The organism is Pseudomonas sp. HD57-3, assembly GCF_056113135.1.
In genome coordinates this window covers 2,711,645-2,826,987 of sequence record NZ_CM148568.1, presented here as the reverse complement: position 1 = coordinate 2,826,987, position 115,343 = coordinate 2,711,645, and the positions used below count along the sequence as shown (strand labels likewise).

80 protein-coding genes and 1 pseudogene (2 of these 81 running past the window's edge) are annotated in these 115,343 nt (G+C 62.0%); 39 read left to right on the top strand and 42 right to left on the bottom strand.

Annotation, left to right across the window (positions count from 1 at the left end; all coding sequences use genetic code 11):
• Both AC0R79_RS12625 and AC0R79_RS12620 read right to left on the bottom strand, forming a co-directional pair.
• A protein-coding gene (locus AC0R79_RS12625) for a saccharopine dehydrogenase NADP-binding domain-containing protein (RefSeq protein WP_474734639.1) crosses the window boundary here: on the bottom strand, positions 1–412 show its start. It extends 716 nt beyond the left edge of the window; only the first 412 of its 1,128 coding nucleotides appear in the window; the start codon lies at positions 410–412; the stop codon falls past the left edge of the window.
• A 48-nt stretch (positions 413–460) separates the two neighbouring features.
• Positions 461–1,102, bottom strand: coding sequence for a LysE family translocator (locus tag AC0R79_RS12620; RefSeq protein ID WP_474734638.1), 642 nt, complete (start codon positions 1,100–1,102; stop codon positions 461–463).
• Positions 1,103–1,257: 155 nt separating this feature from the next.
• On the opposite strand from AC0R79_RS12620, the gene glcD reads away from it, so the two are divergent.
• The 4 genes from glcD to AC0R79_RS12600 all read left to right on the top strand — a co-directional run bounded on the left by glcD (position 1,258) and on the right by AC0R79_RS12600 (position 6,787).
• Positions 1,258–2,757: a glycolate oxidase subunit GlcD gene (gene glcD, locus AC0R79_RS12615; RefSeq protein WP_474734636.1), complete on the top strand. Its 1,500-nt coding sequence runs from the start codon at positions 1,258–1,260 to the stop codon at positions 2,755–2,757.
• A complete protein-coding gene (gene glcE, locus AC0R79_RS12610) occupies positions 2,757–3,821 on the top strand; it encodes a glycolate oxidase subunit GlcE (protein ID WP_474734634.1) in 1,065 nt (354 codons plus the stop codon). Before glcD ends, glcE begins: the two co-directional genes overlap by 1 nt.
• A gap of 3 nt (positions 3,822–3,824) precedes the next feature.
• Positions 3,825–5,057, top strand: coding sequence for a glycolate oxidase subunit GlcF (gene glcF, locus AC0R79_RS12605; RefSeq protein WP_375746795.1), 1,233 nt, complete (start codon positions 3,825–3,827; stop codon positions 5,055–5,057).
• 959 nt (positions 5,058–6,016) lie between these two features.
• Positions 6,017–6,787: a helix-turn-helix transcriptional regulator gene (locus AC0R79_RS12600; protein WP_127797722.1), complete on the top strand. Its 771-nt coding sequence runs from the start codon at positions 6,017–6,019 to the stop codon at positions 6,785–6,787.
• Between the two features lie 64 nt (positions 6,788–6,851).
• Here the strand turns inward: AC0R79_RS12600 and AC0R79_RS12595 are convergent, their stop codons facing one another.
• The 5 genes from AC0R79_RS12595 to AC0R79_RS12575 all read right to left on the bottom strand — a co-directional run bounded on the left by AC0R79_RS12595 (position 6,852) and on the right by AC0R79_RS12575 (position 37,925).
• On the bottom strand, positions 6,852–8,807 hold the full coding sequence (locus tag AC0R79_RS12595; protein WP_474734631.1) for a MacB family efflux pump subunit: 1,956 nt from the start codon (positions 8,805–8,807) through the stop codon (positions 6,852–6,854).
• A gap of 2 nt (positions 8,808–8,809) precedes the next feature.
• A complete protein-coding gene (gene macA, locus AC0R79_RS12590; protein WP_127797720.1) occupies positions 8,810–9,958 on the bottom strand; it encodes a macrolide transporter subunit MacA in 1,149 nt (382 codons plus the stop codon).
• Positions 9,959–10,024: 66 nt separating this feature from the next.
• On the bottom strand, positions 10,025–18,325 hold the full coding sequence (locus tag AC0R79_RS12585; RefSeq protein ID WP_474734630.1) for an amino acid adenylation domain-containing protein: 8,301 nt from the start codon (positions 18,323–18,325) through the stop codon (positions 10,025–10,027).
• A complete protein-coding gene (locus AC0R79_RS12580) occupies positions 18,322–31,329 on the bottom strand; it encodes an amino acid adenylation domain-containing protein (protein ID WP_474734628.1) in 13,008 nt (4,335 codons plus the stop codon). The genes AC0R79_RS12585 and AC0R79_RS12580 overlap by 4 nt, the downstream gene beginning before the upstream one ends.
• A gap of 185 nt (positions 31,330–31,514) precedes the next feature.
• Positions 31,515–37,925 (bottom strand): amino acid adenylation domain-containing protein, encoded by a 6,411-nt coding sequence (locus AC0R79_RS12575; protein WP_474734627.1) that lies wholly within the window; start codon positions 37,923–37,925, stop codon positions 31,515–31,517.
• 492 nt (positions 37,926–38,417) lie between these two features.
• On the opposite strand from AC0R79_RS12575, the gene AC0R79_RS12570 reads away from it, so the two are divergent.
• From AC0R79_RS12570 to AC0R79_RS12555, 4 genes are all read left to right on the top strand, one after another.
• On the top strand, positions 38,418–39,212 hold the full coding sequence (locus tag AC0R79_RS12570; RefSeq protein ID WP_007956875.1) for a helix-turn-helix transcriptional regulator: 795 nt from the start codon (positions 38,418–38,420) through the stop codon (positions 39,210–39,212).
• A 62-nt stretch (positions 39,213–39,274) separates the two neighbouring features.
• The gene (gene adeC / locus AC0R79_RS12565; protein ID WP_474734625.1) at positions 39,275–40,693 is read left to right on the top strand and encodes an AdeC/AdeK/OprM family multidrug efflux complex outer membrane factor; all 1,419 of its coding nucleotides are present in this window, start codon (positions 39,275–39,277) and stop codon (positions 40,691–40,693) included.
• 151 nt (positions 40,694–40,844) lie between these two features.
• On the top strand, positions 40,845–41,450 hold the full coding sequence (locus tag AC0R79_RS12560; RefSeq protein WP_007956879.1) for an SCO family protein: 606 nt from the start codon (positions 40,845–40,847) through the stop codon (positions 41,448–41,450).
• On the top strand, positions 41,450–41,926 hold the full coding sequence (locus AC0R79_RS12555) for a copper chaperone PCu(A)C (protein ID WP_007956880.1): 477 nt from the start codon (positions 41,450–41,452) through the stop codon (positions 41,924–41,926). The genes AC0R79_RS12560 and AC0R79_RS12555 overlap by 1 nt, the downstream gene beginning before the upstream one ends.
• Positions 41,927–42,009: 83 nt before the next feature.
• On the opposite strand, the gene AC0R79_RS12550 is transcribed toward AC0R79_RS12555, so the two are convergent.
• Positions 42,010–42,426, bottom strand: coding sequence for an organic hydroperoxide resistance protein (locus AC0R79_RS12550; protein WP_007956881.1), 417 nt, complete (start codon positions 42,424–42,426; stop codon positions 42,010–42,012).
• A 275-nt stretch (positions 42,427–42,701) separates the two neighbouring features.
• Here AC0R79_RS12550 and AC0R79_RS12545 point away from each other — a divergent pair, with 275 nt between their 5' ends.
• On the top strand, positions 42,702–43,076 hold the full coding sequence (locus AC0R79_RS12545) for a hypothetical protein (protein WP_474734623.1): 375 nt from the start codon (positions 42,702–42,704) through the stop codon (positions 43,074–43,076).
• Complete coding sequence (locus tag AC0R79_RS12540; protein WP_007956901.1) at positions 43,073–43,270, top strand: helix-turn-helix transcriptional regulator; 198 nt, start codon at positions 43,073–43,075, stop codon at positions 43,268–43,270. The genes AC0R79_RS12545 and AC0R79_RS12540 overlap by 4 nt, the downstream gene beginning before the upstream one ends.
• A gap of 60 nt (positions 43,271–43,330) precedes the next feature.
• On the opposite strand, the gene AC0R79_RS12535 is transcribed toward AC0R79_RS12540, so the two are convergent.
• Positions 43,331–44,344, bottom strand: a complete 1,014-nt coding sequence (locus AC0R79_RS12535; protein ID WP_085608945.1) for an ABC transporter substrate-binding protein — start codon at positions 44,342–44,344, stop codon at positions 43,331–43,333.
• A 103-nt stretch (positions 44,345–44,447) separates the two neighbouring features.
• Positions 44,448–45,338, bottom strand: a complete 891-nt coding sequence (locus AC0R79_RS12530; protein ID WP_474734621.1) for a LysR family transcriptional regulator — start codon at positions 45,336–45,338, stop codon at positions 44,448–44,450.
• 127 nt (positions 45,339–45,465) lie between these two features.
• Here AC0R79_RS12530 and AC0R79_RS12525 point away from each other — a divergent pair, with 127 nt between their 5' ends.
• A complete protein-coding gene (locus tag AC0R79_RS12525; RefSeq protein WP_127797710.1) occupies positions 45,466–45,909 on the top strand; it encodes a GFA family protein in 444 nt (147 codons plus the stop codon).
• Here the strand turns inward: AC0R79_RS12525 and AC0R79_RS12520 are convergent.
• Positions 45,890–46,921 (bottom strand): sterol desaturase family protein, encoded by a 1,032-nt coding sequence (locus AC0R79_RS12520; protein ID WP_474734619.1) that lies wholly within the window; start codon positions 46,919–46,921, stop codon positions 45,890–45,892. The two genes, AC0R79_RS12525 and AC0R79_RS12520, sit on opposite strands and share 20 nt — an antisense overlap.
• 287 nt (positions 46,922–47,208) lie before the next feature.
• On the opposite strand from AC0R79_RS12520, the gene AC0R79_RS12515 reads away from it, so the two are divergent.
• Positions 47,209–49,419 carry an LTA synthase family protein gene (locus AC0R79_RS12515; RefSeq protein WP_474734617.1) on the top strand — a complete coding sequence of 737 codons (2,211 nt, stop codon included), beginning with the start codon at positions 47,209–47,211 and terminating at the stop codon, positions 49,417–49,419.
• Positions 49,420–49,468: 49 nt separating this feature from the next.
• On the opposite strand, the gene AC0R79_RS12510 is transcribed toward AC0R79_RS12515, so the two are convergent.
• On the bottom strand, positions 49,469–51,505 hold the full coding sequence (locus AC0R79_RS12510; RefSeq protein ID WP_474734615.1) for a TonB-dependent receptor: 2,037 nt from the start codon (positions 51,503–51,505) through the stop codon (positions 49,469–49,471).
• 326 nt (positions 51,506–51,831) lie between these two features.
• Here AC0R79_RS12510 and katG point away from each other — a divergent pair, with 326 nt between their 5' ends.
• Entirely contained in the window at positions 51,832–54,099 is a 2,268-nt protein-coding gene (katG, locus tag AC0R79_RS12505) for a catalase/peroxidase HPI (RefSeq protein WP_474734613.1), read from the top strand.
• Between the two features lie 67 nt (positions 54,100–54,166).
• Here the strand turns inward: katG and pepN are convergent, their stop codons facing one another.
• Genes pepN through AC0R79_RS12475 form a run of 6 tightly spaced genes read right to left on the bottom strand, consistent with a single transcriptional unit; the run spans position 54,167 to position 60,680 of the window.
• Positions 54,167–56,824 (bottom strand): aminopeptidase N, encoded by a 2,658-nt coding sequence (pepN, locus tag AC0R79_RS12500; protein ID WP_474734612.1) that lies wholly within the window; start codon positions 56,822–56,824, stop codon positions 54,167–54,169.
• 10 nt (positions 56,825–56,834) lie between these two features.
• Positions 56,835–57,665 (bottom strand): DUF2797 domain-containing protein, encoded by an 831-nt coding sequence (locus tag AC0R79_RS12495; RefSeq protein ID WP_474734610.1) that lies wholly within the window; start codon positions 57,663–57,665, stop codon positions 56,835–56,837.
• Complete coding sequence (locus AC0R79_RS12490) at positions 57,662–57,922, bottom strand: YeaC family protein (protein WP_011333626.1); 261 nt, start codon at positions 57,920–57,922, stop codon at positions 57,662–57,664. Before AC0R79_RS12490 ends, AC0R79_RS12495 begins: the two co-directional genes overlap by 4 nt.
• A gap of 30 nt (positions 57,923–57,952) precedes the next feature.
• On the bottom strand, positions 57,953–58,822 hold the full coding sequence (locus tag AC0R79_RS12485) for a rhomboid family intramembrane serine protease (RefSeq protein ID WP_127797704.1): 870 nt from the start codon (positions 58,820–58,822) through the stop codon (positions 57,953–57,955).
• Positions 58,819–59,793, bottom strand: coding sequence for a metallophosphoesterase (locus AC0R79_RS12480; RefSeq protein WP_172829526.1), 975 nt, complete (start codon positions 59,791–59,793; stop codon positions 58,819–58,821). Before AC0R79_RS12480 ends, AC0R79_RS12485 begins: the two co-directional genes overlap by 4 nt.
• Positions 59,790–60,680 (bottom strand): NAD(+) kinase, encoded by an 891-nt coding sequence (locus tag AC0R79_RS12475; protein WP_007956919.1) that lies wholly within the window; start codon positions 60,678–60,680, stop codon positions 59,790–59,792. The genes AC0R79_RS12480 and AC0R79_RS12475 overlap by 4 nt, the downstream gene beginning before the upstream one ends.
• Before the next feature lie 115 nt (positions 60,681–60,795).
• On the opposite strand from AC0R79_RS12475, the gene AC0R79_RS12470 reads away from it, so the two are divergent.
• Complete coding sequence (locus AC0R79_RS12470; RefSeq protein ID WP_127797703.1) at positions 60,796–61,746, top strand: DUF1853 family protein; 951 nt, start codon at positions 60,796–60,798, stop codon at positions 61,744–61,746.
• On the opposite strand, the gene AC0R79_RS12465 is transcribed toward AC0R79_RS12470, so the two are convergent.
• Both AC0R79_RS12465 and AC0R79_RS12460 read right to left on the bottom strand, forming a co-directional pair.
• Entirely contained in the window at positions 61,743–63,026 is a 1,284-nt protein-coding gene (locus AC0R79_RS12465; RefSeq protein WP_474734609.1) for an arsenic transporter, read from the bottom strand. The two genes, AC0R79_RS12470 and AC0R79_RS12465, sit on opposite strands and share 4 nt — an antisense overlap.
• A gap of 169 nt (positions 63,027–63,195) precedes the next feature.
• Entirely contained in the window at positions 63,196–63,753 is a 558-nt protein-coding gene (locus AC0R79_RS12460) for an NADPH-dependent FMN reductase (protein ID WP_007956924.1), read from the bottom strand.
• A gap of 185 nt (positions 63,754–63,938) precedes the next feature.
• Here AC0R79_RS12460 and AC0R79_RS12455 point away from each other — a divergent pair, with 185 nt between their 5' ends.
• Both AC0R79_RS12455 and AC0R79_RS12450 read left to right on the top strand, forming a co-directional pair.
• Positions 63,939–64,175 (top strand): hypothetical protein, encoded by a 237-nt coding sequence (locus AC0R79_RS12455; protein WP_007956926.1) that lies wholly within the window; start codon positions 63,939–63,941, stop codon positions 64,173–64,175.
• Positions 64,176–64,260: 85 nt separating this feature from the next.
• Positions 64,261–65,154 (top strand): LysR family transcriptional regulator, encoded by an 894-nt coding sequence (locus AC0R79_RS12450; protein ID WP_127797701.1) that lies wholly within the window; start codon positions 64,261–64,263, stop codon positions 65,152–65,154.
• Here the strand turns inward: AC0R79_RS12450 and AC0R79_RS12445 are convergent.
• The 5 genes from AC0R79_RS12445 to AC0R79_RS12425 all read right to left on the bottom strand — a co-directional run bounded on the left by AC0R79_RS12445 (position 65,120) and on the right by AC0R79_RS12425 (position 70,315).
• The gene (locus AC0R79_RS12445; protein WP_074687860.1) at positions 65,120–65,734 is read right to left on the bottom strand and encodes a GNAT family N-acetyltransferase; all 615 of its coding nucleotides are present in this window, start codon (positions 65,732–65,734) and stop codon (positions 65,120–65,122) included. The two genes, AC0R79_RS12450 and AC0R79_RS12445, sit on opposite strands and share 35 nt — an antisense overlap.
• 14 nt (positions 65,735–65,748) lie before the next feature.
• On the bottom strand, positions 65,749–68,004 hold the full coding sequence (locus AC0R79_RS12440) for an Orn/Lys/Arg family decarboxylase (protein ID WP_127797700.1): 2,256 nt from the start codon (positions 68,002–68,004) through the stop codon (positions 65,749–65,751).
• Between the two features lie 156 nt (positions 68,005–68,160).
• Complete coding sequence (gene dnaQ, locus AC0R79_RS12435) at positions 68,161–68,919, bottom strand: DNA polymerase III subunit epsilon (protein WP_115077416.1); 759 nt, start codon at positions 68,917–68,919, stop codon at positions 68,161–68,163.
• Positions 68,920–69,001: 82 nt separating this feature from the next.
• Positions 69,002–69,463 carry a ribonuclease HI gene (gene rnhA / locus AC0R79_RS12430; RefSeq protein ID WP_003224162.1) on the bottom strand — a complete coding sequence of 154 codons (462 nt, stop codon included), beginning with the start codon at positions 69,461–69,463 and terminating at the stop codon, positions 69,002–69,004.
• A 93-nt stretch (positions 69,464–69,556) separates the two neighbouring features.
• Positions 69,557–70,315, bottom strand: a complete 759-nt coding sequence (locus tag AC0R79_RS12425; RefSeq protein WP_007956935.1) for a methyltransferase domain-containing protein — start codon at positions 70,313–70,315, stop codon at positions 69,557–69,559.
• A gap of 65 nt (positions 70,316–70,380) precedes the next feature.
• Here AC0R79_RS12425 and gloB point away from each other — a divergent pair, with 65 nt between their 5' ends.
• The 9 genes and pseudogenes from gloB to AC0R79_RS12380 form a co-directional block, all read left to right on the top strand.
• Entirely contained in the window at positions 70,381–71,148 is a 768-nt protein-coding gene (gloB, locus tag AC0R79_RS12420; RefSeq protein ID WP_474734604.1) for a hydroxyacylglutathione hydrolase, read from the top strand.
• A 99-nt stretch (positions 71,149–71,247) separates the two neighbouring features.
• Positions 71,248–72,726: a transglycosylase SLT domain-containing protein gene (locus AC0R79_RS12415; RefSeq protein WP_127797698.1), complete on the top strand. Its 1,479-nt coding sequence runs from the start codon at positions 71,248–71,250 to the stop codon at positions 72,724–72,726.
• Between the two features lie 165 nt (positions 72,727–72,891).
• Positions 72,892–74,724: an extracellular solute-binding protein gene (locus AC0R79_RS12410; RefSeq protein ID WP_085704296.1), complete on the top strand. Its 1,833-nt coding sequence runs from the start codon at positions 72,892–72,894 to the stop codon at positions 74,722–74,724.
• Complete coding sequence (locus AC0R79_RS12405) at positions 74,721–76,562, top strand: extracellular solute-binding protein (protein ID WP_474734603.1); 1,842 nt, start codon at positions 74,721–74,723, stop codon at positions 76,560–76,562. Before AC0R79_RS12410 ends, AC0R79_RS12405 begins: the two co-directional genes overlap by 4 nt.
• A 4-nt stretch (positions 76,563–76,566) precedes the next feature.
• Positions 76,567–77,640, top strand: a complete 1,074-nt coding sequence (locus tag AC0R79_RS12400; RefSeq protein ID WP_085613068.1) for a microcin C ABC transporter permease YejB — start codon at positions 76,567–76,569, stop codon at positions 77,638–77,640.
• A 1-nt stretch (position 77,641) separates the two neighbouring features.
• The gene (locus AC0R79_RS12395; protein ID WP_007956945.1) at positions 77,642–78,661 is read left to right on the top strand and encodes an ABC transporter permease; all 1,020 of its coding nucleotides are present in this window, start codon (positions 77,642–77,644) and stop codon (positions 78,659–78,661) included.
• 1 nt (position 78,662) lies between these two features.
• A complete protein-coding gene (locus tag AC0R79_RS12390) occupies positions 78,663–80,273 on the top strand; it encodes an ABC transporter ATP-binding protein (RefSeq protein ID WP_007956946.1) in 1,611 nt (536 codons plus the stop codon).
• Between the two features lie 19 nt (positions 80,274–80,292).
• Positions 80,293–81,087 (top strand): enoyl-ACP reductase FabI, encoded by a 795-nt coding sequence (fabI, locus tag AC0R79_RS12385; RefSeq protein ID WP_007956947.1) that lies wholly within the window; start codon positions 80,293–80,295, stop codon positions 81,085–81,087.
• 226 nt (positions 81,088–81,313) lie between these two features.
• Positions 81,314–81,433 (top strand): annotated as a pseudogene (locus AC0R79_RS12380) (VOC family protein); the annotation flags it as partial.
• A gap of 20 nt (positions 81,434–81,453) precedes the next feature.
• Here AC0R79_RS12380 and AC0R79_RS12375 read toward each other — a convergent pair.
• The 5 genes from AC0R79_RS12375 to AC0R79_RS12355 all read right to left on the bottom strand — a co-directional run bounded on the left by AC0R79_RS12375 (position 81,454) and on the right by AC0R79_RS12355 (position 87,091).
• A complete protein-coding gene (locus AC0R79_RS12375; protein WP_474734601.1) occupies positions 81,454–82,653 on the bottom strand; it encodes an NHL repeat-containing protein in 1,200 nt (399 codons plus the stop codon).
• Between the two features lie 195 nt (positions 82,654–82,848).
• A complete protein-coding gene (locus AC0R79_RS12370; protein ID WP_127797694.1) occupies positions 82,849–83,814 on the bottom strand; it encodes a GGDEF domain-containing protein in 966 nt (321 codons plus the stop codon).
• Between the two features lie 61 nt (positions 83,815–83,875).
• A complete protein-coding gene (locus tag AC0R79_RS12365; protein ID WP_085608968.1) occupies positions 83,876–84,454 on the bottom strand; it encodes a hypothetical protein in 579 nt (192 codons plus the stop codon).
• 1 nt (position 84,455) lies between these two features.
• Positions 84,456–86,618, bottom strand: coding sequence for a xanthine dehydrogenase family protein molybdopterin-binding subunit (locus AC0R79_RS12360; RefSeq protein WP_474734598.1), 2,163 nt, complete (start codon positions 86,616–86,618; stop codon positions 84,456–84,458).
• Positions 86,619–86,635: 17 nt separating this feature from the next.
• A complete protein-coding gene (locus tag AC0R79_RS12355; protein WP_007956954.1) occupies positions 86,636–87,091 on the bottom strand; it encodes a (2Fe-2S)-binding protein in 456 nt (151 codons plus the stop codon).
• Between the two features lie 239 nt (positions 87,092–87,330).
• Here AC0R79_RS12355 and AC0R79_RS12350 point away from each other — a divergent pair, with 239 nt between their 5' ends.
• A complete protein-coding gene (locus AC0R79_RS12350; RefSeq protein WP_179695498.1) occupies positions 87,331–88,161 on the top strand; it encodes an alpha/beta fold hydrolase in 831 nt (276 codons plus the stop codon).
• A gap of 38 nt (positions 88,162–88,199) precedes the next feature.
• Here AC0R79_RS12350 and AC0R79_RS12345 read toward each other — a convergent pair whose 3' ends face one another.
• Positions 88,200–88,592 carry a GFA family protein gene (locus tag AC0R79_RS12345; protein WP_474734596.1) on the bottom strand — a complete coding sequence of 131 codons (393 nt, stop codon included), beginning with the start codon at positions 88,590–88,592 and terminating at the stop codon, positions 88,200–88,202.
• A gap of 109 nt (positions 88,593–88,701) precedes the next feature.
• Here AC0R79_RS12345 and AC0R79_RS12340 point away from each other — a divergent pair, with 109 nt between their 5' ends.
• Both AC0R79_RS12340 and AC0R79_RS12335 read left to right on the top strand, forming a co-directional pair.
• Positions 88,702–89,850, top strand: coding sequence for a GGDEF domain-containing protein (locus AC0R79_RS12340; RefSeq protein ID WP_474734595.1), 1,149 nt, complete (start codon positions 88,702–88,704; stop codon positions 89,848–89,850).
• Between the two features lie 38 nt (positions 89,851–89,888).
• Positions 89,889–90,560: a class I SAM-dependent methyltransferase gene (locus AC0R79_RS12335; RefSeq protein ID WP_474734593.1), complete on the top strand. Its 672-nt coding sequence runs from the start codon at positions 89,889–89,891 to the stop codon at positions 90,558–90,560.
• Between the two features lie 5 nt (positions 90,561–90,565).
• Here the strand turns inward: AC0R79_RS12335 and AC0R79_RS12330 are convergent, their stop codons facing one another.
• The gene (locus AC0R79_RS12330; protein ID WP_474734591.1) at positions 90,566–91,720 is read right to left on the bottom strand and encodes an NnrS family protein; all 1,155 of its coding nucleotides are present in this window, start codon (positions 91,718–91,720) and stop codon (positions 90,566–90,568) included.
• A gap of 2 nt (positions 91,721–91,722) precedes the next feature.
• Positions 91,723–91,971, bottom strand: coding sequence for a transmembrane sensor/regulator PpyR (locus AC0R79_RS12325; RefSeq protein ID WP_192564406.1), 249 nt, complete (start codon positions 91,969–91,971; stop codon positions 91,723–91,725).
• Between the two features lie 292 nt (positions 91,972–92,263).
• Between AC0R79_RS12325 and AC0R79_RS12320 the strand changes: the two genes are divergently transcribed.
• The 3 genes from AC0R79_RS12320 to AC0R79_RS12310 all read left to right on the top strand — a co-directional run bounded on the left by AC0R79_RS12320 (position 92,264) and on the right by AC0R79_RS12310 (position 96,284).
• A complete protein-coding gene (locus AC0R79_RS12320) occupies positions 92,264–92,788 on the top strand; it encodes a sigma-70 family RNA polymerase sigma factor (RefSeq protein WP_474734589.1) in 525 nt (174 codons plus the stop codon).
• Positions 92,789–92,792: 4 nt separating this feature from the next.
• Positions 92,793–93,764 carry a FecR domain-containing protein gene (locus tag AC0R79_RS12315; protein WP_474734587.1) on the top strand — a complete coding sequence of 324 codons (972 nt, stop codon included), beginning with the start codon at positions 92,793–92,795 and terminating at the stop codon, positions 93,762–93,764.
• Between the two features lie 81 nt (positions 93,765–93,845).
• Positions 93,846–96,284: a TonB-dependent siderophore receptor gene (locus tag AC0R79_RS12310; RefSeq protein ID WP_474734586.1), complete on the top strand. Its 2,439-nt coding sequence runs from the start codon at positions 93,846–93,848 to the stop codon at positions 96,282–96,284.
• A gap of 19 nt (positions 96,285–96,303) precedes the next feature.
• Here the strand turns inward: AC0R79_RS12310 and AC0R79_RS12305 are convergent, their stop codons facing one another.
• Positions 96,304–97,650 (bottom strand): XAC2610-related protein, encoded by a 1,347-nt coding sequence (locus AC0R79_RS12305; RefSeq protein WP_127797683.1) that lies wholly within the window; start codon positions 97,648–97,650, stop codon positions 96,304–96,306.
• A 148-nt stretch (positions 97,651–97,798) separates the two neighbouring features.
• Between AC0R79_RS12305 and AC0R79_RS12300 the strand changes: the two genes are divergently transcribed.
• The 3 genes from AC0R79_RS12300 (at position 97,799) to AC0R79_RS12290 (ending at position 103,087) form a co-directional block, all read left to right on the top strand.
• Positions 97,799–98,302: a VOC family protein gene (locus AC0R79_RS12300; RefSeq protein WP_127797682.1), complete on the top strand. Its 504-nt coding sequence runs from the start codon at positions 97,799–97,801 to the stop codon at positions 98,300–98,302.
• A gap of 35 nt (positions 98,303–98,337) precedes the next feature.
• A complete protein-coding gene (locus AC0R79_RS12295; RefSeq protein ID WP_375746765.1) occupies positions 98,338–99,171 on the top strand; it encodes a helix-turn-helix domain-containing protein in 834 nt (277 codons plus the stop codon).
• 268 nt (positions 99,172–99,439) lie between these two features.
• Entirely contained in the window at positions 99,440–103,087 is a 3,648-nt protein-coding gene (locus AC0R79_RS12290) for a hypothetical protein (RefSeq protein ID WP_474734584.1), read from the top strand.
• A gap of 53 nt (positions 103,088–103,140) precedes the next feature.
• Here AC0R79_RS12290 and AC0R79_RS12285 read toward each other — a convergent pair whose 3' ends face one another.
• Positions 103,141–103,728 (bottom strand): LysE family translocator, encoded by a 588-nt coding sequence (locus AC0R79_RS12285; RefSeq protein ID WP_474734583.1) that lies wholly within the window; start codon positions 103,726–103,728, stop codon positions 103,141–103,143.
• Positions 103,729–103,870: 142 nt separating this feature from the next.
• Between AC0R79_RS12285 and AC0R79_RS12280 the strand changes: the two genes are divergently transcribed.
• Positions 103,871–104,626 (top strand): type 1 glutamine amidotransferase domain-containing protein, encoded by a 756-nt coding sequence (locus AC0R79_RS12280; RefSeq protein ID WP_474734581.1) that lies wholly within the window; start codon positions 103,871–103,873, stop codon positions 104,624–104,626.
• A gap of 9 nt (positions 104,627–104,635) precedes the next feature.
• Here AC0R79_RS12280 and AC0R79_RS12275 read toward each other — a convergent pair whose 3' ends face one another.
• On the bottom strand, positions 104,636–106,873 hold the full coding sequence (locus AC0R79_RS12275; protein ID WP_474734579.1) for an ATP-binding protein: 2,238 nt from the start codon (positions 106,871–106,873) through the stop codon (positions 104,636–104,638).
• Positions 106,870–107,475 carry a biliverdin-producing heme oxygenase gene (locus AC0R79_RS12270; RefSeq protein WP_474734577.1) on the bottom strand — a complete coding sequence of 202 codons (606 nt, stop codon included), beginning with the start codon at positions 107,473–107,475 and terminating at the stop codon, positions 106,870–106,872. The genes AC0R79_RS12275 and AC0R79_RS12270 overlap by 4 nt, the downstream gene beginning before the upstream one ends.
• A gap of 275 nt (positions 107,476–107,750) precedes the next feature.
• Here AC0R79_RS12270 and AC0R79_RS12265 point away from each other — a divergent pair, with 275 nt between their 5' ends.
• Entirely contained in the window at positions 107,751–108,371 is a 621-nt protein-coding gene (locus tag AC0R79_RS12265; RefSeq protein WP_474734576.1) for a LysE family translocator, read from the top strand.
• Here the strand turns inward: AC0R79_RS12265 and AC0R79_RS12260 are convergent.
• Complete coding sequence (locus AC0R79_RS12260; protein ID WP_474734574.1) at positions 108,368–108,781, bottom strand: VOC family protein; 414 nt, start codon at positions 108,779–108,781, stop codon at positions 108,368–108,370. The two genes, AC0R79_RS12265 and AC0R79_RS12260, sit on opposite strands and share 4 nt — an antisense overlap.
• A gap of 109 nt (positions 108,782–108,890) precedes the next feature.
• Between AC0R79_RS12260 and AC0R79_RS12255 the strand changes: the two genes are divergently transcribed.
• Genes AC0R79_RS12255 through AC0R79_RS12245 form a run of 3 tightly spaced genes read left to right on the top strand, consistent with a single transcriptional unit; the run spans position 108,891 to position 111,424 of the window.
• Positions 108,891–109,973 carry a bifunctional transcriptional activator/DNA repair enzyme AdaA gene (locus AC0R79_RS12255; protein ID WP_474734573.1) on the top strand — a complete coding sequence of 361 codons (1,083 nt, stop codon included), beginning with the start codon at positions 108,891–108,893 and terminating at the stop codon, positions 109,971–109,973.
• 23 nt (positions 109,974–109,996) lie between these two features.
• On the top strand, positions 109,997–110,794 hold the full coding sequence (locus AC0R79_RS12250) for an isocitrate lyase/PEP mutase family protein (protein WP_474734572.1): 798 nt from the start codon (positions 109,997–109,999) through the stop codon (positions 110,792–110,794).
• Between the two features lie 3 nt (positions 110,795–110,797).
• Positions 110,798–111,424: a DNA-3-methyladenine glycosylase family protein gene (locus AC0R79_RS12245; protein ID WP_474734570.1), complete on the top strand. Its 627-nt coding sequence runs from the start codon at positions 110,798–110,800 to the stop codon at positions 111,422–111,424.
• A 31-nt stretch (positions 111,425–111,455) separates the two neighbouring features.
• Here the strand turns inward: AC0R79_RS12245 and AC0R79_RS12240 are convergent, their stop codons facing one another.
• The 4 genes from AC0R79_RS12240 to AC0R79_RS12225 form a co-directional block, all read right to left on the bottom strand.
• Entirely contained in the window at positions 111,456–112,844 is a 1,389-nt protein-coding gene (locus AC0R79_RS12240; RefSeq protein WP_474734569.1) for a hypothetical protein, read from the bottom strand.
• A 159-nt stretch (positions 112,845–113,003) separates the two neighbouring features.
• Positions 113,004–114,101 (bottom strand): extracellular solute-binding protein, encoded by a 1,098-nt coding sequence (locus tag AC0R79_RS12235; protein ID WP_474734568.1) that lies wholly within the window; start codon positions 114,099–114,101, stop codon positions 113,004–113,006.
• Between the two features lie 2 nt (positions 114,102–114,103).
• On the bottom strand, positions 114,104–115,219 hold the full coding sequence (aguA, locus tag AC0R79_RS12230) for an agmatine deiminase (protein WP_085708631.1): 1,116 nt from the start codon (positions 115,217–115,219) through the stop codon (positions 114,104–114,106).
• Positions 115,220–115,318: 99 nt separating this feature from the next.
• Positions 115,319–115,343 carry the 3' end of a LysR substrate-binding domain-containing protein gene (locus AC0R79_RS12225; protein ID WP_085608994.1) on the bottom strand. Its footprint extends 860 nt past the window's final position, so 25 of the gene's 885 nt are visible here — the last part of the coding sequence; the start codon falls outside the window, past its right edge; the stop codon is at positions 115,319–115,321.

The window sequence follows — 115,343 nt, the reverse complement described above, 5'->3', positions numbered from 1 at the left end:
CCGAACTGCAACCGCTGAGAATCGCCACGGCGGCCTGTTTCGCGCGGGCATCGAGGGTTCCGATGCCGTTGACGAAAGTTCGGCAGTCGGACAGGTCGCAATAATACACACCCGCGTCGATGCAGCGCTCGGCGACCGCATAGGATTGCCCTTGAAACGGGCCGCCGGTGTGGATGACCAGCTGAATGTTCATCGATTTCAGAGCCGCCTCAAACCCGTCCCCCATCGCATCGCCGCACCAACTTTCGCAAACGACGCCCGACCGGGTTTTCAGCTCGTCGACTTTGCGCACCAATTTCTGCGGGTCGCGGCCGGAGATCACCAGCTCGATGTCCGGCATCTCAATCAAATGCCGGCTGACAATGCTGCCGAAATTTCCATAACCGCCGACCACTAAAACCCTGAGTGCCACGCAATACTTCCTTGAAATAAATGACTGATTCAGTCGGACATCTGTTACTTACGCAGCCTGCCGACGCATCGTCAGAATCGCAGCCCCGAAACCAATAAACGTAGTCCCCACTACGCGACTGACCCATCGGGACAGTGCAGGCCGGGTCAGCACGCCCTTGGCGCGGGAGGCAAGCGCCGCGTAGAGCGTCAGCGACGTCACCGACAACGCCATGAAAATCGAGGTGAGGATCAGAAACTGCGGCAGCAATGTCGCGCCCTGATCGATGAACTGCGGAAACAGTGCAGTGAAGAACATTGTCGCCTTGGGATTGGTCACGGCCGTCAGGAACGCTGACTTGTACAGTTTGCTGCGAGTGGGCCGGACCTTTTTCGACTCATCTTCAACGCTCTCGGGGAGCATCGAACCTTTTTTGAACAACTGCCGGATCCCGAGGTAGAACAGATAACCGGCACCGATGACTTTCACCGCGTTGAACAGCATTTCGGAACTGGCCAGCAGCGCCCCCAGGCCGAGCATCGCCGCAGCCGACAGACAGAACAGCCCGCAGGCATTGCCGAGAGATGACCAGATCGCGCTACGCTGACCGTGGGCCAGGCTGTTGTTGATCGCCATCAGGGTCGCAGGCCCCGGGCTTGCGATGGCAATCGCGGCAACCAGGGTAAAGGCCAGAATCGAGTGAGAATCCATTTTTCATGCTCGTTGGGGTGAGGTGGCCGCATATTACAGGAGCACGCGGGACAACGGACCTCCAGCCGCTACGCTTTACTTCTCGGTGTCAGCGGCCCAATGATGGAAAACGGCACCGGCCTCGAATAACGACAACGGAGGGTCGTCCACCGATCATGAACATTCTTTACGACGAACAGGTCGACGGCGTTCTGCCCGACGTCGACAAAGCTGCACTGTTGCAAGCCCTGCAGCGCCAGTGGCCGGATCTTGAAGTCCTGCATCAGCTTGAAGAACTCAAGCCGTATGAATGCGATGGCCTCTCCGCCTATCGCACCACGCCCTTGCTGGTGGTACTGCCACGGCACATCGATGAAGTTCAGGGTGTGTTGCGCATCTGCCACGAACGACGGGTGCCGGTGGTAGCCCGGGGCGCCGGGACCGGTTTGTCTGGCGGTGCCCTGCCTCTGGAAAAAGGCGTGTTGCTGGTGATGGCGCGCTTCAACAATATCCTGCAGATCGACCCCGAAGCCCGCACCGCGCGGGTTCAACCCGGCGTGCGCAACCTGGCGATTTCCCAGGCCGCTGCGCCGTTCGGGCTGTATTACGCGCCCGATCCGTCTTCGCAAATCGCCTGCTCCATCGGCGGCAACGTGGCGGAAAACGCTGGCGGCGTGCATTGCCTCAAGTACGGTCTGACCGTGCACAATCTACTCAAGGTCGAGATTCTTACAGTCGATGGCGAACATCTGACGCTGGGCTCGGACGCGCTGGATTCCCCCGGTTTCGACCTGTTGGCACTGTTCACCGGCTCCGAAGGCCTGCTCGGAGTCATCACCGAAGTCACGGTCAAACTCTTGCCCAAACCGCAGACTGCCAAAGTGCTGCTGGCGGCGTTCGACTCCGTGGAAAAGGCCGGCCGCGCAGTGGCCGACATCATCGCCGCCGGCATCATCCCCGGAGGCCTGGAGATGATGGACAACCTGGCGATCCGCGCGGCCGAAGACTTCATCCATGCCGGTTATCCGGTGGATGCCGAAGCCATTCTGCTTTGCGAACTCGATGGCGTTGAAGCCGATGTCCATGATGATTGCGCGCGGGTCCGGCAAGTGCTCGAACACGCCGGCGCCACCGAGTTGCGCCAAGCCCGGGACGAGGCCGAGCGCGTGCGATTCTGGGCCGGACGCAAGAATGCCTTCCCTGCCGTGGGCCGGTTGTCGCCGGACTATTACTGCATGGACGGCACCATCCCGCGCCGCGAGTTGCCTGGCGTACTGCACGCGATTGCGCAGCTTTCAGCCGAATATGGCTTGCGGGTTGCCAATGTCTTCCATGCCGGCGACGGCAACATGCATCCACTGATTCTGTTCGACGCCAATCAGCCCGGTGAACTGGAACGTGCCGAAGCGCTGGGCGGCAAGATCCTCGAATTGTGCGTGAAGGTTGGCGGCAGCATCACCGGTGAACACGGCGTGGGCCGGGAAAAAATCAACCAGATGTGCGCGCAGTTCAACCGTGATGAGCTGACCCTGTTCCACGCCGTAAAAGCAGCCTTCGACCCCGGCGGCCTGCTCAATCCCGGCAAAAACATTCCGACCCTGCATCGCTGCGCCGAATTCGGCGCCCTGCACGTACACCACGGGCAATTGCCCTTCCCCGAGCTGGAGCGGTTCTGATGGGTGAATCGAAGGATTTCGATGACAGTGCCGCGCTGCTCGAACAGGTCAACCGTGCACTGGAAACTGCTACGCCGCTGCGTATCCAGGGGGCGAACAGCAAGGCGTTTCTCGGACGCATCATCGGTGGCGAGATTCTCGACACCCGCGCCCATCGCGGCATCGTCAGCTACGACCCGACCGAACTGGTGATCACCGCACGCTGCGGCACTCCGCTAACAGAATTGCTGACCGTGCTGGACGCTTCGCAACAGATGTTGGCGTGCGAACCACCCGCATTCGCCGACGACGCCACGGTCGGCGGCATGATCGCCACGGGCCTGTCCGGGCCGCGTCGCCCCTGGTCGGGATCGGTGCGCGATTTTGTGCTGGGCACGCGGATCATCACGGGACGTGGCAAGCATCTGCGCTTCGGCGGCGAAGTCATGAAAAACGTCGCCGGCTACGACCTGTCGCGCCTGATGACCGGCAGTTACGGCTCGCTGGGCATCATCACTGAAGTATCGCTCAAGGTGCTGCCCAAACCGCGTGCGTGCCTGAGCCTCAGCCTGGAAATGACCGGTGAACAAGCTTTGCAGCGTCTGGCCGAATGGGGCCAGCAGCCGTTGCCGATCAGCGCCGCGTGTCACGATGGCCGGCAATTGCGCTTGCGTCTGGAGGGTGGTGAAGGTTCAGTGGCGGCCGCCCATGATCGCCTCGGCGGCGAGTTGATCGACAGTTCCTTCTGGGCCGGCCTCAACGAGCAACGCCTGGGCTTCTTCGATGAAGACCAACCGCTCTGGCGCCTGTCCGTGCCGCTCAACACGCCGCCGCTGAACCTGCCCGGCGAGCAGTGGCTTGACTGGGGTGGCGCGCAACGCTGGCTCAAATCGACAGCCGAAGCGGCGACCATTCGCAAAGTGGTCGGCGAAGTCGGCGGACATGCGACCTGCTACAGCCACGGCCTGATCGATGAACCGTTCCATCCTCTGACGCCCGCCCTGCTGCACTATCACCGCCAACTCAAACGACAACTCGACCCCCGGGGCATTTTCAATCCCGGGCGTCAGTACGCGGAGCTTTGAGCCATGCAGACCACCCTCAGCCCGCAAGCCCGACAATTGCCCCGCGCCGAAGAGGCCGAACGCATTCTGCGCACCTGCGTTCATTGCGGATTCTGCAACGCGACCTGCCCGACTTATCAATTGCTCGGCGATGAACTGGACGGCCCGCGCGGACGCATCTATTTGATCAAGCAAGTACTCGAAGGCAGCGAAGTCACGGCGAAAACCCAGCAACACCTGGATCGCTGCCTGTCATGCCGTAACTGTGAAACCACCTGCCCTTCCGGCGTGGACTATCACAACCTGCTCGACATTGGCCGAGCAGTGGTCGACGCTGCCGTCCCGCGGCCGCTCGGGCAACGCCTGTTGCGCGAAGGGCTTCGAAGCGTCGTGCCCAATCCACGGCTGTTCAAAGGGTTGGTCAATGGCGGTCAGATGTTCCGGGCGTTACTGCCCGATGCCTTGCAAGACAAACTGCCACGCAACGCGGTGATGCCTGCATCACGTCCCGTCATCCGCCATGCAAGGCAAGTGCTGATGTTGGAGGGTTGCGTGCAGCCGGGTTTGTCACCCAATACCAATGCAGCAGCGGCACGGGTGCTGGATCGTCTGGGCATCAGCGTGATCCCGGTCCGCGAGGCTGGCTGTTGCGGCGCGGTGGATTATCACCTCGACGCCCAGGCCACCGGCCTTGACCGCGCCCGTCACAATATTGATGCGTGGTGGCCGGCCATCGAGCGGGGTGCAGAGGCGATCGTGCAGACCGCCAGCGGTTGCGGTGCGTTCATCAAGGACTACGGGCATTTGCTCGGTGCCGATCCGGTCTACGCCGAGAAGGCAAGACGTGTCAGCACGCTGGCCCGGGATCTGGTGGAAGTGCTAAGAGACGAACCGCTCGAATCCCTCGGCATCCACGCCGATCAGCGCCTGGCCTTTCACTGTCCCTGTACTTTGCAACACGCGCAGAAACTGGGCGGTGCGGTGGAGTCGGTGCTGACTCGACTGGGCTTCAACCTCACGACTGTGCCGGACGCACATCTGTGCTGTGGCTCGGCGGGCACCTACTCACTGACTCAGCCAACACTGGCCCGGCAGTTGCGCGAGCAAAAACTCAATGCCCTGGAAAGCGGCCATCCGGACGTCATCGTCACCGCCAATATCGGCTGTCAGGCGCACCTCGACGGTGCGGGGCGCACGCCGGTCCGGCACTGGATCGAGTTGGTGGATGCCGCGTTGCCTTCGCTGACCGAGGCGTAGGATCGCTGGCGAGGGCCAAACGATGGGCGAAAAAAAACCGCCTTTGCGGGGCGGTTTTTCGGTAAGCCTCAGTTTGCGGCTGGGCTTGATGCATCTCACGGACAGCACTGACGTAGCGGAATACTATTTATCTTTGGCTTTCGTTGCAACGTTATTTTGCACGTGTATTGAATGTCGTTATGTGAAGCCAAGGGCGGTCCTGACGGGCATTCAAAAGGCCTGATCATGCTGACAGAAATAACGAATTACAAAACTTGTCAGGTCTTTATCCAGGATCCTCAAAATCCCGTCATAAGACAGGTTAGTATGCGGACGCTCACTCGACAGTGCATACGTGAGGTTTGGCTGGAACCATAACGGTTTCATGCCCTTCGACACGGTTTTGCACCCGTGCCGGAATGATGGCTCGGAGGGATCACAACCGGCCGCCTCACGGACAGCACTGACCTGCCTGTCCGAAGGCACACATGATCCGGTAAGTGCGCCGGAGGTTTGGCCCCCGACCTGGAGGCCAAAACGTATGAAGCTGTTGCTGCGTACGCTGAGCCTCGTATGGAGATCGTTTCAAGCGTTCCGCTTTTACGAATTCCTGCGAGACCATTTCAACGATCTGAAGTAACCGGTCGTTGATGCGGGAAGAAGCCCGTTTCAGTTTCGGCTGAAACGGGCTTTTTTATGCGCGTTAATAGCTGTCATAAGTAGGACTTCTCTGAAAGCCTCTGTAGGACATTTCATTAATCACTTCGAAGACCTACGAACTTATTACCGCGACACGGGCAGCACCCTTCGCGCCACGCCACTCAGCCTGGTTATGAGCTAATAACCCCTTCATTAAACGGTCGCTCAAACGTTGTACTAGGATAGGATCCAAATTTCCCGATTTTTGGTCGCCGGCCAAGGACATCAGCCGGAGAGTCGGGAAAGCGCAATTCCCCCATTGCTACTCATGGATGAAACACATGAACTCACATCTGTTCCCTCACATCGGCAAGGTCATCGCCAGCACCGGCAGCCGGCATTTTCCGCGGATGCTGCATGACCTGATCCTCACCCAACTGGCCGTGGATGCCACACATATCCGGCAGATGCGCGTGGAGCCGGTCGGACGTGCGCAACCGCGCACCGATCCTGAATGCCCCAAAGAGGCGACGCTGACGGCCGAGACGGTGTATTCCGAACTGAGCACCGATCCCGGCAGCAGCGACGTGCCCGCCCCCGAACCCTCCACCGTCACCGATGCTTCGCAGTTGCACCTGACCCGTCGCAAGGACGGTTACCGTTATGTGATCTCCGTGTACCGCTGCGGGCCGTCGAAGCGGTTTTCCGCCCGGGAGCGCAGCCTGTTGCAGGACATCTCCCCGGTGTTGCTGCCAATGGTGGAAAAGCACATCCACGCGCTGCAACCGGCGAATGCGGATCCCGAGGCGCAAGCCGCAGCGACCGAAGCATCGCTCCAAGGCCTGGAAACCCTGCGATTGCGTTTTTGCGAGCGCGTGCAGCAACTGGGCCTGAGCCTGTCAAACCGTGAGATGGAAGTGTGCGTCGGCCTGCTTGCCGGGCGCACCGCGCCCGAACTGGCCGAGCAGTTGCAGTTGAAGGTCAACACCGTCGAGAGCTACCTCAAGCGTGCCGCCATCAAACTGGGAATCAGCGGCCGCCATTCGCTGATGCGCTGGATGTATTCACCTGAAGACTGCCCGGCCGCCTGCGATCCGTCCAACGCGGCCTGATCGTTCTCGCGCCTGTAAAAAACCGCCGCCCTGCCAGGGACGGCGGTTTTTTCATATCCACCTTTCAGTCGCGCGCCAACGCCTCGATCGGGTCGAGCCGCGACGCATTGCGTGCCGGCACGAAGCCGAACACGATGCCGATCAGCGTCGAACAGATCACCGCCGTGAGCACCGAGGTCAGCGAGAACACCATTTCCCACTCCTTGATGAACAACGAGAACAGATGACCGATGGCGTAACTCAACGAAATACCGATGGCCCCGCCGAGCAAACAGACCATCACCGCCTCCACCAGAAACTGCTGACGGATGTCCGACTGCCGCGCCCCCACCGCCATGCGAATGCCGATTTCACGGGTACGCTCAGTAACCGACACCAGCATGATGTTCATCACCCCTATGCCGCCGACCACCAGCGAAATCACCGCAATCAGCGACAGCAACAAGGCCAGTGAGCGGCTGGTTTTCTGCACCGTCTGCATCACGCTGTCGAGGTTGTTGGTGAAGAAATCCTTGGTGCCGTGGCGCTGCAGCATCAGTTTGTTGACGTTGTCTTCGACAACCTTGCTCGGCTGGCCGTCCTTGATCCGCACGCTGATGCTGTCCAGGTAACGCTGGCCCAACAACCGCCCGGCTGCGGTTTCATAAGGCACCCAGACATTCAAGGACTTGCTCGCCGAGAAGATGTTCTTCTTTTCCGCCGCGACACCGATCACGGTGCACGGCAGGTTGCCGATCAGGATCACCTGCCCCAACGGATCGACGCCCTCACCGAACAACCGATGGCGGGTGTTGTGATCGATCACCACCACCTGCGCCTGGCGCCGGGCATCGCTTTCGCTGAATGCAATGCCCGACTCCATCTTGATCCCGCGCACCTGAAAGTACAGATCGCTGACGCCGTTGACCTGGGCATCGAGGTCAATGTTGCGATAGCGCAGCAACAGATTGCGCCCGACCACCGGCGTGGCGCTGTCGACGTAATACAGCTGATTGAGCGCGGCCACATCCGCCGGCACCAGGGTTTCGATGGCCGCCGAACGGCTGTCGCCGAAACTGGTACCGGAATAGATATCGATGGTGTTGCTGCCGATGGCCTGAATGTCCTTGAGCACATAGCGCTTGGCCCCTTCGCCGATGGCCGAGATCGACACCACCGAGGTGATGCCGATAACGATCCCAAGCATGGTCAGCAGAGTGCGCATCCGATGGGAGATCAGCGCGACCCAGGCCATGTTGAACGCTTCCTTGAACAACCCGAGGCTGGCCACCAGACGCCGCGCTGCCGTGGACTTGGGCACCGCGTCCTCATTGGTCAGTGCCGTGGTGTCGCGCTCGTTGCGACGGTCGCTGAGGATTTCGCCGTCGCTGACTTCGATGATGCGCTCGGCGTTGGCCGCGACCTTGGGGTCGTGAGTCACCAGAATCACCGTGTGCCCGGCCGCGTGCAGCTCCAGCAGAATCCGCATCACCTCCTTGCCGCTGGTGGTATCGAGGGCGCCGGTGGGCTCGTCCGCGAGAATCACTTCGCCGCCGTTCATCAGCGCCCGGGCGATACTCACCCGCTGCTGCTGACCGCCCGATAGCTGGCTCGGGCGATGAGTCAGATGCCCTTCCAGCCCAAGGCGCGCCAACAATTCACGGGCCCGCGCATGCCGTTGTGGCTCCGGCGTGCCGGCGTAGATAGCTGGCATCTCGACGTTGTGCATCGCGCTCAGATGCGGCAGCAAGTGGTAGCGCTGGAAGATGAAGCCGAAATAGTCACGGCGCAGTTCGGCCAGCGCCTGATTGTCCAGATCCCGGGTTTCCCGGCCATTGATCCTGTAGCTGCCGGCCGTGGCGTAATCGAGGCAGCCGAGGATGTTCATCAGGGTCGACTTGCCGGAGCCCGAGGCGCCGATGATCGCCACCATTTCCCCGGCGTGGATCGTCATGTTGATGTTTTTCAGCGCCAGAAATTCACGGTCGCCCGCAGTGAAACTGCGGCTGATGCCGGTCAGTTGCAGCAGAGGTTCGGTCATGCTCATGCCCCTGCCACTTTCGCCACCGGATCACCGATCACCACCCGGTCACCTTCGGCCAGACCGTCGTTGACCTGCACCTTGACGTTGTTATTGATCCCGGTCTGCACATTACGCGACTGCGCCTGGCCCTTGGCGTCCAGCACCCGCACCGGGAAACTGCCGTCGTTGTTGCGCGGGCCCAGCGCGGCCACCGGAATCGTCAGCACCGATTTGGCGGTGTCGAGCACCACCCGCACCTGAGCCGTCATGGAAATGCGCAAACGGTGATCGGGGTTGGGCACCTCGAACAGCGCGTTGTAGAACACCGCCGTGTTCTGCTTCGGCGTGCCGGCGGGCGGGGTTTCGAGGAAGTTCTGCGGCGCAGGCTCGGTGCCGCGCAGCTTGCCGTAATAGCGCTTGTCCTCGCCGAGAATGGTGAAGTAAACCTCCTGCCCCGGCGCGATGTGAATGACGTCGGCCTCCGACACCTGAGCCTTGACGGTCATCGTGTCCAGGTCCGCCAGTTTGAGCAGGATCGGCGCCAGTTGGTTGGCGATCACGGTCTGGCCTTCCTGAGTCACGATGCCCACCACGTCGCCATCGATGGGCGCGACGATTCGTGTGTAGGCCAGATTGACTTTGGCGGTGTCGATCTGGATATGCGCACTCTTGATCTGCGCGTCCAGCGACAACAGATTGGCCTGCTGCACTTCGTAGTTCGATTGCGCGGTTTCGAAATCCTGCCGCGAGATCGAGGCGTCTTCCTGCAGATTCTGATAGCGCTCGTAGATCGCCTTGGTCTGGCGCAACTGAGCCTGCGTCGCCCGGCGCTGGGCTTGCAGATTCTCCTCATCGACCTGTGCCTGACGCAGGGTGTTCTGCAGCACCAGCGGATCGATTTCTGCGAGCCACTGGCCCTTCTTGACCTTGTCGCCGACCTTGACCTTGAGCGACTTCAACTGGCCCGAAACCTGGGCACCGACGTCCACCTGCTTGATGCCCTCCAGCAAACCGGTGGCCAACACTGCGTTTTCAATGTCAGCGCGTTCGACCGTGGCGGTCAGGTATTGCGGTGCCTCGGCCGGCGCCTGCACCGTGTAGAACACCAACCCGGCCACCAGCGTCAACGCGACTCCCAGACCGACTTTGCGCAACTTCGACTGTTCCATAAATGACCACGATTCCGTTCAGGGTTGAGCCCGGCCAACGGCCGGGTTCCAGGATGAAAACTTCACTCAGGACAACACTTGACCCGCCGCCACCGTCAGCCCGTCATGCCACCACGCCGCGAGGCTGAAGACGTTGGGCGCCTTGAGAATCGTGAAGTGGTTGCCGGGGCCGTACCACACCGCCAGATCCCTGGCCTCGCGCTGCCAGCCTTCGAGCATCGCCGCCTGTTCGCGCTGGTTGCCTGACGCGTCCAGCGTCGGGTCGTCTACCAGCGCCAGACGCACCGGCCCGGTGTAGGCCAGAGCCGGCCGATAGACCGTGCGCAACGCGGTGGCGAAGGTGCGCACCGGGCCCTGCATCGCGTCGAATGACGCGCGTTCGGACAGCACACCCGCGTGCACCATCCCGTCATGCAGCAGGCGCATTTGCGTGGCGCCGTCGGCTTCGGCGAAGGCCAGCGCATCGATGCCCAGAGACTTGCCACTGGACAACTGAAGCGACTCGATCAGCCGCAACAACGCCGCCGTTGTGGTGTAAGGCTTGCCCACGACGCTGTTGCCGCCCGGTGATTCGCTGTCGATCAAGGTCAGGGACGCCACCTCGCGCCCCGACGCCTGCAACTGCGCCGCCATGGCGTAAGCCACCCAGCCACCGAACGAATGCCCGATCAGATGCACCGGTCCTTGCGGATACAACTGCTCAAGTGCCCGCAGGTAGAACGTGGCGGCGCTTTCGACCCGGCTGTGCGGCACCGTCGCGCCGTCCAGGCCTCGGGGTTGCAACCCATGAATCGGCCACTCCGGCCCCAGTGCCTCGGTCAGGTGGAGGAACCCGGTGACACTGTCGCCAGCTCCCGGCACACAGAAAATCGGCGCATGCCCGGTGTGACCGGTCTGAATGGTCAGGATCGGCTGATAAGCCGTTGGCGCGGGCGCAGTTGCCGTTTCCAGCGCCTGCGTCAGTGCCTGCCCCAATGCCTGAACGTGGGGTGCTTTCATCATGCTCTGGTGGTCACCTGGTACGTCGATGCAGTTCAACTCCGCACCGGGCAATTCTTCAGCCCAACCGCGGGTGAGGCTGAGTCGCGACATTGCCGCCGAACGCTCCGTGGCACGCAGCAGATGCAACGGCAGACCGATCGGGTTGATCCGGTAATGCGCCAACGCATGCCCGTGGGCCACTTCACGGTCGAGGTAATGCCAGGCATCCTCCGACGAGACAGCCGCGAGCTCGGGTCTGAGCAACTGCTGCTCGTGACAATGGTTGAACAAATCGGCGAACGCCCACTGCTCAAGTTCGGTCTGCAACACGGCCAGACGCGCCAGTGCTTGCTGCCCCTGTGTCTCGTGCCCGGCCCAATGCGCCGTGCAATGCAAAAGCAATTGGCGCTTGTGCACATGTGCATCGTTCCACTGCGCCTTGTTCGGATCGGCCAGGCGTGGCACGTAAGTATCGATCAGCCCGACGAACGCCACTGACTCGTCCATCCCGAGCAGTTGCGCCGCGATTTCATAAGCCAGCACGCCACCGAACGACCAGCCGGCAAGCCGATAGGGGCCGTGGGGTTGTCTGGCGCGGATCACCTCGACCAGTCGGGTTGCCAGGCATTCCATGGTACGCAGTTGCGTCATACCGGAATCGATTCCCGGCAAGCCGTAAATCGGGAACTCACCGCCGATGTGCATGCCCAGCGCCGGGAAATACAGGTCACGACCACTGAACTCATGCACCAGGAACAACGGCGTTCCTTGGTCACTTGCACGCACCACGACCACGCCGTCATGGAGCGGCACAGCGTCACTGCGCTGGCACAGCAGCGTGGCAGTCCCCTCGACAGTGGGATGCTGGAACAGCTCGGCCAACGAAACCGGCATGTCGGCCTTTTGCATCAGATCGACGAGCCGCACCGCCAGCAGCGAATGCCCGCCCAGTTCGAAGAAGTTGTCATGGCGCCCTACCCGCCCGACTTGCAACACTTCAGCCCATAGCTCGGCCAGTGATTCCTCAAGAGGATTGGCCGGCGCTTCATAGTCACGCATGACCAGCGCTTGGTGTGTCGGCGCCGGCAGGGCTTTGCGATCGACCTTGCCGTTGTTGTTCAGCGGCAGGCTCGCCATCGCCACCCAGGCGGTCGGCACCATGTACTCCGGTAACCTTGCTTGCAGCAGCGCGCGCAGAGTAGCGCTCTGCAATTCCGAATCGTGCGCGGTGTAATAGGCCACCAGCCGCGTTGGCTCCTGTTCGTCGCGTCGGGCCAGGACCACCGCTTCCTTGACTCCCGGACAACTCAACAGGCGGTTTTCGATTTCTCCGAGCTCGATCCGGAAGCCGCGAATCTTCACCTGGTCATCGTTGCGGCCGATACATTCCAGTCGCCCCGGCGCCTGCCAGCGCACCAGGTCACCCGTGCGATACATCAAGGCTTGCGGAGTGTCGCTGAACGGATCCCGGAGGAACTTCTCGGCACTCAGTTGAGGCCGATTCAGATAACCCAGCGCAACACCCTGACCACCGATGTACAACTCACCGGTGACGCCGAACGGCACCGGTTGTTGCCGGTTATCCAGCACATACACGCGGGTATTGCCGATGGGGCCGCCAATCGAAACACTGTCCGCATCCGGCGCCACCTCACGCACTTCGAAGGTGGTGGCGTACGTCGTGGTTTCGGTCGGGCCATAACAATGCACCAGGCGCAGGTCCGGCGCTTCGGCGAGCAGCTTTCGAAACGCCGCCGGATCGCCACGCTCCCCACCGCACAGCAGGATACGCAGCCCTTTGAGCGCCTCGGGAATCAACTGCACGTACTGATTGAACAACGCGGTGGTGACAAAGAGGATCGTCGCCCCGCACCGGTCAAGCTCCCGACCGAATGCCTGCGGGTCGAGCAAGGTCGCATGATCGATCACGGCCACTTGGCCACCGTTGAGCAAGGCGCCCCAGATATCCATGGTGCTCGCATCGAACGCCGGGTTCGAAGCGAATGCCACCCGGTCACTCGGGTTGAAATCGGCGTAGCCGCAGTCGATCACAAGGCGGGTAATGCCGCGATGCGGCACCATGACTCCCTTCGGGGTGCCCGTGGAGCCCGAGGTGTACATGATGTACGCCAGCGCCTCCGAGGACTGAGGCAGATCCGGGTTGTGCGAAGGACTTCCGGCAAGCGCCAGGGTATCCAGATCCATTCGCCGTACCGGGTACTCGATGGCCTGATCGCTGCCGGTCAGCAGCGCGACCGCCTGACAATCCTGCACCATGAATGCCTGACGCTCGGCGGGTGCGTTGATGTCCAGCGGCACATAGGCCGCCGCACACTTGATGATCGCCAACTGCGCGATCAACAGTTCCAGCGAGCGTGGCAACAGAATCGCCACATGATCGCCAGGCTGCACACCTTGAGCGATGAGATGATGTGCCAGGCCGTTGGCGCTGCGGTTCAGTTCTGCGTAACTCAACACCTGCGTCCCGTGCACCGCGGCAACAGCTTGCGGATGCTCGGCGGCCTGCATCTCGAAGACCCGGTGCACGGTCAGCATTTGCGGACTGTTCCGCGCGCTGGCGTTGAATTCGTCGAGCAACTGCGTGCGTTCCTGATCCTCGATTATCTGCGCGTGTTCCAGCACTGCCTGGTCGTTGTTGACCATGGCCTGCAACAAACGCTTGAAGTAACCGACATAACGCCGTGCCGTCGCCTCATCGAAGAGCGCTGTGGCGTACTCCATCCAGCCACTTATCCCGTTGGGCGACTCCCCCAGGGTCAGGGTCAGATCGAACTTGGCGAAGTGACTCGGCTCGGCCACCGCTTCCAGGGTCATATCCCCCAGCGCCAACACCGGTCCGTCGCTGTTGCGCCAGTTGAACATGGTCTGGAACAGCGGGCTGTGGGCCAGGCTGCGGGCCGGTCGGGCGATTTCCACCACTTGCTCGAAGGGCAGGTCCTGATGGGCCTGGGCCTGCAGGGTCAGCGCCTTGACCCGCGCCAGCAGCGCTTCGGTGCTCAACTCACCGGAGGTATCAATGCGTAATGCCAGGGTATTGACGAACAACCCGATCAGTCCCTCGATTTCGGCCCGCTGACGGTTGGCCACCGGCGAGCCGACCACGACGTCCGATTGCCCGGCCAAACGACCGAGCAGCATCGCCCACGCGCTCAGCATCGTCATGTACAGCGTCACGCCATGGCGCTGGCTCAAGGCTTTGAGCCCGGCGCTCAAGCGCTCGTCCAGGCACACTTCGACGCTGCTGCCGGCGTAATCCTGTTGCGCCGGCCGCGGTCGGTCGGCAGGCAACGTCAGCAAGGCAGGCGCATCGGCCAGCGTGCGTTGCCAGTATTCGCTCTGGCGCTGCAATACCTCCCCGCTCAGCCAGCGTCGCTGCCAGACGGCATAGTCGGTGTATTGCAACGCCAGCGGCGGCAAAGGGTCCGCCAACCCCTGACTGAAAGCCTGATACAACGCCATCAGCTCGCGGGTCAGCACCTCCATCGACCAACCGTCGGAGATGATGTGATGCAAGGTGATCAGCAGCACATGGTGATCGTCGGCCAGGCGGACCAGTCGCCCGCGAATCAACGGATCGTCCTGCAGGTCGAACGGGCCTGAGGCTTCCCCCTGAATCAGTGCCTGCAAAGCTTCGTCGGCCAGCGGGTGCTGGCGCAAGTCTTCGACACGCAGCAGCACACCGCTGTCGGGCGGGGTAATCAGCACCTGGGCTTCGCCATTGCAGGGAGCGAAGCGGCTACGCAGGCTTTCGTGCCGGGCGACAATCCGGGCCAGCGCACGCTGCAGCGCATCGGCGTCGAGCACACCGCGCAAACGCAGGCCGATCGGAATGTTGTAAGCCGTGTTGGCACCTTCCATCTGCGCCAGAAACCAGAAGCGCTGCTGGGAAAACGACAGCGGCGATGCGCCTTCCCGTGGCACCGGCAGGATCGGCGGCTGCGTAGAGCGTCCGGCCAGGGTCAGCGACTGCGCCACCGACGCCAGTTCGGCATTGGCGAACAGCTCGCCGAGCGCAAGCTCTACACCCAGTCGCTGACGCACCTGCGCGACCATGCGCATGGCCAGCAACGAATGGCCGCCCAACTCAAAGAAATGATCCTGACGCCCTATCCGTTCGACCTGCAGAACCTCGGCCCAGATCTGCGCCAGTGTGCATTCCAGTTCGCCTTGTGGCGCCTCGTATTCGCGTGTGAGCAGCGCCGTGCGCTCCGGTAACGGCAAGGCCTTGCGATCGAGCTTGCCATTGGCGGTCAACGGCAAGCTGTCGAGCCTGACGAACGCGACCGGCACCATGTATTCGGGCAACTGGCCCAGCAAATGCTCGCGCAGCTGCGCTACCGCCAGTGGCTGCACCTGGGCCTGCTCGGTGAAATAGGCCACCAGCCGTGGTTGTCCTGGCTCGTCTTCACGAGCCAGGACAACCACTTCCTGAAGGCCGGGAAGCTGATGCAGACGGCTTTCGATTTCCCCCAATTCGATGCGCATGCCGCGGATTTTCACTTGATCATCGTTGCGCCCCAGATAGTCGATCGTCCCGTCCGGGCGCCAGCGAGCTAGGTCGCCAGTGCGATACATACGCGCATTCGGTCGTTCACTGAAGGGGTCCGGCAGAAAGCGTTCAGCGGTCAGTTGCGCACGGTTCAAGTAACCGCGCGCCACGCCTGCGCCACCGATATACAGCTCGCCGGATACGCCGATCGGCACCGGACGCTGTTGGTCGTCGAGCAGGTACACCGAGGTATTGCTCACCGGTTTGCCGATGTGCAGCGCCTCCCCCGCCTCGATCCGTCCGGACGTGGCGACTACGGTGGCTTCGGTAGGGCCATAGTTGTTGATCACATCGAAATACTGATTGCGCGAAAACTGACGCAAGCGGTCGCCGCCGATCAGCAGGGTACGCAATGTCGGGTGCTCGAGATGCCGGCTGAAGGCGTATTCGGCGACGGGCGTCGGCAGGAAACTCACGTCCAGCGGTTGCGCGCACCACCAGGCCAGCAGCCCGTCGACGTCTTCGCCGCCGTCCTGCGCAGGCGCCAGGTGCAGGGTCGCGCCGACGGACAGCGATGGCCAGACTTCCCAGGCCATCGCGTCGAAGCCGAACCCGGCCAGACTCGACGTATGGCGGCCGGCACACAGGTCAAACGCGTTGCTGTGCCAGTCGACCAGATTGGCCAGTGTCTGGTGTTCGACCATCACGCCCTTGGGCAAACCGGTGGAGCCGGAGGTGTAGATCACGTAAGCCAGGTTCGCCTCGGACAGACCCGGTACCACGGGGTTTGCGTCATTGCCTGAGCGCCAGGTGCGCGGGTCGAGATCGATCACCGGCAGCTCCTGCGTCGGCAGCCGTGCAAGGAGGTCACGTGAAGTCAGGATCGCCACCGGTGCGCAATCACCCAGCAGATAGTTCAGGCGTTCGGCCGGATGCGCGGGGTCGATCGGCACATACCCGGCGCCTGCCTTGAGGACTGCGAGCAATCCGGCCAGAGTATCCAGTCCTCGCCGGGCGACGACTGCGACCCGGTCATCCGGCAGCACACCCAGATCGATCAAGCGATGCGCCAGACGGTTGGCCTGGCGGTTCAGTTCGTCAAACGTCAGTTGCTTGTCCAGATGCACCGCTGCCAGCGCTTGCGGTCGCGCGACGACCTGCGCCTCGAAGCGTTGATGAATGGTCTGTCCACGAACGTATTCAACATCACTGGCGTTGAACCCCGTCAACAGCTGTTCGCGCTCCAGGGCGGGCAGAACCGAGAGTTGGCTCAACGGCGTATCCGCAGCTTGCTCCAGTGTCTGCAACATGTTTTCCATGGCACACACCATATAGCCGCAGATCCGCTGCGCCTCGACCTCACGGGTGGCCAGCAGCGTCAGGCTGAAGTGATCGCCAAAGTCATCGATGCTCAAGGTCAGCGGGTAATTGGTGCGTTCCTCCGCATGCAGGACGCTGATCCCCTCCCAGGCCGAAAGCGCCTCGGCACTGGCATTGGCACTCGAGGTGCTGTGCCGATAATTGAGCAGCGAACTGAACAGCGGCGATGACCCGACCACCCCGCTGCAGCGCTGGGCCAGCGCCAGTGGTGCGTGCTCATGGCGCATCAGGCTCGTCAGACGTGCCTGTGTGGCCTTTACCGACTCGCTTGCTGCCAGCGCGCTGACCTCGACCCGTAGCGGCAAGGTGTTGATGAAAATGCCGAGCGCGCGATCGGTAGACTCCGCTCCTTGCATCCGCCCCATCAGCACAGTACCGAACACGACAGGAGACTTGCCGGTGAGTGCATTCAGGACCTGCCCCCAGCCAAGATGGAACAGACTCGCGACACTCACGCCGAGCGAACGGGCACTGGCTCGCAGGCGCTGCCCCAGCACTGGGTCAAGTGGCACATTGCATTCTTCGATGTCGCTGCCGTCGCCATGCACGCCTTGCAGGCCGAACGGCAACGTCGGTTCGTCGATGTCACCCAGCATCTCGCGGAAAAACGCCTCGTGCTCCGACTCGCTGATGCCAAGCCGCGCCTGGGCGACATAATTGCGAAACGGTACGGGCGCTCCCAGTCTGGCGCTCTGCCCTGACAGGCAAGCCTGCATTTCTTCGCTGACCACCGCCAGCGCCGAGTGATCCATCGCCATGTGATGAAACAGCAACATCGCGACGATACGCCCGGTCTTTGCATCCCGGGCATGGGCCAGCTGCAATAGCGGCGCACGTGTCACGTCGAGACGAAAATGCCGGGCGTCGAATCGCGCATGCAACTGCTCCAGGACATCGCCTTGAGCCGCATCGAGCTGCACTTCTTCCACAGGCAACCCGACACTTCGCAGGACCACTTGCACCGGCGTATCCAGTCCTTCCCAGACGATGGCGGTGCGCAGAATGTCGTGGCGTTCGATGACGGTCTGCAGGGCCTGGACGAATGCCTCGAACCGCTCGGGTCCGCTGAACGCGAATTTCGCCTGCATCACATACGGATCACCCTGTGCAGCGCTCGCGTGGTGGTAGAGGATGCCCTCCTGCAACGGCGTCAGCGGATAGATGTCCTGGACATTGGCGCCGCCGCCAGGGATGTGCGCGACAATTTGATCGAGGGTGTCCTGGCTCAGGTCAACCAGCGTCAGCATCGCCGGAGTTATCCGTATCGTGCCCGGTGAAATGCCATTGACCGGCACTGCAACCTGCCCTTCCCGTGCGGGCGAGTAACCGCCCGCCTCGATCAGCTCGATCAATGCCGGTTTGTGCTCGCGCAATGCGGCCAGCAAGGCCGGTTCACTCAGGGCCTGCTTGTTGCCATTGACCCGTAATTGCCCGTCCGTGATTGCCAACTGGATGTCTTTTGTCTTCAGCGTCGCCAACAGTTCATTCAGGTTCACAGGACGATCTCCATTCTTTCCGTGATAGCCGCGTAACCAGCCAGAGTCGGTTGCTCGAACAACGTCCGGACATCGGCTTCGATACCTTCCTGTTGCAGGCGCCCGATCAGACTGACCGCCAGCAACGAATGCCCACCCAGCTCAAAGAAATGGTCTTGTCGCCCGACGCGCTCGACTTTGAGCAACTCGCACCACAGTCGTGCGAGGAGGATTTCCATCTCGCCGACCGGCGCTTCGTATTCGCGAATGCTGACCGCAGCCGAATCCGGTGCGGGCAGCGCCTTGCGATCGACCTTGCCGTTGGGGCTCAGCGGCAGGCTGTCGAGCGCGACGAATGCCGACGGCACCATGTAATCGGGCAAGCGTGCCAGCAGGTGTTCGCGCAACGCCTCGATCCCCGGCTGCCCGGCTTCGGCGTGCCAGGTGAAGTACGCCACCAGACGCTCATCACGCACCAGCACCACGGCTTCGCGCAGCGCCGGATGACTCAACAATTGCGCTTCGATTTCACCCGGTTCCAGGCGCAGGCCACGCAGCTTGACCTGGAAGTCGTTGCGCCCGATGAATTCGAGCTGACCATCGGCGCGGTAGCGCACCAGGTCGCCCGTGGCGTACAGCCGATCGCCGGCCACGAACGGGCTCGGGATAAACCGTTCGGCCATCAACTGCGGCAGGCCCAGATAGCCCCGCGCAACCCCGGCACCGCCAATGAACAACTGACCAATGACGCCCATCGGCACCGGCCGTTCGGCAGCATCGAGTACATACAGACGGGTGTTGTTGACCGGCCGTCCGATCGGCAACGCGCTGTCCGGCACCTGCATCGACGGTTCCAGGGTCCAGACCGTGCTGTCGACCGTGGCTTCGGTCGGGCCATAGACGTTGTGCAAGCGCACTTGTGGCAAACGCTCACGCACAAGGCGAGCCAGCGCCGGCGTCAGGTCGCCGCCGCCACAGAACACATCGGTGAGGCTGCTGCACTGGCTGACGCCGTCCTGCTCTAGGAACTGTTGCAACAGCACCGGCACAAACTGGATCACGCTGATCCGCTGCTCGCGAATCACCTGCGCCAGATACGCCGGTTCGCGGTGTCCGTCAGGACGTGCCAGCACCAGACGCAAACCGGCGCTCAACGGCCAGAACAGCTCCCAGACCGAGGCATCGAAACTGAACGGGGTTTTCTGCAACAGCGCGCCGTCCGTCACGGCGGGACATAGCTGCGAACTCCAGTGCAACAAATTGCCAACGCCACGATGCTCGACCATCACGCCTTTCGGCGCACCGGTCGAACCGGAGGTGTAAATCACGTAGGCCAGGTTCGAAGCACTCAGGCCCGGCACTTGCGGGTTGTCGTCCGGATTGAATGTCCAGTGAGTCTGATCCAGATCGATCACCAGCGCAGTGCTCTCGCCCAGCAACTCACGCGTCGCCCCGTGCACCAGCACCGCTATCGGCGCGCTGTCCTTGAGCATGTAATCCAGACGTTCTGCCGGGTACGCCGGATCCAGCGGCACATAGGCGCCGCCAGCCTTGAGAATGCCGAGCAGACCGACCATCAGTTCCAGCCCGCGCTCGACGCAGATTGCCACCCGAGAATCCGGCCCCACGCCCAGCTCGCGCAGGTGATGGGCCAGACGGTTGGCCTGTGCGTTGAGTTCGGCGTAAGTCAGCCGCTGCTCACCAGCCTGCAAAGCAACGGCTTGCGGCGTGCGTTGCACTTGCGCCTCGAACAGCCCGTGAACGGTTTGCTCCAGATTGTCGTCAGTGCCGGTGACATTGAGGTCGTAAAGCACCCGCTGACGTTCTGCGCCGTCAAGGATCGGCAAGCGGTTCAGCGGCTGATCCGGTGCCTGTTCCAGAGCCTCCGCCAGTGTCTCCAGCGCGGTCTGCATGTAGTCGCAGATCCGCTGCGAACCGATGCTCGCCGGGGTCATGGCGGTGAGCACAAAACCGCTGCCCAGATCATCGACGCCCAGACTCAATGGATAGTTGGTGCGTTCTTCGCTGCTCAGGGTCTCGATGCCTTGCCAGGCCTGACGAAGGTTTTGCTGTTGAGCTTCATCAGCGCTGTGCCGGTAGTTGAGCATCGAACTGAACAGCGGCGACGGCGCGGCCACGCCGCTGCAACGCTGGGCCAGTGCCAGTGACGCGTGCTCATGGCCGAGCAATGCGCTGAGTCTCGCATGCGTCGCCCGAGCCCCTTCGCGCACCGGGGTTGCCCCCAGATCGACCCGCAGCGGCAAGGTGTTGATGAACATCCCCAACGCCCGGTCGGCCCCCTCGCCGCCCTGCATCCGGCCCATCAGCACCGTGCCGAACACCACCCGCTCCTGCCCGGACGTCGCCGCCAGCACCTGTGCCCACGCAAGGTGGAACAGGCTGGCCACGCTGATGCCCAATTGCCGTGCGAGGCTGCGCAGACGCTGGCCGGTCGCTTCGGTCAGGGCCTGTCGCGTTTCCTCGATGTCGCTACCGTCACCTTGCACATCCTGCAAACCGAACGGCAAGGTCGGCTCGTCGATGTCGCCGAGCATGTCGCAGAAGAACGCTTCGTGCTCCTGCTCGCTGACACCCAGCCGCGCCTGCGCTACGTAGTTGCGGTAAGGCACCGCCGCGCCCAGCGAAGCTTCGTGCCCTTGCAGGCAGGCGAGCATTTCGTGCTGCACCACGTCCAGCGCGGTGTGATCCATCACCACATGGTGGAACAGCAACATCGCGACCACCCGGTCGTGGGCCGGATCACGGGCGTACACCAGACGCAGCAACGGTGCCTGACTGATGTCGAGGCGGTAGTGACGGGCATCGAAACGCCCATGCAATTGCTCGAGGATGTCGCCATCCGGCGGATCAAGCACGATCTCCTGCACAGGCAGATCTGCGTGACGCCAGACCACTTGCATTGGCTCGGCCAGTTTCTGCCAGACCACTGCCGTACGCAGGATGTCGTGACGGGCAACGACCTTGCGCAGCGCCGCCGCGAACGCTTCCACACGCTCGACGCTGTCGAAGGCCAGCCGCGATTGGAGCAGGTACGGGTCGCCCTGCTCCGCGCTCAAATGGTGATAAAGAATGCCCTCCTGCAACGGCGCCAGCGGATAAATGTCCTGCACGTTCGCTGCACCGCCCGGTACGCTGGCGACGATCCGGTCGATGCTCGGCTGATCCAGTTCGGCCAGGCTCAGCAGGTCCGGGGTGATATGGGCGCAATCAGCAGGAATGCGATTGGCCGGCACTTCGATTTCGCGACCGCTGCCCACCGCCGCAGCCAGGGCTGCCAGGGTTGGCTGGCTGAACAGCACACGCACGTCAGTGCTCAGACCGATCTGGCGCAGGCGTTCGATCAGGGTGACGGCCAGCAGCGAATGGCCGCCCAGTTCGAAGAAGTTGTCGTGGCGACCGACTTTTTCCAGCTTCAGGACATCGGCCCAGATCTGCGCCAACGCGGTTTCCACCGGGCCTTGCGGGGCTTCGTATTCGCGGCTGAGCCAGGCGTTCTGATCCGGTTCCGGCAAGGCCTTGCGGTCGAGTTTGCCGTTGGCGGTCAGCGGCAAGGTGTCGAGGCGCACGTAAGCCGCCGGGATCAGCGCTTGCGGCAAACGGGTTTGCAGATGATTGCGCAGGGCTTCGATATCAGTCGGCGCTCGCTCGGTGAACCACACCAGCAACTGCCCGTCGCGCACCAGCGCCACTGCGTCCTGCACCGCCGGATGGCTGGCCAGCGCCGCTTCGATTTCCCCCAGTTCAACCCGCACGCCGCGCAGTTTCACTTGATCGTCGTTGCGGCCCAGGTACTCGATGTTGCCGTTTGCAAGCCAGCGTGCGAGGTCGCCGGTGCGGTACATGCGCCCTTCGTTGAACGGATCATTCAGGAAGCGTTCGGCGGTCAGGTCGGGACGGTTCAGGTAGCCCCGCGCCACGCCGGCGCCGGCGACGTACAACTCCCCCGTCACACCTACTGGCACAGGGCGTTGCTGCTCATCCAGCAAATAGACCTTGGCGTTGGCCATCGGCCGGCCGATGTGCAGCGTTTGCCCGACATCTACCGGGCCGGAGGTGGCGACCACCGTGGCTTCAGTCGGGCCATAGTTGTTGATCACCGCGAAAGTCTGTTCGCGATTGAACTGACGCAGCTTGTCGCCGCCGATCAGCAAGGTACGCAGGGTCGGATGCTGCAATTCGCGGCTGAACGCATATTCGGCCACCGGGGTCGGCAGGAAGCTGACCTGCAACGGCTGCCCCCGCCACCAGTCGAGCAGTTCGTCCAGATGCTCGTTGCTCACCGATTCCGGCGGCAGGTGCAGGGTCGCGCCGACGCACAACGCCGGCCAGACTTCCCACGCCATCGCATCGAAACCGAACCCGGCCACGCTGGCGGTGTGGCTGCCGGCGTGCAGGTCAAAGGCTTCGGCGTGCCAGTGCACGAGATTTTCCAGGGTCGCATGTTCGACCATCACGCCTTTCGGCTGGCCGGTGGAGCCCGAGGTGTAGATCACGTAGGCCAGGTTGTCCGGCGTAAAATCGGCGACCTGCGGATCAGCAACCGACAGGTCTTGCCAGGTCTCATGGGCAAGATCAATCAACGGTACGCCAGCCTGATTCGGCAAAGCTACGTCGCGAACCAGTACCACCCTCGGCGCACTGTCGGCCAGCATGTAAGCGATTCGCTCGGGTGGATAAGCCGGGTCGACCGGTACATAGGCGGCGCCGGCCTTGAGGATCGCCAGCAAACCGACCAGCATTTCCGGGCTGCGTTTGAGACAGATCGCCACTCGCGTATCGGTGGTAACACCCATCCCTTGCAGATGATGGGCCAGGCGATTGGCGCGCTGGTTCAATTGCCTGAAAGTCAGGCGCTGCGCGCCCGCCTGAACCGCCACGGCATCCGGCGTGCGCGCAACCTGCGCTTCGAACAGATGATGAACACCTTGCGCTGACGGGTAAACGGCGGAGCTCGCATTGAAGTCGCCAAGCAGTTGCTCGCGCGCCGCCGCGGACAGGACGTTGAGACGTTCAAAGGCCTGTCCGGGGTTGTCAGCCAACGCTGTCGCCAGCTCCGTCAGAGCGGTGTGCATCAGCTCGCAGATCCGCTGCGCGCCCACATGATCCGGGGTCAGCACCGACAGATTGAAGCCATCGCCCCGGTCGTTGATGCTCAAGGTCAGCGGATAATTCGTGCGCCCGTCCTGGGCCAGGAATTCGATGCCTTGCCAGACCGGATCAACAGGCTCTCGCGCAGCGTCGTGGCCGCCATGCCGATAGTTGAGTACCGCGCTGAACAGCGGCAAAGGGGCGGCCACGGCGCTGCAACGCTGAGCCAGTGCCAGCGACGCATGCTCATGTCCCAGTAAAGCCGCCAACCGCTCATGAACCGTTCGAACCGCTTCGCTCAAACTTTGCCCGGCAACTTCCACGCGCAGCGGCAAGGTGTTGATGAACATCCCCAATGCCCGATCCGCGCCCTCACCGCCTTGCATGCGGCCCAGCAGCACCGTGCCGAACACAACGTCCCGGCGTCCGGAGGTCGCCGCCAGCACCCGTGCCCAGGCGAGGTGAAACAGGCTCGCGACGCTGACCCCGTATTGCCGTGCCTGGCTGCGCAGGTGCCGATTCAATTCCACCGGCAGCGCCAGCGAATGCTCCTCGATATTGCGGCCGTCGCCCTGTACGTCCTGCAAGCCGAATGGCAGGGTCGGCTCGTCAATATCACCGAGCATCTCGCGAAAGAAGGTTTCGTGTTCTTCCTCGCTGATGCCTTGGCGAGCCTGATGGACGTAGTTGCGGTAGGGCGCGGCAGGCGGCAAAGACTCAACCTGCCCCGGCAGATACAACTGCATTTCCCGGCGAACCACCTCCAGCGCGGTGTGATCCAGCACGACGTGATGAAACAACAGCACGCCTGCCACCCGGTCATGCAGCGGATCTTCGGCATACACCAGACGGATCAGCGGTGCCTGACCGAGGTCGAGGCGATAATCCCGGGCATCGAAGCGTGCGCGCAACTGATCGAGGATATCGCCATCCTGCGGACTCAAATCGACCGATTGCACCGCCAGCGCGGCTTCTCGCCATACCACTTGCTGCGGGTTCGGCAATCCTTCCCAAACCAGACTGGTGCGCAGGATGTCGTGGCGCGCAATCACCTTTTGCAAGGCGTTGGCAAAAGCGCGCAGGCGCTCGACGCTGGCAAAGGCCAGACATGATTGGAGCAGATACGGATCGCCCTGCTCCGCGCTCAAGTGGTGATAGAGGATGCCTTCCTGCAACGGCGCCAGCGGGTAAATGTCCTGCACGTTGGCGGCGCCGCCGGGCACGCTGGCGACGATGCGGTCGATGCTCGACTGATCCAGCTCGGTCAGGCTCAGCAACTCCGGGGTGATGCGGGTGCAGTCGGCAGGAATGCGATTGGCCGGCACTTCGATTTCGCGACCGCTGCCCACCGCAGCCGCCAGGGCTGCCAGGGTCGGCTGGCTGAACAGCACACGCACGTCAGTGCTCAGGTCGATCTGGCGCAGGCGTTCGATCAGGGTGACGGCCAGCAGCGAATGGCCGCCCAGTTCGAAGAAGTTGTCGTGGCGACCGACTTTTTCCAGCTTCAGGACATCGGCCCAGATCTGTGCCAGCGCGGTTTCCACCGGACCTTGCGGGGCTTCGTATTCGCGGCTGAGCCAGGCGTTCTGATCCGGTTCCGGCAAGGCCTTGCGGTCGAGTTTGCCGTTGGCGGTCAGCGGCAAGGCGTCGAGGCGCACGTAAGCCGCCGGGATCAGCGCTTGCGGCAATCGGGTTTGCAGATGATTGCGCAGGGCTTCGATATCGGTCGGCGCACGTTCGGTGAACCACACCAGCAACTGCCCGTCGCGCACCAGCGCCACTGCGTCCTGCACTGCCGGATGGCTGGCCAGCGCCGCTTCGATTTCCCCCAGCTCAACCCGCACGCCGCGCAGTTTCACCTGATCGTCGTTGCGGCCCAGGTACTCGATGTTGCCGTCCGCCAGCCAGCGTGCGAGGTCGCCGGTGCGGTACATCCGCGCCTGCGGCTGATCGCTGAACGGGTCGGTGAGGAAGCGTTCAGCGGTCAGATCGGGACGGTTTAGATAACCCCGTGCGACACCGGCGCCGGCGACGTACAACTCCCCCGTCACACCTACTGGCACGGGGCGTTGCTGCTCATCCAGCAAATAGACCTTGGCGTTGGCCATCGGCCGGCCGATGTGCAGCGGCTGGCCGACTTCGACCCGGCCGGAGGTGGCGACCACCGTGGCTTCAGTCGGGCCATAGTTGTTGATCACCGCAAAGCTCTGCTCGCGATTGAACTGGCGCAGCTTGTCACCACCGATCAGCAAAGTGCGCAAGGTCGGGTGTTGCAGCTCGCGGCTGAAGGCGTACTCAGCCACCGGTGTCGGCAGGAAACTCACCTGCAACGGCTGCGCCCGCCACCAGTCGAGCAGTTCGTCCAGGTGCTCGTTGCTCACCGATTCCGGCGGCAGGTGCAATGTCGCGCCGACGCACAACGCAGGCCAGACTTCCCAGGCCATCGCATCGAAGCCGAACCCGGCCACGCTGGCGGTGTGGCTGCCGGCGTGCAGGTCAAAGGCTTCGGTGTGCCAGTGGACAAGGTTTTCCAGGGTCGCGTGTTCGACCATCACGCCCTTCGGCTGGCCGGTGGAGCCGGAGGTGTAGATCACGTAGGCCAGATGTGCCGGGGTCAGTTCCGGCGACTGTGGATTGCTGTCCGGCAGGTGCTGCCAGGCGTCGCTGTCAAGATTGATCACCGGCACGGCGCCCAGCAGGTCGCGAGTGACTGTCTGTGCCAGTACCGCCACCGGGTCGCTGTCCTGCAACAGATAAGCGATCCGTTCCGCCGGATGTGCCGGATCGACCGGAACATAACCGGCGCCAGCCTTGAGAATCGCCAGTAGCCCGACCAGCATCTGCGGACCACGCTGCACGCAGAGCGCAACGCGATCGTCCGGTTGTACACCGAGGCCGATCAAGTGATGGGCCAGGCGGTTGGCGCGGCGGTTCAACCCGTCGTAGCTCAGACTTTGCCCGCCCTGCACCACTGCCACAGCGTCGGGTTGGGTCGCCGCTCGCGCTTCAAACAATTGGTGCACCACACGGCCGTGGGCAAAGTCGCGACCGGTGACATTGAAACCGACCAGCACGCGCTGGCGTTCGGCCGCCGACAGGATCGACACCTGATTCAATGGCGCATGGCGATCCTGTTCCAGCGCGCTCAGCAAATTGTGCAATGCCGCTTGCAGGTAGTCGCAGACCCGCGCGCCATCCACTTCGGGCACTGCCTGGACAGAAAGCCGGAAGCCATGTCCAAGGTCATCGACGCTGACCACCAGCGGATAGTTGCTGCGCTCACGAGAATCGAGAATCCGAATGCCTTCCCATCCCGGCGTCGCCGTCTGCTGCGCGCTGTGGCGATAGTTGAGCAAGGTATTGAACAGCGGTTGCGAACCCGTCACGCCACTGCAACGTTGAGCCAGTATCAACGGCGCTTGCTCATGCACCAGCAGTTGCGCCAGACGTTCGTGGGTAGACCTGACACCCGCCTCCACCGTCGTTGCCCCGACATGGACCCGCAGCGGCAGTGTGTTGATGAACATACCCAACGAACGGTCGGCGCCCTCTCCCCCCTGCATGCGCCCCAGCAGCACAGTACCGAATACCACCTCCTCGCGCCCGCAGACCTGTGCAAGTACCTGACCCCAGGCCTGATGCACCAGACTCGCAACACTGATGCCCAGCGTGCGGGCCTGTTGGCGCAGGCGCCCGGCAAGATGCTCATCCAGTGCCAGTTCGCTGTCCACGATGTTTGTGCCATCGCCGAGTACGTCTCGCAGGCCGAACGCCAGGGTCGGTTCGACGATGTCGCCGAGCATCTCGCGAAAGAACGCTTCATGTGCCTGGGCATTCGAACCGAGACGGGCCTGAGCGACATAGTTGCGGTATTGCACGGGGGGCGGCAGCGCGCCGACTTGCCCGTCAAGTGCGTCGCTCATCTCGGCCACCAACACCTCGAGCGCGGTGTGATCGAGAACAATGTGGTGCAACAGCAGGATTCCGACCCAGCGGTTTTGCAACGGGTCTTCGGTGTAGGCGAAGCGCATCAACGGCGCACGCTGCAAGTCCAGGCGATAGTGTCGCGGATCGAAGCGCGCCTGCATTTGCTGTAACACATCACCGTCCTGCGGATCGGCATCCACCCGCTCCAGTGCCAGCGGCGCCGCACGCCACACCACTTGCACTGGCTCCTCAAGGTTTTCCCTGACCACGCTGGTACGCAGGACGTCGTGCCGGGCGATGACACTGTTCAACGCGCGAACGAACGCCTTGATCTGCGCCAGTCCGTCGAAGGCGAATTGCGCTTGCAGCACGTACGGGTCACCGTCGGCGATGGCCAGATGGTGATAGAGGATTCCCGACTGCAACGGTGCCAGGGCGTAGATGTCCTGCACGTTGTCGATACCGCCCTCGACGGTCTCGACGATACGGTCGATGGCCGCTTGATCCAGCGTGGCCAGCGGCAGCATGTCCGGGGTGATGCGGGTGCATCCGGGTTCGATGCGGTTGGCCGGCACGCTGATCGTGGCGTCCCCTCCCAGCGTCGCGGCGAGTGCCGCCACGCTTGGCTGGCCGAACAGCACACGGACGTCGCACTGCATGTTTTGCTGACGCATGCGCTCGATCAGCTTCACCGCCAGCAACGAATGCCCGCCCAGCTCGAAGAAATTGTCATGCCTGCCCACCCGGTCCAGCCCGAGCAAGGTCTGCCAGATCACAGCGATGCGGGTTTCGATTTCGCCAAGCGGCGCTTCGAATGCCCGCCGAGCGAAGGCTTCGTTGTCCGGCTGCGGCAACGCCCTGCGATCGAGCTTGCCGTTGGCCGTCAGCGGGAAGGCATCGAGGCGCACGAACGCGCCCGGCACCATATGCTCGGCCAGCGATGCCAGCAGGTGATCGCGCAATTGCGCAACGCTCGGTTCGACACCTTCGGCGGCCAGCCAGTAGGCCACCAGACGCGTGTCGCCGGGGCTGTCCTCGCGGGCGATCACCAGCGCATCGCGCACGCCGTCGCAGACTGCAAGACGTGCCTGAATCTCGCCAAGTTCGATACGGAAACCACGGATTTTCACCTGGTCATCGTTGCGTCCCAGGTATTCGAGTTCGCCCTCCACCGTCCACCGTGCCAGATCGCCGGTCTTGTACAAACGCGCTTCGGCATGCTCGCTGAACGGGTCGGCAATGAAGCGCTCGGCGGTCAACGCCTCACGATTCAGGTAACCACGGGCAACCCCGGCGCCGCCAACGTACAACTCACCGGTCACCCCGGCTGGCACTGGCTCCCGCCGGGCATCGAGGACGTATAGCTGCAGGTCGGGAATGCGCACGCCGATCGGGCTGCTGGCGGTCAATTGCGCGTCTGCCGCCACCAGCGGACGGTAGGTCACATGCACCGTGGTTTCGGTGATGCCGTACATGTTCACCAGCCGGGTGCCGGCGTTACCTACCCGCGCATACCAGGGTTTGAGCGATCCTGGCTCCAGCGCTTCACCGCCAAAAATCACTTCGCGCAGCGAATGCTGTAACGGGCTGCGGCCCTGGGCGACGATCAACTGACGGAAAGCGCTCGGCGTCTGGTTGAGTACGGTGACACCCGTGCGGCAGAGCAACGCATAACACTCGTCCGGCGAGCGGCTGATGTGTTGCGGCACCACCAGCAACTGACCGCCGTAAGCCAGCGCGCCCCAGATTTCCCAGACCGAGAAATCAAAGGCAAACGAGTGGAACAACGCCCAGACGTCTTGCGCATTGAACCGGAACCAATCGTGGGTCGCGCCAAACAGGCGTGCCACGTTGCGGTGCTCGACCATCACCCCTTTGGGCAGCCCGGTGGAGCCAGAGGTGTAGATCACGTAGGCCAGATGCGCCGGATTCAAGTCCGGGATCTGCGGGTTGAATTCAGGTTCGGTCTGCAAATCGTCGTTATCGAGGTCGATCTGCGGCACGGATAGCCCGGCAATCCGATCCAGAGTCGCTGTCTGCATCAGCACCGCCACCGGCGCACTGTCTTGCAGGGTGAAGGTGATCCGCTCCAGTGGATAAGCCGGATCGATCGGCACATAACCGGCGCCCGCCTTGAGCACACCGAGCAGGCCGACGATCATTTGCGGACCGCGCTCAACGCAGATCGCTACCCGGTCATCCGGACGAATGCCGAGGGCGAGCAAACGATGGGCCACCTGGTTGGCCTGTCGGTTGAGTGCCTCATAACTGTAAGTCCTGCCCTCGAACAGCAACGCGACTGCCTCGGGCCGGGTGTGCGCATGCGCTTCGAATTGCTGATGGATCAACGGCGTGTCGGGAAACGTTGCCTTCGGTGAGTTGACGCCATACAGCCAGTGCTCACGCTCGGCGGGCGGCAGTATGTTCAGGCTGTGCAATGCGGCTTGCGGGTTGTTCTGCAGCGCATCGACAAGACTGTCCAGTGCCGTGCGCAGGTAGCCGGCGATTCGGGAGGCGCCAAGCGTCGCGTCGGCCAGCACCGTGATGCGCAGGTCCTGACCGAGGTCATCGATGTTGACCGTCAACGGGTAATTGGTGCGCTCGCGGGCGCCCAACACGTGCACCCCCGGCGACAGCTCGATCACCTCGGCAACTTCCTCCACGCTGCTGTGGCGGTAGTTGAGCATGGCGCTGAACAGCGGCGTCGGCACCGCCACGGCGCTGCAACGCTGAGCCAGTGCCAGGGACGCCTGCTCATGGGCGAGCAGTGCGGTCAGGCGCCGGTGCGTCGCCAGCACGCCGTCATGAACGCTCGACGCGCCTACATCCACCCGCAAAGGCAGCGTATTGATGAACATCCCCAATGCCTGTTCGACACCGTCAGCCGCGTTCATCCGTCCCAGCAGAACGGTGCCGAACACCACCGCCGAGCGCCCGCACAACTGCCCCAGCACGCGTGCCATGGCCAGGTGCATCAGGCTCGCCACGCTCACGCCTGATTGTCGCGCCTGGGTACGCAGGCGCTGGCTCAGATCGCTGTCGAGCATGCACGAGACTTCCTCGATGCCCTGACCGCCACCTTGTACATCGTGCAAGCCACCGGGCAGCGTCGGCTCGTCGATGTCGCCGAGCATCTCGCGGAAAAATGCCTGGTGCGCTTGCTCATCCGAGCCCAGACGTGCCCTCGCCAGGTGGTCGCGAAACGGCACCGCCCTCGCGACTTCGGCATCGCGCCCGGACAGGTAAGCCTGAATTTCCCGGCGTACCACATCGAGCGCGACGTGATCCATGATCATGTGATGGAACAGCAACAATGCGACCACCCGGTCGTTGGCCGGATCCTCGGCGAACACCAACCGCAACAACGGGGCCTGTTGCAGGTCGAGGCGAAAGTACTGCGGGTCGTGCCGTGCCAGCAATTGCGCGAGTACGTCCTCGCAATCATTCAGATCGACTTCCTCACTGACCAGCGGGGCTTCACGCCAGACCACCTGCACGGGATCGTCCAGATGTTCCCAGAGGATGGCGGTGCGCAAAATGTCATGGCGCCCGATCACCCGACGCAGCGCGTCGGTGAATGTATCCAGCCGTCCGCGACTGTCGAACGTGAACCGCGCCTGCGACACATAAGGATCCCCCTCCGGCGCGGAGAGATGGTGATAAAGCAGCCCCTCCTGCAACGGCGCCAGCGGATAGATGTCCTGCACGTTCGCCACGCCGCCCGGCACGGTGGCGACGATGCGGTCGATGGCCGGCTGATCCAGTTGCACCAGCGGCAGCATGTCCGGGGTGATGCGCAGCGCCGGGCTCGACCAGTCGCCGCCGTGGCTCGCCACCAGCTCCAGCAACTGCGCCTTGTGTTTGGCGAGGCTGTCCCACAACGCGTCGTCCAGCGCGTCGTCGTTGCCCAGAATGACCAGGTCTTCATCGTCCTGTTGAAGGCGGATCGCATGGGTGGAAATAACAGCCATCAGCTCGCGAAATTGCATGGGGGTAACCTGCTGTAAATTCGGGAAAAAGGAGCGCGCAGCGGCGAGTCCGTGCGGCCGCGCGCAGCCTGGAAAAGCTAAAACATCGGGGCTTGGGTGTCTGACATGGGAAGCAGGGACAAGCCCCGTGACCGGACAGTCATGGCGTCGATCCGCGGGAACCGCGAATCGACGCCGATGTCGCCTCAGAGCCGACGTTTGCGGTTGAGCGTCGGTATGGTGGTTTGCGGGACTTCCACCTGTTTTGCCTGCGCCGAGGTCTGCGCCGCCAGCGCGGCCAGGGTCGGCTGGCTGAACAGCGTCCGCGCATCGACGTGCAGCCCGGCCTGACGCATGCGCGCCACCAGACTGACCGCCAGCAACGAATGCCCGCCGAGCTCAAAGAAGTGGTCGTTGCGCCCGACCTGCTCCAGTTGCAGCACCTCGGCCCAGATCTGCGCCAGCCGGATTTCGACCTCGCCCTCGGGCGCCTCGTAGCGGCGACTGAGCACCGCCTCCGCCCCCGGTGCCGGCAAGGCCTTGCGGTCGACCTTGTCGTTGGGGGTCAGGGGCAGCGCGTCGAGTTTCACGTAAGCGCCCGGCGCCATGTACTCCGGCAAACGCTCCAGCACATGGGCACGCAAGGTTTCGATGGGGGGCGCGTCGAATCCTTCGCGCACGGTGAAATACGCCACCAGTCGCTCGTCCCGCACCAGCACCACCGCTTCACGCACCGCCGGGTGCTCGATCAGCCGCGCTTCGATTTCCCCCGGTTCCAGACGCAGGCCGCGCAGCTTGATCTGGAAGTCGTTGCGGCCGAGGAATTCGAGGTTGCCGTCCGCCCGGTAGCGCACCAGATCGCCGGTGCGGTACAGGCGATCACCGGCCACGAACGGGCTGTCGATGAAGCGCTCGGCCTGCATGTCCGGCAGTCCCAGATAACCCCGCGCGACCCCGACCCCGCCGATGTGCAGGTGGCCGCTGACACCGAATGGCACCGGTTGATCGTGGGCATCCAGCACATAGAGCCGGGTGTTGCTCAGCGCCTTGCCGATCGGCACCACGGTTTCCGGCACCGGTTGATCCGGCTCCAGCGTCCAGCCGGTGCTGTCGACGGTGGTTTCGGTCGGGCCGTAGACGTTGTGCAGACGCACCCATGGCAGGCGCTCGCGCACGCGCCGGGCCAGTGCGGCGGTCAGCTCACCGCCACCGTTGAGCACGTCGGTCAGGCTGGTGCACTGGCTGACATCGTCCTGTTCGATGAACTGTTGCAGCAGCGCCGGCACGAACTTGACCACGGTGATCTGCCGTTCGCGAATCACCTGGGTCACATAGGCCGAATCGCGGTTGCCGTCGGGACGCGCCAGCACCAGCCGCAGGCCGGAACACAGCGGCCAGAAAATCTCCCACACCGAACTGTCGAAGCTGAATGGCGCCTTCTGCAGCAGCGCGCCGTGCTCGGTCGGCGGGCTGATCTGCGAGCCCCAGTGCACCATGTTGCAGGCGCTTCGGTACTCGATCATCACGCCCTTCGGCGTGCCGGTGGAGCCCGAGGTGTAGATCATGTAGGCCAGGTTTGAAGCGTTCAAACCCGGTATTTGCAGGTTGTCGGCGGACGCGTGCTGCCAGGTGCAACGGTCGAAATCGATGACCGGCACACCCGGCTCGCCCAACAGATTGCGGGTGGTCTCGTGTACCAGCACCGCCACCGGAGCGCTGTCCTGCAGCATGTAATGCAGGCGTTCCAGCGGATAGTCCGGATCCAGCGGCACATACGCACCGCCGGCCTTGAGAATGCCGAGCAGGCCAACCACCAGATCCAGGCTGCGTTCGACACAGATCGCCACCCGCGAATCGGGCTGCACACCGTGCTCGCGTAGATGATGCGCCAGACGGTTGGCCTGTTCGTTCAGCTGGCGATAGGTCAGTTGTTGCTCGCCAGCCTGCAACGCAATGGCGTCGGGTCTGCGCTGAGCTTGCTGTTCGAACAGCACCTGAAGCGGCTGATCGAGCGGGCAATCGACTTCGCTGGCATTGAACTCGACCAGCAGTTGTTCAAGCTCCGTCGCCGGCAGGATCGGCAAGCGATTCAGCGGCTGTTGCGGGGTTTGCTCCAGGGCATCGACCAGTGCCTGCAACGCGGTTTGCACGTAGTCGCCGATGCGCTGCGCACCTATGCTCATCAGGGTTCGCGTGGTGATCTGCAAAGCGCTGCCCAGATCATCAACGCTCAGGGTCATCGGGTAATTGGTGCGCTCTTCATTTTCCAGAGTCTGAATGCCTTGCCAGGCTTGGTCCGACGCCGATTCCTGCGCCTCTAGTTCGGAGTGCCGATAGTTGAGCAACGCACTGAACAGCGGCGCCGGCGACGCAACGCCGCTGCAACGCTGGGCCAGCGCCAGTGACGCATGTTCGTGCCCGAGCAAGTCGGTCAATCGGGCGTGGGTGAGTAGCACCGCATCGCGCGCGCCCCGGTCCATGTCCACCCGCAATGGCAAGGTGTTGATGAACACACCCAGCGCCCGGTCCGCGCCCTCGCCTCCCTGCATCCGGCCCATAAAAACGCTGCCGAATACCACATGTTCCTGCCCCGAGGTCGCCGCCAGCACCTGCGCCCAGGCCAGGTGAATCAGGCTGGCCACGCTGACGCCCGCCTGCCGCGCCTGAAGGCGCAAGCGCCGATCAAGTTCCGGCGCTAGCGTGCGTACGGCTTCGTCGATGCCGCGCCCGTCGCCCTGCACATCCTGCAAGCCGAACGGCAAGGTCGGCTCGTCGATGTCGGCGAGCATTTCGCGGAAGAACGCTTCATGTTCCTGTTCGCTGACACCGAGCCGGGTCTGGGCCACGTAATTGCGATAAGGCACCGCTGGCGGCAGCGGTTTATCGAGCCCCAGCAGGTTGGCGCGCATTTCCTGACGCAAGACTTCCAGCGCGATGTGATCCAGCGCCAGGTGATGGAACAACAGAATCGCCACGATCCGCCCTTGGGCCAGGTCGCGCGCATACATCAGCCGGATCAGCGGCGCCTGACTGACGTCGATGCGATAACGCCGGGCATCGAAACGCGCGTGCAGTTGCGCGAGGACATCGCCCTCGGCCGGATCAAGGGTGACTTCCTGCACCGGCAGTTCGGCTTCGCGCCAGATCACCTGCACCGGGGTGGTCAAGCCTTCCCAGACCACCGCAGTGCGCAGGATATCGTGGCGCGTCATGACCTGACGCAGCGCGGCCGCATAGGCCTCGACCCGCTCGACGCTGTCGAACGCCAGCTGCGATTGCAGCAGGTACGGATCACCCTTTGCGGCGGTGATGTGATGATAAAGGATGCCTTCCTGCAACGGCGCCAGCGGATAAATGTCCTGCACGTTGGCCGCCCCGCCCGGCACGGTGGCGATGATCCGGTCGAGGGTGGCCTGATCCAGTTCTACCAACGGCAACAGGTCCGGGTTGATCTGCGTGCAACCTGGCGGAATGCGGTTGGCCGGCACTTCGACCTCGCGGCCAGTGCCCACCGACGCGGCCAGTGCCGCCAATGTCGGCTGGCCGAACAGCACGCGCACATCGCTGCTCATGCCGAGCTGCCGCATGCGTTCGATCAGGTTGACCGCCAGCAACGAGTGCCCGCCCAGTTCAAAGAAGTGATCGTGACGCCCGACCTTTTCGACTTGCAGCACCTCGGCCCAGATCTGCGCCAGGAGGATTTCGACATCGCCTTGCGGGGCTTCATATTCGCGGCGGATCAACGCCTCAGGCCCCGGTGCCGGCAACGCCTGGCGATCCAGTTTGCCGTTGGCCGTCAGCGGCAACGCCGTCAAACGCACGTAGGCCGATGGCAGCATCGCGCTGGGCAGACGGGGCTTGAGGTGAGCATGCAGTTGCGTGATATCCAGCGGCTGGCGTTCGGTGAACCAGGCCAGCAACTGCCCGTCGCGCACCTGCACCACCGCATCGCGCACGGATTCATGGCTGCTCAACGCCGCTTCGATTTCGCCGGGCTCGATGCGCACGCCACGGATTTTCACCTGATCGTCGTTGCGGCCCAGGTATTCGATAGTGCCGTCCGGGCGCCAGCGTGCGAGATCGCCGGTGCGATACATCCGCGCGTTGGGCCGGGGGCTGAACGGATCGTCGAGAAAGCGCTCGGCAGTCAACTCCGGACGGTTGAAGTACCCCCGCGCCACCCCGGCGCCACCGACGTACAGCTCGCCGGCCACGCCAATCGGCACCGGACGCTGTCGGTCATCCAGCAGATAGGCCGTGGCATTGCTCACGGGTTTGCCGATGTGCAGCGTCCGGCCCGGTTCGATTCGGCCCGAGGTGGCGACGACTGTGGCTTCGGTCGGGCCGTAGTTGTTGATCACCGCGAACGTCTGCTCGCGATTGAACTGGCGCAGGCGATCGCCGCCGATCAGCAGCGTGCGCAAGGTCGGGTGTTCTAGGTGGCGGCTGAAGGCGTACTCGGCAATCGGGGTCGGCAGGAAACTCACGTCCAGCGGCTGCGCGCGCCACCAGTCGAGCAGCGCGTCGATGTCTTCGCCGCCATCGCGGGAAGGCGCCAGGTACAGGGTCGCGCCGGCACACAGCGCCGGCCAGACTTCCCAGGCCATGGCGTCGAAACCGAAGCCGGCGAGGCTTGAAGTGTGGCGACCGGCACACAGATCGAAGGCCGCGCAATGCCAGTCGACCAGGTTCGATAACGTGTGATGCTCGACCATCACGCCTTTGGGCTGGCCGGTGGAGCCGGAGGTGTAGATCACGTAGGCCAGGTGCGCGGTGGTCAGCCCCGGGACGTCGGGGTCGAGATCGTTGATCGGCCAGCCGCGCGGATCGATTTCGATCACCGGCACGTCCAGCACCGGCAAGCGTTCGCGCAGATCGCGCTGGGTCAGAACCACGACCGGAGCGCTATCGCTCAACAAATAGCTCAACCGTTCCGCAGGGTGAGCCGGATCGACCGGCACGTAACCGGCGCCGGACTTGAGGATCGCCAGCAGCGCGACCAGTGTGTCCAGCCCTCGGCGGGCGACCAGCGCCACGCGGTCATCGGGTCGCACGCCGAGCCCGATCAAATGATGGGCCAGAGCGTTGGCCTGTCGGTTCAGGTCGGCATAGGTCAGCCGCAAGCCCTGGAACTCTGCCGCCACTGCATCCGGTCGCATCGCCGCTTGCGCTTCGATGCGCTGGTGGATGGTCAGGTCATTGGGGAATTCAACGCGCGTGTCATTCCAGTGCTGCAGCAACGCCGTTTCGGCCGGCAGGCTCAGGCTGAAATCGCCCACCGCCAGCGCGGGTTCTTCAAGCCCCTGCTCCAGCACCCACAGCAAGCGCCCGCTCAGCGCCGCGATTTCGTCGGCGTCAAAGGAGGCTTCGTTGTACACCATGTACAAACTGTCCTCGTCGTCGCCCCGGCTGCTCAGCAGGTGCACGGACAGCGGCGTGCCCTCTTCGTGGTTCGACACTTTGACCACCCGCCCCTGCGCATCGCCGTAGCGGTACTCATGCGCGTCGCGCTCATAGGACACGGTCACTTCGAACAGCTGCGAGCGATCCTCGCGCAGCAGACCGAGTGCACGGTTCATTTCGCTGAGGGGGAAACGCTGATGGCGGAAATCCTGTTTCAACTCATCGCCAATCGCCTTGACCAGCGCCTTGAACGACAACTCGCGGCCGAACCCCATGCGCACCGCGCTGACCTGGGTGAACAGCCCCAGGGTCGATTTGAACCGGGCGCCGGAGCGGTTGAGCAGCGGCACGCCCACCACCCATTCGTCACGCTGGGCGCTGCGGCTGAAATACACATGGATCGCTGCCAGCAACACATGAAACGCCGACGCGCCGTACTCTCGGGCCACCTGCTTCATGCGTTCATGCAGGCGTGCCGGAAAGACTTGCGAGAAAATCCGGGTCGGTGCCGCAGCGCCGGCAAAGCGTTCCTGATAACGCGGCAACAACAGCGGCTCGGGACGGTGCTGGTATTTGTCCAGCCAGTACGCACGGTCACGGGCATAACGGGCGGACTGAAAATACCGCGCATCATCACGGATGAAATCGACATAGGACGGTGCCGAATCGGGCGGCTGCTGCCCGAGCGCCAGCGCGTTGTAAATCTCGTCGAGGGATTTGAGCATCTCGCCGAAACCCCAGCCATCGACGATCAGGTGATGTGCCTGGAGTGACAGCCAATGGCAGTCGTCATCGAGGCAGATCAGGCAAAACCGGAACAACGGCCCGCCGTTCAGTGTGAACCGCTGCTCAATGCATTCCTGAGTCAGTTGGCGTGCGGCGGAATAAGGGTCGGGATGGCTGCGAAAATCGTGCACCGGCATCGGCACCGGCATCGATTGCGCGAAACGCTGCAACGGCAGCCCATGCTCGCCGGCCCCCGGCAGCAGGCTGGTGCGCATGGCGTCATGCCGGGCCACGAGCCCTTCAAGCGCCGCCTGCATCAGCGCCGGATCCAGCGGCCCGGTCAGCTCGACATAACCACCGATGTTGTACATCGGCGAATTCCCCTGACGCACTTGATCGAGCCAGATATCGCGCTGGGCAGCGGTCAGCGGGAAAGCCTCGGAAATCGCGGACAGACCGTCCGCCGCGTCGGCAGCAAATTGGTTCATAAGATCCATCTCACGTGATTTGGCGCGTATTCAAGCATCGGCCCCGAAATCGGCGTGACACGTGAAACCCGGACAACCCTGCTCACTTTGTACAGTCCTGCGACCCAACAGGGCCGGACAGGTCAGCGATCCCCCTAAAAGTTCGGAAAGAAATGGCTGAAAATCCTGTAGGACAATCGCCACTCGTTGCTACCGACTAGCGCCTTGCAATTGTGGGACGCGGCGGCTCAAGCCCCGGATTTCGGGGTTCGCACTAGACCGTACAGTCACGGACTACGTGACCTTACACATTGACCTGACAGAAACGTGACGCCATTTTTTCGGAAATGGTGGCACTTTGTGTCCCTGTTTTCCCCTACAGACGTAGGACAAATGCATAGGCTTAAATCCCGCTCCAGATCGATTTCAAGGAGAAAAGACTGGGTGGGCGTTTCACGGGTTCATGCACGGCAGACGATTCGGCAATGGCTCTAAATCAGGGATGACAAGGATATGAATCTGACCGGCAGTCTTCGCAACATGGAAAATCCGCACTTTTACTGGCAACTGGGTGAACTGATCGCCAGCACCGGCAACGAGCGTTTTGCCACGAACATGTTCCAGTTGGTCGACAACCTCGTGCCGGTCAATCGCGTCCATCTCAGTGAGTGGACCCTGGATGAGCGGGAAGCCAGCGTGGTCGAGATCAAGGCCTTGGGCAGTGCCGGTTTGCCGGACACTTTCCCGCCCCCGGATCCGTTGCAGCACCCGGACGACCATCCGCTGCTGCAACAGATGATCGAGATGAACGACTCGCTACTGATTCAACTGAAAGCCTCGCTCCAGCATCGACACCCGCACCACAGCGTCCACCAATGCAATCTGGTGTCCCGCACGTCCAACCGCCGTTGCGTCATTTCGTTCTACCGTCCCCACACGCATCGGGTGTTTTCCCTGCCGGAACTGTCGTTCCTCAAGCGTCTGTCCGACACCCTGTTGCCCTTGATCGAGCGCCACGCGCACATCAGTCGCCAAGCCATCGCCCGCCAACCCCGCGCGCCACAAGCCGATCAACCCCAGACGCCGTTGCAACAGGTGTTCGACGAACGCCTGGCGTTGGGCGATATCACCTTGTCGGTGCGTGAGAAAGAGGTCTGTCTGGGCCTGCTGACCGGCGGCACCGTGCCGCAGATGGCAGAAAAGCTGCGGGTCAAGAACAGCTCGATCGAGACCTACCTCAAGCGCGCGGCCGCCAAGCTTGGGGTCAGCGGCCGTCACGGTCTGGCGAAATGGATGGCCGGGGCCTGATCCGGCATTTTTCTCACTCCGGGCGCCCGGCGTCCGCTCTCATTCGTGAACGAGGCTGGTTGATGTCCAGGTTGCCGATTTCCCTGCTGTCCGCCGCGCTGCTGCTGGGCGGTTGTTCGTTGATTCCCGATTACCAGCGACCGGCATCGCCGAGCGCGGCGCAGTATCCCCAAGGTCCGGCGTATGCCGCGCAATCCCCGGTCACACCCCGGGTCGAGGACTGGCGCGCGCTGTTCAATGACCCGGCGTTGCAGCAATTGATCGAAAGCGCACTGGTCAACAACCGTGATCTGCGGGTGGCCGCGCTGAACGTCGAGGCGTTTCAGGCGCAGTACCGCATCCAGCGTGCCGATCTGCTGCCGGCGGTGTCGGCCAACGCCAACGAACTGCGTCAGCGGGTGCCGTCCAGCGTGACCCGCACCAAGGCGGCGATCACCTCGACCTATTCGGTGAACCTGGGCATCAGCGCCTATGAACTGGACTTCTTCGGCCGGGTGCGCAGCCTCAGCGAGCAGGCGCTGCTGACCTGGCTGTCCACCGAAGAGGCCCGGCGCAGTGCGCAATTGAGCCTGGTGGCCAACGTCGCCAACGCCTACCTGACCTGGCGCGCCGATCAGGAGTTGCTGGCGCTGGCCCAGGAGACGCTGGCCGCCGACGAACGAAGCCTGCACCTGACCACCCGCAACCGCGAGGCCGGCAAATCCTCGGCGCTGGATCAGATTCAGGCGCAGACCAGTGTCGACAGCACCCGCGCGAGCCTGGCCCGTTATCAGCGTCAGGTCGCCCAGGACTTGAACAGCCTGACGCTGCTGGTGGGCGCGCCGGTGCCCGAGCACCTGCCAGCGCGTCCGCTGGACAGTGATCTGGTGGCAACCGTGCCGGCCGGGTTGCCGTCGGATTTGTTGCAACGCCGGCCGGACATTCTCCAGGCCGAATACAAGCTGCGTGCCGCCAATGCAAACATCGGCGCGGCGCGGGCGGCGTTTTTCCCGAGTGTCAGCCTGACCGCCAATGCCGGGACGTCCAGCCGTGATCTGTCCGGGCTGTTCAAGGGCGGCTCCGGGGCCTGGACGTTCCAGCCGCAGATCAACCTTCCGATCTTCAATGCCGGCAGTCTGCGCGCCAGCCTGGATTACGCGAAGCTGCAAAAAGACATCACCATCGCCGAGTACGAAAAGACCATTCAGACGGCATTCCAGGAAGTGTCCGACGGCCTCGCGGCGCGCCAGACCTACGAACAGCAACTCCAGGCCCAGCGCGACCTGGTGCAGGCGACCCAGGATTATTACGACATGGCGCAGCACCGCTATCGAAGCGGCGTCGACAGCAGCCTGACGTTCCTCGATGCCCAGCGTTCGCTGTTCAGTTCCCAGCAAGGACTGATTACCGACCGGTTGGCGCAACTGGTCGCGCAAGTGAACCTGTACACCGCGCTGGGCGGTGGCTGGAGCCCGGTCGAGCCGCTTCCGCCATCTCCCTGAGTCATTTTTTCTTACACCTTTTGTCGCCAGATCCCACATTGCCCGGCGATCGAAAACCGGCGCAGCGGATCATTTTGGTATCATGCGCCGCTTTTACGGTTAACCCGCCTGCCTGTCCTGCCGACTGGCGGGCTCCAAAGGGCGGTATGAAATGACGGCTTTGTTGACTCGCCGCAAGGTGCTTGCGGGAATGGGCGTACTCGGTCTCGGCCTGCTCGCCGGCTGCGACACCCGCGGCGAACTGTCGTACAAGTACGGCAAGGATCTGAGCGACAAGATCCTCGGACGCACCTTCAAGCTCAAGGACACCGAAGGCAACACCGTGTCGCTGTCGAGCTTTCGCGGCCTGATGCCGATGATCTTCTTCGGTTTCACCCAGTGCCCGGCGATCTGCCCGACGACGCTGGCCCGCGCCGCGAAAATCAAGAAGCTGATGGGCAAGGACGGCGACATCCTGCAAGTGGTGTTCATCACCCTCGACCCGGAACGCGACACCCCGGAAATCCTCGACGCCTACGTCAAGACCTTCGATCCAAGCTTCGTCGCGCTGTACGGCACCCTCGAAGAAACCAAGGCCACCGCCAAGGAATTCGACGTGTTCTACGAAAAAGTCCCGGCCGGCGACACCTATACCCTTTCCCACACCGCCACCAGCTATGTCTACGACACCCGGGGCAACTTGCGTGTGGGCCTGTCTCAATCGCTTTCTGCACAAGAGTGCACGGAAGATTTGCTTACCGTCATGGAGGTCTGCTGATGAACCCTTTTCTGAACAACATCAAACGTGCCGCACTGGGCCTGTCCCTGCTGGGCCTGGCTTTCCAGGTATCGGCGCAGACCAAAGTCGACGACGCCTGGGTGCGTGCGACCGTGCCGAACCAGTCGGCCAGCGGCGCGTTCATGACCGTCACCGCCGACAGCGACAGCAAGCTGCTCAGCGTTGCCTCGCCTGCGGCCAAAGACGTGCAGATTCATGAAATGACCATGAAGAACGACGTGATGAGCATGGGCCCGGTGAAATCGGTCGACCTGCCGGCGGGCAAAGCCGTTAACTTCGACCCGAATGGCTACCACGTGATGCTGATGGGCCTGACCGCTCAGCTGAAGGAAGGCGACAGCGTGCCGCTGACCCTGACCGTCGAAAACGCCAAGGGCGAAAAGGAAACCGTTGAAGTGAAAGCGCCGGTCAAGGCGCTGACCATGGAAGGCCACGATCACAGCAAGATGCATTGATCGCTGACTGACAGATCTACGGTTTCAAAAAACAAAAGGGGCGGCATGATCGATGATCATGCCGCCCCTTTTGCATCTGGATATCAGACCAGTTTCAATTCGACCTCGATATTGTTGCGCGTAGCCTTGGAGTACGGGCACACCTGATGCGCCGCATCCACCAGCTGCTGCGCCGCGCCACGCTCCATTCCCGGCAGGCTTACATTCAGTCGCGCCTGCAGGAGATACCCTCCCGAATTAGTGCCCAGGTCCACTTCGGCATCCACCGCCAGGTCTGCCGGCAGGCTGATTTTCTGCTGCCCCGCCACCGCTTTCATCGCGCCAATGAAACACGCCGACCAGCCTGCGGCGAACAATTGTTCCGGATTGGTCCCGCCGCCACTGGAACCGGGCGACGACAGTTTTACATCGAGGATCCCGTCGGAACTGCGCGATGCGCCGTCACGTCCGCCGGTGGTGTGGGTTTTCGCGGTGTAGAGGACTTTTTCGATCTGACTCATGGCGATCTCCTGAATGAAAAACAGCAGATTGTTCACTCGGCGCCTCCCGTCGCAGCCTTGAGGTGCGCCACCCGTTTCACACAGCCCTCTCACTATAGACGCGGGTTTACCGCTCACCCGGCCGGCGGACGTGCGGGCACCCAGACCATCCACGGCCTCAGCAAAAAACCGTTGCTGGAATCCAGCCTCCTCACCTCGACCTCATGGAAAGCATGCTTTACATTAGCAAAAGCTTCGACGACTATGTAAAGCGTCTTTTACATAGGAGTTTGGACATGAACCGATTCAATCGAGAGATGGCCGCGGCCATGGTTCTGTACGCAGTGGTGCTGCTGGCATCGCAATTCGCACTGATTTATCTGGCGGATGCCAACGTTTACCTGCGCGGCGTCATCGTGCTGATACCCATGATTCCGGTCGGTTTGTTCTGCTGGACGGTCGTACGTGACATGCGACGTCTCGACGAAATGTATCTGCGTATCCAGTTCGAAGCGCTCGGCTTTGCTTTCGCAGCATCGGCCCTGCTGACCTTCACTTACGGTTTTCTGGAAACGGTGGGCGCCCCGCACATCCCGTGGCTTTGGGTCTGGCCGGTGATGGGCGCGATGTGGATGATCGGCCTGCGCATCGCGCGGCGCCGCTACCAATGAAGAACCGGCTCAAGGAACTGCGCGCCGAGCGCAAGTGGTCGCAGGTGGATCTGGCCGAACGCTTGAACGTTTCGCGCCAGACCATCAATGCGATTGAAAACGAACGTTACGACCCGAGCCTGCCTCTGGCGTTCCAGATTGCCCGGGCGTTCGAGATGCCGATTGAGAGTATCTTCGATGACACAGTGAGTTGATTCGAAAACTCCGCCCGTCAGCACAGGCTGCCGGGCGGGCCGTTCAGAAAGGACGAGTGTTCAGCTCCCCGCCCCGCCATGCGCCTCTTCAAAGAAATAATCCTTCCAGCTGTCCGCCTTGTTCTTCAGCACACCCAGCTCCTGCAATTTCTCTGCATAGATAAAGGTGCGTTGCGGCACCACGGTGAAATCGATTTCCGGGTCGGTGACGATTTTCTCCACCAGCGCCAACGGCAGTTTCGACTGCTCGACACGGATATAGGCCTGGGCCGCCGCAGGTTTGTCGGCCTTGATGATCTTCTCGGCCTCGGCCAGGGCGTCGTAGAACGCCTTGTAGGTTTTCGGGTTTTCGTCGTGGAATTTTTCCGTGGTGTAGAGCACGTTGAACGTGGCCTGGCCGCCGAGCACGTCGTAGGAACTCAGCACTTTATGTACGTTGGGATTCTGCAACGCCTGGTACTGGAACGGTGGGCTGGAGAAATGCGCGTTGATTTCCGAGCCGCCGGCGATCAATGCGGCCGTGGCATCCGGGTGCGGCAGGCTGACGGAGATGTCGTCGAATTTCTTGTATTGGTCATTGCCGAATTCCTTGGCCGTTTCGATCTGCAGCGTGCGGGACTGGAAGCCCACACCCGCTGCCGGTACGGCGATGCGATCCTTGTCGCTGAAGTCCTTGAGGGTTTTCACGTTCGGGTTATTGGTCAGCAGGTAGTTAGGCATCGAGCCCAGCGAAGCGATGGCCTTGACGTTCTGCTTGCCCTTGGTGCGATCCCACACGGTGAGCATCGGCGGCACGCCGGCCGAGACCACGTCCAGGGATCCGGTGAGCAGCGCTTCGTTCATGGCGGTGGCGCCGGAAATGCTGTTCCAGTCGACCTTGATGTCCAGGCCCTGGGCCTTGCCGTGTTTCTCGATCAATTGCTGATCGCGCACCACATCCAGAATCAGATAACCGATGCCGAATTGCTGGGCGATGCTGATCTTGCCTTCGGCTTGAGCAGTGTTTCCGAGCAGCGCACCAGCCAGCGAAGCCGCCAGCAGCGTCAGTGCAGAACGTTTGAACGGTAGGGCCATGACAACCTCGCAGTGATTTACCGGGAAATCTGTGAGGCCGGACTCTATCGCTATAAAAAACGAAATTTAAATACCGTTATCGCATATTGATATCACCTGAACGTCAGCCTTCCAGAAACGCGTGCAATTCCGACCCCAAGCCATCGAACACCGCTGAAACCCGCTGCACCCGGCGCATGTCCTGATGCAAGGCGATCCACACATCCACCGTAAAATCCACGTCTGCGGGCAGAACTCGTATCAGACCATGGCGCTCGGCCAGTTGCCGGGAACATACGCCAATCCCCAGCCCGGCACGCAACGCCGCCCACTGCGCCAGATGATCATCGGTGCGAATGGCCGTGTGCTCGGCTGAACAATCGAAGCCGCGCTCGCGCAGGAATTCGATCTCGCCCGCATTGCGATCCGGGCCGATCAGCGAAAAACGGCGCAAGTCCTCAGGCGTTTCAGGCACGCCCTGCTCCGCCAGCAATTCCGGCGTGGCGTACAGGCCGACGTGCAGGTCGCCGACCTTGCGCGCCACCACCGAAGCTTCGGTCGGGCGGCGGATGCGCACGGCGACGTCGGCCTCTTGCTGTGAGAGAGTTTGCAGACGATTCGACACGTTCAGTTCCAGCGCCAATTGCGGGTGCTGCTGACGTAAACGGCGCAACATCGGCGGCAGGATCTCGACGCCCAATAGCTTGCCGGCCGTCAGGCGCACGGTGCCGCCGGTTTGCGCCACGTCGGCGGAAGCGGCGCGGTTGAAGGCGTTGGCGGCCAGGGCCATGGCTTCGACGTGGCCGATCAACTCCCTGGCGGTCTCGGTCGGCAACAGCCCCGAGGGCGAACGAATGAACAGGCTGACGCCGACGCTCTGCTCCAGCGCCTCGATCCGCCGCCGCGCCGTGGCCTGGGCGATTCCCAGCAAACGCGCGGCGCCCGACAGACTGCCGGTGCGCAGTACCGCGAGAAAGGCACGCTGGGTTTCCCATTGAAGTTGTGGAGCGTTCATACATTTCCTGTGAGCGGTTGGGCAGTTTTGGCCGATGTTCATTCACCGGGGTCTGCGGCATGCTGCGCGAGCATACCGCACGGGCCTTGCGCCCGGCATCGAACCCGCAGTTGAAGGAGCCTTGCCCATGACACTCACCGGCCAATGTCGCTGCAGTGCCGTCCGCTATCAGTTGAACACCGACGTGCCGCCGGCGATCTACGCCTGCCATTGCACGGATTGCCAGACCTGGAGCGGCAGCGCCTTTGCCCTGCACGCCCTGCTGCCCGCCGACGCCCTGACGTTGACCGGGCCACTGACCACTTATGCCTACGATCTCAATGGCCAGCACGCCGAACATCAGGTGTGCAGCGTCTGCCACACGCGTCTGTGCAACACCACAACGGCCGCGCCGGGGATGAAAGTGCTGCGCGCCGGCACGCTCGATGAAAGTCGCTCACTGCAACCGATGGCGCACATCTGGGTGAGTCGCAAACAACCCTGGCTGACGCTGCCCGAGGGGCTGCCGAGCTGGCCGCAGAGCCCCACCCCGCAAGCCTTCGGCGAAGCCCTCATGGCGTACGCTGGTTGAACCGAGTTCTGAGCCCGTCGGCGTTCGACGACAAACGCTTCGCGGTGTCCACAAACGGGGTGACGATCAGGCTGTACAACGTCAGATAGCGCGTGCGGTCCTGCTCGCCCGTGCCGAAGCGCAAGACTTCGGGCTTTGAAGTGGTGACGTACAGCGTGCCGAACAGCCAGTCCCACAGTGACAGATTGATCGCGAAGTTCTTGTTGAAATGTCGTGGGGCGTCGCTGTGGTGGATCTGGTGCTGGGCCGGGCTGTTGAGCACATGTTCGACAGCCGGCCCGAACGACAGCCAGACATGGCTGTGCCGCAGATTGGAACCCAGGCTGTTGATGATCAGCACCAGCCAGGTCACGCCGAACAGCGTATAGCGGCTGACCTCGCCGCCGCAGGCGTACCAGACCACACCGGCAAACGCGCCGAGGCCAGCGGTGATGACGGTTCGTTCAACAATCGATTCGACAATGTGAATCCGGCTGGCCGTGGCCGGCACCAGCACCGGCGCCGAATGGTGAACCTTGTGAAATTCCCACAGATAGCGGGAATGGAAGGCGCGGTGAATCCAGTAATGCAGAAAATCCCTGAACAGGAACACACCCAGTCCGTAGAACAGCGCGATCATCGGGTGATCCGGCACTTGCGCGCGCGCGCCCCAGAGCTGAGTGAAAAACTGCGCGTAGTCGCCCGAACGCAGAATGTGCGGATCGACGAGGCCGACCACGGGCAACACCAGCGTCAACCGAAGAATCGCCTTGATGAAGTAATAACGGTAATCCAGCCAGGCCGAACGATGCCCGTGGACACGCCCGCCGCCGACAAATTGCCAAAAGGATCGGGCCTGCGTCAGATGTCGGGATTTTCGGTGGCGATAGAGGCCGTAAGCCACGCCGTACGACGTGAGCAGAAACACCACACCAAGACGACCGTTCAAATCGAACAGGCCAAGGAACTGCTGGGTGACCGGATCGATCACCCAGCGGCTGAGCTGCGCAAAGAGTTGCGTGAGGACATCCACGGAGCTTGATCTCCATCAGAGGTCGCGCATTGTAAATCGCACTGGTTCGCAAATGCAGCACGAACGGATCAAAGGCCGGTTAAACAGCCTGAAACAATAAAACCGCCGCCGCACTCGGGACGGAAAACCGCCAGCACGGCCTCCGATCAAGGCCCCGGCTCATTCGGGTGGCTAACACCACTTTCCGGGACCCGATCACCCAGCCGTTTAAAAAGGCGATCAGACAGCCCACCCTTGGTATCATCGCCCACACTTTTATGACGATTTGATGGCTGGAAGGTCTTTTTGTGAGCGCTCTTTTTCAACGGCTGCGGCGCCTGGATGCCCGTCTTCTTTCTCTGGTTTTCCTGGTACTGATCGTGCCGGTGTGCCTTCGCGCGGCACTTGGCTGGTCGAGCCTGTTCGGTTACCTGTCGGATCTGGCCATCGGCAGTCTGCTGGTGGTGCTGTTGCATCGTCGCCCCTGGTGGCTGGCGCTGCCGGTGCTGCTGTTCTGGGGACTGCTGGCGGTGGCGACCGCTGAACTGGTCAGCGCGGTCGGCCGCCTGCCGACCGTGGCGGACCTGCATTACCTGATCGACCCGCAGTTCGTGGAGAACTCCACCGGCGGCGGCTTCGCCCATCCCGGTGTGGCGGTTGCGCTGCTGGTGGCTCTGGCCTTGTGGTTGCTGAGTCATTGGACTCGACGCGCGACAACCACCCCCGCTCTGCCCCGCGCAGCCTGGGCGACGCCGGTGCTGCTGTTCTCCGCCTACTGGGGCGCGCAGCACTTAAATCCGAGCGATGCCGATCCGTGGCGCCTGTACAACCTGCCGCACCAGTTGCTGGCCGCGCAGGTCGCCGACGTGCAGATGCAGGCCGAAGAATGGCTGGACGGCGATACTCAATTCGCACCCCCACCCATGGCTGGCCTCACTGATGTCGATCTGAACGGTCACCCGTTACTGGCGGCCAAGGGCCAGGCGCGCAATGTGCTGATCGTCGCCCTCGAAGGCATTCCGGGCGCCTACATCGGCGCCAATCGCCAAGCTATCGGCAGCCATTATCAGGAAGACCTGATGCCCAACCTCAGCCGCTGGGCCGAGCGCGGCATGAACACCCCGGATTACGTGTTGCACACCCACCAGACCATTCGCGGTCTTTACGCCATGCTCTGCGGAGATTACGACAAGCTCGACAACGGCACACCCAAAGGCGTGGAAATGCTGACCCAGCACGAGCGCAATCAGGCCTGTCTGCCGGCGCAATTACGTCAGCACGGTTTCGCCACGCACTACCTGCAAGGCGCAGGGCTGCGGTTCATGGCCAAAGACAAGATCATGCCGCACATCGGTTTTGACGCGACCCATGGCCTGGAGTGGTTCACCAACGCCAACTACCTGGAATTCCCTTGGGGCAAGGATGACAAGGCGTTCTTCGAAGGCGCGCTGAAATACGTCGGCGAACTGAAAAAACAGAAACAGCCGTGGATGCTCACGCTGCTCACAGTCGGCACTCACCAGCCCTACTCCGCGCCGGAGGAATACCTGCAACGCTACGACACGCCGAAGCAGGCCGCCGTCGGTTATCTGGACGATGCGCTGGAACAGTTTCTCAGCGGCCTCGAACGCCAGGGCGTGCTGAAAGACACGCTGGTGGTCATCACCTCGGACGAATCCCACGGCATCGACGGCGTCCGCCTCGCGTCGTCCTGGGGCTTCAACCTGACCCTCGCGCCGGAGCAGGCGCAACTGCCGCGCCTGAACGCCGGGGTCTACGGTCACGTCGATCTGAGTGCGTCGATTCTGGATTACTTCGACTTTCCGGTGCCCTCCGCCCTCAGCGGTCGCTCGCTGTTTCGCGATTACGATTCGGGCCGCGAAATCATGTCGTTCACCAACGGCAAGCTGCGCTATCACGACGGTCGCGGCCTGCTGACTGAATGCGACATGCCGCGCCGTTGCCGCAATTACGCCAGCGAAGGTTTCATCGCCGAAAGCGCCACGTTCAAGGGCAACGCCAGCGGCCAGAACGCCCGGGACATCGCCGCCCGCGCCTCGGCCCTGGATCTGTCGCTGCTGCGCACCCCCCTGAACCAGCGCTATCAGTTCGGTAGCGCCAACGTCATCCCGCTGCAAGCGCAGATCAAGGATGACTGGGCCGACAACCTGATCGGCGCGCAGTATCTGGAAATGCCCAAGGGCTCCCACACCCGCGTGCGCCTGACCGTGCGTTCGGTCGATCCGCAGCAGGCCGCGTACATTCAGCTCAAGGCCAAGGAGTTCGAACAGGACGTGCAACTGGGCCTGCCGACCGAGATGGTCGCCACGGCGGATCAGCCGCTGGAGATGGATTTCAGTTTCGACAACCCGCAACCGCGCAAGGCGTTCTCGTTCCACTTGTTGGGGTATGGCCTGGGCGCCGTGGAAGTCAGTGATTTCAGCGTGATCACCGAACTGCCGGGGCAACAGGATCTGCTGGACGAGATCCCGGAAGAAGACACCGCTCAATCGAGTTGAGGTCGACGCCAGCGTCGCAACGACGCTGGCGCTTGTCCGGTGTGAACGATCAGAACGTGGTGCGCAGACCGACCTGAATGCTGCGCCCTTCTGCCGGCGCAATATCGCGCAGGATCGAGCTGGCGTAACGCACGGTCTGGTTGGTCAGGTTCTCGGCATTGACAAAAGCCAGCCATTTGCTCTGGCCGACATCAAAGTGATAACCCACATTCGCCCCCAGCGTGGTGTAGCCGTCGGTGCTGCTTTCATTGTCCGGCACCCGGTGCTGGGAACTGGCGTGTTCCACATCGATACGCGCCTGCCAGCGATCCAGCTCCCACAACAGACCGGTGTTCAACCGCAGCGGCGCAATGCGCGGCAGGTCCTGGCCGTTGTCGAGGTTCTTGGCGCGGGTGTAGTCGCCCGACAGTTCCAGCGCAAACTTGCCGTAGGCGTTTTCGCCGAGGGTCCAGCGATCCTGCGCTTCGATGCCACTGAAGCGCGCCCGCACGCCGGAGTAGGTGTATTCGGGGATGCCGTCGGCGTCCTCCTCCCCTTCGTCATTCAGCGTGCGTCCGGTGCTGAGCAGGCCGATGTAGTTGGAGAAATGGCTATAGAACACGCCAACGCTGCCCTTGTGCGTACCGTTGTCGAAACGCAGGGCCAGGTCGCTGGAGACGGCTTTCTCTTTCGACAGCCCCGCGTCCCCGACTTCATAGGTGCCCGTGGCAACGTGGGCGCCGTTGGCGTAAAGCTCATAGAACGTCGGCGCGCGCTCGGTGTAACCCAGCGTGGCGGCAACCGACCAGACCGGCGTCAGCGTGTACACCGCACCGGATGACAGGCTGCCGGCGGTGAAGCTGCTGGAGCGATCGGCATTGGCGAAACGCTCGTTGCCTTTGGCGTCCGGGTCGACCGTGGTGTGTTCAAGGCGTCCGCCGAGGGTGAACAGCAGACGATCCGTGGCTTGCAGCTCTTCGAGAATGAACAGTGCACCGGCATCGGTATCGGTGTGCGGCACGAAGGCTTCTTCGCCCAGCGCCGAGAATTCGTTGCGACTGACTTGCGCGCCAATCACCCCGTTGAACGGCCCCAATGGCTGATGCCGGGCCTCGACCCGCGCCTCGTAACCCTTGTTCTTGAACGTGGTGCCGACCTCGCCACCCTCGATTTCCCGGTGCTGGTAATCGGTGTAGCCGGCGTCGAGTTTCACCGAGCTGAACGGGCCGTCGAGGTTGCGGATTTCCGAGGCGAACGCGTAGTGCTCCTGCTCCATGCGGATGCGCACATCGTCTTCGGCCGGCGAGCCGTAGTTCGAATCGTAATTGCTGTACGACAGCCCCGCGTAACCGTCATCCCAGGTGTACGACCCGCCCACCGCACCGCCGTCCTGACGACCGTCGCTGTTGGCCAGCCGATGTTTCTTCGAATCACCATCGTCGTTCGCCCGCTCACGACTGGTCTTGGCGTAGCCGGGAATCTTCAGGTCATTGAACTCGCGGGCGCTGGCGTCCAGGTGCAAGGCGAACTGGCCGTTACCGGCTTCGAGCTTGCCGGCGCTGCTGCGGGTGGTGTCGGCGCCGCCGTAGCGCAACTCGCCGGCGCCGTGAATGCCTTCGATGGCTTCGGTCGGGATGCGGTTGTCGAAGGTGTTGACCACCCCGCCGATGGCGCTGCCGCCGTACAGCAAGGCCGCCGGACCACGGACGATTTCGATGCGCTCGACGTTGACCGGGTCCAGCGGCACCGCGTGATCGTAGGACAGCGACGAAGCGTCCAGCGCGCCGACGCCGTTGCGCAGGATGCGAATGCGATCACCGTCCTGCCCGCGAATGATCGGGCGACTCGCACCCGGACCGAAGTACGACGACGACACGCCCGGCTGCTTGTTCAGGGTTTCGCCGAGGCTGCCCTTTTGTTGCAGTGTCAGGTTGTCGCCGCTCAACACGGTCGAGGGCGAGGCCAGGGTCTGACTGCCCAGCGGATTGCCGGTGATGACTTGCGGTTGCAGTTCCAGCGGGTCGGCGGCGAATGCGGGCGAAGCGATCAGCAGCGCCGAGGCCATGAGCGTCAGGCGGGGTTGGAAGGTGTGGAAACGGGAAGGCATTTCAGAAATCCGTCAGGCAGAAAAGTGAGGATCGATGCCGGCGCTACAGAGGGTGTGTTGCCGGCATCGATCAGATGAAATCATTTTTATGTTATACAATAACATTTCTAATGGCCATCACGTTTCTTCCACACAATTGCAAACCATCGCTCAAGCACGGGTGTTTCAGCGCCCTGCCCGGCACCGGATCACGAGACTTCGCGTAAGAGACTGCGCCTATCACGCACCAATAGTCGGCCTATTAGCTGACTCGCCGAGTCGGGTCTAGCCTTACTACTCCGAAGTCGGCACGAGCCGGCCGCAGAAGACCTGATAAGGACCCGAACATGGCAAATGAATCGAAATGCCCGTTCAATCACGCCGCCGGCGGTGGCACGACGAACCGCGATTGGTGGCCGAATCAACTGAACCTGAAAATCCTGAGTCAGCACTCGCCCGCATCCGATCCGCTGGGCAAGGACTTCGACTACGCCAAGGCTTTTAAAAGCCTGGATTTCCAGGCCCTCAAACGCGATCTGACGGCGCTGATGACCGACTCCCAGGAGTGGTGGCCAGCGGACTTCGGCCACTACGGCCCGCTCTTCATCCGCATGGCCTGGCACAGCGCCGGCACCTATCGCACCGCTGACGGCCGTGGTGGCGCCGGCTCCGGCCAGCAACGCTTCGCCCCGCTCAACAGCTGGCCGGACAACGTCAGCCTCGACAAGGCCCGCCGCCTGCTGTGGCCGATCAAGCAGAAATACGGCCGCAACATTTCCTGGGCCGACCTGATCGTGCTCACTGGCAACGTCGCGCTGGAATCCATGGGCTTCAAGACCTTCGGTTTCTCCGGTGGCCGCGCGGATGTCTGGGAGCCGGATGAAGACGTGTACTGGGGCTCGGAAAACAAATGGCTGGGCGGCGACAACCGCTACGGCAAGGATCCGGAATCCATGCAACCGCCAGGCGAAGGCACACTGGTGGCCGAGCCCGCCGAACACGGCAATGAGGAAAGCCGCACCAACCAGGGCGAACGCAACCTCGAGAACCCGCTCGCCGCCGTACAGATGGGCCTGATCTACGTGAACCCGGAAGGTCCGGAAGGCAATCCCGACCCGGTGGCCTCGGCCAAGGACATCCGCGAAACCTTCGGCCGCATGGCCATGAACGACGAGGAAACCGTCGCCCTGATCGCCGGCGGCCACGCCTTCGGCAAGACCCACGGCGCCGGCCCGGCCGATAACGTCGGCCCGGAACCGGAAGCCGCCGGCCTCGAAGAACAAGGCCTGGGCTGGAAAAGCACCTTCGGCACCGGCAAGGGCGCCGACACCATCACCAGCGGCCTGGAAGTGACCTGGACCACCACCCCGACGAAGTGGAGCAACAACTACCTCGAAAACCTGTTCGGCTTCGAGTGGGAACTGACCAAGAGTCCCGCCGGCGCCCATCAGTGGAAACCAAAAAACGGCGCCGGGGCCGGCACCATTCCCCACGCCCACGACCCGAACAAACGCATCGACCCGACCATGCTCACCTCCGACCTGGCCCTGCGTTTCGACCCGGCCTACGAGAAGATTTCGCGGCGCTTCCTGGCCAATCCCGATCAACTGGCGGACGCCTTCGCCCGGGCCTGGTACAAACTGATTCACCGCGACATGGGCCCGCTGTCACGTTATCTCGGCCCGGAATTGCCCCAGGAAGAACTGCTGTGGCAAGACCCGATTCCCGATGCCAAGCATCCATTGGTGGACGACAGCGATGTCAGGGCGCTGAAAGGCAAAGTACTGGCGTCGGGGCTGTCCGTCTCGGAGCTGGTCTCCACCGCGTGGGCGGCCGCATCGACCTTCCGCGGTTCGGACAAACGCGGCGGCGCCAATGGCGGCCGTCTGCGTCTGGCACCGCAAAAGTTCTGGCAGGCCAACCAGCCGGAGCAACTGGACAAGGTGCTGAAAGTCCTCGAAGGCATTCAGAACGAGTTCAACGCCGGGGCGGCAGGCAAGCAAGTCTCGCTGGCGGATCTGATCGTGCTGGCAGGTAATGCCGGTGTCGAGCAAGCGGCGAAAAACGCCGGGCATACGGTGACCGTGCCGTTCAATCCGGGGCGCACCGATGCGACTCAGGAACAAACCGATGTCGAGTCGTTCGGTTTCCTTGAACCGCACACCGACGGCTTCCGCAACTACGCAGCCACCACCTATCGCGTGCCGGCCGAAGCGTTGCTGATCGACAAGGCGCAACTGCTGACCCTTTCTGCACCGGAACTGACCGTGCTGATCGGCGGCCTGCGGGTACTGGACACCAACGTCGGCAAGACGAAACACGGGGTGTTCACCGACAAACCCGGTTCACTGACCAACGACTTCTTCCGCAACCTGCTGGACATGGGTGTGGAATGGAAACCGACGTCGAAAACCGAGTTCGAAGGCCGCGACCGTAAAACCGGCAGCGTGAAATGGACGGCGACCCGGGTCGATCTGGTGTTCGGTTCCAACGCGATACTGCGGGCGCTGGCCGAGGTGTATGCCAGCTCCGATGCGAAGGAGCAGTTCGTCACGGACTTCGTTGCGGCTTGGGCGAAGGTGATGGATTTGGATCGGTTTGATTTGCGGCAATAAGCCTTTTTCATCCACCCACAAAAAACGCCGCTCATTGAGCGGCGTTTTTTATTGCCCTGAAACAGCGTCAGGCAAGGCTTTTGCTGACCACTTCATACACATCACTGGACAGCTGCCCCGAAGCCAGAATCCGCTCCAGCTCCCCCTTCATCAGCGCCTGACGAGCGCCGTCATACTTGCGCCAGCGTGTCAGCGGCGCCAGTTGACGCGAAGCGATCTGCGGGTTGAAGCCGTTCAGTTCGATCACCAGATCCGCAAGGAAGCGATAACCCGAGCCATCCGCCGCGTGGAAATTGATCAGGTTCTGCCCGGCGAACGCACCGACCAGCGCGCGCACCTTGTTCGGGTTCTTGATGTTGAACGCCGGGTGCTGCATCAGCGCTTTCACGCGCTCCAGACCGCCCGGCAAGGTGCTGCCGGCCTGCACGCTGAACCACTGATCCATGACCAGCGGATTGTCCTTGAAGTGCTCGGCAAAACTGGCCAGCGCGGTGGCTTTCTGCTCGTCGAACGGCGAGTTGACCAGCACCGCCAGCGCGGTCAGGCGTTCGGTCATGTTGTCGCAGCTGTCGAACTGTTCCAGGGTTGCCGCCAGTACTTCCGGCTTGCCGCTGAGCATCAGGTACGACAGGGCGATGTTCTGCAAGGCGCGACGGGCGAAGTGCTCGGCCTCGGCCAGGTACGGGGTTTGCTTCGACAGGTCGCGGTTGGCCTGATAACGCAGCCACAGCGCCTCGAACAGGTTGTCCGCCAGTTGCTGACGGGCAAACTCACGGGCGGTATGGATGGCATCGACGTCGGCGATTTCGCTGATTTCGGTCAGGTAGGCTTCGCTTGGCAGCGAGAGCATTTCCGCGACCATCGCCTGATCCAGCGACTCGTCCGACAGCACGGTACGCAGCGCGGAAACCAGACGTGGGTCGAGCACCAGGCTTTCGCCCTTCTGCTGCTGGCCGATCAACTCTTGCAGCACCTGCACCGACAGTTGCTGGCCGGCATCCCACCGGTTGAAACCGTCGCTATCGTGCTGCATCAGGAACATCAACTGATCGCGGTTGTACGGGAAGCTCAGTTTCACCGGCGCCGAGAAGCCACGCAGCAAGGACGGCAGCGGTTGTTCGGCGATGTCGACGAAGGTGAACGTCTGCTCGGCCTCGGTCACCGAGATCACTCGGCTAGTGCCCTGGGCCGAGGCTTCGCCGGCCAGACGCAGGGCAATCTCGTTGCCCTGGCTGTCGAGCAGGCCCAGCTCCACCGGGATCACGAACGGCAGTTTTTCAACCTTGTCCGGGGTTTCCGGGCAGCTCTGGCGGAAAGTCAGGCTGTAGGTTTTCGCAGCGGCGTCGTAAGACTCGCTCACCGCCAGACGCGGTGTGCCGGCCTGGCTGTACCAGCGCTTGAACTGGGTCAGGTCGACGCCGTTGGCATCCTCCATGGCCTTGATGAAGTCATCGCAGGTCACGGCCTGGCCGTCATGGCGTTCAAAGTACAGGTCGCTGCCTTTGCGGAAGCCTTCGGCGCCCAACAGGGTGTGGATCATGCCGACCACTTCCGAGCCCTTTTCGTACACGGTCAAGGTGTAGAAGTTGGAAATCTCGATGAAGCTGTCCGGGCGCACGGCGTGGGCCATCGGGCCGGCATCTTCGGCGAACTGGTGGGTTCGCAGGTACGCCACGTCCTGAATGCGCTTGACCGTGGCCGAGTTCATGTCGGCGGAGAAGCCGGAATCGCGGAAGACGGTGAAGCCTTCTTTCAGCGACAGCTGGAACCAGTCGCGGCAGGTCACGCGGTTGCCCGACCAGTTGTGGAAGTATTCGTGGGCAACGATCGCCTCGACCCGCTGGTGCGCAGCGTCGGTGGCGGTTTCGGCACGGGCCAGCACGGCGCTGGAGTTGAAGATGTTGAGGCCCTTGTTTTCCATCGCGCCCATGTTGAAGTCGTTCACGGCGACGATCATGAAGATGTCCAGATCGTACTCGCGACCGTAGACCTCTTCGTCCCAACGCATCGACTTCTTCAGGCTGTTCATCGCGTGCTGGCACTTGTCGATGTTTTCCGGCTCGACGTAAATGCGCAGCGCCACGTTGCGGTTGGTCATGGTGGTGAAAGAGTCTTCAACGCACCACAAATCACCGGCCACCAGCGCGAACAGGTACGCCGGTTTCATGAACGGGTCTTCCCAGGTCGCCCAGTGCCGGCCGTCTTCGCCGGGGCCGCTGGCGATCGGGTTGCCGTTGGACAGCAGCACCGGATAGCTGTGCTGCTCGGCGACCACGGTGGTGGTGAACTTGCTCATCACGTCCGGGCGGTCGAGGTAATAGGTGATCTTGCGGAAGCCTTCGGCCTCGCACTGGGTGCAGAACATCGTGCCGGACTTGTACAGGCCTTCCAGTGCGGTGTTGGCTTCCGGGTGGATCTTGACGCTGGTGTCGACCGTGAAGGTTTCGCTGGCCGGTTGCAGGGTCAGGTGGTTCTCGGTCAGTTGGTAATCGTCGACGCTCAGTTCCTGGTCTGCCAGGGTCACCGAGAGCAATTCCAGCTGCTGGCCATCGAGCACCAGCGGCGGCAGGCCCGGGCCACGAGCCGGGTTGCGGCGCATCACCAGTTGCGCGTGGACCAGACTGTGGTCCTCGAACAACTCGAAGGTCAGGTGTGTTTCATCGATCAGGTACTCGGGCGCCTGATAGTCCTTCAGGTAAATCATCTTCGGTTGTTCGGTGCGCATGCTGAAGTCCTTATTGATGCACGGCGAGCTGATAGGCCGTGTACTTGCGAATGTTGATCACGCCGGTGTCAAAGATCAGGTACTGGCCCTTGATCCCCAGCAGCGTGCCTTCGGCAATCGGGTTCTTGTCCAGGTTGAAGCTGACAATCTTGGCCGGGTACTGCTCGACCGGGTAACGGATTTCCAGCGGCTCGACATCGGCGATTGTCTGAATGGCCTGGAGGCCGAAACGTTCCTGCAAGCCTTGCAGGCCTTCGGCGCAGCTGTCGAACAGCTGATCGCGCACCTGCGCCAGATCCACCGCCGCCGCATCGCCCTTGAGCAAGGCGCGCCAGTTGGTCTTGTCGGCCACCTGACTGCGGAACAGGTCTTCGACGAAACCCGACTGCTGCCGCGTGGAAACGCGCATGATCGGCAACGCCTGACTGGCCCCCTGATCGAGCCAGCGGGTCGGCAGTTGAGTGGCGCGGGTGATGCCGACCTTGATCCCCGACGAGTTGGCCAGGTAGACGACGTGGTCGGTCATGCAGAACTTCTCGCCCCACTCAGGCTCACGGCAGGTGCCGGCCTCGAAGTGGCAGCGTTCCGGGCTCATGATGCAGATGTCGCACTGGGCCAGTTTGGTCATGCACGGGTAGCAGTAACCCTGACTGAAACTGGTCTTGGTCTTGCGCCCGCAATGGGTGCAGTGAATCGCCCCCAGGTATTCCAGACGCACCGTCGTGCCGATCAACGGGTTGACCGGCACCTCGACGTCATCCAGACGAAACGCGTACTGCACGTTCGGCCCGTCCAGGCGCGCCGACATTTTGCTGATTGCACCGCGGCCGATCTCGATCAATGGAGGGCGTCCGACTTGAACAGGATGTTCGGCACTTCGATCGACTTCGACGCACATTCCTGCGGGCCCATGTAACCGGTGCGCTCTTCCTCGGGCAGGTTCTGCATTTCCCAGGCGATCATCGCCTGCAACGACAGTTCACGCTGTTCGGCGGTGAGTTTGCCACCGTCCGACCATTTGCCGATCTCTACCGCCAGCTTCAGGCTCTGGTAGATATCCGGGGTGATGTTCTTGATCAAATCGTTAAAAGAGGACATCAGGGTCTCCGTGCTCTTTATTCAAAAAATTCAGGCGGCCAGTTTACGGCGGTTGTACAAACCGCCCAACAAACCGGTGAAGCATCCGATGAGTAACCCGCCGACGTGGGCGGCGTTGGCGATTTCGCCGAAGCCGATCATCGAGATCAGCCCGGACATGCAAACCAGCAACCACACCAGCATCATCACCAGCACGCCGCGCGGCAGGCGATAGGCCGGGTTCGGCGCCAGCAGCTGGAAGATCCAGCAGTGACCGAGCAACCCGTAAAGTACGCCGGACAGGCCGCCGAACAGGCTCGGGCCGCCCCACGCGAACTGCGCATAGTTGGAAACGAGGCCAAACAGCAGCGTCAGGCCGATCAGGTTGACGCTGCCCTGACGCGACTCGATGCGCCGCCCCAGCTCCCAGTACCACATGCCGTTCATGGCCAGGTGCAGGATGCCGAAGTGAATCAGCATCGGCGTGAACAGGCGCCACCACTGCCCCGCCGCCAGGCTGTCGGCCAGCGGTGTGAAGTGGATGTAGTCGCCAACCACGCGAAAATCGAGGAAGGTCAGCCAGCGCATCGTCTCGAGGTTATCGCCGAGGAAGGTCAACCCGCCGACGATCAGGCTCAGCAGCAGAATGAACCCGGTGGCCTTGGCATGTTTCAGTTGCTCGGCAAAGCTCGGGCGCTTGAACGTCGGCGCCGCTGGAATCTCCAGTTGCTGATCCGGGTCGCCCGCCGGGAAACGCTCGTACAGCGAACGTACGTCGTCGCTGATTTCCGACGGCACCCACAACACCTGCTCGCCCGCCTCCTCGCTGACGCGGTGAGGCACTTGCATGCGTTGCAGCAGTTTGACGAAACCACTCAGGTCCGCCGCCAACGGCACACGCAAGACGGCTATGGCACTCATCGCAGCACCTCCGGCCGCTCGACGTCGACCCAGACAAATTTATGCGGATCGAGGCGGGTTTCCTGATCCAGACGATAGGCCACCAGTTTGCCGTACAGCACCGCGCTGTAATCCAGACACGCGAGGTTCGGCCGGATCGGCGCCGGTTTGCCGCTTCGCCAGTAGTGGCCGACGAACAGCAATGGCTCATCGACGCCGTAGCGCAGCAGGGAATTCTTTTCGCTGGAGGTCAGCGGCTTTTGCGCCACCGGTTCGGGCAGTGCATCGGGCTGGAACACGATGTCGCCATAGGTTTGCGGGTCGTCTTCCCAGAACTTGGTGCGGAAGAACGAACGCACCAGGCCGTCGCCGCTGGTCATGGTCAGGCCATCCGGCAGCCGCATATCGGTGCCGCGCAGCAGGCGATCGAACACGGTGCAGGCGAAACTGCCCGGCACCGCCGAGGCCTGAAGGAAGTGCTCGTCGATGCAGCCATCGGGGAACAGCGCGCGCAGCGGCTCGATCAGGCCGGCATCCCAACAGGCATGCACCACGCGGAAACGTCCGGCGTCGACGAACAACGGCAGTTGGTAGAACCACTGCTGGAAGTCGTGCCAGTCGCCCGGATGGTTTTCGAATTGGGTCAGGGTTTCATGCAGCAGGCGGGCATGGCGCGGCGTGTGTTCACGGACGAACTGCTTGCCGCTGCCCGGTGGCGCCGGAGTGCTCCAGCCGAGCGCGTTGAATTCGTGGTTGCCCATGATGCACAACGCCTGACCGGCCTCGACCATGTCATGGACGATGTGCAGCGCCTCGCGAATCCGCGGGCCGCGGTCGATGATGTCGCCGACGAACACGGCCATGCGCGACGGATGTCGCCAGACCCCGCCCTGCTTGTGGTAACCGAGACGGTCCAGCAGGTGTTCCAGGGTCAGGGCGCATCCGTGCACGTCACCAATCAGGTCATAACTGCGCGCGGGATCGAGCATCAGTCGCCTCCACCACCCAACTTGCTGCCCCAGCCGAGCTTGGTGCGGCAGACTTCGTAGTAGTTGTGGTCGAGCGGATGGATCAGCCGCAGCTTCTGCGCTTTCTTGCTGACGGTGATGGTGTCGCCCGGCGCGCAGGTGAAGTGGTTCTGCCCGTCGCAGGAGACCTGCGGGTAGATCTGCATATCTTTGGACACGACGATTTTCAGCTCACTGTTGCCATCGACCACGATCGGTCTGCCCGACAAGGTATGGGGGTACATCGGCACAATCACAATAGCGTCAAGCTTGGGATGCATGATCGGGCCGCCGGCGGACAGTGCATATGCGGTGGAACCGGTGGGGGTCGACACGATCAGGCCGTCGGCCTTCTGGCTGCAGACGAACTGGCCGTCGATGTACAGCTCGAACTCGATCATCCGCGTCGATTTGCCCGGGTGCAGCACCACGTCGTTCAGCGCATCGCCCTGGCCGATGGCCTCGGCGTGGCGACGGACTTCGGCTTGCAGCAGGAAGCGGTTTTCCACCAGATAATGGCCGTCGAGTACTTCGGCGACCTTGATTTCCAGTTCGTCGGGGCGGATGTCGGTGAGAAAACCGAGGCTGCCACGGTTGATCCCGAGCACCGGAATATTGTGCTTGGCCAGGGCCCGCGCGGCGCCGAGCAGGCTGCCGTCACCGCCGACCACGATGACCATGTCGCAGACTTCGCCGAGCATCTTGCGCGACGAGGTTTGCAGGCCATGGCCCGGCAGGACTTCGGCGATGGTGTCTTCGAGAATCACATGCAGGTGACGATCGAGCAGGAAGCGTTTCAGTCGGCGGACGGTATCCAGCACCTGGGAGCTGCCCAGGCGACCGATGATGCCGATATTACGAAATTGCTCCATGGGACTCCTGCGGGGGACTGAGACGGCGAAAAGCACGATTATGGGCGAAAGCGCCGGATAGACAAAATCCTTTCAGCCCCGAGGATGCACCGGTGTTTGAGGCTATGCTCGCAAGATGATCCTATTTCCCGATTTGCTTCAGCTGCCCCACCAGTTACGCCACCCCGAGGTGCGTGATCTGGCGTGGGTGATCCTCGCCCCGCCGATGCTCGCCGCCACCCCGTGGCCGCAGCGCCATCCGCTGGCGGGCAGCGACTGGGTCAGCGACCCCGAGCGTCTGGAACACTGGCTGCGCCAGCTCGACCGCGACAGTTACGGCCTGCTGCACTGGCTGTCCCAGGCCCGCACCCGGCGCCTGGGCCTGTATTACGAGCGGTTGTGGCAATTTGCGGTGGAACACGCGCCGGGCATCGAGCTGATCGCTGCCAACCTGCCGATCCGCCGCGAAGGCCACACCCTCGGCGAGCTGGACATGCTGCTGCGCGACCGCGACGGCGTGCATCACCTGGAACTGGCGATCAAGCTCTACCTCGGCCCGCAGAACGGCGACGGCCATGATCCGGCGTCGTGGCTGGGGCCGGGTTGTCATGATCGGCTGGATCGCAAACTGGCACATTTGAGCGAACATCAACTGCCGATCTCCGCGCGCCCGGAAAGCCGCGAAGTGCTGGCGGCGCTGGATGTCGGGACGTTCAGTGCGCAATTGTGGCTTGGCGGGTATCTGTTGTATCCGTGGCCCGGTCAGTCCGTGCCGCCCAGCGGCGCCCACCCGCAGCATTTGCGCGGCAGCTGGCTGCATCAGAAAGACTGGCCGGCGTTTGTCGCCCAGCGCCCGGTCGGACGCTGGCAACCCCTGCCCCGCCACGCCTGGCTGGCGCCGGCGCACTACCCGGCGGATCAGACCTGGAGCAACGGCCACTTGCAGGCCTGGCTCGATGAACTCGAACCGCTGGCCCCGGCGCAACTGATGGTGCGCCTGACCGAAAATGCCCAGGGCGAGTGGGAAGAAGCCGAGCGGCTGTTTCTGGTGTCGGATCTGTGGCCGAACGTGCCGGGGCAGAATTAAACCGACAACCGCACCGCCAGTGCGGCCAGCGTCACCAGCAACACCGGCACCGTCAGCACAATCCCGACCTTGAAGTAATACCCCCAGCCGATCCGGATATTCTTGCGCTCCAGCACATGCAGCCAGAGCAAGGTCGCGAGACTGCCGATCGGGGTGATTTTCGGCCCCAGGTCGCTGCCGATCACGTTGGCGTAGATCATCGCCTCCTTCACCACAACGCTGGCCTGGCTGGCATCGATCGACAGCAACCCGACCAGCACCGTCGGCAGGTTGTTCATGATCGACGACAACAAGGCCGTCAGCACACCGGTGCCCATCGCCGCGCCCCACACACCGTACCCGGCGAACACATCCAGCCACCCGGCCAGATAATCGGTGAGCCCGGCGTTGCGCAGTCCGTAGACCACCAGGTACATGCCCAGCGAGAAAATCACGATCTGCCACGGCGCCTCTTTCATCACCTTGCGCGTGGAAATCTTGTGCCCGCGCGCGGCGATCGCCAGCAACAGCGCAGCGCACACCGCCGAGATCGCACTGATCGGAATCCCCAGCGGCTCCAGCGCGAAACAACCGATCAACAGAATCAGCAGCACCGCCCAACCGGCGTAGAACGTGGCCTTGTCGTGGATAGCGGTTTCCGGGTGTTCAAGCTGTTCCGGGTCATAGCTCTTGGGAATGTCACGGCGGAAGAACCACAGCAGCATGCCCAGCGTGGCCGCGACGCTGACGAAGTTGACCGGCACCATCACCGCCGCATAGCGGTTGAAACCGATGTGGAAGAAGTCGGCCGAGACGATGTTCACCAGGTTCGACACCACCAGCGGCAGGCTCGCGGTGTCGGCAATGAACCCCGCGCCCATGACGAACGCCAGAGTCGCCGCCGGGGAAAAGCGCAGGGCCAGCAGCATGGAAATCACGATCGGCGTGAGGATCAGCGCGGCGCCGTCATTGGCGAACAGCGCCGACACCAGCGCGCCGAGCAGCACCATGAAGGCAAACAGCTTGCGCCCGCTGCCCCGCCCCCAACGTGCTACGTGCAACGCGGCCCAGGCGAAAAAACCGGCTTCATCGAGCAGCAGACTGATGATGATCAGCGCTACAAACGTGCCGGTGGCGTTCCAGATGATCTGCCACACCAGCGGGATGTCGCTCAGGTGCACTACGCCGAAAATCAGCGCGATGATGGCGCCGAATGTTGCACTCCAGCCAACCCCGAGGCCTTTGGGTTGCCAGATCACCAGGGTAATGGTCAGCAGGAAAATCAGTGACGCAGCGAGCATTCGCGACAGCCTTCAGTCAGGTTAAGAAAACAAGCCACAACAAAAACCTGTGGGAGTGAGCTTGCTCGCGATGGCGGCGTGTCATTCAACTGAAGTGTCAGCTGATACACCGATATCGCGAGCAAGCTCGCTCCCACAGGGTCGATATCTTGTCAGAAAACTCAGTGGTTCACTTCTTGTGCTGCGCCACCCACTCACCAAAAGCATTGATGAAACTTTGCAGGAACGGCTTCACCGATTCGTTCAGCTTGCCCGCCTCGTCGAACGCCGTGCCCGCGCCGCCCAGATAGGCTTCCGGCTGCTGCATGCATGGCACGTTGAGGAAAACAAAGGACTGACGCAGATGCTGGTTGGCGCCGAAACCGCCGATGGCACCCGGCGAAACGCTGATCACCGCCCCCGGTTTGCCGCTCCAGACACTCTTGCCGTAAGGCCGCGATCCGACGTCGATCGCGTTCTTCAAAGGCGCTGGCACCGAGCGGTTGTACTCCGGGGTAACAAACAGCAGAGCGTCGGATGAACCCACTTTTTGCCGGAAAGTGCTGTAGGCTGCCGGCGGTGAATCGCCGTCGATGTCTTCGTTGTAGAGTGGCAGATCGCCAATTTCGACAATGTTCAGCTTGAGATTGGCCGGTGCCAGTTCCGCCAGCGCCAGGGCGACCTTGCGGTTGATGGACGCCTTGCGCAGGCTGCCGACCACTACTGCGACGTTATAGACATTGCTCATTGGAAGACTCTCGACTGTCCGTGGGAGGAGCCAGTAGTTATAGATGATCCGGCGACGATTCCACCAGACGCCGAAGGTTATTTCCTGCGTCTGGAATATTTTTTTCCTGTAGGAAAACTTACCAAGCTCGATGACGGTCTACCAAGCCGCAAATCAAGCGTTTTATCTCCAGAGGTTCTAAGCAGATGGCAGCAGTACTCGTCGGTCAGTTCCATGCAAGAGATGCGGAAGGCCGCGTTTATTCCGTGCATGAGTTCCAGGAATCCAACCCGTCGGCAGACGGTTTCACCGGCACGGAGCCCGTTACCACCTACAAGCTGGCGATTGGCGACCGCGTCAACAAGATCGACGACAACGAGTTTTTGCTGGTTCAGTCGGGCATCACCCTGATCCGCGAACCCGAGCCATCGGTCGCTTCATAACCGATCGTTATGAGCAGAAGTCATCCGCGCCGAGTTGGGGTAGGATTCAGCCACTGACCCCAACGGCCGGACATGGACTTCACGCATGCGTTTACGTCATATCGAAGTGATTCAGGCGCTTTTGCAGACCGGTCACGTGGGCACCGCCGCCGAATGGCTGCAACTAGCGGCGCCCGAGGTCGAGGAGCGTTTGCGCGAAGCCGAGAGTCAGCTCGGGTTCATGCTGTTCGCCAGCGTACGCGGACGACTTCAGCCAACCCCGGAGGCCCGGGCGCTGCAAATCGAGATCGGCCACATCTATGAAGCGCTGGAGCCGGTGCAACGGCTGGCCAGCAGCCTCAAGCAATACCTCGCCCCGCCCCTGCGGATCATCGGCACCCCGCCGCTGGCCCAGCAGCTGCTGCCGCAAAGTCTCGCCGCCCTGCGCCGTCGCTTGCCAGACGTGCCCTGCACCCTGCTCAGCGAACCGACCCGCGACATCGTCCGCCACCTGCTGCTGCGCGACAGCGATCTGGGCCTGAGCCTGCACGACCCACAACACCCCGACATTGATTGCCAGCCACTGGCCCAGGGCAAGTTGCAATTGCTTGCGCCGCACGGCTGGCTGCAACCGAAACAGAAGTACATTTCCCTGCAGGATCTGGCCGGCCAGGCGATGGTCGGCCTCGAAGGCCAGGACCCACTGAGCCCGGCCCTGGAAAACAAGCTCCAGGCCCTGCGCCCGGCGCCGACCATTCAGACCCGGGTGCAAACCCACCAGATGATGCGCAGCATGGTCGAGGCCGGCGAAGGGCTGGCGATCGTCGACCCGTTCACCGCCCTTGGCGCACGGGCGGGCGGTCTCGACGTCTGCCCGCTGTCGCCGGCGGTGCCGATCAGCCTCTATGCCCTGACCTTCAAACACACCGCGCCGTCAGCGGCGATTCAGACGCTGCTCGGGATCGTCACGGAACAAGCCGAGGCGATGCTGGCGAACTGATCGGATGCTCCAGCGGGTTATCGAACAATCGATACCAGAACAGCGCCACTTCAGCGGTGTTCGGATCGATGCCGCGATAACGCAGGTGGTCGATGCCGCCGATCACATACCCGCAACGCTCATACAGGCGGCAGGCGCCGAGGTTGTTGTTCTGGGTTTCCAGCATGATCCCCGGCAGCTTTTTCTTGCGACTCCAGAACTGCGCCACGTCGAGCAAGGCCTTGGCCACCCCATGGCGCCGCGCCGGGGCGTGCACCGCCAGTTCATCGATATGGGCGAAGCCGTTCCAGTTGGTGCTGATCACCAGATGACCGACCGGTTCGTCCTCCAGATACGCCATGAAAATCGCACTGTCGGCGGCGTCGCGGAAACTGCTGAACTCCTCCGGATCGATGCCGTAGCACTTGCGATACGGCACGATGGGTGTCACGGCCCATTGCGCCACGGGCTTGCCGATTTCCGCCGCGCCGTAGGCGGCCACCTCGAAACTGAAATCGCTGCCCCAGATATATTCGGCAAAACCCTCGTCGGCGACCCGCACCGACAGCCCTGGGTATTTCGGATTCATGACCGGTTGCATACTTGGAAAAGCCCTCATTCCTTGACGCAATCGACGGTGTATTGCCGCCCATTGCCCTCATCTTCGTGTTGCAGACCGTGCACATCGACCACGAACCCCGGAAACGTTGCGTCGAACGTGCGGGCAAACCTGAGGTATTCGATGATCGAGCGCGTGGATTCGGTAAAACGTTCGCCGGGCATGATCAGCGGAATACCAGGCGGGTACGGCACCAGCATCACCGCCGCCACCCGGCCTTCCAGCTCATCGATCGGCACCGCCTCGACTTCGCCGCGCACCAGTTGATCGTAAGCATGGGCCGGTTTCATGGCGATTTCCGGCAGCACGGTGTACATGCGCTTGAGGTGCTTGGCGGTGGCGTTGCTGCGATAGCAGGCATGGAGTTGATCGCACAGATCGCGCAGTCCCATGCCGCGATAGCGCACAGGATCTTCCTGGGCGACACACTTCAGGCAGGTGTCGAGGCTGACGTTGGCGTCGTAGCTGCGCTTGAACTCCAGCAGTTCGGTCAGCAGCGTGCTCCACTTGCCCTTGGTGATGCCCATGGAGAACAACACCAGAAACGAATACAGGCCGGTTTTCTCGACCACCAGTCCGCGCTCCCAAAGGAAGCGGCTGACCACGGCCGCCGGGATGCCCTTGTCGCTCAAAGCGCCGCCGGCGGTCAGGCCCGGCATGACCAGGGTGACCTTGATCGGGTCGAGCAGTACGTAGTCGTCGCTGACCTCGCCGAAACCGTGCCAGTCCGCATCCGGTTGCAGCAGCCAGTCCTGGGTCTGCACCCGGTCGATGCCCTCGACACCCGGTGGCTGCCAGATCGAGAACCACCAGTCATCAGCGGCGATGTGCTGGCGCAGATTGGCCAGCGCCCGGCGAAAGCTCAGGGCTTCGTCGAAGGTTTCCTGTAACAGCGAGCGTCCGGCCGGGCCTTCCATCATCGCCGACGCCACGTCCAGCGAGGCGATGATGCTGTACTGCGGCGACGTCGAGATGTGCATCATGAACGCTTCGTTGAACCGGTCGCGATCCAGCTGCCGCGCGCCGCCGTCCTGCACATGAATCATCGAAGCCTGGCTGAACGCCGCCAGCAGTTTGTGGGTGGAATGGGTGGTGAACACCAGCGGACTGTTCTCGCTGCGCGAGGTGGCCATACCGTAACGGCCGGCAAAGAATTCGTGAAACGCCGCATAGGCGTACCAGGCTTCGTCGAAATGCAGGACTTCGACGCTGTTGCCCAGGCTCTGTTTGATCAGTTCGGCGTTGTAGCAGAGGCCGTCGTAGGTGGAGTTGGTGATCACCGCCAGTTTGACTTTCGGCTCGCGGCCCTTGGTCAGCGGGCTGGCGTCGATCTTGGCCTGGATCGATTCGCGACTGAATTCACTGAGCGGGATCGGGCCGATGATCCCCAGTTCATTGCGTTCCGGGCACAGGTACAGCGGAATCGCGCCGGTCATGATGATCGCGTGCAGCACCGACTTGTGGCAGTTGCGATCCACCAGCACCAGATCATCGCGCCCGACCATCGAGTGCCAGACGATCTTGTTGGCGGTCGAGGTGCCATTGATCACGAAAAAGGTGTGATCGGCGCCGAAATTGCGCGCGGCTCGCGCTTCTGCTTCGGCCAGTGGCCCGGTGTGGTCGAGCAAGGAACCCAGCTCCGGCACCGACACCGACAGATCCGAGCGCAGGGTGTTTTCCCCGAAGAACTGGTGAAACGCCTGCCCCACCGGGCTCTTGTGATAAGCCACACCGCCACCATGCCCGGGGGTGTGCCAGGAATAGTTGGAATCAGCCGTATGCTGCACCAGCGCCTTGAAGAATGGCGGCAACAGCCCGTCCAGATATTTACGCGCAGCCCGCGCCACCTGCCGGGCGAGAAACGGCACGGTGTCTTCGAACAGGTAGAGAATGCCGCGCAACTGATTGAGCTCAGCCATGGCATCGGCCGGGGCGTTTTCCAGGGTGACTTGCTCGCCGAGGGCAAAGATCGGCAGATCCGGCGCCCGCACCCGGGCCAGACCGATCAGTTCGGCCATGTTCTGCAACAGATGGGAGTTGGTGCTGGCGTCTTCGGCGGCGATCAGCATGCACGCCAGACCATGATGGGTCGACGCCACCAGCCGGCCTTCGGTGTAGTCCGTGGCCGAAACGATACTGAAACCTTCCAGCTCCAGCTCTCGGGCGATTCCGCGGATGCGGTCACCGGCAACCGTGTCGGCCTTGATGTCGCGGTGGACGATCAATACCGGGAACTTCAGATCTTTGTACATGGGGCTCAGTGTCCTGAGGCGGCGGAGAGTGATCTGCCAATGTCCTCAGGGTAGAGGGTCGGAGCGAATGTGGCGAGGGTGGCCAGTTGTCAGTACTGCCAAAAACAAAGGATCGTCCGGACACGGCTTGGGTGTCTGGACGATCCTTTTTTTGTATTACGCCTGGGCTTCGGCTTCCAGCAGCTGAGTCCACAGCGCAGGGGCGCCGGCCGACTTGGCGATGATTTCCAGACGCACCTGGTGTTCGGCCAGTTCGGCTTCGGTGGCGCGAATGATTCGCCCCGGTTGACGATCTGCCGGCAGACGACGGATTTCGGTGGCGGAGTTGTCCGCGCCCTCACCCGTGCCATTGCCATCGGAGGCGTTGCCGGCCAGCGACAGGCTGGTCTGGCCACCGGTCATGGTCAGGTAAACGTCGGCGAGAATCTCCGAGTCGAGCAATGCGCCGTGCAGCTCACGGCCGGAGTTGTCGACGCCGTAGCGTTTGCACAAGGCATCGAGGCTGTTGCGCTGACCCGGGTGACGTTCCCGGGCCATCATCAGGGTGTCGAGGATCGTGCAGTGCTGCGTGATGTCCGCACGATCCTGCTGGCCCATCAGGGCGAATTCGTTGTTGATGAAGCCAACGTCGAACGCCGCGTTGTGGATGATCAGCTGCGCGCCGTTGATGAACTCGAAGAACTCGTCGGCCACCTCGGCAAAACGCGGCTTGCCGACCAGGAATTCGTTGGTGATGCCGTGAACGCCGATCGCGCCTTCGTCACTCTCGCGATCCGGTTGCAGGTAAACGTGAAAGTGCCGGCCCGTCAGGCGTCGACCGATCAGCTCGACACAACCGATTTCGATAATCCGGTGGCCGTCGGTCACCGGCATGCCGGTGGTTTCGGTATCGAGTACAACGGATCTGGTGGCCATCAGTGTTCAGCTCTCAACGGGGTCAATCGTGCAAAAGCGGCGATGTTAACACGCTCGCCGGGAGTGTTTCAGTGGTAAGGACTCAGCTCTGCTTGTAACCGCGAACCTCATCCACCCCACGATTGGCCAACTGGTCGGCGCGTTCGTTGCCGTGGTGGCCGATGTGACCGCGGACCCATTTCCAGGTGACCTTGTGGCGGTTGACCTGCTCGTCGAGCTCTTTCCACAGGTCGGCGTTTTTCACTGGCTCCTTGGCGGCGGTTTTCCAGCCGCGCTTTTTCCAGTTGGCCATCCACTCGTTGATGCCTTTCATCACGTATTGCGAGTCGGTCACCAGCAGCACTTCGCACGGACGCTTGAGGGCTTCCAGGCCGCGAATCGCGCCGAGCAGCTCCATGCGGTTGTTGGTGGTGTTGGCTTCGCCGCCCCACAGTTCCTTTTCGACGCCCTTGCACACCAGCAAGGCGCCCCAGCCGCCCGGGCCGGGGTTGCCCTTGCAGGCGCCGTCAGTGAACAGTTCTACGCTATCGACGCTTTCGCTCATGCCAGTCTATCCAGAAAAAATGCGCGGCCTCGCCGATCACGGATCGACAATGGCCGAGGCCGGGGATTAACCCGGCCATCAATAAAAGAAGGTTTACGGTTCGATGCGCCGGCGGTTGACCTTGGCCATCGGCAGCGGAATCAGCTTGCCCATCGGCTCGCGGCGTTCCTGACGCACCGGACGCAGGCCGACCACGATCTTGCGCGCGACCAATAAATAGAAGCCGCCGCCCGACAGTTGCCAGTCGCCGGCCTTGCGTTCCCAGCCGGCCAGACGGGCCTGCCACTTGGGTGACGCGAGCGGCGGACGATAGCACCCGAAGCGGCGTTTCTCCAGCGCGAAGCCCAGCAGGTTGAGCCAGTCCGCCACCCGTGACGGCGAGATGCAGCGCGCCTGGCGCAAGGCATCATGGGCGAACACATGGCGCAGCCCCCAGGTGCTCCAGGGGTTGATGCCGACGATCAGCAGATGCCCGCCGGGGCGCACGCTACTGGCCGCTTCGCGCAAAAGACCGTGGGGCGACAGGCAGAAATCCAGGCCATGCTGCAACACCACCACGTCGGCGGCGTGCTCGCTCAACGGCCAGGCCTGTTCTTCGCAGACGATCTCCACGCCCGGCAACGGCGCGCCCAACCGCACATTGCGCTGCACCTGCGGCGCCGACGGCGGTGTTTCGGCGGACGGGCCGTAATGCACCAGATAGCCGCCGAAGAATCGGCCCAGCTCGTCTTCGAGCATGCGCCGTTCTTCGTCCAGCAGAAATTGCCCGAGGGGGCCGGACAGCCATTCACGGGCTGCACCGATCAGCGCGAGCCAGTCAGGATCGGCCTGAGCGAACGCTTTATCGATCATTGCATTCTCCAACACGCCAGGAACCTCTAAGATGCGCCAATGTTACCCGCTTGGCGAATTCGACGATGATACAGATCAGTGCCCTGCCCGCCTTCACCGACAACTACATCTGGTTGTTACAGGATCATGCCACCCAGCGTTGCGCAGTGGTCGATCCGGGGGATGCCGCCCCCGTGCAGGCGTGGCTCGACGCGCATCCGGGCTGGGTGCTCGGCGACATCCTCATCACTCACCATCACCACGACCATGTCGGCGGCGTCGAAACGCTGAAAAAGGCCACCGGCGCCACGGTCTACGGACCGGCCAGCGAAAGCATTCCGGGGCGCGACGTGGCCCTCAAGGACAACGACACGGTGCGCGTGCTCGGCTGGGACTTCGACGTCTATGCCGTGCCCGGCCACACCCTGGGGCACATCGCCTACTACCATCATGGCCTGCTGTTCTGTGGCGACACCCTGTTCGCTGCCGGCTGCGGCCGCCTGTTCGAAGGCACGCCGCAACAGATGCACCATTCGTTGAGCCGTCTGGCGGCGCTGCCGGAAGACACGCTGGTCTACTGCACCCACGAATACACCCTGAGCAATCTGAAATTCGCCGCCGCCGTGGAGCCGGGCAACCGGGACATCGCCGCCCGTCTGGAAAAAGTCGGCCAGCAACGTGCCAGCGGCGTGATGACCCTGCCCTCGACCCTCGCGCTGGAAAAGCTCACAAACCCCTTTTTGCGCACCGGTGAAATATTAGTTACACAAAAAGTGGACGAACGGAACGGCCCTCAAAACCGGGCGCCGAGTGAGGTTTTTGCGGCTCTGCGGGCATGGAAAGATACGTTCTAAGTGGCTCACCGCCTGGTACAAAAATTCTGAATGGTTGACCGCAGGGGGTGCGCTTTCTAGAATCGCCCGACATTTTTGCCCGGAACTTACTTCCAGCCAATGTCGTCATCCATACGTAAGTCCGTCAATTCAGATGCTTTGACCCGCCTGGCGCAAGCCATCGCGGTGGCTGTGTCCGCCACACTGGCGGGCTGTTCCAGCCATGCTCCGCAGACTGAAGCGACACATACGCCGAACATTGCTGCGCGAGCCAAGCAGAAGCCTATCTGGTTGTCGGAAAAGCCCAGCCCGCAGGTGCCTCAGGACATCTGGGAGCGCATGCGCGGCGGTTTCCAGCTGCAGGAAGGTCTGGGCGTGAACCCGCGCATCGAGCAACAGCGCCTGTGGTTCGCCAGTAACCCTTCCTTCCTCGAGAACGCCGGCGAACGCGGCAGCCTCTACATTCATTACATCGTCGAGCGCCTCGAAGAACGCAACATGCCGCTGGAACTGGCACTGCTGCCGGTCATCGAAAGCGCCTACAACCCGATGGCCTATTCCCGGGCCGACGCGGTGGGCCTCTGGCAGTTCATTCCTTCCACCGGGCGTTACTTCAACCTGCGTCAGACCCGTTTCTACGATGGCCGTCGCGACATCACCGCCTCGACCACCGCAGCGATGGACTACCTGACCCGCCTGCACGACATGTTCAACGGTGACTGGCTGCTGGCACTGGCCGCGTACAACGCCGGCGAAGGCACGGTCAGCCGCGCCATCGAGCGCAACGAAAAGCTCGGCCTGCCGACCGACTACTGGAACCTGCCGCTGCCGGCGGAAACCCAGGCTTACGTGCCGAAGCTGCTGGCGCTCTCGCAAGTGGTCCTGACGCCTGAAGCCTATGGCGTGAACCTTAACCCGATCGCCAACGAACCGTATTTCCAGGTCGTCGAAATCAACCAGCGCATGGACCTGTCCAAGGTCGCAGCGGTGGCCAACATCGATGAAGACGAGCTGTTCCAGCTCAACCCGGCCTTCAAGCAGCGCACCACCATCGACGGCCCGCAGCACCTGCTGGTGCCGACCTCTAAGGCGCAACTGCTGACCGCCAGCCTGCAGACCATGCGTCCTGAAGAGCTGATCAGCCCGCGTTCGCTGAAACCGGTGTTCGAAGGCGCCGACCCGAGCGAGATCGCCCAGGCCAAGCGTGCCTATCGGGTCAAGCGTGGCGACAACCTCGGCTCCATCGCCAAGGCCAACAAGGTCGAGGTCAAGGACCTGCAACGCTGGAACAAGCTGACCGGCAAGAACCTCAAGGTCGGCCAGACCCTGGTCATGCGCGACACTACCCAGCGCACGCCTACCCGCAAGAGTGGCGGACGCATCAATACGGTCGTCGCTGCCAACAGCAAAACCAGCAGCAAGGCCAAAGACAAGGACGACAGCAAGCAGCAGACCCAGTACAAGGTCAAACGCGGCGACACGCTGTACGTGGTGGCCAAGCGCTTCAACGTCGAGATGCAACACCTCAAGCGCTGGAATCCGGGCGCCGGCAAGGCACTCAAGCCTGGGCAGATGCTCACGGTCTACCAGCCGCACTGACAAAGAGCCCCTGAATTTCAGGGGCTTTTTTTCGCCTGTCATTTTTTACCTTCGGCGCAGGCAACGCCCACAATTAACCGCGCATTAAGCCCCTGTCTTTTTCCTGTCCATACAAGCTGTTACTGTACGGCCCACAAAGCCCAAGCCGCCTGGATCGGATCTGACTTGAAGCGTCCCCTCCTCCTGCTCCTGATCAGCCTGGCCTTGAGCTCCCCCGTCAGCGCGACGATCACCGAAAGCCACGGTTATGCGCAGTTCGGCACGCTCAAGTACCCGGCCAGATTTACCCACTTCGACTGGGTCAACCCGCAAGCGCCCAAGGGCGGCACCTTGCGGGTGATGGCGTTTGGCACCTTCGATACGCTCAACCCCTACACCTTCAAGGGCACCAGCCCGGTCACCACGGCGAATTTCCTGCAATACGGCATCAACGAGCTGAACGAGCCGCTGATGGTCGGCACCGGGCAATACGCGCCGTCGGGGGACGAGCCGGCCTCCAGTTACGGCCTGATCGCCCAATCGGTGGAATACAGCGAAGATCGCAGCTGGGTGGTGTTCAATCTGCGCCCGCAAGCGCGCTTCCACGACGGCACGCCGATCACCGCGTACGACGTGGCGTTCTCCTATCGCCTACTGCTCAAGGAAGGTCACCCGCTGTATCGCACCGCCCTTCAGGAAGTGCTCCGCGTCGACATCCTCAACCCGCAGCGCATCCGGTTTGTGCTCAAGCGCAGCGGCAATCCGCTGCTGATCCTGCGTCTGGGCGAATTGCCGGTGCTGCCCCAGCATTACTGGAAGGGTCGCGACTTCAAGGCCACCACCTTCGAGCCGCCGCTGGGCAGCGGGCCGTACCGCATCACCTCGGTCACGCCGGGCCGGCAGCTGATTTTCGAGCGGGTCAAGGACTACTGGGGCAAGGACCTGCCGGTCAATCGCGGCAAGTACAACGTCGACCGCATGGAAGTCGAGTTCTACCGCGACAGCGATGTGGCCTTCGAAGCATTCAAGGCCGGCGAGTTCGACATCTATATTGAGCACCAGGCGAAAAACTGGGCCAACGGCTACAACTTCCCGGCGATCCGTCGCGGCGACGTGATCAAGGCGCAGATCCCGCACCAGATCCCGACCCAGAGCCAGGGTCTGTTCATGAACACCCGGCGCCCGGCCTTTGCCGATATCAAGGTGCGCGAAGCCCTTGGCCTGATGTTCGACTTCGAATGGACCAATCGCGCCCTGTTCAGCGACGCCTACAAACGCACTACCAGCTACTACCCCAACAGCGAATTCAGTGCCGTCGGCCTGCCGGTCGGCCATGAATGGCTGATGCTCAAACCGTACAAGGATCAACTGCCGGCGCGCCTGTTCACCGAACCGTTCACGCTGCCGCAGACCGATGGGCGCGGCATTCCCCGGGAAACCATGCGCAAAGCCCTGGCGCTGCTGGCCGAGGCCGGCTGGAAGCTCAACGGCCAGCGCCTGCAGAACGCCGCCGGCCAGCCGCTGCGTTTCGAGCTGTTGCTGGTCAATCCGAATCTTGAGCGGATCCTCCAGCCGTACATCGAGAACCTCAACAGCATCGGCATCGACGCGCGCCTGCGCACGGTGGATCGCGCCCAGTACAAACAGCGTCTGGACCAGTTCGATTTCGACATGATCCTGATGACCCTCAACCAGACTCTCAGCCCGGGGCTGGAACAGTGGCAGTACTTCCACTCCAGCCAGGTCGGGGTCAAGGGCAGCAAGAATTACGCGGGCATCGCCAACCCGGTGGTCGATCATCTGCTTGAGCAACTGCTCGCCGCCCGCACCCGCGATGAACAGGTCGCCGCCGGCAAGGCACTGGACCGCGTGCTGCTCTGGCAGCACTACAGCATTCCCAACTGGTACCTCAATTATCACCGTCTGGCGTACCGCAACCGGTTCGCCTTCGTCACTACGCCGCCCTACACCCTGGGCCTGAGCGCGTGGTGGCTGAAATCTTCGGAGAAAGATCGATGAAGCCTATCCGCGCCCTGCTCGTGCAGGCCAGCGGTCTGCTGTTCGCCGGGCTGGCCTTGGCCGCCCCGCAACACGCCGTGACCCTGTACAACGAGCCGCCGAAATACCCCGCCGACTTCAAGCACTTCGATTACGTAAACCCCGACGCGCCCAAGGGCGGGATCTTCCGCCAGGCCGGCTTCGGCGGTTTCGACAGCCTCAACCCGTTCATCAGCAAAGGCGTGCCGGCGGACGATATTGGCCTGATCTACGACACCCTGGCCAAACAGGGTCTGGACGAGCCGTTCACCGAATACGGCCTGATCGCCGGCAAAATCGAAAAAGCCCCGGACAACAGATGGGTACGCTTCTACCTGCGTCCCGAAGCGAAGTTTCATGACGGCCATCCGATCCGCGCCGAAGACGTGGTGTTCAGCTTCCAGACGCTGACCAAGGAAGGTGCACCGATGTATCGCGGCTACTACGCCGACGTCGAGGAAGTGATCGCCGAAGATCCGCTCAAGGTGCTGTTCAAGTTCAAGCACACCAACAACCGCGAACTGCCGCTGATTCTCGGCCAATTGCCGGTGCTGCCGAAACACTGGTGGGCCGAGCGTGATTTCAACAAGGGCAACCTGGAAATCCCGTTGGGCAGCGGCCCGTACAAGGTCACCCAAGTGAAGGCCGGGCGTTCGGTGCGTTACGAGCGGGTCAAGGACTACTGGGGCAAGGACCTGCCGGTCAATCGCGGTTTCTACAACTTCGACGTAATGACCACCGACTATTACCGCGACAACACCGTCGCACTGGAAGCGTTGAAAGCCGGGCAGTTCGATTACTGGCTGGAAATGGCCGCGAAAAACTGGGCCAACGCCTACAACGTGCCGGCAGTGACCGAAGGGCGGCTGATCAAGGAACAGATTGCCAACAGCAACCCGACCGGCATGCAGGGCTTCGTCTTCAATCTGCGCCGCCCGGTGTTTCAGGACGTGCGGGTACGCCAGGCCCTCGGCCTGCTGTTCGACTTCGAATGGACCAACAAGCAACTGTTCAACGGCGCTTATGCGCGCACCCGCAGTTACTTCGAAAACTCGGAAATGGCCGCCACCGGCCTGCCTGATGCAGAGCAGGTGGCGATCCTCGACCCGTTCCGCAGCAAGCTGCCGGCGCAGGTGTTCAGCGAAGCCTTCGAAAATCCGAAAACCGACGCCAGCGGCATGATCCGCACGCAACAGCGCGAGGCGTATCAGTTGCTGCAAGAGGCTGGCTGGAAAATCGTCGACGACAAAATGGTCGACGCCACCGGCAAACCGGTGGTCATCGAATTCCTCCTGGCGCAGACCGAATTCGAACGCGTGTTGTTGCCGTTCAAGCGCAACCTCAGCGACCTCGGCATCGATCTGGTGATCCGCCGTGTCGACGTATCGCAATACGTCAATCGCGTGCGCTCGCGAGACTTCGACATGATGGTCGGCAGCTTTCCGCAGTCCAACTCGCCGGGCAACGAGCAGCGCGAATTCTGGATGAGCGCTGCGGCCGACAAGCCCAGCAGCCGAAACTCGATGGGCCTCAAGGATCCGGTGGTCGATCATCTGGTGGAGAATTTGATCAACGCCGATTCGCGCAAAAGCCTGGTGGCCCACGCCCGCGCCCTCGACCGTGTGCTGCAATGGGGTTACTACGTGGTCCCCAACTGGCACATCAAGACCTGGCGCGTGGCGTACTGGAACCACATCGGCCACCCGAAAGTCTCCCCCAAATACGACATCGGCATTAACACCTGGTGGGTCAAACCCGATGCGAAACCGGCGGTAGAAGTCGAAACCCAACTGCAAGCCGACCCTGTGGGCACGGAGTAATCAGATGCTGGCGTACATTTTTCGGCGACTGCTGCTGATCATCCCGACCCTGTTCGGCATTCTGCTGATCAACTTCGTGATCATCCAGGCCGCGCCCGGCGGGCCGGTGGAGCAGATGATCGCCAAGCTCGAAGGCTTCGAAGGCGCCACCAGCCGCATCGCCGGCGGCGGTGCCGAAGTGTCGGTGGCCGGCTCTTCCTATCGCGGTGCGCAAGGGCTGGACCCGGCGCTGATCAAGGAAATCGAGAAGATGTACGGGTTCGACAAATCGGCCCCGGAACGTCTGTGGATCATGGTCAAGAACTACGCGAAGCTGGATTTCGGCGACAGTTTCTTCCGCGACGCCAAGGTCATCGACCTGATCAAGGAAAAGATGCCGGTGTCGATCTCGCTTGGGCTGTGGAGCACGCTGATCATGTACCTGGTGTCGATCCCGCTGGGGATCGCCAAGGCCACGCGGCACGGCAGTCATTTCGACGTCTGGACCAGTTCGGCGATCATCGTCGGTTATGCGATTCCGGCGTTCCTGTTTGCGATTCTGCTGATCGTGGTGTTCGCCGGCGGCAGTTATCTGGACTGGTTTCCTTTACGCGGCCTGACCTCGAACAACTTCGATGAACTGAGCCTGGGCGGCAAGGTTCTCGATTACTTCTGGCACCTGGCGCTGCCGGTGACGGCGCTGGTGATCGGCAACTTCGCGACCATGACCCTGCTGACCAAAAACAGCTTCCTCGACGAAATCAACAAGCAGTACGTGGTCACCGCCAAGGCCAAGGGCCTGACCCGCCACCGCGTGCTCTACGGTCATGTGTTCCGCAATGCGATGCTGCTGGTGATCGCCGGTTTCCCGTCGGCGTTCATCGGCATCTTCTTCACCGGATCGTTGCTGGTGGAAGTGATCTTCTCCCTCGACGGCCTCGGCCTGATGAGTTTCGAAGCGGCGATCAACCGCGATTACCCGGTGGTGTTCGGCACCCTATTCATCTTCACCCTGCTGGGGCTGGTGGTGAAACTGATCGGCGACCTCACCTATACCCTTGTCGATCCGCGTATCGACTTCGCCAGCCGGGAGCATTGAGATGAACCTGTCCCCTCTCAACCGCCGGCGCTTCGAACTGTTCAAGGCCAACAAGCGTGGCTGGTGGTCGCTGTGGCTGTTTCTGATCCTGTTCGGCCTGAGCCTCGGTGCCGAGCTGATCGCCAACGACAAGCCGCTGGTGGTGCACTACGACAACAACTGGTACTTCCCGGCGATCAAGCGTTACCCGGAAACCACCTTCGGCGGCGAATTTCCGCTGGAAGCCAACTACAAAAGCCCGTACATCCGCGAACTGCTCAAGGCCAAGGACGCGTGGGTGCTGTGGGCGCCGATTCCGTTCAGCTACCAGAGCATCAACTACGACCTGAAAGTCCCGGCCCCCGCCCCGCCGTCGGCGGACAACCTGCTGGGTACCGACGATCAGGGCCGCGATGTGCTGGCACGGGTCATCTACGGCTTCCGGGTGTCGGTGCTGTTCGCCCTGACCCTGACCGTCCTCAGCTCGATCATCGGCGTGATCGCCGGCGCCTTGCAGGGTTTCTACGGCGGCTGGGTCGATCTGGCCGGCCAGCGCTTTCTCGAGATCTGGTCGGGTTTGCCGGTGTTGTACCTGCTGATCATCCTCGCCAGTTTCGTCCAGCCGAACTTCTGGTGGCTGCTGGGGATCATGCTGCTGTTCTCGTGGATGAGCCTGGTGGACGTGGTGCGCGCCGAGTTCCTGCGCGGGCGCAACCTCGAATACGTGCGCGCAGCCAGAGCGCTGGGCATGCAGAACGGCGCGATCATGTTCCGCCACATTCTGCCCAACGCCATGGTTTCGACCATGACCTTCATGCCGTTCATCCTGACCGGCGCCATCGGCACCCTCACCGCGCTGGACTTCCTCGGTTTCGGCTTGCCGGCCGGCAGTCCGTCGCTGGGTGAGCTGGTGGCCCAGGGCAAATCCAACCTGCAGGCGCCGTGGCTGGGCATGAGCGCGTTTGCGGTGCTGGCGCTGATGTTGAGTTTGCTGGTGTTCATCGGCGAGTCCGCTCGCGATGCCTTCGACCCGAGGAAGTGACATGAATCAGGACAATCTGATCGAAATCCGCGACCTGGCCGTCGAGTTCGGCATCGGTGATCGCGTGCAACGGGTGGTCGAGGGCGTGAGTTTCGACATCAAGCGCGGCGAAACCCTGGCGTTAGTGGGCGAGTCAGGCTCGGGCAAGTCGGTGACCGCGCATTCGATCCTGCGCCTGCTGCCCTACCCGCTGGCGCGACATCCGGCCGGCAGCATCAACTATTCCGGGCAAAACCTGCTGGAGCTGGGCGAAAAGACCATCCGTCACATTCGCGGCAACCGGATCGCGATGATCTTTCAGGAGCCGATGACCTCGCTCAACCCGCTGCACTCGATCGAGAAGCAGATCAACGAGGTGCTGGGCATCCACAAGGGCCTGACCGGCAAGGTCGCGACCAAGCGCACGCTGGAGTTGCTGGAGATGGTCGGCATCCCCGAGCCGCACAAGCGCCTCAAGGCCCTGCCCCACGAATTGTCCGGCGGCCAGCGTCAGCGGGTGATGATCGCCATGGCCCTGGCCAATGAGCCGGAACTGCTGATTGCCGACGAACCGACCACTGCGCTGGACGTGACCGTTCAGCTGAAAATCCTCGACCTGCTCAAGGAATTGCAGGCCCGATTGGGCATGGCGCTGTTACTGATCAGTCACGATTTGAACCTCGTACGAAGAATTGCGCATCGAGTATGTGTCATGCAGCGCGGTTGCATCGTCGAACAGGCATCGTGCGAAGAGCTGTTCCGTTCGCCGCAGCATCCGTACACTCGGGAACTGCTTGGCGCGGAGCCCAGCGGAGGCCCGGCGAGCAATAAAATCGGGGCGCCGCTGCTTGAAGTCGAGGATCTGAAAGTCTGGTTCCCGATCAAGAAAGGCCTGCTCAAGCGCACGGTGGATCACGTCAAGGCAGTGGACGGCATCAATTTCAGCCTGCCTCAGGGTCAGACTCTGGGGATTGTGGGAGAAAGCGGTTCCGGTAAATCCACCCTCGGCCTGGCGATCCTGCGGTTGATCGGCAGCAAAGGTGCGATCCGTTTTGAAGGCAAGCAGCTAGACTGCCTGACGCAAAGCGAAGTCCGGCCGTTGCGCCGGGAGATGCAGGTGGTGTTTCAGGATCCGTTTGGCAGCCTGAGCCCGCGGATGTGCGTGAATGACATCGTTGGTGAAGGCCTGCGGATCCACAAGATGGGCACCGCCGCCGAGCAGGAAGCGGCAATTATTGCGGCATTGAAGGAGGTAGGTCTGGATCCGGAAACCCGGCACCGCTACCCCCACGAATTTTCCGGTGGGCAACGGCAGCGAATTGCCATAGCCCGGGCTTTGGTGCTCAAACCGGCGCTGATCCTGCTGGACGAGCCGACTTCGGCCCTCGACCGGACGGTGCAGCGGCAAGTGGTGGAGCTGTTGCGTTCACTGCAAGCCAAGTACAACCTGACGTATTTGTTCATCAGCCATGATTTGGCTGTCGTCAAAGCGCTGAGCCACCAGCTGATGGTGGTCAAGCATGGCCAAGTGGTCGAACAGGGAGACGCGCAAAGTATCTTTGCCGCCCCCCAACATCCGTATACACAGCAGTTGCTGGAGGCCGCTTTCCTGGCACCAGCCACTGCGCAATAACCTGAAAGAGGAGCAACACATGGGTTTTCTCGCCGGTAAGCGCGTACTGATCGTCGGTGTCGCCAGCAAGCTGTCCATCGCATCCGGCATCGCTGCCGCCATGCATCGCGAGGGCGCTGAGCTTGCCTTCACTTATCAGAACGACAAACTGAAAGGTCGCGTAGAAGAGTTCGCACAGGGCTGGGGTTCGAGCCCTGAGCTGTGCTTCCCGTGCGACGTGGCCAGCGATGAAGAAATCGCCAAGGTCTTCGAAGAACTGAGCAAGAAGTGGGACGGCCTGGACTGCATCGTGCACTCCGTCGGCTTCGCCCCGGGCGACCAACTGGATGGCGACTTCACCGAAGCCACCACCCGTGACGGTTTCCGCATCGCTCACGACATCAGCGCCTACAGCTTCGTGGCTCTGGCCAAAGCTGGCCGCGAAATGATGAAAGGCCGCAACGGCAGCCTGCTGACCCTGTCGTACCTGGGCGCCGAACGCACCATGCCGAACTACAACGTGATGGGCATGGCCAAGGCTTCGCTGGAAGCCGGCGTACGTTACCTGGCCGGTTCCCTGGGCCCGGACGGCACCCGCGTCAACTGCGTATCGGCCGGCCCGATCCGCACCCTGGCAGCTTCGGGCATCAAGAACTTCCGCAAGATGCTGGCCGCCAACGAAGCGCAAACCCCGCTGCGCCGCAACGTCACCATCGAAGAAGTCGGCAATGCCGGCGCCTTCCTGTGCTCCGACCTGGCGTCGGGCATCAGCGGTGAAATCATGTACGTGGACGGCGGCTTCAACACCACTGCCATGGGCAACATCGAAGAGTAATCTTCGCGCTGCCGATAAAAAGCCCGCCTATTGGCGGGCTTTTTCATGCCTGCGATTTCGTTAACATCGTCTTTTTCAGTGGGAGCCAGCCTGCTGGTGAATGCGGTTTGTCATTCAATGCCCCGGTGCGCCGGATACCGTCATCGCGAACAGGCTCGCCCCCCCCCCCATTGAAAAACACAGCGCTAGACTCGGTTCACCCCAACCGTTGATAGAGACCGCGCCTATGTCACTCAGCCCTTTCCACTTGGCCATTCCGGTGTACGACCTCGCCGCCGCCCGGCATTTCTACCGTGAAGTGTTCGGACTCGAGGAAGGTCGTTCCAGCGATCACTGGGTCGGATACGGCCCTCGATGGTAGCCAGATTAAAGTCGGATCCCCAGTACTTGCGGAAGTCGGGGTGTATTTCCCAAGTCACTGGCGACAAGGAGCCTCTGCCGATCCGATTGAATGCACACGTCGTACACCAGACTTTCCTCAACCCGCTGGAAAAGCCCTTGATCGCCGAAGCCAGAATCAATCGCCCCACTCGCGCTGAGGCGCCCCACGTAAGCCTTTATACTCACCCCCGCCTCTCCAGCGAAGACAATGCCCTTATCCGACTGCACAACGACTGACCGGCAAATCACATATAACCCGGGAAAGTCCGCCCGAATATCAATAGTCGCGGCTGTGCCATTATTGAAGGCAGGATCTGTCACACCTTCAGCCGTCACTCGGGATACGGCTGCGACTGAACTACCATTCACCTGTGCATTGCCCACACAGATAATCGTGTCTCCGTCGACAATCATTTTCCCCATCGCGAGACCGCTTGCCGACTCCCAATACCCTGCTCTGCCGAACGACGAGTCAAGAGCACCTGTAGAGTGAAACCTGCCCACCGCCTTCGTTGTTTTGGTGTCTCTTGTGACGGTGCCTCCCACGAGGATTTTTGCATCGTCGGTGACAGCAACGCTTTTGCCGTCAGATCGCTCGTCATTGAAGAGGATATTCACAAAGCCCTGCCCACCGAATGCGCCATCAGGATCTCCGGTGGACATAAAGCGATATAGCACCAGTTCGTGCTCGGTAGTGCTGCTGTTGAGCCGGTTCACCAGTACCAGTATTTTTCCGTCAGCCTGAAGACATCCCGCAGGAAGCGACATATCAATATCCGGTAACACCCTGGTGCCAAAGACAAGGTCAGGACTACCGCCCACGTTGAACCGGGTAATCGCAGTCTGGCGCTTAAACGGATCATCCCCCACTTTCCCAAGCAAAATAACCTTGCCATCCGGCTGCATGATGAGTTCGGTCGGCAGGGAATCAACACCAGGAACAAACGACCATTTGCTGACCCCGTTCTGGCCATACTGAGTATCCAGCCCGCCGTCTGAAAAAATGCGATAGAGCCAACACTGACTTGAAACCCAGACAGCGACCAGGTAAGCACCTTGGCCATCTGCGACAATCGCTCTGATTGATCCTTCACCGCTTGGAATATCGAGAACACCCTGTGCTGCGAATAGCGGGTCAAGCTCGCCGGGACCGGCAACAAGGATCGAATTACTCTGACTGGTCATATCGTTCTTCTCCTGAAAGACAATCCTTTCTCTCTTCCGAAGAACTTCATCTATATCTCGGGGAGTTCGAAAGGGGCAACGTATGCGCTGCACCCTCGTACTATTACGTTGACGCGGTCACTTCGGCACCTGTCAGGAATGACAGTAAAAGTACCTTTTAATGCCAGATCGATGTCGTTACAGGCCTTGAAAGTACTAACAACGCTTCAACGCCTGCTTGTGCTCATACATCGCTGCATCCGCATCCGCCAGCAGCTTGTCCACGGTGTCATGTCGCTGCGGGTTGTATTCGATCTGGCCGACGCTGAAGCGAATCGCGTAGCCCCGGTGCAACGTGGCATTGCGCTCTTCGAGGATTTCCTTGAGGCGCGCCATGATCGCCGTGGTTTCGACGTGGCTTGAGCCGGTCAGCAGCGCCACGAACTCATCGCCGCCCAGGCGCCCGACCACATCGCTCTCGCGAAAGGCGATGCGCAGCACATCAGCGAAATTCTTCAGCGCGCTGTCGCCCTCGGCGTGCCCATAAAGGTCGTTGATCTGCTTGAAGTCATTGAGGTCGAAAAACAGCAGCGTCGCCGGCTTCTCCAGGCGTGCGCAGGCGTCGAGCGCGTGCTGGGCCAGCATCTTGAAGCCGCGACGGTTGGACAGCAGCGTCAGCTCGTCCATGCTCGCCATCTGCACGGCCATCAGTTCCTGCTCGGCCATGCCGGCCAGATCACGCAGCAAGGCGCGCTCTTCGTCGTCGAGTTCACGGGGCTTGGTGTCGATCAGGCACAAGGTGCCCATCTTGTTGCCGTTGGGCACGGTCAGCGGATAACCGGCGTAGAAGCGGATGTTCGGGTCGCCGATCACCAGCGGATTATCGTGAAAGCGCTCGTCCTCGCGGGCATCGCGAACCAGCAGCAGTTCGTCCTGGAGGATCGCATGGCCACAGAACGACGTATCCCGTGGGGTTTCGGTGGCGTCCAGGCCCACGCGAGATTTGAACCACTGGCGATCCTTGTCCACCAGCGTGACCAGCGCGATCGGCACGTTGAACAGACGCTTGGCCAGTCGCGTCAGCCGGTCGAAGCGCTCCTCCGGGGCGGTGTCGAGCAGTTTCAGGTCCTGCAGCGCTTGAATACGGACAGCTTCATTGGCGGGTTTGCCGGGTACCAGCATCACACACTCCTTTGTCGTCGATGCAGTTGAGCGTAGACCGAATCAGCGATGACTCAACCTCTCATCCGCCGGCCACCGGACATGGCCCGCCCGCATCGGCCCACAGTTTGAACTGGGTCACGAAGATATCGTGCGGCACCGGCACCGGCGCGCGCCCTGCCCCAGGATTCCAGCCCCAGAGCACCAGTTTGTCTTCGTTGACGTGTTTGATCAGTGCGGCGAAGTCCCGGTCGCCGTTGCTGGCGCGGTCCTTGATCATCGCGCACAAACGATCTGGCGGCAGACCGATCCAGGCCATTTTGTGGGCGGCTGGCGGCAGGCTCCAGTGCGGCGCGCCCGGTGGCGCGTGAGGGCCGTAACTGGCTGGCGGATTGCTTTCGGCGTGACACGTGGCACACGGCAAACCGGCGGCGCCCTTGCCATCCATGCCGCGCACCACGCTCATGGCGTGAGGAATGCCGGCGTCGAACTGCAACGGGGAATCGCCGGGAATGTGACAGTTCTGGCAGCGCGGGCTCTGGAAGACTTTTTGCACCGTGCCGAAGGCTTTCAAGGCTTCCTGATCGTCAGCGAACAGATCCGACGCGTAACCACCCAACCCAAGCAGAATCACCGTGCCCAACAACAGATGTCGTTTCATCTCACACCCCCGACAATAACAGCGGCAGTTCCCGCAGGCGCTGCCCGGTCAGGGCGAACACCGCGTTGGCTACCGCCGGCGCCGTGGGCGGTACGCCGGCCTCGCCGATACCGCCGGGTTTGTCGGTGCTCGGCACGATGTGCACCTCGACCACCGGCATTTCATTGAGCCGCAACACTTGATAATCGTGATAGTTGGACTGCACGACATGCCCGTCCTTGAGCGTCAGTTTGCTGTGCAGCGCCATGCCCAGGCCGAAGGTGATGCACGACTCCATCTGCGCCGCGATGCTCTGCGGGTTGACCGCAATTCCGCAGTCCACCGCGCAGACCACGCGATGCACGCGGATTGCCAGATTGTCCTGAGACACCTCGGCCACTTGCGCCACGTAACTGCCGAACGATTCGTGCACCGCCACGCCCAGCGCATGGCCGTCCGGCAGCGGGGCTTTCCAGTTGGCCTTCTCCACCGCCAGATTCAGCACGCCGAGATGCCGGGCGTGATCCTTGAGCAGCGTTCGTCGGTACTCCACCGGGTCCTTGCCCGCCGCCGTGGCCATTTCATCGATCAGCGACTCCATGACAAACGCGGTGTGGCTATGGCCCACCGAGCGCAGCCAGAGCACGTTGATCCCGGTGGTCGGCGAGTGCAGATCGACCTGATGATGGGCCAGTCCTTTGATGTACGGGCTGTCTGAAACGCCTTCGACCGACGTCTGGTCGACGCCGTTCTTGACCATGGTTTTCTCGAGCATGGTGCCGGCCATGATCGACTGCCCGACCAGCACATGCTGCCAGGCCAGCGGCATGCCGTCGGCGCCGAGGCCGATCTTCGCCTGATGCAGGAACATCGAGCGGTAGTAACCGCCGCGAATATCGTCTTCGCGCGACCACACGGTTTTCACCGGCATCGCGGCAGCCTTGGCCACTTGCACCGCTTCGGCGACAAAGTCCGAAGTCGGGTTAGCCCGCCGGCCGAAACCGCCGCCGAGGAATTCGGTGTGAATCTCCACCTGCTCCGGTTTCAGCCCGGTGATCTTGCCGGCAACCATCTGATCCAGCGTCTGGAACTGGGTGCCGGTCCAGATCTCGCATTTGTCGGCGCTGATCTTCACCGTGCAGTTGAGCGGTTCCATCGGCGCATGGGCCAGATACGGCACGCTGTATTCGACGTCGATTTTCTTCACTGCCTTGCCGAAATTGCCCTTGGCATCCCCGGCCTGCGCCGCCGAAGTGCCCGGCGTGGCTGCCAGTTTGCGGAAACTCGCCAACAGCTTTTCACTGCTCAGATCAGCGTTCGGCCCCAGGTCCCAATCGACCTTCAGCGCATCGCGACCAAGTTTCGCCGCCCAGTAATGCTCGGCGACCACCGCCACACCGGTCGGCACCTGCACCACTTTGTGCACGCCGGGGATCGCCAGCGCCTCAGCGCCTTCAAAGGATTTCACCGTGGCGCCAAACGCCGGCGCCCTAGCGACCATCGCGGTCATCAATCCCTCAAACTGCACGTCCATGCCGAACTTGGCGCGGCCGGTGATTTTTTCCGGGGTGTCGAGGCGTTTGGTGGGTTTGCCGATGACCTTCCAGTCCTTGGCTTCTTTAAAGGTGATCGACTTCGGATCCGGCACCGGCAGTTGCCCGGCGGCGTCCGCCAGTTCGCCGTAGGTGGCGCGGTTGTCGCCGGCAATCACTACGCCGGACTCGGTGCGGATCGTCGACGGTGCCACGTTGAAACGCTTGGCCGCCGCCTCGACCAGCATCTGCCGCGCCGTGGCACCGGCGAGCCGGTAACGGTCGAACTCCATCCAGGTTGAAGTCGAGCCGCCGGTAATCTGCATCCCGCCGAAACCGGGCATGCCGTAATCGGCGGCCGAGGCCGGCGAGTGCTCGACGCGGATCTTCGACCAGTCGGCGTCCAGCTCTTCGGCGATCAACATGGTCAGGCCGGTCCAGATGCCCTGGCCCATTTCCGAATGGCCGAGCAGCACGGTGACGCTGTTGTCCGCTGCAATCCGCAGGAACGCGTTCGGCGCAAACACCTTGCCTTCATTCTCGGCCGCCATGGCAAAGCGGTTGCCGCCGGGCACCACGAACGCCACCACCAGACCACCGCCAAGCACGGCGCTGCCCTTGAGAAATCCGCGACGGGATACAGGACTGTTCATCACTCACCTCCCCTCGCTCAACCGATGTCGGCGGCGCGTTTGACCGCCGCGCGGATTCTTGGATACGTGCCGCAGCGGCAGATGTTGCCGGAGAGCGCCTGATCGATATCGCTGTCGGTGGGTTTGGGGATTTTCGCCAGCAACGCGGCGGCGGACATGATCTGCCCGGACTGGCAGTAACCGCACTGCACCACGTCCAGTTCGGCCCAGGCCTGCTGCACCGGGTGCGAACCGTCGCTCGACAGGCCTTCGATGGTGAGGATCTTCTGGCCATGGGCGACGGCCGTGGCCGGGGTGATGCAGGAGCGCAGCGGTGCGCCATCGACATGCACGGTGCAGGCACCGCACTGGGCCATGCCGCAACCGAATTTGGTACCGGTCAGGTGCGCGACATCGCGCAGGACCCAGAGCAACGGCATGTCCGCGGGGACATCGAGCTCCTGATCCTTGCCATTGATGTTCAAGGTCAGCATCGGGGACTTCCTCAGACTCACGGTGTTCTGAAGGGCGCTGCTACAGCTCTTGAACGCTGCGCGCGCCTCGGCTTATCCCTTTCAGCTAAGCGCATTTTGACCCGACGACCAGCCGCTGCGACCACCGGTCATGCAGCACCGTTCGAGAATTCTTCGATCAAAGTGCCGACTTTGCTCCTACAGTTGATCCGGTTGTCATCGCAAGACCTGCCCCTTCACACTTTCCAGGAGTCGCGAACATGGGATATGTCACAACGAAAGACGGCGTCGAGATCTTCTACAAGGACTGGGGCCCGAAAGACGCCCCGGTGATCCACTTCCACCACGGCTGGCCGCTCAGCGCGGACGACTGGGATGCGCAGATGCTGTTCTTCCTTGCTCAGGGCTTCCGGGTCGTGGCCCATGATCGACGGGGTCACGGGCGTTCGAGCCAGGTCTGGGACGGTCACGACATGGATCACTATGCCGACGACGTGGCGGCGGTGGTCAACCATCTGGGGACGCAGAAAGCCGTGCATGTCGGCCACTCCACCGGTGGCGGCGAGGTGATTCATTACATCGCCCGCCATGGCGAGGATCGAGTCTCTAAAGCCGCGATCATCAGCGCCGTGCCGCCACTGATGGTGAAAACCGAGAGCAGCCCCGGCGGCTTGCCCAAGTCAGTGTTCGACGATCTTCAGGCGCAACTGGCGGCCAATCGTTCGCAGTTCTATCACGATGTGCCGGCCGGCCCGTTCTACGGCTACAACCGCCCCGGGGCCAAACCTTCGGAAGCGGTGGTTCTGAACTGGTGGCGTCAGGGCATGATGGGCGGCGCCAAGGCCCACTACGATGGCATCGTCGCCTTCTCGCAGACCGACTTCACCGCCGACCTGAAAAGCATCTCGATCCCGGTGCTGGTCATGCACGGCGACGATGACCAGATCGTGCCCTATGAAAACGCCGGTGTGCTGTCGGCGAAACTGCTGAAGAACAGCACGCTGAAGATTTATCCGGGCTTCCCCCACGGGATGCCGACCACCGAGGCGCCGACGATCAACGCAGATCTGCTGGCGTTCATTCGCGGCTGATCATATCGGCCGGGGTAAGGCGCCCTGCCTGACCCCGGCTATTCTTCGGTTCGCCCCGTTCCCTCGCGATCACGCACGTAATGTCTGGCCAATGGAAAGGCCGGCAGCCACGACTCGCGACGCACCGTCCACAGCTCATAGGTGGGCTGGAACTGATCCGGTGCATCCAGCGCACCGAGATTGACCTCGACTTCATCGCCACTGCGACCGAACACCGACGAACCACAGCGCGGACAGAAATGCCGCCCCGCATAGTCATGGGTCTCGCCGCTGATCGTCACCGCATCCTCGGGAAAGATCGCCGACGCCGCAAACAGCGCGCCATGGTGTTTACGGCAATCCAGACAATGGCAAACGCCAACCCGGTAGGGTCGCCCTGACGCCTCGATCCGCACTTCGCCGCACAGACAACCGCCGGTCAATCGGTCCATGGGACACCTCGTCTGAAAATGGAATATCCGGTGAGTGAAAATAGCAGCCCACTGGGGGAACGCTTACAATCGTGGCCCATTAATACTATTCAGGCAGAACCGTTCTTTCATGGCGCTCGATCCTCTCACGATGCTCACCATTTCCACCGCCCTGGCCGCGGCGGCCGCCCTGTATCTGGCGGTCGAATGGCGCAGCATCCGCGAACCTTCCCTGCTGTTCTGGAGCGCCGGTTTCGCCACCATCACCGTCGGCTCGAGCCTGGCCCTGTTGCGCGCCAACGGTTATCCGCTGATCGGCATCTGGTTCGCCAACGGCTTGCTGGTAGTTGCGCACTGGCTGTTTCTGCTGGGGGTCGCGCGATTTACGCAGAGACGGTTGTCGCGGGCCTGGTACTTGATGTTCCTGCTTTGGCTGGCGTTGTTGCTGCTACCGGAAGACCCGTCGTGGTCGAAGATCATGCTGATGGCCAACTCGCTGCTGGTGGCCGCGTTGATGCTGCGGGCCAGCCTGTTGCTGCGCCCGCACGGCAAATCGTTGAGCGTCGGCGCGGTGCAGTTGCGTTATGTGCTGCTGATCCACGGCGCGTTCTATTTCGCCAAGGCGATCATCGCGGTGATTCCGGGCACGCTGATCGATCTGGCGTCGCTACGCGGCGAAATCATTCAGATTTCCCTGGTCGAAGGCGCGATGGCGATCATGCTGATCGCGCTGTCGATGACCGGCACCGAGCGCTATCGCCGGGAAAAACAGATTGCCGAACTGGCCGCCCGTGACCCGCTGACCGCGCTGTACAACCGCCGCGCCCTGGAAGTCCGCGCGCCGCGCCTGCTCGATGAAGTGTCCAGCGCCCGCCCCGGCGCCCTGCTGCTGATCGACATCGACAACTTCAAACTGATCAACGACCTGTACGGCCACACCGCCGGCGACCGGTTGCTCATCGCCCTCAGCGAAATGATCCGCGCGGTGCTGCCCAAAGGCGCGCTGGCGGCACGGCTGGGCGGTGACGAATTCGTGATGCTGCTGGGCGATGCGTCCCACGCACAGATCATGGTGCTGGGCAGTGCGCTGCGTGAGCAGTTCCAACAGATGACTTCGCAGACCTACACCACCCCGCAGGCGGTCACCCTGAGCATCGGCGCCAAGGTGTTCGATCAGCCGCCGGCCAGCCTCGCGGCGTTGATCGAGCAAGGTGACAGCGCCCTCTACGAATCCAAGCGCGGTGGTCGCAACCGGATTCAACTGGCCGACTACACCTGACCTATCCTTGCCTGCATCCCGTGATCCCGGAGTCCGTCATGTCCTCGCCTGAATCCACCCTCCTCCAGAGCTGGCACCACAACGCCCGGGCCTGGACCGAAGCCGTGCGCAGCGGCGCCATCGAGAGTCGCCGGCAGGTCACCGATCAGGCCATTCTGCTGGCGGTGATGGGGCGTCAGCCGGAGCGCGTGCTCGATCTGGGATGCGGCGAAGGCTGGCTGTTGCGGGCGCTGGCCGAGCGAGGGTTTGACGCAGTCGGCGTGGACGGTGATGCGACGCTGGTCGAGGCCGCGCGGGTGGCCGGTTCAGCGCCCGTGCATGTCGCCAGCTACGAAGATCTGGTTGAGGCGAAGGTCGACATTGGCCGCGACTACGATCTGATCTGCGCCAATTTTTCTCTGCTGCATCAGGACATCATTCCGCTGCTCGCGTCCATGAACGCCCTGCTTGTGCCCGGCGGTGCGCTGGTGATCCAGACGCTGCATCCGTGGTCGATGGCAGCGGGTGATTATCAGGATGGCTGGCGGGAAGAAACCTTCGACGGATTTCAGGGCAAATGGCAGCCGATGCCATGGTATTTCCGCACCCTGTCCAGTTGGCTGAATGCGCTGGACATGGCCGGCCTGCAATTGACCGGCCTGCGCGAGCCACAACATCCGCAAAGCCCGGTGCCGCAGTCGTTGTTGATGATTGCCGAGCGTCGCGCTTAAAACGCTTAGAGCCTCGGCTGGAGCAGAATCCCGGTGTAGTGCCGCAAAAACAGCGCGAACCCCGCGCACCAGAGCACCACGGACAGCCCCAGCCCCAGACTGGAAAACGGCACCAGCAACACCCGGCAACCCGCCGCGATCAGCACCAGCGCAAAGCCCAGCACCATGCCTTTCGAGGGCTGTAACAACCGGCCGGTATGCCCAAGGCTGACCCGCGCAATCATCGCCAGAATCAACCCGCCCACCCCGCCCACCGCCAGCGCATGGGTGGCCAGGCTTTGCTGGCCGATCAAACCCAGATGCCACAGCGCCATGGCCCAAATCGCCAGCGCCATCCAACCGTAAGCCAGGTACAGCGACCACAGCAGCGGCACCCGCCACATCCCGCGATCATGCCAGCGGATCAGCCGGATCAACTGCAGAATGCCGGTCAGCACGAACAGCCCCGCCAGCCACCGCCGTGGAGAATCATTGAGGCCTGCCGCGAAGGTGACGGCGGTCAGCAGGCTGCCGATCAACAGCAAACGGGTTGGCCGTGGATTGGCGACGGGTGCCGGCGGACGGTTCAAGCCGCGCTGAATAAAGAACGGAATCACTCGCCCGCCGATCACGGTCATCAGCGCCGCCACCAGCCACAACGCGCCCAGCACACCCTGGCGTTGCAGGCCGGCGTCGTCGTTGTACAGGCCGATCAAAGTCAGTGCCTGACAACCCGCCATCAACCCAAGCACCAACACAATCGGATAGTTGTCGCGTTTACGCGCGGCGACCAGATCCCGTCCCAGCATCACTGCCAGCAGCGGTAGAAACCCCCATTGCAGCGCCAGAATCAGCCCGGTCGGCAACGGCAGCCACCAGGCCACACGCCCGAGCAACCAGACCGAGACCAACGCGATCAACGCACCGCCCCGAACACCGGGAATGCCGGTCCAGTTGGGCACCGCCGTCAGCAGAAACCCGGCAACGATCGCCGCCGCGAAACCGAACGGCATGTCATGCCGATGCCAGGCGAGCATACCGCCCGCCGGTTGCAAGTCGAACCAGTGGCCGTAAAGCCACAGGCCCCAGATCAAAATCGCCAGCGCGGCGAATCCGGCCCCGGCCAGAAACAGCGGCCGGAAGCCCAGGCTGAACAGCGGTGCATCAGCGAGTCTGCGCATGTTCAAGCCACTACGGCGGCGTGATGCCGGCCCAGCCGATATTGAGACAGGAGCCGCATCACGTAGCCGATTTTCAGCAGTGTCGGGCCGATGATGGTCATCGCGTGCATGGCCACCAACAGCGCAATCGGCATGTGGCCCTGATAAAGGTAGGCGCCGTAGATGCCTGCCAGCAGCATCACCAGACCGGCAACGAGGATCTTGCTCGACAGGTGCAGAACGTTCAGCGGACTTTCGAAGAAAGCGAACATGGTGGCGTACTCCTGATCGGTTCAGTGGGTACTTTGGATGTATCAACTCTCGTGCCATATTTTTAACCCAGCAGAATCAGTAGGTTGAGGATGATGTAGTCAATCAGACTTCATACATAATTAGTCATAACGACCAACCAAGAAGTCCAATTGACTACAAATAAACGCCACCACCCGACACCCCTCCCAAAAGCAAACCAATATCATTTGCACAGCTTCGACCCATTTGCTTTAATCGCGACCCATTCTTATTTGGACCGCTGACAACGGTCGCCCTGGACGCTTGCTCAGAATGACGGTCGCCGACACCTCTATCGTGCAGAACCTCTACGTCAGCCATCACCGCTGGCTGCACGAGCTATTGCGGCGACGGCTGAGCAACGCGATGGATGCCGCCGATCTGGCGCACGACACGTTTATCCGCGTGCTCAAGCGTCCGCAGGCGTTCAACGGTGAAGTCCACGAGCGCTCGCATTTGGCGACCATCGCCCGTGGCCTGTGCGTCGATCACTGGCGTCGCCGGCAACTGGAACAGACCTGGCTGGAAACCCTGGCCAACCGACCGCCGGCCTTGCAACCGTCGCCGGAACAACAGGCGATCATCGTCGAGACCCTGCACGAAGTGGACGCCATGCTCGCGCGTCTGCCGCAACGGGTCAGCGAGGCGTTCATCCTCGCGCAACTGCACGACATGCCTTACCGGCTGATCGCCGAACAGATCGGCGTCAGCGAGCGGATGATCAAGAAATACCTGGCCCAGGCGATGATGCATTGCGCAATCCTCGAGGCCGAACTCGACGGTCTGTTGATTGAGTAAGGTCATGAACCGACTCAGTCACGCCAGCCTCGAACAGGCCGCGCAGTGGTACGTGCAACTGCATGACGAACACGTCGCCGACCACGAACGCCAGCGCTGGCAAGCCTGGCTGGCGCAAAGTGCCGAGCATCAGGAAGCGTGGCGCTACGTGGAACGGGTCGGCCAGCGGTTCGCGCCGTTACAGGGCGAGAACGAGGCCCATGCCGTCAGCCACACGTTGCGCACGAGCCCGCGTGCCTCGATCAGCCGTCGTCAGTCGCTCAAGGGTTTGCTGATACTTGCGGCCACCGGCCTCAGCGGCTGGGCCGCATGGCGCGGCACGTCGTTGCCGGGCACCTTCGAACGCCTGAGCGCCGACCTGTCCACCGGCACCGGGGAGACCCGCGAAACCACGCTCGCCGACGGCAGCCGGGTCTGGCTCAACGCCCTCAGCGCCCTCGACGTGCGCTTCGATGCCACGCAACGGCTGCTGCAACTGCGCGCTGGTGAAGTGCTGATCGACACCGCGAAAGATCCGGGCCGCGCGTTTCTGGTCGACACCGTTCATGGCCGGATGTGCGCCCTCGGCACGCGATTCAGCGTGCGTCATGACGATCAGCAAACCGTGCTCAACGTGTTCCAAGGCGCGGTGGAAGTGCGCAACCGCAACGATCAGATCGAAGTGGTGCACGCCGGTCGGCAACTGGCCTTCAACGCCGAACAACTTCACGCTACAGCCCCGGCCAATCCCTCCCGCGAAGCCTGGCGTCAGGGCCTGCTGCTGGCGGACAACCTGCCGCTGGGCGAACTGATCGAAGAACTCAGCCGCTATCGACCGGGGCATCTGCATTGCGATCCCGCCGTTGCGCGGTTGCCGGTGATGGGTTCGTTCCCGCTCAAGGACACAGATCAGGCGCTGCGATTGCTCGAGGCGGCGTTGCCGATCCGGGTCGACAAGACATTGAGCTGGTGGGTCAACGTCGGGCCCAGAGGCTGATTATTTTTCATTTCACGGTTCCCTTTCGGCCGTCTCGTTCGGTTGATCCTCAGTAGCCCCTCTTCTGCCTTCGGGAACTCCATGCTGCACTCCACGTTTGCCCGCACCCGTTTCACCCTGGCTCTGGCGTGCACCACGCCGGGGTTGTGCGCGCCGAATGCCTTGGCCGAAGCGCTGCGCGCAGCAACCCATCGCTACAACATCGCACCCGGTCCGTTGGTCAGCGTCCTCAACCGTTTTGCCGAACAAAGCGGCGTGTTCCTCGCCGGCCACAACGACCTCGCCGCCGGCAAACGCAGCCCCGGCCTGAGCGGCGACTTCACCGAACAACAAGCCCTGCAACGCCTGTTGCAAGGCAGCGGGCTGCAAGCCCAAGCACAGAGCGCAGGTGGGTACGTGTTGCGGTCCGGGCAAGATCCATTGGAACTCGACACCACCACGGTCTCCGGCCGACAGCTCGGCGCCATCACCGAAGACACCGGCGCCTACACCACCGACTCGACCGCATCGGCCACCGGCCTGCCGCTATCTCTGCGCGAAACCCCGCAGTCGGTCACCGTCATCACCCGTCAGCAACTCGACGATCAGGGCGCCACCGGCATCGCCGACATCCTGCGCCGCACCCCCGGCATCAGCGTGCAGAACTACGACAGCGAGCGTTGGGAGTTCTCCGCCCGGGGCGCGCCGATCACCAACTTCCAGTACGACGGGGTCAACACCGACTACGACGGCGTCTACGATTACGGCACCACCAGCACCGACATGGCGCCCTACGACCGGGTCGAAATCATCAAGGGCGCCACCGGTTTGATGACTGGTTCCGGCGACCCGTCGGCCACGGTCAACCTGATCCGCAAGCGGCCGACGCAGGCATTCAAGGCTTCGCTCAGCGGCACCGTCGGCTCATGGGACAACTACCGCAGCGATGCCGATATCGCCGGGCCGCTGACCGACAGCGGCAATCTGCGCGGGCGCTTCGTCGGCGTCCATCAACAGCGCAGCGCCCATGCCGACCACTACCAGAACACCCGGGACATCGCCTACGGCATCCTCGAAGCCGACCTCAATCCGGACACCCTGCTGACCGTCGGTTTCGATCAGCAGAACACCCGCTCGCGCGGCGCCAGCTGGACCGGTTTCCCGATGTTCTACAGCGACGGTTCACGCTCCAATTTCTCGCGCTCGTTCAACCCGGCCACCGACTGGAGCCGCCGCGATTTCACCAACCAGACGCTGTTCGCTTCCCTCAACCGGCAACTGGCCAACGACTGGACGCTGAAGCTCAGCTACGACCGCAAACACCGCCAGCACGACACCCTGCTCGGTTCCGCCAGCGGCGGCAATCCCGACCCGGTCAGCGGCGACGGCATGTTCCTGTACATGGGCAAATTCAAGGGCGACGAAGTTCAGGACAACATCGACCTCAACCTCAGCGGCCCCTTCAGCCTGCTCGGCCGCGAGCACCAGTTGATCGCCGGTTTCATGTCGATGAACACCCGCCAGGACATCCCGGTCTACGGCTCGGTCTACCCGGCGCTGAACGGCAGCATCTTCGACTGGCGCGGCGAGTTTCCCAAACCGGACATACCCCAGGTCGGGCGTGACCACATCGAACAACGCCAGACCGGCGCCTACCTCGCCACCCGCCTCAAACCCACCGATGATCTGGCACTGATTCTCGGTGGCCGGGTCAGCGATTTCACCGCCAGCGACCATCTCGATTACAGCGACCCGAACACCCCGGATGTGCGCGACGGCTACCGCCAGACAGGCGTAGTCACACCCTACGCCGGCGTGGTCTACGACCTCGACGAAACCTGGTCTTTGTATTCCAGCTACACCCGCATCTATCAGCCGCAAACCAGCAAGTACGCCTCGCGCCACGTGCTCGACCCGGTGCAGGGCAACAGCCTGGAAGCGGGAGTGAAAGCCGGGTTCTTCGGCGGCCGGCTCAACGCCAGTTTCGCGGTGTTCCGCATCGAGCAGGACAACATCGCCGAATACGTCAGCGGCTTCGACAGCCAGTCCGTCTACCGCGCCGTACAGGGCGCAACCACCAAAGGCTTCGAATTCGAAGTGGCCGGCGAACTGCGCGAAGGCTGGAACCTCTCCGCCGGCTACGCCTTCAACCACACCCGCGACGCCAACGGCGACCCGGTCTACGGCGCGATCCTGCAAACCACCGCGCCCGAGCAGATCGTGCGAGTGTTCAGCAGCTATCGCCTGCCGGGCATCCTGCAAAACCTCACCGTGGGCGGCGGCGTGAGCTGGCAAAGCGAATTCTTCGGCAACGTATTCCAGCCCGACCCGAACGGCACCGGCCAGAACGTACGCATCACCCAGGACAGCTACTACCTGGTGGACGCCATGGCCCGCTACCGTTTCAACGAACACCTGAGCACCACGCTCAATATCAAGAACCTGCTCGACAAGACCTACTACACCGGCCTCGGCAACTTCGGCACCGGGTTCTACGGCGAGCCGCGCAGCGTGCAGTTGAGCACACGCTGGGATTTCTAAGGATTGGCGATCGAGCGGGTCAGGGCTGCTTCAGGTAGGTTCCACTCAACTCGTAGACATCCCCGGCGGCGTCGACGCTCACGACCCCGTCGAACAGGCGCAGACGGTAGAGCGGCTCAGCGATTTCTTTCTGGCCAATGATCAAATTACCGGCCAGCAACGGCCATTGATCAACGACCTGTATCGGGGGCTTGCCGGGCCGCGTCATGACCAGCTGAATCGACGCAATCTCGCCTGCGGATTGATCAGTGGCCGGTGTGATTTTCACTGTCAACCAGGCTGAGCGCTCATCCGACGTCACCAGCACATAGCGTCCCTCACGCAGACTGCCTTGCGCCGCAGAAAATCTTTGCGGGGCAATCCTGAACGCTGTCGGGCGCGCCTCGATGATCCGGCTTGTGTCGCCACTTTTCCATATTCCACTCTGGAACCCGTGCTCATCAGGCTCGCCCTGTACAAACCAGTCGCCGGTCGAACGCCCCTGATCGTCGAACTCGTGCAACGCCACGCCACCGTCTTCATAGGTCTCGCCGAACAACCGGATCGGTTTGCCGCTGCCCGTGCCGGTGTAGCGCACCTCACCGACATAAACCCCGCCCTGCATCTGCCACCACAACGCGAACGCAATCTTGTCGTCAAGCGTGCCCCGCAACATGACCGGGGCATCGCCGACCGGCCCTTCCAGATGACGCTGCTCAGTCCATTTTCCGTCCTTCAACGTTCGGTCAGTAATGTCTGTGTAACCCGCCGGCATTAACGGACTGCCCTCGGACGGTGCCTGCTTCACCTCGATTTTTTCCGCCACTTTCACGGGTGAGTTGCCCTGCAGCGCCCATGTCGCACTCTGCCGCCAGCAGCAACCGCTCTTCGAGCGTGTCTTCATATGTCGGGTCGATGGATCAATCTCGAACAACCCCAGTTGCGGCTCACGGGTCAAGGCGGAAAGGCCTTTGTCGAGGACCAGCAGCGGACTTGAAGGATCGGCCAGATAGATATCGTAAGACGCGGCGGCGTACCCGCCCTCATTGCCATTGCGCACCGCCAGATCCTGTTCGCCGTCAAAATTGAAATCGGCAAACACCACCAGATGCTGATCGTCACAGCGCAGCGATGGCACCGTATCACCCGCGGGAACCAGGTCAGAGACGTCGGCAGAGTCGATGCGTTGCAACACTTCACCACTGGCCTTATCGCGCACAATGATCTGCGCCGGCGCGGCGTCAAAACTTTTCAATGGCGGCTGCGCGACCATCACATCAATCAGGTATTTCTGCGCCGGATCGGAGAGCTGACAGGCCAGCGGTGCAGCCGTCGCCGAGGCTGAAGCCAGCAGACAGGATAAAAACAACAAACGAGGGGCAGCCATATTGCAGAGCGTCCTTGCGGCAAAATCGGGGCGGCAAGTCTAACGACAATCGACCTGGCATGCACTTGTCGACCTGTGGCACCGACAGTCGACGACAGACTGACTACGCTGTTAATCCAGCGTGTCTAACCTGCCGAGGATGACTGCCATGCAACGCTTTCAAAAGCTGACTCCGTGCCTGTGGTTCGACGATCAGGCGGAAGCTGCGGCGAAGTTTTACTGCTCGATCTTCGACCACTCGAAAATCACCGCCCTCACCCACTACAGCAAGGTCGGCCAGGAATTCCACGGCCGCCCGGAAGGCTCGGTAATGACCGTCAGTTTCGAACTCGACGGCCACACCTTCACCGGCCTCAATGGCGGGCCGATTTTCAAATTCAATGAGGCGATCTCGTTTCAGGTCAATTGCCAGAACCAGGAAGAAGTCGACCATTTCTGGGGCAACCTCAGCGCCGGCGGACCGGTGGAGGCGCAGCAATGCGGCTGGCTCAAGGACAAGTTCGGCGTGTCGTGGCAGATCGTGCCGGTGGCCTTCATGCACATGATGACCGACCCCGACCAGACCAAGGTCCAACGGGCGATGCAGGCCATGTTCGGGATGAAAAAACTCGACATCGCCGAACTTGAGCGAGCCTTCGCCGGGCAGAGCTAATACACTCGGGCATTGGCCTGCCGAGGACCCCAACGATGAAACACGCTGCCGCCAAGAACCCCGAACAAGCCCCGCGCTTCTGGCGCGACGACGCCCTGCCCTTCATCGAAGCGCGGGCCATCGCCGACGGGCGTGAGGTCTGCTATTCACGGCACTCCCACGCGCACTTTTCCATCGGCGCGATCACCGCCGGGCGCAGCACTTACGTGCATGAGCAATCCTCGTTCGAAGTGGCGGCCGGCACCGTGGTGCTGATGAACCCGGGGGACGTGCACGCGTGCAACCCGATCGATGATCAGCCGTGGTCGTATTTGATGTTGTATGTGGAAACGCCGTGGCTGACAGATTTGCAGCATCAGCTGGGGTTCAGTGCGGAGCTTGAGTTTCGGCGGTTTTCCGATACCCATTTGAATGACGCTCGCCTGTTTCACTACTTGAATGCGTTGTACGCAGTGTTGGTCGACGAGCAGCAAGACGTGCTGCGCAAACAGAGCGCTGCGGTGGAGTTTTTCAGCGACCTGCAACTGCGCCTGAACCCTATCCAACAACCTCTGCGAGAGCCGAACTTCAAACTCGAACGCGCCGCCGACTTCATTCGCCAGCATTGCACCGACCTGCTCAGCCTCGACGACATCTGCGCCGCCGCTGAACTGTCGCCGTCGTACCTGATCCGCGCCTTCAAACAGCATTACGGCATGACGCCCCATGCGTTTTTGGTCAACCAGCGCATTCAGTTTGCCCGAGAGTGTCTGCGGCGCGGGCAATTGATTGCGGATGTGGCACTGGAAGCCGGCTTTGCCGATCAGGCGCATTTTCAGCGGGCGTTCAAACAGCATCTGGCGGCTACGCCGGGGCAGTATCGGGGGTAAAAGCAAAAACGGCCTGCAATGGGCCGTTTCGGTTTAATTCTACATACCCGGAAAGATATACATATTTATCGCCAACAGTGCTTCAGGCCTTTAAAAACAGCCACCCCTCTCATTCACGCCACACCAAAGAAACACTTCGAACATTAATCCACGCCAACTTTTCGCCTTGGCGCCTTACTCTAAAAACCTGTCTACCGCACAAACACGACAATCAATAAACAACCACCACATTTTATTTATTTCGCTATCAGAGAATGGATTCTGAATCATGAAGCCAATAGACAACTTTGCTTACGACTCCAAAAACACACTTCAGAAGAAGACAGTAAGCCAGACCATTACAAACTTTATCGGTGATAAATACGCCATCGAACGTCTTGGCTGGAAATGTAACGAAATCCTTGTTCCGTGCGTGGAGGACAGCGCGTTCGACCAAATCCACCGCAGCGGCAAAATCTCGCTTTCCATACTTCTGCGCCACGACGATTTTCTGTTTGTCCGCGCTCGACGCAAGATTCCGGACAACGCGATATTTCTACTGGATGAAAATGGCCGACTCTACTTCAGCCATCGAAACATCGTATCCAGTAACGACCGGCCCGCTACTCCGTTTGTATCTCCGCAGGAGATCACCGCCGATGTCGCGGGTCTGGCGGATTTCGACGACAACCTTCCGCTATTGGCCAAGGTCGCCGCCTCCAGTGGCGGCAGGATCATTACAGGAGACGAAGTTACGGTCGGCCAGTGGCTGCGTTTCAACGGGCTGCAAGTGCCGGACAACGAACAAGACACCTGCAACCTGCTCGACCTGTTGAACTTCTCGACATTGCCCGAGCCACCGAAGTACGGAAACTATTGGCAACTTCTGGACGCACCCGACGAGTCGCCGTTCAAACTTGAGGGAAACAACCGGGCAATCATTCTTGATCTGATACAAAGTTGCACGCTGGATTTTGAGGCCATCATCAATGGCCTCGGCAGACGAGTGCAGATTGAAGACACGCCGGGCGATGGCGCTATAACCAGCACGGACTATCGCCTGCAGCAATTGATCGAAAGTGCGGCGTCCCGGCACGGACAGTATTATCTTTCCAAACTTGGCTGGCTCACTGAAGCAGCCGCAAAAAAACAATCGACTGAACTCATGGAGCAACTGACGGTTGCCGTGATACTGCTTGACCTGGACCCGGCGCTCGATATTGCCAACACCCACTTCGCCGGTTTCGACCTGTATTCCAAAGATTACTTCAAACAGCGTCCGGCCCAGGTTGGAACAGACCTGGAAGTGCATCTGATCAAGAACCTTCACGTCGAACCCTCGCTTGCCCCACTGGTGACGCAGATGATTCTGGCAGGCATGGCGCCGGAGTATCTCTTCACCGACTGGCCGTCCAGCCTGCAGATGGGGACGCCAGCCTGGGTAATCGCTACGCAGGCTGTGCATCTGGTTGAAGCGCTGGTTCCCGGCGCCAGCCGCAAAATGACCTATCAGCATCTGATGGGATTCAGCCAGTCGACGAAATCCCTCGCGCCACTGGCAGCTTTGCAAGCCGAAGGCTCGGTGGATCCGGTAGTGACCTGGGCCTGGATGAACGGCCTCATCACGCGAGATGCGCAAGGCAATCTCGACGCAAAAGAGATCGAGCGCGCCACGCTCGAATACGATCAATACATCGCCATGATGCTGGAAGCCGCCGAACGGTTTTCCAGGCCGTTGCCCGATCGCATACAGCTCGCATTGCAAGAATTGAAGTCCCAGGAACGGGATTGTGACCCCGATGAACTGCTGGTCAAACATCGCGGCAGTGGCGGTGGCGCGGGCCGTAAAGTGTCGGTGCTGGACCTGTACATGGGTGACGAGCTTCACACCAAGGACTGGGATCGCCTCAAAGGCACCAGCATCTATAAATCCTTTCCTGAACTGCCTTTTCTGTTTCCCGTTGCCGACCTCTACGAAACCGCGACCTCCAGTCACTTCGACGCCGTTCTCGGTGGGCTGGCGCGCAACATCCAGATCGCCATTTCACAGGTGCTCCCGGAGGATGCAGCGTCCATCGAATACGGGGCGATCGGTGTCTATTGCGTTCAGAAGATGAACTACAAGCCGGCACGAACCAACGGTCGCGGCGGCGTCAGCCCTGCCAGATACATTCCGGGAGAAACCGGGCGTTACGGGGTCATTCTCTGCGTACAACTCGGTTACGCCATCAAATGCTTCGAGCTGTTTGCGCTCCGGATGGAGTGTCGGTACAACCCGGAGCTTGAAGCATTCTTCGAGCCACTGGTTTCCGGAAGTTTCTTCAAGCTCGACACTCGATTCAGCGATCAGGAAGAGCTTGAAAAAGCCCCCGTTGATCTGCAGGCCTACCTACAAAACGTCGCCCCTAGGGCCAGCATCAAATCCAGAATTCAGGTGCGCAAGATCGGTGTGCTGGAAGCGCCCCGCGAGCGCAGCGATGGCACACCTCTTTATCGCTCTCCTCGCATGGAAATCCTGAGCCGGATGATCGCCGAAAAAAATCCGTACATCACCGAGCAGGAAATCCACCAACTGGGCCTGCAGCAAACCGTACGGGAGAAGGCGATTGAAAAGACCGATGCCATCTTCAATATGATTCTCAACCTGATCATTCCCTTCAAGAGCTGTGTGGAAGGGCTGACTTCCGGGGATCCGAAGAAACACGGTGGCGCAATATTCGACTGCATTGTCGATGCCGCCGTACTGGCGATGACCATTTTCGCCGCACCTGTGGCAATCGCTGCCGCCGCCAGCAAAGCCGCGAGCATCGCCGGTAAACTGCTGTCGGCCTCGCGGATTCTGGCAAGCGCAGCCCTCAGCCTGTTCAACCCTTTGTCGGGCTTGCCGCAACTGCTCAAGGCCGGAGGCAAATTAGTCGGCCGAGGCGTCGCGAAGCTGAGTGGACATGCCCTCTCGCTGGCACATCAGGCCAAGCAGCAACTCAGGTTCCTGACCGGCGCAAACAGTTACGACCTGCTCAAAGTGATTGATCACACCGGCTCGGCAACCCACGCGCGGATGTCGCTGGACACGATTTCACATGCTCGGGCGCTGCTGAAAAGCGATGCCATCGAAACCGCTCAACACATCGTCACGCGCTTGAGCGACAAGCACTTCAAGTTGCCCAAAGGGGCTACCGAAACGGAATTGCGCCATCTTGCGAACAACGCCGTGAAGGAAACGGCGTACCAGTCGAAACAGGCAGTTGATCTGGAGTCGCTGATCGGTCGCAAGGCTTTGGAAGAACTGACGGAAGCGTTCATCAAGGGTCACCCCGTCCAGCTCAACGATGCGCGCAGCACGGCGCAGGGTTACACCGAAACGCTGGCAGTCCTGTACGAACTCGAGAGCAAAAAAGCCCGATTCATGACGGGCTATCAGCAAGACATTCTGAAACTGGATCTGGGCAAACCACCCTACAACGACATCATGCCCGATTCGCTGTTCAACCCGCAGGGGTTCACCGATCCTTCACAACGCGCGACCGCCTGGATGTTGAAAGGCTCGACCTCCAACGGCAACGACTTCGAAAACATCCTTGGCGTATTGCGCGAATACACCGCGAACAAGGCCTCCCTGACCGATCCGAACGTGATCAGGGAGATTCATCGCAAACTGGTGCCGGAAGCTGTCGGGCGCGTGCGTGACGCCGGCGCCCCGACCAAGTACGGCAGCAGCCCAACTGGATTTGCCTTGCTCGAACAGCACCTGAAAAACCTGGACCCGAGACATCCGCATTTTGATAAACAAGTGCTGGGGGCTGTGGTCGGCTTCCAGGGGTTCGGTGACGGCAACGGCCGTACGGCCAGCGCTTTGTATTCGATCAGCCAACTGCGCGAAAACCGCTTCACGGCCATGCCACCCCATGTGTTCAGGGAGCTCAACGGCATTTTCTAAGGGATTTCGCATGAATTGAACTCAGGTCCGTACTTCGTTTGCCGGAGTACGGATCAGGGCAGCAGCAAATACCCCGCACTCACCGCCAACAGCAGCGCCATCACCCGGTTGAACAAGCGCATCCCTGCCGGATTCCCCAGATAGCCACGCAAAAACGTCCCGGCATACGCCCAGCACCCCACCGACAGATAACAAATCACCAGATACACCGCTGCAAACTGCCACACCAGCCGCGCCTCGCCATCGGCGACAAACGCGCCCATCCCCGCCACGCAGGCCAGCCAGGCCTTGGGATTGAGCCATTGCATCACTGCGCCGTAGAGCATCGACGGTGCCCTGCCCGACTCTCCCGCATTCAACCGGCCGTCATCGGTCGCCAGTTTCCAGGCCATGAACAACAGAAACGCCACCCCGGCCAGTTGCACCACGCGGGTCAGCGAGGGCCAAAGTTTCAGTACTTCGTGCAGCCCCAGTCCCATCAACACCAGCAACAGCACAAACCCCAGCGTCGCTCCGGCTACATGCCGTTGACTGGCGCGAAAGCCGAACTGCGCTCCCGAGCTCAACGCCACGATATTCACCGGCCCCGGGGTAATGGACGCGGCCAGGGCAAACGCCGCCATCGACACAATCAGACTCATCGCACACCTGCTTCAAATCGAGGAACAAGGCGCTCACAGTAACCAGCACACAGCGGACGGTATTGAAGGAAATTACCCCCGCTCGCGCAGACCCACTACGCTCTGGCTATGCGATCACTTTTGACCAGGAAGTCTGCCCTTGATGATCTTGATTCTGCTGCCCTCTGCCGATTACGACCCCACCGAAAGCAGCGTGCCCTGGCAGGCACTGCGCAACGCGGGCATTGAAGTACGTTTTGCCACACCGCAAGGCTTGCCCGCCCACGCCGATCCACGGTTGGTGGATATCGGCTTCGGCCTGTTGAGTTCGATGCTGATGACGCGCAAGGCCGATCTGGACAGTTACAAGCAGATGATCGAGTCCGATGCGTTCAGGCAGCCGCTGGCGTATGCCGATGTCGACACGAACCAATTTGAAGGTCTGTTGATTCCCGGCGGACATGCCAAAGGGATGCGCACGCTGCTGGAGTCCACACAGGCTCAGCAGATCGCCCTGCAATTTTTCAAGGCCGAAAAACCCGTGGCGGCGGTGTGTCATGGCGTGCTGTTGCTGGCCCGCACGCTCGATCCCGACACCGGGCGCTCGGTGTTGTTCGGGCGCAGGGTGACGGCGTTGCTCGCGGCTACCATGGAATTGCCGGCGTGGCTGATGACAGCTGCCTGGCTGGGGCGCTACTACCGCACCTACAAGCAAACGGTCGAAGCGGAAGTGAAAACCGCGCTGGCCCGCAAATCCGACTTCATACGCGGCCCGCTGATCGCCAAACGCGATGGCGCGAATAACCTTCAAACGGGATTTGTGGTGCGCGACGGCCAACTGCTGACAGCGCGCTGGCCCGGCGACTGCCATCGATTCGCCGCAGAATGGGTGGCCATGTTGCAGGCCCCCCAACGCTGATCGGCTTTTTCAGTCCTGACGCGGCACGGTGAAGCGGAATTCACTGCCCTGCCCCGGCTCACTCTCGGCCACGATCCGCCCGCCATGGGCCTCGACGATGCCTTGCGTGATGTACAGGCCCAGCCCGGTGCCGTTCGGATTGCCTTCCTTCACCGTCCAGTAACGGTCGAACACATGCGGCAAGTGATCCTTGGGAATGCCTTCGCCGCTGTCACGGACCGTGAAGACGATGTCGTCACCAACCGATTTGGCATACACATCGACCGTACCCAAACGCGGAGTGAACTTGATCGCGTTGCCGACCAGATTCGACAGCACCTGAAACAGCCGCTCGGGATCGGCATGGATGCTCAGGTCGGGATCGGCCTCGAACGAGATGCTGATGTCCTTGTCCAGCGCCAGCGGTGCCAGCAGCGATTGTGCCTCTTCGAACATCTGCGCGACATCGAGTTTCTGCGGCGCGATGGTGTAGCGGCCGGCGTCGATTTTCGAGGTATCGAGCAAGTCTTCCAGCAGCGTGTTCATGCGCCCGGCGGCTTGCTGCATGGTGTCGATCGCGGTCGAGATGCGCCGCGAAGTGTGCGGCCCGTCGGAGCTGAAAGCCTTTTGCATCATGCCGCACAGCATCGAGATCACGGTCATCGGGTTCCGCAGGTCGTGGGACACCACCGCCACCAACTCATCGCGAGCACGCACCGCTTCCTGTTCACGGCGCACCTGGCGGGCCAAGTCATTTTCCAGCGCCGAGCGACGCAGGTCGTTGGCGGCAAACAGATCGCCGTGGCTCCACTTGGTGGAAATCCCGGCCATCTCGACCTTCCAGATTTCGAACGAAGTACGCGGCCGCAGGCGCAGGCCGGCGTCGGAGTTTTCCAGGTCCAGCGGCTTGCGCGGGTCGCCGCTCCAGTTGATGTTCTCTTTGACTTCGGGGCGGAACCACAGCACGCCGTTGTCCACCGGTTTCGGCAGGCTCATGGCGAGCACGCCGCTGGCGACCTGCTGATACTGCGCGGCCGGCGGATAAACGCTGGCCAGGTGATGGCTGGCAAACACCGGCTCGCCGCGCTCCTGCAACCACTTGTGCAAAGCGCGAATCTCTTCCGGCTCCGGGCAGTTGCCGTAACGGTGCAATTGCTTGTCTTCGATGATCGCAATGCCGCCGGCATTGGCCAGCGCCATCAGGACTTGTGGCTGGTTGGCCAGGCCATCGAAGACGTTCTGTGGCGAGTCGATCATCGCCTGACTGAGCAGCGCCAGCGCCTCGACCTTTTCCTCGCGTTGACGGCTGACTTCCAGCGCTTCCATCGCGCTGATCTGCAACGACAGCACCTGGCCGATGGTCTGGCACGCCGTGCGCAACTCGTGCGGAACGTGCAGCGGCTGGCGGTTGCCGCAACTGATCAGGCCCCAGAGCCGGTCGCCCTTGAGCAGCGAAATGCTCATCGAGGACAGCACGCCCATGTTCTTCATGTACTGGCAGTGGATCGGCGACACGCTGCGCAATGTGGCGAAGCTCAGGTCCAGCGGGGTCTGGGTGTCCGGGCGCAACTTGGGCACCAGCGGCACCGGTTGGTAGTCGGCATTCGGGATGATCCGCAGCCAGTTGGTGCGGTACAGCTCGCGGGCCTGCTCGGGGATGTCGGAGGCCGGGAAAAACAGACCGTTGAAGACTTCCATCGACGGATCGGACGCTTCGGCGATGACCTGACCGTGGCCCTCTTCTTCGAAGCGATAGATCAGCACCCGGTCGTAACCGGTCATGGCCTGGATTTCCTTGACGCTGATGTCGTACAGCGCCTGCAGGCTCTGAGCCTTTTGCAGACGCGCGAGCATCCGCCCCAGGTGGGTTTCGGTGCCGGCGACGTTACGCGGCTGGAAGTTTTCGACGTGGATTTCCAGTTCCAGGATCAGCACATCCTGATGCCGGTGCAGCAAGCCTTCGAACGCCGTGCCGTTGAGGCGAAAGTGCAGCGGCGGCGCATCGGACAAGGCCGGTTGCTGCAAGGCCTCGCGAACCTGCGCGGCATGGGCATCGCCGATCAGGCTTTGCAGTGGCTGGCCGATCAGTTCCTGTGCCGGCCGGGCGAGCAAAGTCTCGACGTTGGCGCTGATCTGGATGATCGAAAGGTCCGGCTCGCTCAGGGTCAGCAGCAAACCGTGCGGCTGGATCGCGCCGGGAAAGCGGATCGGCTCGTCGGCGCAGTTGGCCAGCAACTCTTCAAAGGCTTCTTTGTCTTGCGGGGTCATACCAGAACCTCCTGGCTTTCGAGCCAGCGCTCGAAACAGCTGAATGTAGTGTGGGCGGCCGCCACGACGGCTTCACGCTCGTCGGCGTCCATCGGGCGACTGCCCAGGTATTCGATGAAATCGCGCCAGCGTCGGCCGGTGGCAGCGCCGTAAATGTCCAGAAACGCTGCGCCGTTGTCCGCGCCTAGGCTCAACCGCGTGGCGATTTCCCGGCGCAGGATCTGCCCGCCGAGGGTTGCACCTTCCAGTACGTACAGCACACCCAGGCACGCGGCGGCGGAGTCGATGGTGGGCAACTGGCGGCAGACCGGAAAGTCCCTGCCGTTAGCATCCAGCGCTTGCAGATCGCGTTGCAGGGTCGGCGCTTTGAGGCGTGAAACCAGATCGAAATCGGCGGGGATCTCGCCGCTGCCCTGCAACGCAGCCTCCAGTGGCTGATAGAAGCCGTAATAGGCGCGCATCAATCGCTCGAAAGCCTGCAGATCAAGGGTGTCGGAGAAGAAAGGAAGGCGTTTTTCCAGTGCAATGTGCAGTTCGGCCGTGCCGGCGCGCAGATCCTGCAACACCGGTGGTACATGAACCTCGCGGGCCTTTGCTTGCATGTAGTCGCTCGTACAGTGGGCCGCCTGGGGCCATGGGGAAATGGAAAAGCATTGCGCGAAAGCTTACACGGCAATTGTCCTTTCTGACCCGCCAGATGATTTTTTTCTGGCGGATTCATCACCCTGTGACGAATTCAGAGTTGACGGGACGGCAGAAAGTTCGAACGGATTTACGCCCGATCATCGCTGTACCGCGACACTGCTGCCTGACTGTACGGTTCAGGCCCGCACGCGCGCGTGATAAAAATACCGCTCCCGTCACCGGAGCCCGCCCCATGGATCTCGCCACCCTCTCCCTGTTTCTGCCCGCCTGCTTTGCCTTGAACATGGCGCCTGGGCCGAACAACCTGCTGTCGGTCAGCAACGCCACCCGCTACGGCTATCGCCGCGCCTGCGTGGCGGGTGTCGGGCGATTGCTGGCGTTTGCCGGAATGATCGCCCTCGCGGCGGCGGGGCTGGCGGTGGTGCTGCAAACGTCCGAACTGTTGTTCTACGGGATCAAGATTGTCGGCGCGGGGTATCTGCTGTATCTGGCGTGGCAGCTGTGGCGGGCCAATCCTGCCGCCGAAGACTCGGTTACTGCGCCGGCGAATGGGCCTCTGGCCCTGGCGCGTCAGGAGTTTTTAGTGGCGGCGGGCAATCCCAAGGCAATTCTTATATTCACCGCTTTTCTGCCGCAATTCGTCGACCCGACCCGCGCCATCACCCCGCAGTTCATGCTGCTGGGCGTGCTGTTCCTGCTGCTGGAATGGATCGCCATCAGCGCCTACGCCTACATGGGGCTGCACATGCGCCGCTGGTTCGCCGAGCCGCGCGGCAAACGGATTTTCAACCGTTGCTGCGCGGGATTACTGTCGGCGGCGGCTTCGGTGTTGCTGATGGCCAAGCGGGCCTAAGCTTCGGACGGGCCTTTGAGTTCGACCTGATTGCCGTCCGGGTCGAAGCAGTACAGCGACAGGCCGTAGCCCTCGGCGCCAAAACGGGTGGCGGCTTTTTCGACGGTCAGGCCGCAGGATTGCAGATGGCTGATCAGTGCCGCTTCATCGAACGGCTCGATGCGCAGGCAGAAGTGATCGACGTTGCGCCGTTCGCTACCGGCAGCGGCGCCGCCCTTGCGGCCGATTTCGCCGTCGAGGTCGACCAGATCGATCATCGACGTGCCGGCGCGCAGGTGCACCAGACCGAACTTTTCGTTGCGTTTGACCACTTCGGCGCCGAAGACCCGGTCGTAGAAGTCAATGCTGCGTTGCAGATCGGCGACGCGCAGCACGATGTGATCGATGTGTTGAATCGTGAACGGTGGCATACCTTCATTTCCCTAGTTGTAGCGACCCGATCACTGTAGTGCAGCGGCCCGAAAATTCACTGTCGATTTTTCGGTGGAGCCATCGAATAACTGGTTTTATCCTCGGCCCATGAACATACAAGCCGCTGTCCTGCCCCCTCACGCCGAAATGGTCCGCGCCATGCTCGCAAGCGACACTGCCTATGAAGGCGTGTTCTTCACGGCCGTGAAAACCACCGGGATCTTTTGCCGCCCTACCTGCACGGCGCGCAAGCCGAAACCGGAAAACGTCGAGTTCTTCGCCCACGCTGATGACTGCCTGTCCGCAGGCTATCGCGCCTGTTTGCGCTGTAAACCGCTGGACGCTGCGGCCATCGCCCCGGATTGGGTGCAACGACTGTTGAAAGCCGTCGACGCCGATCCTGAGCTGCGCTGGAGCGATGCGCAGTTGCTCGCCGAGGGCATCGAACCGCTGAAACTGCGGCGCTGGTTCAAACAGCATTTCGGCATGACTTTCCATGCGTGGCTGCGCACCCGGCGGCTCGGCATGGCGCTGGGCGGGATCAAGCAAGGCACGTCCATCGACCACGCCGCGTTCGACTCCGGCTATGAATCCCTCAGCGGTTTTCGCGATGCGTTCCAGAAGTCGTTCCACATCACGCCGGGACGCGCGGCATCCAGCGAGCCGTTGCTGTTCACCCGCCTGACCACGCCGTTGGGGCCGATGATCGCCATGGCAGAACGACGCGGGCTGGTATTGCTGGAGTTTCTCGACCGCCCGGCGCTGACCCGCGAAGTTGAAGAATTGCAGAACCGCTACGGCTATGTGGTCGCGCCAGGGTACAACGCGCATTTGCAGCAGATCGAAAACGAGCTGGCGCTGTACTTCGCCGGCAAGCTGAGCGAATTCAGCGTGCCGCTGCACCTGCCCGGCAGCGAGTTTGCCCGCCAGGTCTGGAGCGAACTGCGGCAAATCCCCTACGGCCACACCAGCACTTACGGCACCATCGCCGCACGGCTGGGCAAACCCGGCGCCAGTCGCGCGGTGGGGCTGGCCAACGGGCACAATCGGCTCTCGATTGTCGTGCCGTGCCATCGGGTGATCGGTGCGGACGGCTCATTGACCGGCTATGGTGGTGGGCAACCGCGCAAGGCGTTTTTGCTCCGGCTGGAAAACGCCGCCGTGCAGCTGACGCAACCTCTGGCTTTCTGAACAACCGACAAGAAGGGATCTCGATGAACGCGCTCGACACTCAGTTTCACCAGTTGCACCACGATGGCCTGCTGATCCTGACCAACGTCGCCGACGCCACGGGTGCGCGGCTGGTCGAGCAACTGGGTAGCAAAGCCGTCGCCACCAGCAGCGCCGCTGTCGCCTGGGCCCACGGTTACCCGGACGGCAACACCCTGCCGCTGGAGCGTTTGATCAGCACCGTGGAATCGATTGCCCGAGTCATCAAGGTGCCGTTGAGCGTGGACATCGAGGCCGGTTATTCCGATGACCTCGGCCGGGTTGCTGAAGTGATCGATGCGGTCATCGCGGCAGGCGCGGTCGGGATCAATATCGAAGACGGCAGCGGCACGCCGGAACTGCTGGTACGCAAGATCGAAGTCGCGCGGCAAGTGGCCGAGAGGCGCAATGTGAAGCTGTTCATCAACGCTCGCACCGACGTTTACCTCAAAGGTCTGGTGCCGGCCGAGGATCGTGTCGCCGAAACCCTGCGTCGTGCCGCGCTGTATCAGGCGGCCGGGGCCGATGGATTGTTCGCTGCCGGGGTGACGTCGGCCTACGAAATCGAAGCGATCTGCAAGGGGACGACGTTGCCGGTCAACGTCCTGGGCTTCGCTTGCCTGCCCTCCCCCGAAGAGTTGATAGCTCTCGGCGTGCGCCGCTTGAGCGCCGGCTCCGGGATCGCCGAGTTCATGTACGGCGCCATGGGTTCGCTGGTGAAAAGCTTTCTCGCCAGCGGCAAGCTCGACACCCATGACCTCAAGGCCTTTACCTATGGCGAAGTCAACGGTCTGTTGAAGTAATCGATGTCCGATCCCTACCAACCGGCCAGCGAATTTCTGGCCAGCCTCGACGCCGACTGGCAGCGCCACATTGCTGCGGTCGGCCCCTGCCTGCATCAGCCGCATCCGGCGCGCGATCCCTATGAGTCGCTGGTGCGGGCGATCGCCTATCAGCAACTGCACGCCAAGGCTGGCGATGCGATTGTCGGGCGGTTGGTGGGGTTGTTTCCCGGGCAGACGTTTCCGCGTCCGGAGCAGATTCTGGCGACGGACTTCGATCAATTGCGCGGTTGTGGGTTTTCGGCGGGCAAGATTGCGACGATTCAGGGGATTGCCCAGGCGACTCTGGACGGTGTGGTGCCGGATTACTCGACTGCGCTGTCGATGGAAGATGAGGCGTTGATCGAGCGGTTGGTCAGCCTGCGCGGGGTTGGGCGCTGGACCGTCGAGATGTTGCTGATCTACAGCCTGGAGCGGCCGGACATTCTGCCGGCGGATGACTTTGGGGTTCGCGAGGGGTATCGGCGGTTGAAGGGGCTGGAGGTGCAGCCTGCGCGCAGGCAGATGATTGAGATCGGGTTGGACTGGAAGCCGTTTCGGACGGTGGCGGCCTGGTATTTGTGGCGGGTGCCGAAAAGCCCCTCGCTGTAGCCCTCACCCTTCGGGAGAGGGCTTTGGCCCTTTACGGGAAGATCATCTTCATCTCTCTGTCCGAATAGTTGTAGTTCCAGCGCAACTCGGTTCCCGCCGCAATATCCTCCGAGGCAAACAGCGCGTTCAACATGTAGGGCCGGTTGACCAGCCGGTCGCCGATCAGCATGTCCGCTTCGACTTTGAACCCGACGATCTGCACGTTATAGCCGTCTGGCGATTGATGGATCGGTTTGCCGGTGGCGTCGTATTCGAAGTTCGAGTTGATCCGCGAAATGATGTTGTCGCCGATGACCACAACTGGATCTTCAACAAACTTTCCTGGTGTGTAATGCACGCTGAAACCCGCCAACATGGTGAACGTCTGTTCTTCGCGTCGTACCAGACGCACCGGGCTGAGCGTCCCGCCGTAGAGGCCCAGCGCCTCGCCTTTGCTGATTCGTTTGTTGGCGACCACCATGAGTTGTCCGATCAGCGCTTTCTCGCCAGGGACCTTCATGTCGGCCTCGGTAAAGGTGCGCAGCTCGAGTTTCTCTTCGTAGAGCCTCGCGACGTCTTCATAGCCTTCGAACTTGATGTAGGGCTTGATCGGCTCCGAGCGGAAACGCTCCCCGGTGGTCAGTGTGACCAATGTCTCCAGCTTGCGGATCCGCACCGGTCTGCCCAGGGTGTCGCGTAGCGGGTATTTGCCGTTGTTGGCACGGTCGTAGGTGCCCAGGCGATTGCCACGAAAGGAATAGCGCACTTCATCGCGCATGGTCGCCAGTTCCTGATCGGTGTAGGGCTTGACCGGCATCGATTCGGAGGCAAGCTCGAATTCGTCGTCGGCGTCATCCGCACGAGCCCGTCCTTCGTCGCCCTCCGGATGCGGCATGGCCTCCAGTGTCGAGGCGGCTTCGCTTCGCGGGTCGGGGGTGCGAAAACGGTCGGTGGCAAATTCTTCCAGCGGGTGCCAGAGCTTGCCGTCGCTGTCGCGCTCCAGCACCGGGCCAGAAGGGTTGAGTTCGCTGGGCAGTCTGGCCCGGTACAGACCGGTTTGCGGGTCGGCACCTACCTGGACGATGCCCTGACCGGGCAATTCGGCGAACTGACGGCCCTTGAACGTCCTGAAGCCGTCGGCGTCGATGTCTGTCAGCCGGCTCGCCGCCGGCACGTGGTACGCCTCCAGCGACCGTCGCCCGCCGGGGGGCGCAACTTCCACCACTGGCAGTGCATCGCGAAAGGTGATCGATGACGGAGGACTGACAACCTCGCCACCGCTGTGATGGGGCGTCCGTACGCCACTGGAAATTGCCGGCGGCTCCGGCAGATTGCCGTGGACACTCGGTCGAATCACCGGCCCCGACACAGTGCCGTCGGTGGAAGGTCTCAAATGAACATCGGCCGGGCCCGAGCCCTTGACCGGCGGTTTGATTGGCATGTTTTTCTTCCTTGAAAAGTGGCCGTCCCGGATCCTGAAAATCAGGAACCGAAACGGCATCCGGCGTCATTGCCGGTTCAGATTCATGGCGAAAAAACTACCAGACTCACCCCCACACGCCCACGCACAAACCGCTTCAAGATGATTCCCGGCGCCCGTTCACAACCCCGACTTCAACCGGCTGAATGCCCGAATCAATGCCCGGTTGAACGCCTTGCCATTGTCATTCTTGCTGTACAGCGAAGCCCTCACCGCCTGCGGTGGATAGGTCCCCGGATCATTGCGAATCGCCGGATCGATCAAGCCATCCGCCGCCGTGATCGCGTTGGCGTAGTGAATGGTGTCGGTGATGGGTGCAATCACCTCCGGCGTCATCAGGTAATCCATCAGTGCCAGCCCGGCCTCGGGGTGCGGTGCATCCTTGGGAATGACCATGGCATCGAACCAGATCAGCGTGCCCTCCTTCGGAATCCGGTAATTCAACTTGAACGGTTTTTTCGCCGCTTCAGCCTGACCGGCCGCGATGGCAACGTTGCCGTTCCACGACATCGCCACGCAGGTGTTGCCGTTGGCCAGGTCGCTGATGTTCAGGTCATTGTCGAAGTAGCGGATGTACGGGCGAATCTTCGCCAGTTGCTGCTCGGCGAGTTTCAGGTCGTCAAGGCTCTGGCGGTTGATGTCCAGGCCCATGTACTTCATGACCGCCGCGAACACTTCGTTCGGGTCGTTGAGCAGGCTCACCCCGCAATCGGCGAATTTCGACACCACTGCCGGATCGAACAGCATCGCCCAACTGTCCCGTGGCGCCTCCGGCAGGCGCTGCTTCACGGCCTCCTCCTGATAGCCAACGCCGGTGGTGCCCCAGGCGTAGATCCCGGCGTAGCGGTTGCCCGGATCGAACACCGCCATGTGCTGACGGAACTCCTCGCCGACTCCGGCAAAGTGCGGGAGTTGCTGCTTGTTCAACGTCTGGATCGCGCCGCTCTCGATGGCCCGCGACAGGTGCTGACCGGCGGTCAGCACCAGGTCGTAGCCGCTGCGCCCGGTGAGCAGCTTGGTCTCGACGGTTTCCAGTGAGTCGAAGTGATCGGCGACCACCCGAATCCCGGTTTTCGCCTCGAAATTCTTCAGGGTATCCGGGGCCAGGTACTCGCCCCAGATGTACAGGTTGACCACCGGCTTCGCCGTTTCGGCAGCCTGCACACACAGGGGTGCAAGCACCAGCAATAACGCTTTACTCAGTTTGTGCAGGCCCATGGTCAGGCTCCTTTTTTCTGGCCGGCGTATTGCGGCATGGTGATGCACGCGACGTTGCCGCCACCGAGCAGGATTTCCCGGGAGTTTTCGATGCCGACGATCTTGTGCTGCGGGAACAGTTCGGCGAGGGTCGCCAACGCCACCTGATCGTTGCGATCACCGAACAGCGGCACCACGATCGAGCTGTTGCCGGCGTAGTAGTTGATGTACGAGGCACAGATTTTGGTGCCGGCCTGACGGGTGTGGGTGCTGTCCTGCTGATCGAGGCCTTCGGCTTCTTCGGCGGTCCACTCCAGCACGTCCGGTTGCGGCAGCTTGTGCACGATCAGTTCGCGACCACGGCTGTCGCGGGTGCTGCGCAGGATGTCGTAGGCCTCCTGATAGATTTCCCACTGCGGATCGTCGCGGTTGTCGGTCCATTGCAGCACCACTTCGCCGGGGCGCACGAAGCACGCGAGGTCGTCGACATGGCCGTCGGTTTCGTCGAACTTGCAACCGCGCGGCAGCCAGATCACTTGCTCGGCGCCGAGGTAATCGGTCAGCCGGCGGGTCACTTCGTCCTTGCCCAGATGCTGGTTGCGATTGCGGTTGAGCAGGCATTGTTCGGTGGTGAGGATGCTGCCCTGACCGTCGCTCTGGATGCCGCCGAGTTCGGCAATCAATGGCGCGCGATAGCGGTCGAAGCGTTCGATTTCGAGAATTTTGCTGGCGATCTGGTCGTCCTTGTCCCACGGATAGTAGAGCCCACCGTCGAGGCCGCCGTAGGCGTTGAATTCGAAGTCGACGCCACGCACTTCACCGCTCTGGTCGTTGACCACGAAGCACGGGCCGCTGTCGCGGAACCAGGTGTCGTTGCAGGTCATCTCCACCACCCGCACTTGCGGAGGCAACTGGCGGCGGGCGGTGGCGAACTGGGATGCCGAGGCGCAGACCGTCACCGGTTCGCTGTGGGAGATCGCGGTGACGATCTGCACCCAGACTTTCTGCGCAGGCTTGGCGCCGTTGCGCCAGACGTCGGTGCGCTCCGGCCAGCCGAGCCAGCAACCGGACTTGGCTTCGAATTCGCCGGGCAGACGGAAGCCGTCCTGTTTCGGGGTGGTGTCGAGCAAACGTGCCATGGTCAAACCTCGTCATCGGGATGGGAATGACCTCAGGCTACGGTCGTGGGCGGTCGCGCCGCCAACGATGATTATTTCGGAACAGTTGAACTCAACTCATCAATCGGCCAGCTGATCGTTGAAC

Bases quoted from the DNA above. Each gene is read 5' to 3' on its own strand.
- AC0R79_RS12335 (WP_474734593.1), top strand. From the start codon at position 89,889: ATGTCCTCGCCTGAATCCACCCTCCTCCAGAGCTGGCACCACAACGCC.
- AC0R79_RS12485 (WP_127797704.1), bottom strand. From the start codon at position 58,822: ATGAGTGCCATAGCCGTCTTGCGTGTGCCGTTGGCGGCGGACCTGAGT.
- AC0R79_RS12560 (WP_007956879.1), top strand. From the start codon at position 40,845: ATGACGGCTTTGTTGACTCGCCGCAAGGTGCTTGCGGGAATGGGCGTA.
- glcF (WP_375746795.1), top strand. From the start codon at position 3,825: ATGCAGACCACCCTCAGCCCGCAAGCCCGACAATTGCCCCGCGCCGAA.
- AC0R79_RS12340 (WP_474734595.1), top strand. From the start codon at position 88,702: ATGGCGCTCGATCCTCTCACGATGCTCACCATTTCCACCGCCCTGGCC.
- AC0R79_RS12245 (WP_474734570.1), top strand. From the start codon at position 110,798: ATGTCCGATCCCTACCAACCGGCCAGCGAATTTCTGGCCAGCCTCGAC.
- AC0R79_RS12345 (WP_474734596.1), bottom strand. From the start codon at position 88,592: ATGGACCGATTGACCGGCGGTTGTCTGTGCGGCGAAGTGCGGATCGAG.
- AC0R79_RS12275 (WP_474734579.1), bottom strand. From the start codon at position 106,873: ATGACCCCGCAAGACAAAGAAGCCTTTGAAGAGTTGCTGGCCAACTGC.
- dnaQ (WP_115077416.1), bottom strand. From the start codon at position 68,919: ATGGCCACCAGATCCGTTGTACTCGATACCGAAACCACCGGCATGCCG.
- AC0R79_RS12405 (WP_474734603.1), top strand. From the start codon at position 74,721: ATGAAGCCTATCCGCGCCCTGCTCGTGCAGGCCAGCGGTCTGCTGTTC.
- AC0R79_RS12295 (WP_375746765.1), top strand. From the start codon at position 98,338: ATGAAACACGCTGCCGCCAAGAACCCCGAACAAGCCCCGCGCTTCTGG.
- AC0R79_RS12265 (WP_474734576.1), top strand. From the start codon at position 107,751: ATGGATCTCGCCACCCTCTCCCTGTTTCTGCCCGCCTGCTTTGCCTTG.
- AC0R79_RS12530 (WP_474734621.1), bottom strand. From the start codon at position 45,338: ATGAACGCTCCACAACTTCAATGGGAAACCCAGCGTGCCTTTCTCGCG.
- AC0R79_RS12470 (WP_127797703.1), top strand. From the start codon at position 60,796: ATGATCCTATTTCCCGATTTGCTTCAGCTGCCCCACCAGTTACGCCAC.
- AC0R79_RS12285 (WP_474734583.1), bottom strand. From the start codon at position 103,728: ATGAGTCTGATTGTGTCGATGGCGGCGTTTGCCCTGGCCGCGTCCATT.
- AC0R79_RS12445 (WP_074687860.1), bottom strand. From the start codon at position 65,734: ATGCAACCGGTCATGAATCCGAAATACCCAGGGCTGTCGGTGCGGGTC.
- AC0R79_RS12620 (WP_474734638.1), bottom strand. From the start codon at position 1,102: ATGGATTCTCACTCGATTCTGGCCTTTACCCTGGTTGCCGCGATTGCC.
- AC0R79_RS12330 (WP_474734591.1), bottom strand. From the start codon at position 91,720: ATGCGCAGACTCGCTGATGCACCGCTGTTCAGCCTGGGCTTCCGGCCG.
- AC0R79_RS12490 (WP_011333626.1), bottom strand. From the start codon at position 57,922: ATGTCCTCTTTTAACGATTTGATCAAGAACATCACCCCGGATATCTAC.
- macA (WP_127797720.1), bottom strand. From the start codon at position 9,958: ATGGAACAGTCGAAGTTGCGCAAAGTCGGTCTGGGAGTCGCGTTGACG.
- rnhA (WP_003224162.1), bottom strand. From the start codon at position 69,463: ATGAGCGAAAGCGTCGATAGCGTAGAACTGTTCACTGACGGCGCCTGC.
- AC0R79_RS12455 (WP_007956926.1), top strand. From the start codon at position 63,939: ATGGCAGCAGTACTCGTCGGTCAGTTCCATGCAAGAGATGCGGAAGGC.
- AC0R79_RS12545 (WP_474734623.1), top strand. From the start codon at position 42,702: ATGAACCGATTCAATCGAGAGATGGCCGCGGCCATGGTTCTGTACGCA.
- AC0R79_RS12475 (WP_007956919.1), bottom strand. From the start codon at position 60,680: ATGGAGCAATTTCGTAATATCGGCATCATCGGTCGCCTGGGCAGCTCC.
- AC0R79_RS12300 (WP_127797682.1), top strand. From the start codon at position 97,799: ATGCAACGCTTTCAAAAGCTGACTCCGTGCCTGTGGTTCGACGATCAG.
- AC0R79_RS12360 (WP_474734598.1), bottom strand. From the start codon at position 86,618: ATGAACAGTCCTGTATCCCGTCGCGGATTTCTCAAGGGCAGCGCCGTG.
- AC0R79_RS12240 (WP_474734569.1), bottom strand. From the start codon at position 112,844: ATGCCAATCAAACCGCCGGTCAAGGGCTCGGGCCCGGCCGATGTTCAT.
- AC0R79_RS12465 (WP_474734609.1), bottom strand. From the start codon at position 63,026: ATGCTCGCTGCGTCACTGATTTTCCTGCTGACCATTACCCTGGTGATC.
- AC0R79_RS12390 (WP_007956946.1), top strand. From the start codon at position 78,663: ATGAATCAGGACAATCTGATCGAAATCCGCGACCTGGCCGTCGAGTTC.
- AC0R79_RS12550 (WP_007956881.1), bottom strand. From the start codon at position 42,426: ATGAGTCAGATCGAAAAAGTCCTCTACACCGCGAAAACCCACACCACC.
- AC0R79_RS12375 (WP_474734601.1), bottom strand. From the start codon at position 82,653: ATGACCAGTCAGAGTAATTCGATCCTTGTTGCCGGTCCCGGCGAGCTT.
- AC0R79_RS12510 (WP_474734615.1), bottom strand. From the start codon at position 51,505: ATGCCTTCCCGTTTCCACACCTTCCAACCCCGCCTGACGCTCATGGCC.
- AC0R79_RS12425 (WP_007956935.1), bottom strand. From the start codon at position 70,315: ATGATCGATAAAGCGTTCGCTCAGGCCGATCCTGACTGGCTCGCGCTG.
- AC0R79_RS12415 (WP_127797698.1), top strand. From the start codon at position 71,248: ATGTCGTCATCCATACGTAAGTCCGTCAATTCAGATGCTTTGACCCGC.
- AC0R79_RS12395 (WP_007956945.1), top strand. From the start codon at position 77,642: ATGAACCTGTCCCCTCTCAACCGCCGGCGCTTCGAACTGTTCAAGGCC.
- AC0R79_RS12250 (WP_474734572.1), top strand. From the start codon at position 109,997: ATGAACGCGCTCGACACTCAGTTTCACCAGTTGCACCACGATGGCCTG.
- AC0R79_RS12305 (WP_127797683.1), bottom strand. From the start codon at position 97,650: ATGGCTGCCCCTCGTTTGTTGTTTTTATCCTGTCTGCTGGCTTCAGCC.
- AC0R79_RS12580 (WP_474734628.1), bottom strand. From the start codon at position 31,329: ATGCAATTTCGCGAGCTGATGGCTGTTATTTCCACCCATGCGATCCGC.
- AC0R79_RS12575 (WP_474734627.1), bottom strand. From the start codon at position 37,925: ATGAACCAATTTGCTGCCGACGCGGCGGACGGTCTGTCCGCGATTTCC.
- glcE (WP_474734634.1), top strand. From the start codon at position 2,757: ATGGGTGAATCGAAGGATTTCGATGACAGTGCCGCGCTGCTCGAACAG.
- AC0R79_RS12555 (WP_007956880.1), top strand. From the start codon at position 41,450: ATGAACCCTTTTCTGAACAACATCAAACGTGCCGCACTGGGCCTGTCC.
- AC0R79_RS12525 (WP_127797710.1), top strand. From the start codon at position 45,466: ATGACACTCACCGGCCAATGTCGCTGCAGTGCCGTCCGCTATCAGTTG.
- AC0R79_RS12255 (WP_474734573.1), top strand. From the start codon at position 108,891: ATGAACATACAAGCCGCTGTCCTGCCCCCTCACGCCGAAATGGTCCGC.
- AC0R79_RS12540 (WP_007956901.1), top strand. From the start codon at position 43,073: ATGAAGAACCGGCTCAAGGAACTGCGCGCCGAGCGCAAGTGGTCGCAG.
- AC0R79_RS12310 (WP_474734586.1), top strand. From the start codon at position 93,846: ATGCTGCACTCCACGTTTGCCCGCACCCGTTTCACCCTGGCTCTGGCG.
- adeC (WP_474734625.1), top strand. From the start codon at position 39,275: ATGTCCAGGTTGCCGATTTCCCTGCTGTCCGCCGCGCTGCTGCTGGGC.
- AC0R79_RS12600 (WP_127797722.1), top strand. From the start codon at position 6,017: ATGAACTCACATCTGTTCCCTCACATCGGCAAGGTCATCGCCAGCACC.
- katG (WP_474734613.1), top strand. From the start codon at position 51,832: ATGGCAAATGAATCGAAATGCCCGTTCAATCACGCCGCCGGCGGTGGC.
- AC0R79_RS12595 (WP_474734631.1), bottom strand. From the start codon at position 8,807: ATGACCGAACCTCTGCTGCAACTGACCGGCATCAGCCGCAGTTTCACT.
- AC0R79_RS12290 (WP_474734584.1), top strand. From the start codon at position 99,440: ATGAAGCCAATAGACAACTTTGCTTACGACTCCAAAAACACACTTCAG.
- aguA (WP_085708631.1), bottom strand. From the start codon at position 115,219: ATGGCACGTTTGCTCGACACCACCCCGAAACAGGACGGCTTCCGTCTG.
- AC0R79_RS12325 (WP_192564406.1), bottom strand. From the start codon at position 91,971: ATGTTCGCTTTCTTCGAAAGTCCGCTGAACGTTCTGCACCTGTCGAGC.
- glcD (WP_474734636.1), top strand. From the start codon at position 1,258: ATGAACATTCTTTACGACGAACAGGTCGACGGCGTTCTGCCCGACGTC.
- pepN (WP_474734612.1), bottom strand. From the start codon at position 56,824: ATGCGCACCGAACAACCGAAGATGATTTACCTGAAGGACTATCAGGCG.
- AC0R79_RS12400 (WP_085613068.1), top strand. From the start codon at position 76,567: ATGCTGGCGTACATTTTTCGGCGACTGCTGCTGATCATCCCGACCCTG.
- AC0R79_RS12450 (WP_127797701.1), top strand. From the start codon at position 64,261: ATGCGTTTACGTCATATCGAAGTGATTCAGGCGCTTTTGCAGACCGGT.
- AC0R79_RS12315 (WP_474734587.1), top strand. From the start codon at position 92,793: ATGAACCGACTCAGTCACGCCAGCCTCGAACAGGCCGCGCAGTGGTAC.
- AC0R79_RS12270 (WP_474734577.1), bottom strand. From the start codon at position 107,475: ATGCAAGCAAAGGCCCGCGAGGTTCATGTACCACCGGTGTTGCAGGAT.
- gloB (WP_474734604.1), top strand. From the start codon at position 70,381: ATGATACAGATCAGTGCCCTGCCCGCCTTCACCGACAACTACATCTGG.
- AC0R79_RS12260 (WP_474734574.1), bottom strand. From the start codon at position 108,781: ATGCCACCGTTCACGATTCAACACATCGATCACATCGTGCTGCGCGTC.
- AC0R79_RS12235 (WP_474734568.1), bottom strand. From the start codon at position 114,101: ATGGGCCTGCACAAACTGAGTAAAGCGTTATTGCTGGTGCTTGCACCC.
- AC0R79_RS12355 (WP_007956954.1), bottom strand. From the start codon at position 87,091: ATGCTGACCTTGAACATCAATGGCAAGGATCAGGAGCTCGATGTCCCC.
- AC0R79_RS12280 (WP_474734581.1), top strand. From the start codon at position 103,871: ATGATCTTGATTCTGCTGCCCTCTGCCGATTACGACCCCACCGAAAGC.
- AC0R79_RS12460 (WP_007956924.1), bottom strand. From the start codon at position 63,753: ATGAGCAATGTCTATAACGTCGCAGTAGTGGTCGGCAGCCTGCGCAAG.
- AC0R79_RS12365 (WP_085608968.1), bottom strand. From the start codon at position 84,454: ATGAAACGACATCTGTTGTTGGGCACGGTGATTCTGCTTGGGTTGGGT.
- fabI (WP_007956947.1), top strand. From the start codon at position 80,293: ATGGGTTTTCTCGCCGGTAAGCGCGTACTGATCGTCGGTGTCGCCAGC.
- AC0R79_RS12320 (WP_474734589.1), top strand. From the start codon at position 92,264: ATGACGGTCGCCGACACCTCTATCGTGCAGAACCTCTACGTCAGCCAT.
- AC0R79_RS12440 (WP_127797700.1), bottom strand. From the start codon at position 68,004: ATGTACAAAGATCTGAAGTTCCCGGTATTGATCGTCCACCGCGACATC.
- AC0R79_RS12350 (WP_179695498.1), top strand. From the start codon at position 87,331: ATGGGATATGTCACAACGAAAGACGGCGTCGAGATCTTCTACAAGGAC.
- AC0R79_RS12535 (WP_085608945.1), bottom strand. From the start codon at position 44,344: ATGGCCCTACCGTTCAAACGTTCTGCACTGACGCTGCTGGCGGCTTCG.
- AC0R79_RS12570 (WP_007956875.1), top strand. From the start codon at position 38,418: ATGAATCTGACCGGCAGTCTTCGCAACATGGAAAATCCGCACTTTTAC.
- AC0R79_RS12370 (WP_127797694.1), bottom strand. From the start codon at position 83,814: ATGCTGGTACCCGGCAAACCCGCCAATGAAGCTGTCCGTATTCAAGCG.